Genomic DNA, 108,659 nt, shown 5'->3' with positions numbered 1-108,659 from the left:
ATCCATCCATCCATCCATCTACCCCAAGATTTAAAAGCGATGATCTAAACAAAGTTTGGCATCGGGTTTGTACGACAAGTAATATATTATTACTTTATTTACTCTTTATAAATTAGCACATATTATGAAATTTATTATTAGTCTTTTACTTACTGGTCTGGTAGTCGCAATTGCTTGCTGGGTTGTTCCTGGTGCTGAAGTTGCTGGTTTCGGTTGGGCTATCGTTACGGGACTTGTCATTGGATTTGTCAACGCCACTGTGGGATCGATTTTAAGGTTGTTTACTTTCCCATTGAATTGGCTTACCCTTGGTCTGGTTTCCTTTATTATTACCGTATTAATGGTCTTGTTGACCGATTCACTACTCGGCTCCAAATTTGATGTACATGGATTTTGGACCGCAGCACTGTTTGCCATTGTCGTTGCCATATTGGAAATGATTATTGGCAGTATGTCAAAAGATTAAGAATACATTCATTACATAGCATAAGGGGCTGTCCAAAAAATTGGATAGCCCTTTTCACATTCCTCCACTGATATCATCTGCCAGTTGAAAACATATTTTTTACCGGTCAAATTCCTTTAAAATAGTCGTCTTTATGAATGAGTTTATCCCCATTTCCCTCGCTTTTTACCGCAGAATTCGCTAAATTTAATTCTCATAAAGAACCGCTGATATATGTGCGAACACAACCACGAGCATAGCCATGCCACACCGGAGCACTGTCTTACAACAAAGCAACAGCCTTGGTGGATTACCCAGCGTAAGCTCGTCATGGCTCTCGTCATCTTACTTACTTTACTCCTATTGAAATATGCGTTTAAGATCAGCCTTCCCTTTGGCATCAGTTTGACCTTAAATAGCGTTGCCTACCTTCTCGCGGGAATCCCCGTTATTCAAATGGCATTTCGCAAGGCAAGCCGTGGTGATATTTTTAATGAATTCTTTTTGATGACCGTTGCGACCCTAGGTGCATTTGCTATTGGAGAATTTGAAGAGGGTGTTGCGGTAATGGTATTCTACCAAATCGGAGAATGGTTTCAGGATACCGCCGTCGATAACGCCAAGAAATCAATCAAATCGCTATTGGATATCCGTCCCGATAAAGTAACGGTCCTGCGCAACAGGCAACAGCAGCAGGTAAATCCAAAAACCGTCACAATTGGCGAAATTATCCTTGTAAAAGCAGGCGAAAAAGTGGCGCTGGATGGTAAATTGAAAACGGAGAAAGCCGCATTTAATACCGCAGCATTGACTGGAGAGAGTAAACCCGATACAAAATATAGGGGTGAAGCTGTTTTTGCAGGTATGATTAATCTGGAAACGGTTGTTGAGATCGCGGTAACCCGTACATTTGAGGATAGCAAATTGAGCAAAATTCTCGAAATGGTACAGGATGCTACCGCACGGAAGTCCAAAACACAATTGTTTATCGCCAGATTTGCCAAAATATATGTTCCTATTATTTTCGGCCTCGCGCTTTTGGTTCTTATTTTACCCCTGTTTTTTGTTCAGGACTATAGTTTTAAGGAATGGTTCTACCGGAGTTTGGTCTTCTTGGTGATCAGCTGTCCCTGTGCCCTGGTTGTTTCGATTCCCTTGGGGTATTTTGGTGGTATAGGTTTAGCCTCCCGAAATGGCATACTATTTAAGGGCGGGAATTTCCTCGATGCCATCACCGCAGTCGATACCATTGTCATGGATAAAACGGGTACACTTACAGCGGGTGTATTTGAAGTAACGGAAGTTTTTGCTGTCCATGGAGATCCAACGGAATTACTGAGTTATGCTAAGGCTGTCGAGGCACATTCAACACATCCCATCGCAAAGGCGATCGCCAGTTATCATCCCGGCAGTCCCGCATTGCAAGCTGAGAAAACCCAGGAAATAGCAGGCCACGGACTCCTCGCCACTGTTAACGGAAAACGTACACTCGCAGGCAACAGCAAGTTACTGGACAAATTCAATATCAGCTATCCTGCAGAGCTAAGGCAAGTGGCCTACTCCATTGTATTGCTTGCCATCGAAGATCAATATGCGGGTTATATCACTGTGGCGGATCGGATTAAGCCCGATGCCAAGGAAGTGATCCAAACCATGCGTGCTCAAGGTCTATACACCGTCATGCTATCTGGTGATAAGGCAGCTGTAGTAAATGAAGTTGCCAAAGAACTTGGGCTCGACAAAGCTTACGGGGACCTCCTTCCGGAAGATAAGGTAAATCATGTCCAACAACTAATCGATCAAGGTCGCCACGTTGCCTTTGCCGGTGATGGCGTAAATGACGCACCAGTGGTTGCCTTAGCGCAGGTCGGCATCGCCATGGGGGGACTCGGAGCCGATGCAACCATCGAAACGGCTGATGTAGTGATCCAGAACGATGAACCCCACAAGATCCTGTCTGCGATCAAAATCGGTAAAATTACCCGAAGCATTGTTTGGCAGAACGTCATTCTCGCGATGGGGATCAAAATCATTGTTTTGGTTCTTGGTGCCGGTGGTGTTGCAACGCTCTGGGAAGCCGTTATCGCCGATGTTGGGGTAGCACTTTTGGCTATTTTAAATGCCATTCGAATCCAGCAGAAAAAAGTCTAAAATAGAAGATACCCAAGAAATCTGGTCAACACCTGTAAAAATCGGATATCAGAAGTAGTAGAATATCCCTAAAATTGAATAAAAGCGGGGCTGTCCAAAAGTTGAACAGCCCCGTTTCTTATGTTTCATCCCCGATCTAATTTAGATCACAGTGAGCAATTTTAATCCCGCCAAGCTTTGTACGCATTGATCAATCCATTTGTCGAAGAATCATGACTTGTAACCGGATTGGCGTCGCTTAATTCCGGGAGGATTTGATTGGCCAATTGTTTACCGAGCTCGACACCCCATTGATCAAAACTATAAATATTCCAGATCACACCCTGGACAAAAATCTTATGCTCATACAATGCGATAAGTCGTCCTAAAGTGCGTGGCGTCATTTTTTTGAACAGGATGGAATTCGTTGGGCGATTACCTTCAAAAACTTTAAAGGCTTTCAGTGCTTCAATTTCCTGATCCGACTTTCCGGCTTTCTTAAATTCAGCAACCACTTCGGCCTCCGTTTTTCCATTCATCAAAGCCTCGGTCTGCGCAAAAAAGTTGGACAACAGCAATTGGTGATGGTTTCCGATCGGATTAAGACTATTGGCAGGTGCAATGAAATCACAAGGAATCAACTTGGTTCCCTGGTGAATCAACTGATAGAAGGCGTGCTGTCCGTTCGTACCAGGTTCACCCCAGATAATCGGTCCAGTCTGATAATCCACCTGTTGACCATTGCGATCAATATACTTACCGTTACTTTCCATATCCCCTTGTTGGAAATAAGCGGCAAAACGGTGTAGGTATTGATCGTAAGGAAGAATTGCGTGACTTTCCGCTTGGAAAAAATTATTGTACCATACACCGAGCAAAGCCAATATCACAGGAATATTGGATTCAAAGGAGGTTTCCTTAAAATGAACATCCGCTTCATAGGCACCTTTCAACAGTTCCTCGAAATTATCGAAGCTTATTGCCAAACTGATTGAAAGACCTATTGCAGACCAAAGGGAATAACGTCCGCCCACCCAGTCCCAAAACTCAAACATATTTTGGGTATCTATTCCAAAGGCACGTACTGCTTCTGTATTGGTGCTCAATGCAGCAAAATGCTTAGCGACATCTTCCTGAAGGGCACCACTGGCCAGAAACCAATCTTTAGCGGTATGTGCATTGGCCATTGTCTCCTGTGTTGTAAAAGTTTTTGAGGCAATCAAAAACAAGGTTGTTTCAGGATCCACAGCTTTCAATGTTTCAGCAATGTGCGTACCGTCTACATTGGAAACAAAATGTACATTTAAACGTGTCTTATAAGCTTTTAATGCTTCTGTTACCATTACAGGGCCGAGATCTGAACCTCCGATACCGATATTAACCACATCGGTAATTTCTTTTCCTGTATATCCTTTCCACTGACCAGATAGAATCTCTTCGGTGAAAGTTCTCATGTGTGCCAATACTCGTTTAACATCAGGCATGACGTCCTTTCCATCCACATACACGGGTTGATAGGATTGGTTTCTCAAAGCAGTATGTAACACCGGTCTATTCTCGGTCACGTTGATCCGCTCGCCAGAGAACATCGCCGCTATCGCTTCTTCAAGACCACATTCTTTAGCCAGCTGTACCAAGAGCGCTTTTGTCTCTGCAGTGATCCGATTTTTGGAATAATCCAAAAGTATATCTTCGAAAGCGATCGAGAATTTTTCAAAACGTGCGGGATCTGCGGCGAAAAGTGTGCGTAGATCATTTTTTTCGCTATTGTTAGATAGACCTGATAAAGAACCAAAATGCTGTGCTAGATTCTTATAGGCCTCAGTCTTTGTAAAATTAATTTTTGGGAACATACTGTTTTTACTGAAATTAGTTGTTTTAAACATCAATAAGAGCCTTCCGTATTTCATTGTTACACATCGTGTAGATCCTTAAATGAAGGTTTATTCTGTTGACAATACCAAAACTAAAAAAAAAAGGTCAAATTATCTCTATTTGACCATCTATAGGACGCGAAGTTATTAAGATAGAAGCGCGAATTTATTAATTAAAATTTCTACTTTAGCGGATATGACAAAAGAACAAATTCAAGACTTGAGGGATCGTGTTACTTCCCTGAGGAGGCATCTTTGACATCGATGCACGCAAAGAAGAAATAGAAAGAGATCAAGCTATTACGCTTGAAGCAAGCTTTTGGGATGATTCCAAAGCTGCAGAAAAAATACTCTTGGCCATAAAAAACCAAAAGGTATGGACAGACCACTTCGACGAAGTTGCAGCGGCGGTTGAAGACGCCTATGTCATGTATGAATTCTTCCAATCTGGCGACGCGAGTGAAAAAGAAGTGGACGATCAATATAGAGTAGCTTTAGAGAAAGTCGAGGAGCTCGAGTTCAAAAACATGCTCAGTGCCGAAGAAGATCAACTGGATGCAATCTTACAGATTACAGCTGGTGCCGGAGGAACTGAAAGCTGTGACTGGGCAGCCATGCTGATGCGGATGTATATTATGTGGGGCGAGAAAAATGGATATCGAGTGACCGAACAAGATTCGCAGGAAGGTGATGTTGCAGGTATCAAGAGTGTAACGTTACAGATATCCGGAGATTTTGCTTATGGCTACCTGAAGGGCGAAAACGGTGTACACAGACTCGTTCGTATTTCTCCGTTTGATTCCAATGCAAAACGCCATACCTCGTTTGCTTCTGTTTATGTCTATCCTTTGATTGATGATAATATTGAGATTGATGTTAAGGATTCAGAAATCGAATGGGATACTTTCCGCTCGGGTGGTGCAGGAGGTCAGAACGTCAATAAAGTGGAAACAGCTGTTCGATTACACCACAAACCTACGGGCATTATTATTAAAAATCAGGAATCCAGATCGCAATTACAAAACAAAGAAAATGCGATGCGCTTATTGAAATCACAGTTATATGAGATTGAAATGCGTAAACGCCAGGAAGCTACCGCTGCTATTGAAGGAAACAAAAAGAAAATCGAATGGGGATCCCAAATTCGAAATTATGTCCTCCATCCTTACAAGTTAATTAAAGATTTACGGACCAATTACGAAACCTCCAATACACAAGCTGTCCTGGACGGCGATCTAAATGATTTTCTAAAAAATTATCTGATGGAATTTGGCGGATAAAGATCATTCCGAAACTTGATGATATTGAAGACGTCCCCCTTTGGAGGCGTCTTTTTTTTTGTACTATCCTTTGCTTTTTTTATTTGGCTTAAGCTGAATTTTTCCAACCTGCACATTGCCCCCTTTCCTACACAGTTTGTCGCAAAAACTGTCAATTTCTTTTAACAATCTGCATGCAAATGTTAAAAAACCTTAAAAGTCTATTGAATCGATCGTCGTTATATTTTGGCATAATTCCGTTACAATAAAACCACAAAACACTACAAATCAACAGATTATCCACCTGTTATTTGTATCAAGAACGTTACAATTAGAAGAGGTTGCTTATTTTTGGCACAAAATAAAGGCATGTGTTTTGCGTTTATGGAATCGTAATATTTTCATTACAAATGATATCACAAACGGTATCGAAGTAAATATTGAACGAAAGAATGTATATCTAAAATAGAACGGTTATGAATTACATGAAAGAAAACTCGATCGTATCCAAGCAGATGGCCAAACAATGGAAGCCTGCGGTATACGATGTAAATGCAGGAGAAAAGCGATCTGATCATACAGTGAGCAAAAACGAAGAAAGCAACTTTGGTCCAAAAGAATATGGTATTTTTGGAGCGACATTTTTTATACTATTTGCGTCGGTTTTTGGCGTATACATGCTTCAACCCGATTTCGATGCATTACGTTTCCAACGTTTAGACAGCATCGGTGGAACATTTTTAATTGCGTTGGGAATATTTCTAGCTGTTGTTGCTATCAGCTTTTTGATTTTTTTGATTGTACTGCATCGTAAATATAAACCCATCGCTTCTGTATCGGACGACGAGCTACCGACTTGTACGATTATCGTTCCAGCTTATAACGAAGGACAATTAGTTTATGATACCTTACATAGTTTGGCTAGCAGCGATTATCCGGAGAAGAAATTGCAGATCATTGCAATTGACGACGGTAGTAAAGATAATACCTTTGCCTGGATACAACGTGCTAAAATGGAATTGGGCGATCGTGTTGAAATTTATCAGCAGCCCAAGAATATGGGTAAGAGACATGCCTTGTACCGTGGATTTAAGTTAGGTACGGGAGAGATTTTCATCACGGTTGATAGTGACTCGATTGTTAAAAAGGATACCATACGTAATATGGCGAGTCCATTTGTAACAAACAAGGAATGTGGAGCAGTTGCGGGTAATGTGCGTGTATTGAATACTAAAAAAGCGATTATACCTCGTATGTTAAATGTGAGCTTCGTATTCAGCTTTGAGTTTGTACGTTCTGCACAAAGTATGTTGGGTACGGTAATGTGTACACCGGGAGCATTATCTGGCTATCGTAAAGAGGCTGTCATGAACTGTTTGGAAGATTGGATTAACCAGACTTTTATGGGACAACCGTCTGATATCGGTGAAGATCGGGCGATGACCAATATGATCCTGAAACAGGGGTATCATGTTTTATTTCAATCTAACGCATACGTTTATACCGACACACCTGTACGTTACAAAAATCTGTACAAGATGTTTATCCGTTGGGAACGAAGCAACGTGCGTGAAAACATTGCGATGAGTCAATTTGCATTTAAGAATTTCCGTCAGGGACCTAAATGGGGAGCACGTATCTTATTGCTTATGCAATGGAAAAAAGTGTTATTGTCTTATCCGATGATGTTACTGATGTTATGGACCGTATTTCATTATCCACTGATGTTCTTAAGCTCAACATTGGTCGGTATCTTAATATTTTCCAGCATCCAGGCCTATTTCTTTGCTTCCAAAAACTCGGATGCCAAAGAAGCTTTTTGGGCGTATAGTTACAGTATATTTTATGCTTTCAGCTTATTCTGGATTACACCGTATGCTATAGCGACAGCTGGACGCAGAGGTTGGTTGACAAGGGGTTAAATGATAAGATCATGCGGCGGTTTTCCTGTTACTTTATATGATCAGCAACAGGAAAACCGCCGTTTTTTTTTATTAAAAATCCTATGCAATCGTTTGATTAAAAAAAACATTATCATATGTTTTGTTTTTAATACTAACTTAACACCACAATTATAAATTTGGCCTAAAATAAACTAAGGGAGTACACAAATTGCGGTAATTATGGAACAGTTAGATGACACCGTGCTATTCGTTGGGATTCAAGCCAATGACCGTCATGCTTTTTCGGAATTAGTCAATCGCTATTCTGCTATACTTTTTCGATTTATACAGCGCCGTGTTTCCTGTGTTGAAGATTGTGAAGATATCCTACAGGAGGTATTTGTCGCCCTTTGGAACAATAGGCACAAAATCAGCATTGAATCTTCGCTTTATCCGTATCTTTTTAAAACAGCCAAATACAAAATCATCGACTGGACCATTCATGAACAAAGGAAAGTTGTCCGCGCTGAGAGCCTCTCCCAGACCTTTCAAACACAAGCTTTAACCACGACATCTGAAGAAGAACTATTGGCAAAGGAACTCGCTCTACTTATCGAACAAGAAATTGACAAGATGCCTTCAACAATGCGGTCTGCTTTCTCGCTTAGCAGAAAAGAATCCATGTCTATTAAAGATATCGCGACGGAGCTTGCACTATCGGAACAAACCGTAAAAAACAATATCTCCCTAGCTTTAGGCTGGCTCAAGCTCCGATTTAAATAATACCGCTAAACCAACTTCTCTTATGTGATCTCATTTTCCATTAGCCTCATAATTTAAATCAACTGGAATACAGTATTTTATATTTTTTTTGATTTTTCTTCGGTACTTCTCTTCACATAAGGAGATTATAGGTTTGTATGAAGGAACAAGAATCATCAGATCAAGCCAAAGCCTTGCTTAAAAAATACTTGGAAGGCCAATGTACAGCTGCGGAAGAACAACAGGTACTCCGTTGGTTCTACACATTGGATCAATCCGATAAAGACCAATCTCAGGAAGAGCGGCCAGCGGGCGAAATTCCGCCCCACCTAGCGTCGCGCATCAATACAAGATTGGATGCTCAGCTATTTGATGAACCTGTACCTATCAAACGACTGACTTGGATACGATCTACATGGATGGTTGCTGCCACACTTATCGCCATTTCGGGATTTAGCTTCTGGTTCTATCAGAAATTATCTTCAAAAGCCGAGATACCGCTTACATTAGCGGCTGAGGTTCATTCCCACAACAAGACTTTTCACAATGATATCCTTCCAGGGGGGCATTATGCAAAACTAATAACACCGACAGGAAAAGAGCAGCAGCTGGCAGATCCATTTGTTCAGCAGCATAATTCGACGACGGAAATAGCGGGTAAAAATTTCCGGGTTGATGTGCCAAAGGCCGGTACCTATATGGTCATTTTAGAAGATGGTACAAAAGTATGGCTCAATTCGCTCACACAGCTTTCTTACCCAACACATTTCGAAGCAGATCAACGTCAAGTTACATTAACGGGAGAAGCTTATTTTAAAGTCGCGAAGGATGCCAGCCGACCTTTCCGCATCCATGCCAATGGCACAACGATCGAGGTTCTGGGAACCACATTCAATGTCAACGCTTATCAAAATGAAGTGTCCACATCACTCGTAGAGGGAAGTGTAAAAGTCCTTAAAGAGGGTAAGCAGACCATTATTAAACCCGGTGAGCAAGCGACAACATTGGCAAATGATATTCAGGTCAAAGTAAGTGATCTAGCAAAAAATACCGCATGGCAGCGCGAAGAATTTTATTTCGACGGCAACAATTTCAACGATATCACGCAGCAAATTGCACGTTGGTATAATGTTGAGTTTATAAATATCGAAGCCATCAATACCCCTTCTACGTATAGAGGCTCCATTAGCAGAAACAGTAAGCTTTCGGAAGTTTTAGAAATCCTGGCTTTAGCGACAGGGCGAAAATTCGACATTAACGGAAGGAAAGTAATAGTACAATGAAATTGATTATCTACCTTAAAAATTTATCTATGGCATAAACCTCGACTTATCGCCTGGCAATAACAAAAGAAGGGGATGTTGACGCATCCCCAGTTAAATCCAAGGCTTATTTTACTGATTACCAACAGAAATTTAAAACCTCAAAAATCATTCTAATTTATGAATTTTTTTTCTCCAATGAAAAGGCAGGAGAAAACACGGGAATTCCGGGTGCCTCCAGCCTTTAAAACTTTATGTATGATAAAGTTAAGCACTCTTTCTTTGCTTTCCCTTGCTTTGGGAGCACATGCTTCGGGAACTGCACAAACAGTCAATCTCTCCTTAAAAAAAGTAAAGGTTGAAAAAGTCTTACAAGAAATTTCTAAGCAAACCGACTTGCGATTTTTTTATGATGAAAAACTGCTGAATAATCTGCAGCCTATCAGTGTGGATGCAAATCACGCTTCCATTTCGCAAGTGCTCTCCAAAGCACTGAAAGGACAGAATCTAAGCTTTCAGATTCTCAACAACACCATCGTAATTTCCGAAAAACAACGTACAGATATCGAAATTACAGGTACAGTTCGCGATGCACAATCAGCACTTGCCGGTGTAACGGTATCTGTGGAAGGAAATTCAGCATTATCTACAAAAACAGATGCCAACGGACACTTTTCGCTCCGTATACCCGAGAAAGCGGTGCTGACATTTCAGTATATGGGCTACACAACCGAGCGTATACCGGTGGGGAACCAACGCACATTGAATGTCACTTTACAAACGAGCACATCACAATTGGATGAGGTGGTGGTCGTTGGTTATGGTACACAACGAAAAATCAATTTAACGGGCGCTGTTGACCAGATTTCTGCCAAAGAAATTGAAAATCGACCAGTTACCAATTTAGGTGCTGCCTTGCAGGGATTGATCCCCAACTTAAACATCACCAATGCTAGCGGTAATCCTTCGCAAAGTGCAAAATTCAATATTCGGGGTATCACATCAATCAATGGCGGAGAGCCGCTTATATTAGTAGACAACATTCCTGTTACCGGTGATGAGCTCGCAAGACTCAATCCAAATGATTTTGAAAATGTATCGGTATTAAAAGATGCGGCCTCAGCTGCTATCTATGGTGCCCGTGGCGCATTCGGTGTAGTTCTAGTAACAACCAAATCTGCCAAGTCCGAAAAACTTCAAGTGAACGTGGGGATGAGTACCCAATGGCGCACCACAGGTAAATTGCCTGAAATTGTCACAGATCCACTTACCGTGATGCAATATAAACACGATGCAGCTTACCCGCTGTATGATTTGTATCCGGATGCCGTACGTGAATATGCGAAAAAGCTTCAGCAGGACCCGAGTTTACCGAACACGATCCTAGACCCTACAAACCCAGAGAAATGGGCGTACTATGGTCAAACTGACTGGATGAAGGAAGCCTATAAAAAATTGGCTCCAACCAATACGCTTAATTTGAGCTTGGGTAAAAGAACGGACAAATTAAGCTACTTATTTTCTGGTGAATACTATAAGCTCGACGGGGCCCTAAAATATGGGAATGACAAACTTAACCGTTATAATGTCCGCAATAAAATGGATATGCAAGTCACTCCTTGGTTGAACTTCGGAAATAATACGATATTAACAAGCCGACAATATGAAGCGCCTGTTTTTATGAGCGGAGATTTCTTCTGGAATGTGAACCGCACCCCGTCTTTGGATGTTCCTAAAAATCCGGACGGTAGCTGGACCCAATCAGGGGCTAGTTTATTAGGACTATTACAAGAAGGAGGACGAAGAAAAGAAAACATCAACGAGTTCCAAACGACATTCAATGCCAAAGCAGATCTGATCAAAAACATATGGACAGCCAATGCAGATGTTACTTTCCGTCGTTCCTTTGGTGTAATCGATGGTTATAATCGTCCTGTACAGTACAAGACGGGGCCGAATGCTACGCCTCAATATGCTGGTGGAACTGTACCTTCCGCATACAAACAGCAGGAAAACACCCGATATGATGTAATCAACGTGTATACACAATATACACAACAGTTTAATGACCACCATGTCAGCGCCCTAGTCGGTTATAACCAAGAATATCGGAATACCGAAAAGAATTACGCGCTTAAAAATGGTCTTTATTCGGCTGATATACCATCCATCGGTTTAGGTAGTGGAGCGACAACCGTTACCCATAGTATCGACGATTATGCACTGCAAGGTATATTTTATCGTCTGAACTATGATTATAAAGGGCGTTACCTCATTGAATCAAATGGACGTCTGGACGGTTCTTCGCGCTTTCCAAAAGGAGACCGCTGGGGATTTTTCCCGTCGGTATCCGCGGGATGGGTACTTTCTGAAGAGCAGTTCTTTAGCCCGCTCAAATCTGCGATCAACTTCTTAAAACTTCGGGGTTCTTATGGACAATTGGGCAACCAGACTGTCTATGATAATAATATGAATCCGCTAAGTTATCCTTATTTGCCATCTATGGCAGTCGATAATGGTATTCCTCGCGTTATTGAAGGCAATCGTCCGATCTCCCTTAATCCACCATTAGTCGTGGCCAAGTCCTTAACCTGGGAACGTATTTCAACAATCAACGGCGGTATTGACCTGACTGTACTCAACAACCGTCTGAATACGACATTTGATATTTACAAACGTACCAACGAGGGAATGCTGATCCCAGGAAGAACGCTTCCCGGGGCTTTTGGAGCTGACGCGCCGAACTTCAATGCGGCCGACATGAAGACGAATGGTTGGGATTTACGCATTAGCTGGAAAGATAAGTTCGACCTAGCTGGATCGCCATTCCATTACAACGCTACATTTACACTGGCAAACAGCAAAGCTACAATTACCAAATTTGATAATCCAACGGGTGATATCAGGCAACATTATGCCGGACAGCGCATCGGTGAGATATGGGGTCTTCAAGCAGATGGTTTCTTCCAAAATGAGGATGAGCTAGCTAAACTGAACCAAACCGACGTAGGAACGGACGATCAACAATATAAATTCTATGTTGGTGACATCAAGTTCAAGGATATTGCAGGAGGGCCTGATGGAGGACCTGACGGAAAGATCACCAAAGGAAAACAAACGCTTGCTGACCATGGTGACCTCAAGATTCTAGGTAACTCGGAAGTTCAATATCCATATAGCTTCGACCTATCAGGTTCGTGGAAAGGTTTTGACCTACGTGTATTTCTTCAAGGTGTCGGAAAAAGAGACTGGTATCCACCGGGCAGCCAAATCTATTTCTGGGGAGTTTATGCACAACCTTGGACTAATGTCACCAAGCAAAACTTAGACCACTGGACTCCAGATAACAGAGATGGATATTTTCCACGGATAAAATCGTACAGTGCAGAAGATACCGGGGAAGAACTCGGTATGCCGAATACACGCTACTTGCAGAATGCAGCTTATTTAAGGGTAAAAAACATCACTTTCGGTTATAGCCTTTCGCAGAATTTTACAAAAAGAATTGGATTACAGGCCGTGCGCTTCTATGTAAGTGGCGAGAATCTATTTGAACGCTCAGGGCTTAAAGTAAGCATAGACCCAGAAGCTCTAGGAAGCACACGAGTATATCCTTTCCAACGCACTTATGCATTTGGATTAAATGTTAAGTTTTAATACGCATATTCATGAAAATATTTCACTATACTACACTAGCATTGTCTTTGTCACTACTGACAATAAGCTGTAATAAAGACTTTTTGGATCGTAGCAACAAGACTGCTGTGACAGACCAAAATTTCTTTAAAACGCCTGAAGATCTCAAAACCTATACCAATGGCTTTTATCGATTTATGGGCGCATCATATGACGACATCTTCTCAGATAATATCGGTGGATTCACAGGAAGCAGCTCAACCAACAATATGCTCCGTGGTACGCTAACACAAGGTAACGCATCTGGTTGGTCCGATGAATGGAAAAATTTACGCCGCATCAACTATATGATGGATCACCTTGGTACTGTAACCGGCGATCAGGCACAAATAGACCATTATGTTGGCATCGCCCGTTTCTTTCGTGCCTACATCTACTTTAATTTAGTGCGCGATTACAACAATGTTCCTTGGTATGACACGGCTTTGGGTGCTGAGGACGAAGCGATGTACAAGGACCAGGATTCGCGCGAGGTTGTTGTTAAACATATGATGGAGGATCTTGAATTTGCGGCAGCCCATATCAGAGAAGATAAAGTGGCCGGTAATTTCAAAGAACGTGTAACACAAGGCGCTGCATTAACACTGTTAGCTCGCATTGCCTTGCACGAAGGAACATTCCGTAAATACCACGAGGAGTTGAATTTACAAGCTACGGCAGATGAGTTCTTAAAAAGAGCAGCTTCAGCCTCTCAAGAAGTTATCAATTCTGGGAAATACAAAATTCATAACACCGGCGCCAAAGAAGTTGACTTTAGAACATTGTTCAGCAGCAACAATCTATCGTCGAATACAGAAGCGATTTTTATCCAAAAGAATGACCGTTCACTGGGTATAGCAAACAATTCACACACGGTATTGGACTGGCAATGGGCGTTAAGCGGAGAATTAATGGAAGAATTTCTAACAGCTGACGGGAAATCCTTTACATCAACTCCGGATTATAAAACGAAAACCTTTACGCAAATATTTCAGAACAGGGATCCTCGCCTGGCTGAAACCATTATGCCTGCCGGATTTAAGACTGACCCGAATAATCCTACGCCTTATTTAATAAAACCTAGTTTTGGCGGATATCTACAGATTAAGTTCTACCCTAGAGATCCTGCTCTTCGCGGCGGCTGGGTAGCAAACTACACCGATCTTCCTATTATGCGTTATGCTGAAGTATTGCTTATTAATGCCGAAGCTAAAGCCGAATTGGGCACGCTTACACAAGCTGATTTGGATGCCACCGTGAATGTTTTACGTGGGCGAGTCGGTGTACCAGCGTTACAGTTAGCAACAGCCAATGCACAGGTAGATCCTGTTCTTGCGGCACGCTATCCAAACGCTCAAGGAGCCAATAAAGGAGCCTTGTTAGAAATCCGTCGTGAGCGCCGTGTCGAGCTTGCCTGTGAAGGTTTCCGTTTCAACGATGTGCTCCGTTGGAAAACCGGCGACCTACTGGCGGTTGCGCCGCATGGAATCTACGTACCTGCATTAGGTGCCATGGACGTTACCGGTGATGGAAATCCGGATATTGCCATTCTTGAAAATGAGAAAGCAACAGGTCCAATCGACCAGTTACCAGATGCTGTAAAAACCAAACTCGTAAAATATTACCTCGATGGGGGCGCATTTTACCTCAGCAATGGTACTTCGGGATATATTATGATGACTGTTGACCAAAAAAATAAGCGGTCATTTGTCTCGCCAAAATACTATTACAAACCAATACCATTGGGACAAATAACATTGAATCCTAATCTAAAACAAGTTTTTGGATGGGATAAATAGTTAATAACCTTCACTTTTTGCTAGCTCTGAAACCGGAGCTAGCTTTTTTATTTAAACAACATGAAATTATTCCAATTACTTGCCTGCTGTCTTCTTCCAATTCCCGCCCTTTTTGCCCAACAACGCGTCGGTCGGGTTTATGAAGATCAGAATGCGAATAACCTGTTCGAACAGAACGAAAACCTGCTCGGTGGAATCACAGTATCCGATGGCTATGACGTGGTAAAAACCAATAGCGACGGAACGTATACGCTGCCCCATAATCCCAACGCCCGCTTTTTGTCTGTCACTGTCCCGAGTGGCTACAAGGCAACCAAAACACATTACATTCCATTGCGTGCGGATGTCAAAAATCTGGACTTCGCTTTAGTTAAAGATGCGGTTCAACAAAACGATTTTCTACGGTTTATCCAAATCACCGATACAGAAACACCTTTATACGGACCTTGGATTGATAATGTCAGAAACTACGCCAAACAACAGCGTGCAAGTCTGATCATGCATACCGGAGATATCTGCTATGAGCCAGGCATGCTTTTTCATGCCAAGCAGGTGAACAGTGAACTCATGGGCAGACCGACTTATTATACGGTCGGAAATCATGACCTTGTCAAAGGTGAATATGGCGAGAAGCTATTTGAAGATCTTTTTGGCCCGACCTATTACTCATTTGATGCAGGGCCCGCTCACTTCGTCGTTACGCCAATGCCAAATGGAGATTATAAACCTAGCTACACTGCTGATCAGATCATCGCCTGGCTCAAAAAAGATCTAGCTGCCATGGATAAATCCAAGCCGTTGATCTTTATAAACCATGACTTCTTTGTAGGTCCTGACTTTGTACTTAAAGGAGAAAAAGAACAGATTGATTTAAAACAATACAATCTTAAAGCTTGGTTCTATGGACACTGGCACAACAATTTTGTCTTCAAACAAAATGACGTCTATGTCGTCTGTTCCAATGCCCCTAACAAAGGTGGTATTGATAATTCCGCTGCACAGTTTGTTGTCGTTGATATTGACAAACAAGGTATCAAGAATATCAAGCCGATCTACACAAACTTACGTGACCACATCCAGTTGGTTCTGCCCGTGCTCAATCAGCCGTTAAATGCAGACCAAACAGTGCCTATACTGGTCAATGCCTACGATAGTGAGCGACAAATACAAGGCGTAGACCTCACGGTATACGCGTATGAGACCGGAAATCGCATAAGCTCGATTCCGTTGAAAGCCTCCGGAGATTGGACATGGCAAGCAAATGTCCCTTTCAAAAAACAAAATCATAAGGGACAATACGATGCACTTATCACCGTTCGCTACGAGAATGGCGAACAGACCTTAAAGAAAGAAACGTTTAACCTTGCGCCAGCAGAAAATGATAAGATTAAACTACAGTGGTCCACTTCAGTAAGCGGAAATATCTGGAAAACAAGCCCACTGGTTGTTGGCGACAAACTTTTTATAGCCACAATGGATGATGGTTTAGGAACCAATCACGCGATCAAAGCCCTAGATAAACAGAGTGGGAAAGTATTGTGGTCTCTGCCAACGATAAATTCCATTAAGCATAGATTGCGTTTCAGCGACGGCATATTATTGGCTACGGATGTTGAAACCAATGTTTATGCCATTGATGCAAATACAGGCAAAGTCCTCTGGACAAAGAAACCTTCGGCTCCAAGTCTCCCGACCTTTGTTTCTGGCGCTGCGCTTGACAACGGGATCTATTATACTGGATTAGGAAAACGAATGTCTGCGATTGATATCCATACGGGTAAACCGTTATGGGAAGGTGTAGAACCTTCAGGCGGAGAAGCTACTCCAGCAGAGCTATCGGTTGTCGGTCAGGTTCTTTTAGCTGGATACAACTGGAATGCACTTTGTGCTTATGATATCCACACCGGAAAACTTCTTTGGAAACGTCAGGAAGATGGTTTACGTTTTAGAACTGGTGGGGTAACCGCTCAAAATGATTACATCTATACGACCGGCCTCAATGGCATCTTTAAGATCGATCTAAAAACAGGAGAAATCGTACAAAAGAGCATTAAAACCGACGATTTTAAGGTAATGACCGCACCAAAAATCGGTGACAACCTTTTGGTTATGCCAACGTCCACCAACGGAATCAAGGCGTATGATCTACAGACTTTGGAAGAGAAGTGGCATTTTCCCACTGGAGAAGCGCTTGTCTATTCTTCGGCATACAGTAGTCCTGATAACCGTAAGCTGGTCGGCACAGTTGAATCGGCAGTTATTGAAGTCAAAGACAAGTTAGTGTTTGGTGCTTCAGACGGCTATGTCTATGTCCTTAATAAAGCGGGCAAACTCTTATCAAAATTCAACCTGGGTGCCCCTATATTTTCGGACATCACAGTGGATGGCAATTTGATGTATGTGGTTGATTTCACCGGAAATGTTTCGTGCTTTAAACTCTAGTAGCTCTAAATAAAACAAGCGCGGATCTAACTTTCATTTAAGTTAGATCCGCGCTTACTTTTTCTATTTTTACAAGCGAATGCACATTCCATTTCTGCTCGAGATTAACAAATCGTAGGACAGCTCTGTACCTCATCTTACCTAAAGTCAGCTACGGTTCCCAGTCTTTTATAACCGACAAAACATGTGCGTCAGTTTCTACAACTTACAACCAACTTACGCTACCAGTTTCAACGTCATAGTTCGCTCCGACAATCTTAATTTTACCCTCTTCTTCAAGTTTACGGAGCGTTGAACTCTGTCTGCGAATGTCACGGATCGCATGTTTAATGTTCTGTTGATTTAGCTTTTCAAGCAGCACACTATTTTTAGAAGAACGTTCTTCCCCCTGCTCGATCACTTCATTGATGATCGGATCAAAATGATTAATCAAATGATTTAGGTTGTCCATTCCCATGCCCTCGATCTGCGCAGCATCCAATCCTCCTTTTAATGCCCCACATTTGGTATGCCCCAAAACGACAACAAGCTTAGAACCAGCTACATTGCAACCAAACTCCATCGAACCCAAAATATCCTGATTGACAAAATTTCCGGCAATCCGGATGCTGAAGATATCACCCAATCCCTGATCAAATATAAGCTCCGCTGAGGTGCGGCTATCGATGCAGCTTAGCACTACCGCAAATGGCCACTGCCCTTCACGCGTAGCGTTCACCTGTTCGAGTAGATCGCGGTTAGCTTTCAGGTTATTAACAAAACGCTGGTTTCCTTCTTTCAAAAAGTCCAGTGCCTTCTGTGGTGTAATTGTTGATTGTGTTTCGTACGTATGTGCCTTCATAAAATTATATTATTTGGAATATTAAAGGTAAAATTAATACGTTACATTTATATTACCAACAAGACAAAATACGTGTAATAGCTTACATAGCCCCAGTGACTTCGTTGTTTGTGTAATAATCCATCCAAGCTTTAATTCTTCCGACAAACATTTTAAGATAATTTTCTGTCAAAAATATGTTGGACCAATCAAATCTCTGTGCCTGTACTCCAAGATAAAAAACAAAAATAGCAGCGCCTGCTTTTGGTATTAACCTGAGCTCTTTTTCAGATAAAGGTCTATTACTTTGGTATCCACGCAGGAAACTTTGGATTTTTAATTCATACTGCTCTTTATCTGATTCTATGAAAAACAGCTGTTTGCAGAAATATCCAACGTCTAAAATTTGCCATCCATTTCCACAAAAGTCAAAGTCAAAAATGGTAATCTCATGCTCGTCTGTAACGGCCATATTATCATACCAGATATCCATATGTATAATTCCGGTTTTTGTATTATCAAAATCTGAATTTTGAAAATTTCTGCCAAACCCCTCGATGAATTCCATTTCTGGCAACTTGTCTGAAAAGAATTGTTGTAAATACGCATAAGGTAGTTCTATAAGAGACTTCTTATTGTAAGACACACGGTTAATATTCTTGTTTTCGGTATAGTTGTGGATATTTGCCATTAGAGAACCTATCCTAAAACACGTTTCGATGTCCATAAATCGAATTTTCTCCCCTTGAGCAAAGGAAAAAAGTACAACGTATCTGATTCCTTCAGGCGCATTTATTTCTTGAATGAACCCTCCGTCTTTATCTTCAATTGGAAAAGAAACACTTAAATTATTCTTCTTCAATGATTTCAAAAGTTCAAGTTCTTCAATAATTTCGGATTTTGACCGCCAATTATGACTATAAACGCGCAAAACGTATTTCGTTTCGGTGTTGGAAAGAAAATACGTGTGATTCATTCCTGTTCTGAATAAGGAACATTGGTATTTGTCGTCTAGGCCATATCTATTTATCACAAAATCGCCTAATTGTTTGGCAGAAAGAGTAGATGCTATAACAGGAAATGTTGTCATTTTTTTTTTAAATTTATGATTTCGTTGATGAAGGTTGTTTTTTCGAATACATACGAGCCCCGGCCATTTCCCTTTTTCAATTCTTTTAGGCTCTTTTTTATTTTAGTTATTTCTGGAATTATTAATCGAATCAAGGCTTTAAGCGAATCCTGTATTCCCCTACAACTTTTGTTTATGGCCCACTTCGTTTCTTGAAAGTTCCTATTGGTTTTGTAGATACTAAGACAAAAAAAGCTTGCAATATGAATTGCAAGCTTTTTTAAATTTTAATCTTTCGATCTGTAGCCCGTAGGGGAATCGAACCCCTGTTTCAAGAATGAAAATCTTGCGTCCTAACCCCTAGACGAACGGGCCGTTTTCTGTTTCGGTGTGCAAATATAGAAATATTTATAAATCTGTCAAAATTTTTATCTTTTTTTTATTCATTTTTTTTGAAATAGATCATAAAACCCTCTAAAATAGCTATATTTAAAGTCATTGAAAAAGTAACCAACATGACTAATTTAAAAAAAATCAAAAAACCGCTACTCTATGCCGGACTAGGCTTGGCTTTGTTAAGCCAGGAAGCCTATGCTCAGAAATCGAGTGCAATCGCAGATCAACTGCAACTCACCTGGAAGGTCAAAGACGGAGAGAATATCCGTAAAAATCCGGTATCCACCCTAATTTTAAAAAACAAGGGAAAAAGTGCTGTTCAACTCAACGACTGGAGCCTTTGGTTTAATTTTATCCGATCTATCGACCCCGATAAGGTCGACAAACGTTTTGCGATAGACCACCGAAACGGGGATCTCTTTCAGGTTAGCTTTAAGAAAAATAACTTTTCATTAAATGCGCAAGATACGGTCCACATCGATTTTATCACAACCGGACTGGTCAATTATACGGATGGGCCAATTGGTCTATACCTAAAAAATAATAAGACAGGGCTTGCAACAAATATTTCGGATTATTCTGCTGTTAAAATCGCTCCCCAGTCGGACGCTGAAAAAACAGATTACTTTGCTTATAAATACGACCAAAACAAGCTTGTAGAGGGGACAGCAGCACAACATATCATTCCCTTACCAAGTAATATCAGCATCAATACTAACGAGAAATTCAATCTATCGACAAGTACAAAACTTTTTGTCGATAAGGATTTTGCGAGCGAATCGGACTTTCTGACAAACTTTTTTTCAGCATATTCAGGTATTAAGCTAACGGCTTCATCTAGCCCTCAGGGTGGCATCGAGATTGTCAAAGCAAATAACTTAAAGCCAGAATCCTATCACTTGACGATTGATGCGAAAGGTATACGAATAGAAGCTTCCGATAAAGCCGGTGCATTTTATGCCATACAATCTTTAAAATCGCTGATCAATCACAGTCAATGGAATAAAGCCACAAAATCAATCGCTTTGCCATACGGTAACATTGAAGATAGTCCACGCTATGGCTACCGTGGATTTATGCTGGATGCTGCCCGTAATTTCCATAGCAAAGCCGAGGTTTTAAGAATATTGGATCTCATGGCTTCTTACAAGTTGAACAAATTCCATTTCCACTTCATTGACGACGAAGGTTGGCGATTGGAAATTCCTTCGCTACCTGAATTAACGGCTATCGGAGCCAATCGTTCGGCTAATTTTGAGGATGGAAAAGCGATACAGTCTGCTTATGGTTCTGGAGCGACCACCAAATCGCATCAATTCTACAGTGTTGCTGACTATATTGAAATTTTAAAATATGCACAGGCAAGACATATCGATGTCATACCCGAAGTAGAAACTCCTGGTCATGCGCGTGCAGCGATTAAAGCAATGCGGGCGCGTTTTGCGCATTATTCAAAACTTGGCGATAAACAGAAGGCAGAGGAATTCTTGCTGGACGATGCTGAGGACAAGTCCGTTTACAACTCTGCACAAAACTGGAATGACAATGTCATGAACCCTGCCCTACCTTCAACCTATCACTTCCTGAGCAAGGTGATCGATGAAATCAAAGCAATACATGATCAAGCTGGAGTTCCGTTGAAAATTATCGATCTGGGAGGCGACGAAACGCCAAGTGGTGTTTGGGAGAAATCGCCCAAGGTATTGGCCTTTATGAAGGAGAATAATATCGCCAATGTACTCGATGTATGGCCACTGTATATTGCCAAAATTAATACCCTTGTTCAAGAAAAAGGATTGACGATGTCGGGATGGGAAGAAATGGGTATGCGCAATAAAGGAAAAGGCATGGTTGTAAATGCCGATCTGGGAAAATCCGGCATCCATTTGAATGTATGGAACAATCTCCCTGGCCAAGGACAGGAAGACCTCGCTTATCGATTGGCAAATGCTGGTTATAAAGTTGTTTACACGAGTGCGGCAAACAACTACCTCGATATGTCTTGGGACCGTGACTTTGCAGATCCAGGACACAGCTGGGTAGGCACGGTTAATCTGAATAGAACCTATTCGTTCTCTCCTGAAAATTTCTTCATCAATCTACGCAAGGATGATACTGGAAAAGATCTTAAACCAGAGGCTTACACCAATAAAGAACAGCTTACAGCCGAAGGGAAGAAAAATCTCCTTGGTATTAAAGGTGCTTTATGGGCAGAAAAGGTATCCACTGACCAACGTCTTGAGGAAATGATATTCCCACGTTTGATAGCGATTGCTGATCGCGCGTGGGCGCCCGAACAAACCTGGGAAAAAGGAAATTCTTTTGACGAGACCACTTATCGCAAATCGTATACCGCCTTTATCAAAAAATTAGGTGAGGATGAATTGAGAAAACTGGATAGGGTAAATGGGGGCTATACCTATCGACTTCCAAAAATTGGGATCAAGAAAGAGGGCAGCCAACTCCTTATCAACACCGATTATCCCGGTTTCAAAGTCTATTATAGCGATAATGGAAGTACGCCAACATTGAAATCAAAAGTGGTTAACGGTCCGATACCTTTCCAGAACGGAAAAAAATACTTATTTAAAGTATTTGATGCCAAAGGACGGTCAGGTGATGTAATCAGCTATTAATTCATCGGGATTCATCATGGTGAACGCTATTGGTGTCGATAACGCAAAAAAAAGCTGCCTAAAATAACATCAGTCGATCCAGCGTCCACTAGATGAAAGGATACTTAAGCTGATAAAAGAAAATAGCATAAAAATAGGGCTGTCCAACTTCTTTGGACAGCCCTTCTGTTTATATAGACTTATATCTTTAAAACTTATAACTCAATGCAACCGCAGCATTTCTTGGATCAATCTGATTAATAAAACCACCGCGGAAGTATGAATTCAATCCGATCTCATTGGTGATATTATTTACGAAGACTTTCGCATCAAATTTGCGCCATTTGTATCCCACCTGCGCATTTAATGTGGTATATGCTGGCATATTGAAAGGTTCTGTACCATAATATTCGCCGTGCCCATTTGGGGTTAAGCTATATTCATTGACAGGTCGGTCTCCAACATAATAAACTCCGGCACTTAAGCTCAGGTTCCGAAGAGCTCCTTGATTAAATACATATTGTATCCATGCATTTGCCGTATGTTTTGGCGCATTCATCGGTGCCGATCCATCCATATAAGATGGTGAATTTTTATAACGTGCGTCTAAATACGCATAGCCCAACATCACAGTCAAATTTTCCAATACACGACCGTTCAACTCTGCCTCAATACCGTCGCGCACCAAATCCCCGGCCTTAAAGTATAATCCTGTGGCGACATTCGTGCCTGGTGTATACTCCGCATTCGTCAAGTTTGAGGTATAAATATGGAAATAGGTTAAATTGAAACGTAAACGATTATTCAGCCAATCGGATTTAATTCCACCCTCAAATTGTTCGGTTTTAGAAGCACCTGCCGCTGTACCATCTGTTAAAGGATTCGCAGCATTCCTTAAATTCGTTGAGTTTGTATAAGATCCAAATACATTGAAATTTTCAAATGGCGTAACAATCACTCCCGCCATTGGATTCCAAGCCGACTCCCTTTTATTACCGTTTGATGTAAAATCCTTTGTTGTAATTTCGGAATAACGTAAACCTAATACAGCCTTAATGTATTTGTTAAATTCAATAACGTCTTGCCCCATAAATCCTATAGAAGAATAATAACTCCGTACAGGAGTTCCTGCTGTATAGGCAATTTGCTTTCCTTTCCGCTGGTTACCCAACGAATCGACGTATACCACTTCCGAAAGATCATTCACCCAATCACCATGGATATCAATAATATCAATTACATTGCTATTTTGATCGGCTTTTTTCAAAAGAACATTTTTCTCCAGTGGACTTAATTTTCCGGCAAAAGAAGTTGTTGTTGCATCAGCAATACGATAGTCCACCCCTGCCTGAACCAAATGTTTTACCTTACCCGTATAAAGATCTTTTCCGATCAAGTCAAACTGAAACGTTTTATTCTTGTCATCGCGCAGGCTCTTGCTCATTGAGCGCGAGAAGGTATTATATTGTTTTGCATCATCTTTAATCAATGAGGAAGATGATGATTGGTTATCAACCTGATAAGATGACGTTGCAATAGAAGCTCGGATGCTCCAGCGATCAGTCAGTTCATGATTGATCTGCGCCATAAAGCTCTTCATCTCTGTATTATTATTATCGGAATTGAAGCCCAAAAACTTATTGTTCGGGATAACATATAGCGCATTCACCCCCTGTGAAGGATTTAAATTGACAGCGGAATTAACCGGCGTGCGATTATCATTAAAATAATCACCCTCCAAAGTAATTGTCGTCTTATCCGTTGGTTTCCAAGCTAACGATGGATTTAAATAAACACGGTTAGAGGATACACTTTTACGGTAGCTATCACTACGTTCATACGCTCCATCCATTCGAAAAGCAACGGTCTGTTTTTTATCCAGTACCGTTTGGAAATCAAAGGTTGGGCGGAATTGTCCCCAGCTTCCTGCACGGACACCCACCTCACCGGAATTCGTGAAATTAGGGGTTTTAGTGACCACATTGATTACCCCACCAGCATTACCAATATCGGTAATAACCCCCTGTGTAACGGCAGCAGACCCTTTAATCATTTGAATAGACTCCACACCTTGCATATCAACAACTCCAGACGCCGTCTGAAATTGAGAGTCCATCCGCACGCCATTCTTCAATACAGGTACCCCTCTGAACCCACGGGTTGACAAAGATTCTTTAACACCCCCATAAGAACCAAACAAGGTTACACCGGGAATATTTCTTACAGCATCCGTCAAAGTAAGAATACCCTGATCTTGAATTACCTTATTGGAAATGACAGAAATACTCTGAATTTGATCCGAAGGTTTTAATGGCATACGTGTAATCATCTCCAAGCCTTTTGGCTTTTTGTTACGTTCACCAAACACTTCTACCTCATCAATGGCCTGCTCATTGCTCACTAGCGTAATGGGATCAATAATCACTTCAGGGCTTTTTGTGCTAAAAACATAATCGATAACGGTTGTTTGGTAGCCCATGTAGGTGAATTTAATCACCGTATTTTGGTCGATGCCATGCAGTCTAAAATGACCTCTATGGTCCGTACGTACTTTTTTATCTCCGATTGAAACGGTTACTGAACTTAAAGGATTATTTTGTGTATCGACGACTTTACCTTTGACGATTCCCGAAGTTTGACCATATACTGCACCTCCGATTAAAAATGTAGAAGCAAGAGCTAGTAAGTGTTTGTCCATGTTAATAATTTTGGGTAATTATTTTTAATTATTCTAAATAACAAAGCAAAGGTATAAAAAATAAACTATTTAGAATGATTAAAAATAAAAAAGTCCTGAACCAACTCAGGCTCAGGACTTTTTTATTTATTTAGACAATTATTTTAGTCAAATTTCCATCTTACGAACGCTTCGATAGCTTCATAGTTTGCCAAACCTAATTGGTCATATAAAGCTGCGGTTTCGCTTGTACGGTCTTCAGCACGCACCCAGAATTCACGTGGATCATCTCCAGGGAATACAGGCAAATCTTTTTGAGACTGGTGTTTAAAGATGGCTAAACGTTTGCGATAAACTTCTTGTGGCGATAAAGGAACGGCCATTTGGATCTCGTGGATAGGATATTCATGCCATGCTCCACGGTATAACCATAACCAACAATCTTTGGTCCACTCATCCGTTTTACTCAATCTGTTTAGTGCTTCAAACAGAATGTCGAAACATACTTTATGTGTACCGTGTGGGTCAGCAAAGTCACCCGCAGCAAATACCTGATGTGGTTTTACGTGGCGCAACAATTCCATTGTTTGTTGAATATCATCTTCAAAAGATACATTTTTTGAAAACTTCTGTCTATCATAGAACGGTAGATCTTGGAAATGGATATTCTCATCTGGCAAACCTACCAAACGAGCTCCTGCGATCGCCTCACCCTTACGGATTAATGCTTTGATTTTACGGACAAGTTCAGTATCGATCTGATTTGGTTTTTTTGTTGCAAAAATTGCTCTTTCCTCATCATAAATGCGGCCGATCTGAGAAGCTTCTGCCTCTGCCCCAATTTGTTTAGCAAGATCTTCAGCAAACTCCAGATAACGTACCACATCATCATCCCAAACAGCTGTATTACCACAAGTTTGGTAAGCAACATGGACATTGTGTCCTTGATCTGCCAGGCGAATAAATGTACCGCCCATTGAGATGACATCATCATCAGGGTGTGGAGAAAATACAATCACATTTTTCTTCGCTGGATTGGCACGCTCAGGACGTTGTGAATCGTCAACATTGGGTTTACCCCCTGGCCATCCCGTGATCGTATGTTGAAGTTCGTTAAATATACGGATGTTAATATTATATGCTGGACCGGTCTCTGTAACCAACTTGGCCATCCCGTGCGCATTATAATCCTCGTCGGTAAGTTTCAGGATTGGTTTTTTGATCTCTAAAGCCAACCAAACGACTGCTTTTTTAATTAACGAAGGTGTCCAGGTAACATCTTCTGCCAACCAAGGAAGATCAAAACGTGTCAATAATGAAGCTGCCGCTTCATCAAGGATAAATTCAACGTTGTCCGATAACTGAAGATAAGTTGCAGGTATCTCTGCGGAGATTTCTCCTTCAACTGCTTTTTTAATGATCTCGGCCTTTGTCTCGGTCCAAGCCATTAAAATAATTTCTCTCGCTTTGAAAATTGTACCTACGCCCATGGTAATCGCTTTTGTTGGTACATTCTCTTTTCCACCAAAAGCACGGGAAGCATCGCGACGAGTCAAATCGTCCAACGTTACGACACGTGTACCTGAGTTAGGTGCAGAACCTGGCTCATTGAAACCGATATGGCCGGTACGGCCAATACCTAATAATTGAATATCTAAACCTCCTGCTGCTGTAATCTTCTGTTCGTAAGCCTCACAGAATGCATTTACTTGGTCAGGAGCTAAGGTACCATCTGGAATATTTACATTAGCCGCATCAATATCTACGTGATCGAACAAGTTTTTGTTCATAAAGGTCACATAACTCTGATCGGCATCAGGTTGCATAGGGTAGTATTCGTCAAGATTGAAGGTAATCACGTTCTTAAAGCTTAAACCTTCTTCTTTATGCAAACGAATCAATTCTTGATAGACTTTTACCGGAGTGGCACCGGTAGCAAGGCCCAGAACAGCTTTCTCACCTTTCTCTTGCTTTGCACGAATAATTTCAGCAATACGATTTGCAACGTTTTTCGAAGCTGAATTTTGATCTGGATAGACGCTCACAGGGACTTTTTCGAAGCGTGTTTCTTCCAATAAATTTAATCTAGCCATTTTATGGGTATGTTGATAAACGTGAATTACAAATTTATAAAATTAGTACCTCAAGTTGAAGTAAAATTTTAATAAAGTGGTTCTTTCTTAGCGATATTTTAAATAAAACCTTTTAGCTATTCTTTTACCTCAATAATACAGCTATACCTTATTCAGAATCTCGACAGCTTTTAATAGCGTTTCATCCTTTTTAGCAAAACAAACCCGCAAAACTTGTTGATTTGTAGCTTCTTTATAGAACGCTGAAAGTGGGATGGTTGCAATTTTGTGCTGCCTGGTTAACGAACAAGCAAATTCAAATTCCTTCTCCTGACTGATAGCACTGTAATCGATATTCAGGAAATAAGTTCCCTCGCAGGGAAGAATCTTAAACCGGGATACCTTTAATCCGTCTTTCAATAGGTTTCTTTTTCGCTCAAAAAATTCCGATAGACCTTTGACATAGCTTATATCCTCCAAATATTCCGCGATAGCGAATTGCATGGGTGTATTTACGCTAAATACATTGAATTGATGTACTTTTCTAAATTCCTGCATTAATTGTGGCGGAGCAATGCAATAACCAATCTTCCAACCCGTGGTATGCAATAGCTTTCCAAAGGAAGCAACAACAAAACTTCGCTCGCGTAAGGAGGGTATTTCCAATACCGATTGGGGCGAGACACCATCGAAAACGATATGCTCGTACACTTCATCGCTCAACAAGAGTGCGTTGGTACCTGCCAACAAGTCTCCAAGTTTAATTAACTCTTCTTTACCCAGCACTTTGCCTGTTGGATTATTCGGATTATTAATGATGATTAAGCGGGTTCTGGAATTAATTAACGTAGCGACGTAATCCCAGTCAATCTGAAAATCAGGTGCCATTAATCGTACAGGAACAACTTTACCGCCAAACAATTCGATAGTCGGCGCATAACAGTCGTATGCCGGTTCAAAGATAATAACCTCATCTTGCGGTCTAACGACTGCGGCAATAGCTGTAAAAATTGCTTGGGTACCACCTGATGTCACAGTAAGCTCCGCTGTTGCATCGACCGCCACGTTATAAACTTCCCGGTATTTTTTGGAGATCGTATCGCGTAATGTCTGTGCTCCGATCATTGGCGCGTATTGGTTATGTCCCGTTTCCATTGCCTTAGAAACCAATTCCACCAACTTCGGATCGGTCTCAAAGTCAGGAAAACCTTGCGACAGATTTAAAGCGTGCTGCTCATTCGCAAGCATCGTCATTTTAGTAAAGATCGTCGTACCGACATGTGGAAGTTTAGAAGTTAGGTTAAAGTTCATTTTTTGACATTTTATTAATCTACTAAATTAGTGGATTTTCCTATATTTGTAAATATATATAAGAATAATAAGATGATAAAATACATCACACTACTTTTTTTAATTCTGCCATTCATTGGTTCTGCACAAAAAAAGGAACTTACCAAAGAGGAGTATATTGCCCGCGTTAAGGCTGCTCCGGATTCTATCTCGACATTGGTTGACTTGCGTAGAGTTGGCGGATATGACCCGGTTTATCCCGAGCTTCAGGCGCTTTATAATACGTTGAGTAAAAATGTCAAGAATTCAAGTGAAGGGAAAGAGTTCCAAGACTATTTAAATACCTTGGAAACGGTTCAAATTGGAAAAATAGCGCCAGCGTTTACGCAAAATGACACCACTGGAAATCCTGTAAAACTTTCGGACTTTAAAGGAAAATATGTGCTTCTTGATTTTTGGGCATCTTGGTGCCCCGATTGCCGTGTCGAAAGCCCGGATCTTGTCAAAACATACCAACAATTTAAAGGTGAAAACTTCGAAATATTGGGTATATCCTTTGATAAGGATCGCAATTCTTGGATCAAAGCCATCCATGCAGATAAATTGCACTGGCGTCATGTTTCGGATCTTAAACGTTGGCAAAATGATGTCGGAACCTTATACGGCGTAAAATCTATCCCGCAGAATGTTCTGATCGATCCCAACGGGAAAATTGTCGCGAAGAACTTACATGGTGATGCTTTACGTGCAAAATTGAAAGAAGTATTGAAAAAGTAAACGATAGGCAATACATAAAAAGACCATGCTTTAAGAAAGCATGGTCTTTTTATTTGTATACTCCTCTTTTAATCCGCTAGCCAAACAGGGCACTGAAGATGTCCTCCAATTTAGCAACCGGACGGATGGCGATATTATATTTTTTAGCGTCCAATCCTTTGGTATTGAATTTAGAAATAAAAATACCATCAAAGCCAAGCTTCTCAGCCTCCTGTATCCGCTGTTCTATACGATTTACGGCTCTGATCTCGCCCGATAAACCAATCTCACCTGCGAAAGTCACATTAGAGCGAATCGCGATGTCCTGTTGTGAAGAAATAATTGCAACAACGACAGCCAAATCGATCGCAGGATCTTCAACACGCAACCCACCGGCAATATTCAAAAATACATCTTGTGCGCTTAACCTAAAACCAAAGCGTTTCTCTAAAACAGCCAACAGCATATTTAATCGCTTCGTGTCGTAACCTGTGGAAGAGCGCTGTGCATTTCCAAATGCCGTATTACTCACCAGCGCCTGCACTTCAATCATTATAGGGCGCATTCCTTCGAGCATCGCCGCAATGGAAACCCCACTGACAGGTTCATCGCGTTGGGAAATCATAATCTCCGAAGGATTCGACACTTCCCGCAGCCCCGACCCCTGCATTTCATAAATACCGAGTTCTGAAGCCGATCCAAAGCGATTTTTTACGGCCCGTAAAATTCGGTAGACGTGGTGGCGATCACCTTCGAATTGAAGCACCGTATCCACCATATGTTCTAAAACCTTGGGACCTGCGATAGACCCGTCCTTGGTAATATGCCCAACAATAAAAACTGGTGTACTCGTTTCCTTTGCAAACCGAAGCAACTCTGCGGTACATTCGCGTACCTGAGAAACCGATCCTGGCGCCGATTCAATTTGTGAGGAATGTAAAGTCTGTATAGAATCTATGACAATAACATTGGGCTGTACCGTCTCGATCTGCTTGAAAATATTTTGAGTAGATGTTTCGGTAAGAATATAACAATTTGCTTTGGATGATTGTGACAATCGTTCTGCCCGCATCTTAATTTGCTGTTCGCTTTCTTCCCCAGAAATATAAAGTGTCTTGACTTGTGGGATCGATAAAGCGAGCTGTAACATCAACGTAGACTTCCCAATACCCGGTTCGCCTCCGATAAGTACCAATGACCCCGGAACAATACCGCCGCCAAGAACCCGGTTGAACTCCTGATCAGGAGTCAATATCCGTAATTCATCCTGATAGACAATTTCGTGGATGATCGCAGCTTTATTCGCTCTCTTTGTGCTTCCTCCTGTGGTAGAACTACGCCATTCAGGCACTTTTGAACTCGACTTTTCGACGACTTCCTCAACAAAACTATTCCATTGCTTGCATGAAGGGCATTGCCCCATCCATTTGGGAGACTCGTAGCCACAGTTTTGACAGAAGTATGCAGATTTTGATTTTGCCATACTACGAAATTACAAATTTATAGCGGTTAAAAGCGTAATATCCTGCCCCGCACCTATTATATGCATTATCCAAGATATTACGCAAGGACTGGTTAGCCCTTCGCTAATACTGCTTCGATAAGGGTTAAATTCATACGCTGTATTATTACGGTATATACTACATCACTGCTTTAACAATACCTCAACAATACTGCATGCATACTTGAACCCCACTGAAAAGCCTTAAAAAAGCCGAAGTGTTTATCTTTCATTTTCTTTTAAGATCCGCAAGAAATTTTGTCCCATAATCTTCGCAACATCCGTCTTTGTATATCCTCTTTCCAACAGCGCTTTGGTCAGTAACGGAAATTTAGAAACATCTTCTAGACCTTGGGGTGAAGATTCTATGCCGTCGAAATCCGAACCAACAGCAACATGGTCTATACCCACTTTTTTGACCAAGTAGTCAATATGATCCAATAATTTCGACAGTGGAGCATCGGCTTGCTGTTGAAGTTCCTTTGGCAACTTTTCATACATGGCCCAGGTACTCATTTTTGTATCCCCGGTATCACCAAATTGACTTGCATACAAACCCTTAAGCCTTGTTTCATAGGCAGGATCCAAAAAACCTGAATAAAAATTCACACCAACAACGCCGCCATTTTTTTTCAGGGCCGCTAATTGTGCATCTTTCAGATTGCGGAAATGTGGACATAATTCATAGGCATTGCTATGCGAAACTAAGATCGGTTTGGTCGTTATCGCCAGCACGTCATAGAAAGTCTGCTCTCCTCCATGAGATAGATCTACCATCATCCCCAATTCGTTCATTTTGCGGATAATTGCTCGTCCTTGCCCCGTCAACCCCTTATCTTTGGAACGCATATCTCCCGATTCCATCGCGGCGCAGCTTGCCCAAGGCAAATTGTAGTTCCAGGTCAAAGTGAGGTATTTGGCGCCCCGCTCATGAAGCCGAACCAAATGGTCAACACTTCCTTCAATCATATTTCCACCTTCCACACCGATCAACGCAGCTATTTTACCTGTTTTTAAGATCGCATCAATGTCACCTGAAGATTTTGCCAAACTTATTTTATCGGCATTTGCTGCAATCATCTTTTCCAATGCATCGATCTGGTCATTGGCATGCTTAAATGCTCCGGATTTCCACTTCGCGTCATCGGACCACACAGCAAAGACCTGCACATCTACACCGCCTTCCCGCAGTCGAGGCAAATCTGTCGCTCCCGTACTTATTCGCTGGCCGATATCTTTTCCCTGGAAAATGGATTCATAAATCACATCATTGTGTCCGTCGACGACCACCAAATCTTGGTGTATCTGTTTATAGTCTTGACTATATCCAACATTGTTGAGTGTTGTCATTGCTAGTCCAAGTAATAGGAGACCTTTTATCATTTTTGACTTTCATTGATCGTTTCGTAAATGGCGTCCTGAATCCGACTTCTGATATTAAGGTCGAGGAGCTTGGTATTCACCTGAGGATGTACACGATTGGACAAAAAGATATAAATCAACTGATTTTGCGGATCAATCCAGATACATGTTCCCGTATAGCCTGTATGTCCGAATACAGTGCTATTCGCTAACTTAGATGGATATTCATTTTTCGGATTCGGATCCCAGCGGTCAAAACCTAGTCCCCGCCGACTGCTTGCCGATTGCTTTGAGGTAAATAAATCGACTGTTTCTGTTTTGAAGTAACGTTCACCCCCATACTCCCCTCTATTCAATAGCAACTGACCATAGATTGCCAAATCATTTGCGGTAGCAAATAATCCAGCATGCCCAGCAATACCGCCAGCCATTGCCGCCCCCTGATCGTGTACGTAGCCTTCTAACAATGTTTTTCGAAAGGAGGTATCCTGCTCGGTAGGAACGATTTCATCCTTTGCAAAACGCTCGCGGGGAAGATAGCCAGCACGCTTCATCCCCAATGGTCTATAAAAGTTCTCCTGCACATAATCTTGCATTGGCTCAGCAGTCTGATGTTCTGCAACTTCTTTCATGACATACATGCTGATATCACTATACACATAATTTCCCGTGGGTTTTACCGGTGATTTTAGCATATCTGGCCACATGACGTCACGGTAATAATTGTTGAGGATATAGCTATTATCGGCCATTTTCACCTGATGGTTAACGTCGGCTGCCGACACAACATCGCCTCCTTTCAGATATTTATAAAAGGGAATAAAAGGTGTAAATCCAGCTTCATGTAACATGACGGAGCGAAGCTTGATATCCTTTTTATTGGTATACTTTGCCTGCCATAGGTAGTGGCCCATGGTACTATCCAAATTAATAATATTGCGCTCGGTAAGGCGCATAATGACAGGAGTAGTACCCGCAATCTTACTGACAGATGCGAGATCAAAAATATCACTTGTTTTCGTGGAAATAGCTTTGGCATACGTGTGAAATCCGTAAGATTTCTCCAAGAGTACTTGTCCATCCTTCACGATCATGACTACAGCCCCTGGGGTTGCTTGCTTATCAATGGCTTCTTGTGCAATGGCATCAATTTTCTTCGTCAGCTTGTTGAGGTTGAGATTCGAGCTTGATGCAGCGCCATATTGTAGTCTTGTCTGCGTGGTTTTGACGTTACCGGCGGTAATTGGAAGCCCACCAAAAATAGACATTGCCATCTGACGTTGTCCAATTTCTGAAAACGGAGCAAGTAATTCAATCAAATCAGATTGTGGATGCTCAGATAGGCTCTTTTTGTTTTTGTCATTTTCAAAAAAATGGCAAAGGATAACTTTTTTATTGTTTAATACAGCCTGCTTCAACTGTGTTAGACAATCGGCATCTAAATCATCTTCCTTTCCGGCCACAATAATGGTATTATAATATTTGATGTCCTCATCAAATTTATTAAAATCAAAAACTCTGGTATTTGCATAACGAGCCAACTGGTCCGTGAACATTGAATATTTTGCCGCGTTAGGAACAACAACTGCAATACGAAGTTGATCCAGATTTTTTAAAGGTAACAGCTGGTCAAGGTTATTAAACAGTATCGTTTCGTTTTTAATTGTAGACTTATATTGAGCAAACAGGGGGCTAATACAGAACAAACCTGCAAATAATGCCCCAAAAAATCGTTTTTTCATTCTGCTTTTATCGTTTTTTAGGTTCTATCAAATAAAAATACGAATTTAATAACGAAGGAATAGGTTCGTTCGAAAAAAAATCAATTTTGTTACTTTATACCTTTCGTGCATTTCCAAATTGATGTATTATTTTTTTGCCATAGTCTTCAGGCTACGCGCAGCGACGTTCCTGAAAACCCCAATTGGCGTCGCTCCAAATTGCATCATGATGGTTTTTTCTGTAAGTTTGACTAATGCCAGAATTGATTCAAGATAAAACGATATTTTCCTTGCTGGAAGTCAGCCGCAGTATCCAAAAGACACTTGCAGAGCGGTATAAGAGTTTGTACTGGATCAAAGCTGAAATGAACAAGCTCAATCATTATACGCATTCTGGCCACTGTTATCCTGAACTGGTTGAGAAACAGGATGGTAAAATTGTCGCTGAAATTAGATCCATCTTATGGAAAGCTGATTACAATCGTATCAACAACAATTTTCTTAAAGTTGCCCAAGAACCTTTACGAGAAGGAATCACAATGTTATTTCAGGCAAGTATTTCCTACGACCCCATGTACGGGTTAAGCTTACGCATTGTTGATATTGATCCGACTTTTACCTTAGGTGAACTTGAAAAGGAGAAGTTAGATAGTATCCGAAAGCTGAAAGCAGAGGGCATATATGAGTCCAATAAATTATTGGACTTTCCAATGGTTCCCAAAAGACTGGCAATTGTTTCTGTAGAAACAAGTAAGGGGCTTTCTGATTTTTACAAGATTATTAATCAAAACCCTTGGGGTTACCGCATCGAATCCACCCTCTTCCCGGCATTGTTACAAGGAGACAAGTCAGTACCTTCTATTATAAATCAGCTTGCCATTATTGCTGAAAAAATAGACCGATACGATGTGGTCGCCATCATCCGTGGTGGAGGCGGTGAGGTTGGGCTTTCCAGTTATAACAACTACTTACTAGCACGCGCTATCGCTATATTCCCTATCCCGGTATTGACTGGCATTGGACATTCGACGAATTATACGGTGAGTGAAATGGTCGCCTATAAAAACGCGATTACGCCCAGTGAACTGGCCGATTTTCTGATTCAGAAGTTCCACAATTTTGCTATTCCGGTCGATCGGGCTGCGGAACGTATACAGCAGCTCATTCTTACCCGATTTAAAGAAGAGCGCAATATGCTATCTCAACTGGCAACGCATATACAATGGATCGGAAAGAGAGAAATTCAGACCTCGAGGGCGGCCATCCAGCAATTTCAACATGATCTTAACGCTTTGATAAAATTGCGCTTTTATGAGCACAGAACGGCACTGGATCATACCGAACGAATTATTCAGCTATCTGATCCAATTAGACTACTAAAGCAAGGTTTTTCAATTACTAAGGTTAACGGAAAACTACTGCAGTCGGTGACACAAGTATATCCGGGCGATGTGATACAGACGATACTCGAATATGGAGAACTTACCAGTACTGTAATGGATACATCGCCGAAAGAAGGCCGAGACGAGCACAATACTTAATTTCACATCGGTACACAAAATTTAAAGAAAGCATATCAAGCATAGCATAATGGAACAGAATTATACCTACACAGATGCCTTTAACGAGTTACAAACGATCGTGAGGGAAATAGAAAATGGCACAACGAACATTGATGAGCTCGCGGGAAAAATCAAAAGGGCTTCCGACCTCATTCAAGTCTGCAAAGCTAAGTTAACAGCGACAGAGGACGAAGTAAGCAGTTTATTACAAAAGATATCCCCAACTCAGGAAACAGATGATGACGTATAGTTTACACCAAACGACAAGGCACATCGAGATCCTCTGTAAAATAATAACTGGCACATAAACGGTGGTAACCATCTGCTATGATCAGTTTTCCATTTGCCCGAACCAACAGAATTGGAGATAACTTTTCTTTCTTCTTGATCTTTCTTAGATTTTCCTTTATATGAAAGTTGGTTTCAGGCAATAAAGGGAGTCCACTGGCCCGTAAAATATCCTTGGACTTCTTTGTAATTGTGACAGCTCTCCGAAGTTTATCAACAAAAGTCTTACATTCTTCCTGAACAAATAAAAGCTCCAAATAATCGTAAGCTGCAGGGAAGTCATGCTCCTGAGGATCCGCTAACCAAAAAAATGGTTTTTTCTCAATTTTAACAGTACTCATACGTTGGTTTTTCTCTCATAAATACATTTCAGATATTGTCGTAATTCCCTAATATTGATAAGCAACAACCTGCCTATCACGTCGCAGGGTTTCTACAAACTCCCGATGTTTACTCACATTCCCCGTCAATCGCCATATTGTATTCAAGCTTTCTTTGTTATAGCGTTGACTTATCACGACAGCTTTAAAGCCCATACTTCGGATTAACTTTTCCGTGTGTTCAAAATCTGCTTCAGATGAGGTCTGCAGTTCATAGTCTTTTATTTTGTGATAATTGTCAATATAGGTCTGTAAATACGTTAACAATGCCAAAATCGCCAAAACCAACCCTACACCAATAAACGCCAAAAATATATATCCGGCACCGACACACATACCCAAAGAAGCTGCAGCCCAAATTGTCGTAGCGGTCGTTATCCCACTTATTTTATTGTCTTCTTTGAAAATCACGCCTGCACCTAGAAAACCGATACCCGTAATAATATTTGCTGCCAATCGATCTGGATTTGCTACTCCAATTTTTAACGAAAGAATAGTAAAAAGGCAAGATCCAAAGCTTACCAATATAAACGTCCTCAAACCCGCAGATTTATTGCGATATTCACGTTCAATCCCAATCAGCAGACCGATTAAGACTGATAACATAATAAGTAAGACGTCATGCGATTCAAAGGGTTGTAATAGGTTATCCATGAGTTTATTTCTTCTTCATCCAATTTAAGAAAAATAGGGAGATCTATCAAATGCCCGCCATTCAAGAATAACGTTTCCTAGACCTAAAACACAGGAGCTTCAATCAACAGTAATAATGCCGCACCATAAGCCTCATTTTTTGTCGACCTAATACATTGGAACTTCAATCAGCAGTAACGATGTATCATAGTACGCTTCAATGCTTATTTTTTCTGTTTCATATAAACCAATGGCATCCCTTCTTGAAAGCAATTCATTTGCTACAGCGATCTTTCCTTCCAAAACAAAAAGATAAAGTCCATTTTGTTCGGAATGAACAGTATAGTCTATCTTTTTACCTACCTCCAGATTTGCCAAGTTAATATAGGCATCCTGATGTATATGTACAGCTGTGTGATCCATTTTATCCGGCGAAACAATAGTGGCAAATTTATTATTCCGATCCAGCTGAAGGTAGGATTTCTGATCGTATCTGGGCTCCAACCCTATTTCATTGGGGATAACCCAAATTTGTAGAAATTTAACAGGAGCCTTCTGATCACTATTAAACTCAGCGTGCTGCACACCCGTACCTGCAGACATGATCTGCACTTCTCCTGTTTGGATCGTACGGCCATTGCCTATACTATCATGATGTGAAAGTGCCCCTTCAAGTGGTATACTAACAATTTCCATGTTGTCGTGACCATGCTGGTCAAAACCTTGTCCTCCTTCCACCTGATCGTCATTCAACACCCGCAATGCACCAAAATTCATTCTTTCGGGATCAAGATACTGTCCAAAACTGAATGAATGTGCGCTTTTCAGCCAGCCAAAATCGACGTGTCCACGATCATTTTCCCGATGTATTATCTTTTGCATATTGTCCTCCTTACTGCATAAGCCTCTCGCTATCAGCGAGACAAAACTCATACCAATAGGGACACAGATCCAAAATCTGACAATTTGTCAAGAGACACGTTACAGCGCTTTTAATTTATCCGGGGCAAATGAATGAACAAGTGCACGCGCTAGAATTCTATTCGGATCTATGACAATCATCCCATTATAATCCCGTTCAGGAATCGCTAAAGGTAACTCTGCGCAACCCAAAATAATGACCTGTGCTCCTTTCTTTTTCAAGTCATCTATGACCAACAATAGATCCTCCCTTGCTTTATTCGCGATCGGTACCGGTTGGGCCTTTATTCCATACTCCTCGTCATAGATTGCATTGTTTACCTTCTCTTGCTGTGTTCTTTCTGGCTCGACAACAACGAAGCCTTTTCGAATAAATGCTTCCCGATATAAACTGTAAATCTGCTCTCCAGCGGTAGATAAAATGCCTACTGCCGTTTCGGGATAGTTTTCGTCAACAAACCGAACCGTCTCATGAACGATATGCAATAGTTTCAACGCACTCCCCGTACGCGCCATCTCATCTTGAACAACAGAAAAAATCGGCTCAGCGTGTGCCGTATTGGACGGAATAGCCGCAATGGTCGCTCCAGCCACTTCAAGTTGTCTTAAAATTGCAGCGATAGCCTTACCGGGATTAGCATTGGACTTATCTAATAAATATGCCGTTCGGTCAGGGATCAAATTTGGACATGAGAATAACAAGAGCGGCAAGTGTTCCTGATCGGATCTTGCCGCAGTCTCATCTATAATTTTCTTTGTAATATCCAGGCCTCCATAAGGGCCTAGTCCGCCTACTATTCCAATCATAAAAACTATTTTTATATCATAGATATAACCAACAGCCCTACAAATGGTTTGTAGAATTTACCATTCTATGGACTGATCTTCGTCAGGAATCTGTGTATTTAGTTGCCGTTCCAAGATCAATGAGCCCGAAACCTTAAACTTAATGGCAGTCGTAGAAACCAGGGTATAATCCGTAAATTCATAATCCACATTATTTATTGTAATATAACGATGCAATAAGTAAGGACGTACGGCATCCATCTGTTCCGAAACAGTATAACTTGCATCCTTTTTAACAGCAAATTTCATATTTGGATTTTCAGCCCGAAATGTAACCCCTCCTGTTTCATTGAACGTTGCAAAGACCTTATAATTCTTTCTGTCTTTACGATCCTCATCAATATTCCCCGCATAAAAGAAAATTGTATTTTCATCGACTACATAGCTTCTTATTTGACTCTTTACAATCGGAGTTTCACTTTCATGCCCATCCATAACGACTTTTAAGGCTGTACCGCTGTAAGTTCCTGAATAATTATTGAAAGGATTGACACGCAGCAATGCTTTCTTATAGTATTTCCTAGGATTAATTTTGTATTTGGCCGTCGGATCCTCTAAAATGGTCAGTGGAAGCACCCATTTTTCGGTCATATCAATTCCTTTTAACGAAAAATCGATAGCCATTAACGCGGTGTTATCCCCCGACTTTATATTCACAGTCTCAGGTATAGAAAAATACGTATTATTCAGCTGCTTGTAATAGAAATCTTGCCTGGTCTGGAAACGTTCATAATTCAATATGCCCACTGTATCGGGATCCACCGCAACATGTATTGAAAGATCCTTATTATTTGTAGTCGAACCACTTACTTCCAATGGCTGTAGAAATGTCGTTTTTTGCCCCTCTTTATACCGGACATAAATATTTGCGACACCCTCGTTATCCAGAGGGGCCTTAAATGAAACGTAATGTTCAAATTGTTCCTCTTTCCATTCATCGTTGCATGCATAGCATACGCATAATACCATCAGGAACAAAAGCTGTATAGATGACTTTTTCATAAATTGCATAGTTGATTAATCATTATAAGTCCAACCAGGGTTTTGTGTTAAATTTTTATTGCGCTTAAGCTCTGTATGACTAATTGGCCAAAACCACATTTTATCCGCAAAGGTCGTTTTCAATGTCCAGATTGCGACGGGTTGATAAAAAAGATCGCGTTCCTTTTCATTCATTAGTACATTACAGCCGTAAACGGGCAGGGCCTCTTCCACTGGGGCGTCCATCCAGCGACGTAAATCGTAATAACGTTGCCCCTCGCCCATCAGCTCAATAAAACGTTCACGTTTTATTGACTTACGTAAATTATCCTTACTTCCATATATACTCGCCGAAAAATCAGGAACTCCACCTCTAATGCGAACGGGCCGAATACCTTTTTTAATTTCAGCGACATCACGACTTATCGTATAACTTCCACCACGCCAAGACGGAATCGTAAAAGAGCCACTTAATTCATTTAATGCTTCGGCATACATCAGTAATATATCGGCATAACGAATAGCGGGTTCTGCCTTTGGGACGACACGTGATCCGACACCCCCTTCATAGGTATCACTGGGGTGAACAAACTTTTTAACACCAAAACCCGTACGCAACCAATATCCATTGGCAGAGTTAAAGCCATTACCTTTTGGGTCTGCACTATAATAAAAGATCTGTTTATTTCGATTTTCCTCTTTTGTCTCATTCAGCAAGGTCCAGAAACTTCCGCTATAGGCCACTGAAGCATAAAATCTCGGCTCACGATTCGCATATTGTAAAGAAACTCCGGCACGTAATGGCCTGTATTTTTTCGCATTATAATCGTCCTGACTGACGTAACCAGCCACTCTACTTGAACCATTCCCACGCCCAATCTCCTTATCCTTTCCGGGTACATCCGTCCCATCATTCATATAATAGGCGTCGACCAGTTTCTGTGTCAGTCCATGTGTATTCCATCCTGTTGCAGAGCGTGGTAATTGATGAATAACCATTTGGTCAATTCCTTCATTGGGCTGATTACTACCACGTGTAAATATAAGTTCAGGATTACCGGAGGCAGATAAAGTTCCGTCAAAGACCTGTGCGTATGATTTTGCTGGATCAATATTTGCCCATCCTTCAGGCCAGTTTTTACTTGAAAAATCATGATCCTCAGGTGGTTTGACTGTTGCATCATCCCCTGTTTCCTGAAAGGGTGCTGTATAAAGTTTGTATACTCCCAATTCGATCACATCTCGGGCAGCAGCAGCAGCCTTCGCCCATTTCTCTTCGTTAAAGTCGACAGACAACAATCGTTTTCCTTGTTTGTCTACCAATAGTGCTGCATAGCCGGAATTATTACCATTGGCTAACGGACTTGCAGCATAGAGCAGTACTTTAGCACGTGCTGCCAATGCAGCACCAACAGTTGGCCGAGCCGAACCGTCCTGCCCGCGCTTCATACCTAAGGATTCCATTTCTTTAGCAGCCTGTACCAACTCATCACTTATATAAGTTGCACATTCCTCATAGGTGCTTCGGGGAATTGCCAGATCGTCATAACTATCGGTGTAATCCAGCCCTTCGTCTGGCAATAATGGAATCGGGCCGTATTTACGGAGCAATAACCAGTAAAGATAAGCTCTTGCGAAACGTGCTTGTCCGCGATAATCTGCAATTTCAGTTGCAGACATTTCGGTGTTCATATAGATGTTCTGAATAAAAGTCGAGGCATTACGAATGCCAAAGTAGCATTGCGTCCATGTACCTTGTTTATCTGCTTCAGTATATTCTCCCATCTTGAACATATTATAGGACAACTCATTTTTCGATGGATCGTATACTTTATCTCGGTCACCATAGTACATATCATCCGCAAAACAATGCGGCGTCAAGCCTTTACTCGCTACATCCGCATTCTCACCAACAAATTGCTGAAATACTTCGGCCAACCATTGCTCCGAGTACACCTTACTTTTAAATGTCTTCTCTATGGTAAGACGATCCTTAAAATATTGATCGGACTTTAAGTAATCTTTTTTGCAGGCTGAGAATATACCTATTCCCAATACAAGCATCACGGCTATGTTTAGTTTCTTTCTTTGCATCTTAATAAGTTTTATAGGTTGACATTGACGCCAAACGTGAACGATTTAGGCAAGGGATAATCTTCTCCTCGTGGTGATGCAAGCTCAGGATCCCAAAGCTTGAATTTCGACCAGGTTAGCAGGTTACTTCCAACCAAGAAAATACGAATGCTATTGGTTTTGATTCGGTTAGTAAGTTCTTTTGGTAAGGTGTAACCTATATCCAATGTCTTGAGACGGATATATTGGCCATTACGTAACCAAAAAGTTGACTCTCTAAAATTATTCGGATTCTCACCATAACTCAATCGGGGATAAGAGGCATTAGGATTTTCTGTTGACGGGTCACCAGATATATCTGCAGATATCCAACGGTTATCTCCCATTACGCCCTTCAACACTTGCCCCCATTCCCCCTCACTAAACGCATATACTGTCTTGCCATAGGTAAAGAACGTGGATTTCCCGGCGCCCTGGAAGTGAACGCTGATATCCAAACTCTTCCAGCTCACTGATGTTCCGATACCATAAACAAGATTTGGCCGACGTGTAGCTCCGATCGCTACGCGGTCACCGTCATCTACGATACCATCACCGTTGACATCTTTATATTTAATATCTCCAGGCTGATAAGTTCCGAATACTTGTTTCGGACTATTTCTTATATCATCATAGTCTTTAAATAATCCCAATGCTATAAGTCCCTTCGCCTGATCCACCCGATAGCCTTTCTGATTTTGATAACCGTATACATTATTTTCTTCATCAATCTCTGTGATCGTATTCTTACTGAACGTAACATTGCTGCGTGCAGTCACATTCACTTCGCCAATCTTTTGTCTATATTCAAGACGCCCATCAAAACCTTCAGATTTTACAGCCCCCACATTTGCACTTGGCACACTCCTAAGTCCAACCATGACCGGCAGATAATTCCTTGCCATATAGATCCCCGTCCGTTCCTCATTGAAGAAGTCCAAATTCGCAACAATCTTATCTTTAAGCAGGGCGACGTCAAAGCCTAGATTTCTTTTTGTGGCCATCTCCCAGGTAACATTTGGCGAAGCGACCTGGGTATACTGCATGCCAGTGAAGTAACGGTTAGATCCATAGTCCGCCCATTGATAACCATTATTTGCGATCTCCCCGATGGTATATAGGTAAGGGAATCTCACACCACCAGCCAACTGATCATTACCGACCCTTCCCCAGGAATAGCGAACCTTGAACATGTTCAACCAGGAGACATTATTTTTTACAAAAGGCTCTTCTCCAATGTTCCAGGCTGCCGAAAACGCCGGAAAAAATCCATATTGTTTGCCTGGGGCAAAGTTTTCTGAGCCATTATACCCAAAGTTAAAATCAGCTATATAGCGTGACTTCCAATTATAGGTCAGTCTCCCCGCAAGACCTTGGTTTCTTCTTGCGATTCCATTTTTGATATCATCGCCAAGATTGACCGTCCGAATAAGAGCATCACGCGTAAAACGGGCCACTGCACCAATATTATGATTTCCTATACTGCGGTCATAATTGAACATCATGTCATAAAATTCGCGACGTTCTCCGCTGGCAGTACTGGACTGATACAATTCGTGCGGATCGGAAATATGGGTAAACACTAGATTTCCATTTTCGTCCCGAGCACGCTCTGCCCGCCACTGTTCAGGCCATTTACGACGAGAAATACTATTATCATTGTTTGTATCATAACCAATAATTCCCCTAAACCGTAATCCTTTGGTTATAAAATCAAAATTTTGCTCAATAGAAATGTTCGTCTGTATCTTGTTTTGCCAATTCTCATTATACCCAGTTTGTGTTGCGACCACCCAAGGGTTTGTCTGATTTCCTGTTCCAATTGCTGGAACATAACCATTTGAATACATGACAGGTGTACGAATTGGAGAATAGCCAAATAATACACCCCAGAAATCATTATCTCCCAAGCCCGGGCTATTCCTTTTATTGAGGGACCCTGCAACGCCAATTTTCAGAACTGTGCTTTTGGTCACGTTAATATCTGTGTTCAACCGGTAGTTATATCTTTTGTAATTTGCATTCGTATTGTAATCATTCCGCAATGTTTCATCCGTCTTGTACATTCCGCCCTCATCGATATAACTTCCAGACAAAAAATAACGTGCGGTAGATCCGCCGCCGGTCATATTCAGATTGGCACGGTAGGTCATCGCCCCATCTTTGAGCAACAGATCTTTCCAATTGACATTAGGATAAAGATCTGGATCTAGTCCCAATCGTAATATTTCTAATTCCTCAGGTTGATAGATGGGTGCGAAATTGCGGGTAATGCGCGCTTCGTTCAAGAGATTGGCATACGTAACACCATCTTCAAATTCAGGCGTAATGGTACGCGCGTTATAGATATTCTCATCTTTGAAATTGATATTAATCTTCCCGTCTTTACCACGCTTTGTGGTAATTAATATAACACCATTAGCTCCTCGAGAACCATAGATTGCGGTAACTGCAGCATCCTTTAACACCGTAAAAGTCTCTATATCTTCAATATTTATGTCATTAATATCACGTTCGATATTGTCCACCAATATCAGTGCAGAAGAGCCGCCACCAAATGTGGATATCCCTCGAATCCAGAATTCAGAAATATTTTTTCCAGGTTGGCCCGACTGTCCCATCGCAAATACCCCCGGCACGTTACCTGCCAATGCATTCGATAAACTAGAAGTCGGATTTCCTTTCATGGTGTTTACATCAACACTGCTCGTTGCCGCTGTCGATGTGAGTCTTTTTTGTGTACCGGTTCCTGTTACGACAACCTCTTCGAGCACACTAGTCTCTGATTCTTTTAACGTCACATTGATAACATGACCATCCTTTATTAATATTTCTTGTTTTACATAACCTACAGAAGAGAACACGAGGGTCTTGTAACGTTCTACTTTTATCTTAAAGTTACCCTTATTATCCGTTGTCGTCCCAAGTCCGGGAGCATCCTTTATGGAAATGCTGACACCAACAACAGGCTCCTTTTTAGCATCAGAAACGACACCTGTTACTTCTAGAATATCCTGTGCAAAGACGCCTAAAGTGCCACACAGAAGTAACAAACATGTTAGTAATATTTTATTCATCATCTTTCTCAGATTAATCTTGGTTATTTTCATCCATTTCTTCTAATGCTATTTTGCGGATTCGTCTATTCTCGCGATCGCCAATATAAAAAGCCCCTTCTTTCTCATTGTAGGCAATACCCGACGGACGGTCAAATCTTGCTTCCTCTCTCAAGTCACCATTGACATAACCATATGGATTTGAATTTAAGCTTGAACTGCCACGACCAGCAAAAGTAGTTACCGCCCCTTCCGGTGTAAGTACTCGGATGGCATGATTCATAAGGTCCGTAAAATAAAAGTCATACTGATCTGGCTTACCTGCTTCTACATAGGCTTGATTTTTCACAAATACTCCTTGGTAAGGCTGATTGACGCGAGCGGATGAACCGACACCATCCTTGTATCCCGACTCCCTGACTTTTCCACAAACAAGATAAGGCTGGTTAAAACGTTTCTTTTCCCAATTGTAATCGGCACGCATAATATAGCCTTGGTTAATAATCAAAATATAAGCGTAATTTCCACTTGGATGAATCAATGCTCGGTATTCCCATTCCGGATCCTGAATGACATATAGAAACTCTGCCTTAGTCGTTTTATCGGTGAAATATTGATTCAAGTCGAAACGGTAAAACTCTCCTTTCGCATAGCTATTAAAGTACATTTCGCCATTGACCGGATGGACAGATGCGCCATTACATTGCTTACTTCTTGTCAATACCTCTTTATCCAAAAAGTTCCTGGCACGCGAAAAAAGCAGAGTAGATTCATCATTTTCTCCACCACGATCCTGGGCCACAATCATGTAGTTACCATCTAAAGAAAAATCAACGCTACGTGGACGAGAAAAATCCGAACGCTTTTTAGTAATTGTACTATCCTCAAAATTAACGAGATAAAGTCCATTGTTATCATCGAAGGTTACCCACAGGTGCTTCGGATTTAATGGATCAAACTTCATAAAAGAAGAAAGCCAAAAACCACTTGCCATCTGATTTTGATCCGCGTCTTTAAACTTCCCATCTTTCCACGGTTCATCGCCGCGAGCATTTCTATAACCTGCCAAAGTTGATACAACAAGTTTACGCTCATAATCAAAATTTGACTCGGCCTTTCCGATGACAGGTCTCGCCTCCTCACCAACGCGTACTTCGATGTCACCTCTGAAAGCCTGTTTTGGCACGAGACAGTAAAGAGACTCCCCCAAAGCATTAATAACGACAGCCTTTTTCCCTCCAATAAAAACAGCTACATTTTTTGGATCATTTCCAAAGTTTTTACCATAGATTATGAGTCGCTGTCCCATTCCTCCGGATTTTGGAGTGAAGTCCGAGACAACAACCGGTTTGGACGGATCAAAGGGCACACCTTCTGAAATACTGCCAAGATTGTCATTCTTACAGCTTCCAAAACTCAAAATAAGCACCATAATGGGCCAAATCATCCGATTTAGAAACCAACTATTAGTCGCTATTTGTTTAGTTTTCATAAGTTTTTTTTAATAGGTTAGAATTTATTCTATAAACATTACTATATCGTCGCAATGAATACCAGATTCTTTGATCTTCTGATACATCCATTAAAATTTCGTCAGCATAACAGCTATTTTAGAGGGTATTTTTAGGACGAACGGATTGAGGCCCGCCTCATCATTGAGCGAACGCTTAGTTTTAATTTCCACATAATTGGTTACTTTTATATAAAGCTAAATGGTATTAGCTTTCTTAAGCTAAAAAAAGACTCTAGGACAATCGCTTCAAAGTCTTCCGGTTTTTAAAATTACTTTTCTACTAATTTTCTATTTTATACACACAATAGATTATTGACCTTATCAGCTCCCATTCCGACGTTATGCATTATTTTTCTTTCACGAAGAAAATGGATGAATGATTTCTGATTTGAATTTCTAAATGCTTCTCTAAGGTTTTCTTTCTATAATTGATTATTCAAATTTAGGGATTGTAAAGATGCTGATACTATATAATTTTCTCAATAATATGCTTATTTGTATCACACAAAATAAAGAGGATACGCATATTTTCGCATACACCTTTCTATGACTATTATTTCGAAAAAAGCATTGTTATGTGAAAAACTCTTCTCTTTGGCTAATTTGAGAATTATCAGGTCTTCAAGAATTGTCGATAGTGAGGTGAAATATCCTATTAGGATCTTATGAAGAGAACGGTATCATATATTGTTCTCTCGAATACAAACAAAAAAACCTGCAAATATTTGCAGGTTTTATCTTTTGTAGCCCGTAGGGGAATCGAACCCCTGTTTCAAGAATGAAAATCTTGCGTCCTAACCCCTAGACGAACGGGCCTTTTTATGCAACTCCAATAACATTGTTGTTTTTGGAGTTGCAAATATAGACCTTAAAATCAGTATTCCAAAAATAATTTTAAATATTTTTTAAATAAGGTCGAAACCGATATCTCTTCTGAAGTATTTACCTTCAAAATATATCCTTCCGGCATCTGCAGTTGCCTGCTGAAGGGCTTCAAACAGCGAATCTTGCAATGTGGTAACAGCAATTACACGTCCCCCTGCAGTAACAATCTTACCATCCACCTCCTTCGTACCTGCTTGAAATACGATCGATTCTTTGACATTTTCAATATTGACGATCTCTTTTCCCGACTCATAATCTCCAGGATAACCTCCCGCAACCAACATAACCGTTACAGCAGTTTTAGGAGATACCGTATAAGAACGTTGATCCAAATTGCCTTGTGCCACACCCTCCAGTAAATCCAATAGATCCGATTCTATACGCGGCAAAACGGACTCAGTCTCTGGATCCCCCATACGAACATTATACTCGATGACATAAGGTTCCCCTTCCACATTCATCAGACCGATAAAAATAAATCCTTTATACGGAATACCATCTTTTTTAAGTCCTTCAACTGTCGGTCTGATAATACGTTCTTCCACTTTATTCAAAAATGTCTCATCGGCAAAAGGAACCGGAGATATCGATCCCATGCCTCCCGTGTTTAAGCCTGTATCACCTTCCCCGATGCGTTTATAATCTTTTGCAGAAGGAAGCACTTTATATGAATTCCCATCTGTCAAAACAAAAACAGACAATTCAATTCCCTTTAAAAATTCTTCAACAACCACCACCCGGCTAGCTTCTCCGAACTTTGAATCTGCGATCATCGCTTTTAGCTCAGCTTTAGCATCCTCAAGAGTCTCACAGATCAATACTCCTTTGCCTGCGGCTAAACCATCAGCTTTAAGCACAATCGGCAATTTTTGCGTTTCAAGGTAAGCCAATCCATCTTCCAATGATGTTGCATCAAACGATCTTGAAGCGGCAGTAGGTACGCCATGGCGATCCATAAATTGCTTTGAAAAATCTTTTGAGCCCTCCAATTGAGCCCCTTCCTGTTGTGGCCCTATTATCGGGATATTTTTTAAATCTTCCCGATTTAAAAAATAATCATGAATACCTTTTACCAAAGGTTCTTCGGGACCGACGAGCACCATTTGCACGTTATTCTCCAAAACAAAGGAAGCAATAGCAGCAAAGTCGGTCACTTTAATATTTATATTCTGACCATACGCACCTGTTCCAGCATTTCCTGGAGCAATAAACAATTGATCTAAACGTGGACTTTTCGACAACTTATAGGCGAAGGCGGATTCACGACCTCCTGAACCGATTATTAGGATATTCATAACACAAAGATATTTTTTTTATGCTAATTTTAAGGTATCAGATCGTTTAAAATGAGACTAATATTTTGATTTATAAATTGATTAAAGGAAAAATATTTTCTAATTTTCATAAAACATTAGTCATATGTACGCTAAATTACTGCTGTTAGTAAATTGCTTGCTATTCGCTTTCCTGGCGTCGGCCCAGATCGATCAGACCTTGCAGAAACTGGATACTTACCATGAACAGCACATCAAGGAAAAGATTTATCTCCATTTGGACAAAAATGATTATTCGGCTGGAGAAACCATCTGGTTTAAACTATACTGTACCACCGCCCCATTTAATTATTTGAGCAACATCAGTAAAATTGCTAATGTAGAATTGATTTCTCCAACCAATAAGATCATTAAAAGTATCAAAATTCCAATTACACTCGGTCTAAGTATGGGCGACTTCAGTCTGCCCGACACCTTGGAAGAAGGCTCCTACCGCGTTAGATCATTTACCCGATGGATGCAAAATGACTCAATAGCCAATTTCTACGAACGCGTCGTTCCCATTACCAATGGTCGATCTGATCATATCATCACGAGAAGTGAACTGATCAAAAACGGAACAGAAAACATGTTCCAGGTTAATCTCAAAACGATACAGGGAGCTCCGCTGATTAATAACAACATCAGTTATACCCTACAACCGAACAACAATAAAGAGAAATCCGGCCGATTAAAATCGAATGATAATGGAACAATAGCGCTGGAATTGAAAGATGAGTTTAAAGGCGGGACGCTGTCTTTACAATTTCTTTCGCTGGATAAAAGACGTATTTTAAAAAGTTTTGTCATCCCGGATCCAAACAATCAAAATAGCATCCAGATTTTCCCGGAAAGTGGCGAACTGGTCAACAATATATTATGTAAAACGGGGTTCAAAATCCTTGCTCCTAACGGTTTGGGAAAAAAAGCAAAAATAACCATAGTAGAAGAAAACCAGACAACTGTTGCAGATTTTGAAACAAATTCACTGGGAATGGGAAGTATCCCGCTCGTCTTACAGACGGAAAAAAAATACGTCGCCACAGCCCTTTTCGAAGATGGATCGTCAACAAGTGCCTCTTTACCGCCTGTACGAAATTCCGGATATGTGCTAACGGTAAATTCGGTACTAAAAGATAAGATTGCAGCACAACTTTCCGCTACTGCAGACCTGGTCAATGGCAAAGATATTTATCTAGTCGCCCAATACAATGGCCTTGTTCTTCATGCCGCTAAGCAAAAACTAAATGGAACGGACATTTTATTCAATATCCCCAAAAAAAACCTGCCATCCGGAGTTTTACAGTTATCCGTCTTAACAGACCAAATGATTCCTATTGTGGAAAGACTGATGTTTAACTACAATACGACATCGACTTTACTTCCAGTATCCGTAGAACTCAACAAACCCAGCTTCACAACACGTGATAAAGTGATCGCAGATCTTTCCGTTAACTATGAAGAGAGTGACACCACGAGGTTTGCAGCGCTCTCTGCATCTGTGGTAAACCTTAGCAAGGTTGATTCTGCAACAGATCGCTATTATTCATCTATTGTCTCGGAGCTTCTATTGAAATCTGATCTTCGCGGCTTTATTGAACGTCCCAATTATTATTTTGAGGATTTAACGAACATCAAGCTGACAGAACTGGACAATCTCATGCTTATCCAAGGTTGGCGCAAGTTGGACTGGAAGAATTATACAAGTACAGCAACCGCTGCGTTCCTTCCTGAAAAAGGACTTACCATAGCTGGGACCATCAAGAAAACGGCCCGAAAAGCCGTAGTTCCAAATGCCAAAGTAACAATTATACCGACGAGCAACATGTTGCTGAGTATAGATACGCTGACCGATAATAATGGCCGATTTTCATTTGACGAACTTTTATTTGCAGACAGCGTCAAGTTTATTGTGACAGGTGATGGCCCTAAAGAGAAAAAAAGAGTTGACATTGTTATCGACAACCCGCTCAACCCTACAACAACTACGAGTAAAGATCAACCCTTATTGCTTAACGACATCAATACCAACTTACTAACACAACTGAAAAATAGTCAACAGTTTCTTAGCGAATTGGAAGCCGCGGGCATAATTCAGAAGAGCATTCGATTGGAAGAGGTACAGGTCAATCGGGTAAGAACAAATAAAGCTGACAAGAACTCCAGAAACCTCAATGGGCCGGGAAATGCCGATCAAGTCATTTCAGCCGAAGACCTTTCCTCCTGTACGACACTGGAGCAATGTCTCGCGGGTCGATTAGTTGGTGTTATGTTCCGAAATGGTGTCCCTTACAGCACAAGATCCATGGGATTAAATGGCGGGAGTCCCATGCAAATTGTCCTTGATGGGATGTATATTGAGCCCGAACAAATTGATATGATCAATGTCGCCGATATTTCTAGTATTGAGGTCCTTCGCAGTGCAGGCAACACGGCCATATACGGAAGCTACGGGGGCAACGGCGTTATCGTGATTACCAGTAAATCGGGAGATGCCATCTCCTCATCTTATACCCCCACAGGCATTGTAACCATCACGCCAAAAGGGCTATACGTACCCCGAACCTTTTTCAAACCTCAATACGATGCAACAATCCAAAATAAGCTTACACGCGACCTAAGGACAACAATCGCCTGGGAACCGAATCTGATCACGCCAAAAGATGGGAAAACACATTTCGAATTCTTCACTTCTGACGAACCCGGGACTTACAAACTAACCGTTGAGGGAATAAGCATGGATGGCAAAATTGCTCATCTTGAATATTTAATAGCGGTAAAACCACAATAGCAGTGCAAACAAATCGTTAAATTTAAAAACACGGTTATGGAACATATTAAAACCAAAATAGAAGATCATATCTTAAGTATTTTTCTCGACAGGGGAAAGTCAAATGCCATCGACACACAGCTATTGAAGGAACTGATAGACATCTTGGAATCCTCTCAACAAAATGAAGCTATTTATGGTGCAATATTGATTGGCAAGGAAAACTTCTTTAGTGCGGGACTCGATCTAATTACCTTATTCCAATATAATGAAGAACAGATTCGGGAATTCTGGAATTTATTTCTGGAAGCGACATCGCTACTAGCCGCTTTTCCAAAACCAATAGTTGCTGCAGTATCGGGTCATAGTCCCGCTGGGGGCTGCGTACTGGCGCTCTGTTGCGATTATCGGATTATGGCCGAGGGGAATTTTGTGATCGGTCTTAACGAGATTCCTGTCGGACTAATCGTCCCTGAAAGTATATTTCAACTTTATGCATTTTGGATCGGAAAACGGAATGCTTATCAGAATTTGCTCGAAGGTAAATTGCTTACTCCTGTAGAAGCTAAAGCACAGGGGCTTATAGATGACATTGTACCCGCTAATATCCTCTTCAATACCGCAACAAAAAAATTAAAACAGATCACGCAGTTCAACCAAAAGACCTGGCAGACATCCAAATTGAACTTCCGAAAGGAAATAATCCTTAAATTGCGCGAGAATAGAGAAGAGACAATCCAGCGCATCCTCGAACAATGGTGGCTTCCGTCAACGCGCTCTATTTTAAAGTCAATCATTGAAAACTTGACTTCAAAGAAGTAATATTAAACAAAATCATCATGAGAAATCTCTTTTTCTTTATTCTTATTTGTCTCACTACAAGCATGATCTCCTGCAGAAATAGTAAAAAAGAAGATAAGGCTGTAAAAATTGTACAGGATTCAATTCCTGTGGATACCCTACAAAAACGTGACACGATTGAAAAGGACGTAAAGAAAGAGAACTCCGAAACACTGGAGGAAGTATTGGAGAAACTTGCCAAGGCCTATTCAGAACAGGACGGTAAAACAATAAATACCTACATACATCCCAAACTGGGAATTTATATGATCTACCGTCCAGGCGCACTTGATTCTTATGTACACCAAAACAGTTTTAATTTTTCTAAACCTGTGCCAGAGTATCATTCTTATGAAAAGTTAACGTACAAGGGCCCTTTGAAGTCCGGAAAACTACCTATTTTTGATTGTGGTACGATGAAGTGGGATAAATCCGGATTCTATTATGATAAAAAATCCCGCCCCAATGAACTATCGCAAACGGCAAAGTTCATGAATGAAATTCTTGATGCCAAAATTAGTAATACTGAATTACAGCGACTAAGGAACATAGAATCCAGAAGTTATAGAGCCATTATGACCTCCAATGAGCATGAGGAACCCTTTGTTTTTCATGTGACAAAAGAGGGAGAAAAATGGTATATTACAGTCATAGACCGCGCTTATGCCGGATGTGACGCATAGTATTTTGTAAATTTTAACCAAACTTAACGATAATGAAAAATTTAGATAAGGACATACAAAAGAAAATCGAAGATTGGTTAACCCCAAGTTATGATGAAGGAACGCGAAAAGCAGTTCAGGATTTAATCGACAATAATGAGGAGACGGAACTTACGGATTCTTTTTACAAGGATCTCGAATTTGGAACCGGAGGTTTAAGAGGCATTATGGGGGTGGGCTCCAATCGTATGAATAAGTATACGATCGGCAAAGCAACTCAAGGATTAGCCAACTATCTAAAGAAACAGTTTCCAGATCAGGAGATTAAAGTAGCGGTATCGTATGACAGCCGCAACAATTCGCAGGCTTTTGGCCAGCTGGTTGCCAACGTGTTTGCGGCCAACGGCATCAAGGTACACCTATTCACGGCATTGCGCCCGACCCCAATGCTGTCGTTCGCCATCCGCCATTTCGGCTGTCAAAGTGGTGTTATGCTAACGGCTTCACACAACCCAAAGGAATACAATGGTTATAAGGCTTATTGGAATGATGGATGCCAGCTGACGGCCCCACATGATAAAAATGTAATCGATGAAGTAAACGCAATCAATGCTGTGAACGACATTAAATTTGAAGGGAACACACACAATATCATTCCCGTCGGCGATGAAATTGATCAGCTCTATATTGACGCCAATAAAAAATTAAGTATTCACCCTGAAGCGGTACTCGCTCAAAAAAACTTGAAAATTGTTTTTTCGCCGATACATGGAACTGGAATTACTATTGTCCCTAAAATGCTGGAGGCCTGGGGATTTGAAAATGTTTCAGTCGTTGCTGAACAAGCTACACCTGATGGCAACTTTCCAACGGTAATCTATCCAAACCCCGAAGAGGAAGATGCGATGGCCTTAGCAAAGAAAAAAGGAGAAGAAATTGACGCTGATCTTGTATTGGCAACAGACCCTGATGCCGATCGTGTAGGTATTGCCGTAAAAAATAATAAGGGCGAGTTCCAACTGCTCAATGGGAATCAGATCGGAAGTTTATTGGTATACTACGTCCTCAGTACAAAAAGTGAACTAAAACAACTCGGATCGAATCCATATATCGTAAAAACCATCGTCACCAGCAATTTACAAGCCGATATCGCAGATCACTATGGTGTAAAACACTATGAAACCCTTACTGGCTTCAAATATATCGGTGAATTGATTACCAATTTAGGTGATTCAGCACAATATCTTGTGGGCGGAGAAGAAAGTTATGGTTTCTTAGTAGGTGATCTCGTGCGGGACAAAGATGCGCCGAACTCCTGTGCTTTCCTAGCCGAAATGACCGCCTATTTCAAAACAAAAGGAAAAACAGTTTACGAAGTCCTATTAGATATTTACAAAGAATTTGGCTGTTATCAAGAAAAGCTCATTTCCCTAACAAAAAAGGGAAAAGCTGGTGCCGAAGAAATTCATGCCATGATGAATGGCCTACGTCACAATCTACCAACGACACTGGGAGGAATAAAAGTCAAAGAAATCCGGGACTACCAACTTTCCCAAACCACAGATATGAGTACAGGGGAGCGAAGAGCAATCTCGTTACCAAAGTCTGATGTATTACAATTTATAACAGTAGATGGCGATGTGATCTCTGCCAGACCCTCAGGAACAGAACCCAAGATTAAATTTTACTGTTCTGTAAAAGAAAACTTAACGGATACGGCAGATTATATCAATGTGCAAACTGTTTTGGAAGAGAAGGTTGACCGTATGATGAAAGATATCGTAGGCTAATGGAAAAATGGAAACTATTATCCTCTGCATATATCTGTAAAGAGCCTTGGGCCACGCTGCGCAGAGATACTTGTGAGCTTCCGGATGGACGGATCAATGATCATTATTACGTACTGGAGTATCCAGATTGGGTCAATATGATCGGAATTACTGAACAGAACGAGCTTTTGGTTATTAAGCAATACCGTCATGGAGCCGGCATTATTGCATTGGAGATTCCCGCAGGGACAACAGAACCCGGAGAAGACCCTAAAAATGCTGCTGTACGTGAAATGCTTGAAGAAACAGGTTATCAATTTGATCAGATTGAAGAGATAGCCACTCTTTATGCCAATCCGGCGACAAGTGGCAATATTACCTATACCTATCTGATGACAGGAGGCAAAAAAGTTCAGGAACAGGCGTTAGATGAACATGAAGAAATCGATGTCTATCGTATACCGCTTGAAGAAGCAAAAAGGATGCTACTGGACAACGAATTCAATCAGGCACTCCATGCGAGTGCGCTATTCTATGCTTTCAATAAATTAGGCTTGTTATAAAACAAGCCTAATTTTATTCTGTTTTTTTCATTCATACTTTTAATTTTCACTAGCATGCTGATTTTTGTACCTTTGCGTTATGGCAAGAGAAATTTTTGAAACCAAACGAAAGGCCCTGAAAATAAATCTAAACCCAGAGATTTATGGAACCTTTGCAGAAATCGGTGCTGGACAGGAAGTCGCACGTAACTTTTTCAACGCAGGAGCAGCATCAGGCACAATTGCTAAAACAATGTCGGCTTACGACATGGCTTTCAGTGATGCGATTTATGGTGAAGAGGCTGATGGTCGTTACGTCAGCAGAACACGTTTAAAGAAAATGCTCTCCCATGAATTCGATCTTCTTACCCAACGGCTTCATGGCGATAAATACTGCAACAAAAAATTCTTTGCCTTTGCAGATACCGTAACAACGCTCAATTTCACGAAGACAAATGAACCTCATGGCTGGATCGGACTTCGCTTCCAGCATGAAGTGGGAGGCCCTACAAATGATATTATTGTCCATGTAAGACTGCTAGACAGCGACAACCAATTACAACAAAAAGTTTTAGGTATCATTGGTGTTAACCTGTTATTTGCAGCTTATTATTATACAGACAATGTGCAGACCATGATCGAATCATTGGTCGACAACCTTTCTGTTGGTTCCGTTGAGATTGACCTGGTTAAATTAAACGGACCGCTGTTTGAAAACGTCAACCAACGTCTCATCAACTTATACCTGATCGCAAAAGGATTTGCTAAAGCCGCAATATTCCAGCCTGATGGCAAAGCGGTACAAATTAAAGATTATCTGTACAAGAAGAACATTATTTTACTTCGTACCAAATACCGTCAGAAATCCCTTCCAAACTTTGACTTATTCAATCTTGCCGTTGAACAGTTCAAAAAAAATACGGGTGCAACTGACGCAGACACCATTGTATTAATTGAGGTCCTGATGGGAAATGTCTTGGAAGATACGCATGAAATTACAGATGAAGACCTTCAAGAATTTGCTTCTAGAGCTGACGAACTATGTGCGACAGGCAATAATATTATCGTCAGCAACTTTAGAAGAAATAATCATTTAGCAGAGTTTATAAGCACCTTTAAGCCCAAAAACATTGGAATTGCAACCAACGTTTACAATTTAAAGAACATTTTTAATTCAGATAATTATAATAAAGAGCTATACACAAATGAACTCCTTTCCTATATCTCGGGAATGTTCAACAAAAATGTGAAACTCTATGCATATCCTTATCTCTTGAAAAAAGAAAATAAGATTATTACGACGCACAATATGCCCGTTTCTGAAGAAGCCAAACCTTTGTTTGAATTCTTAATTAAAAACGGCTATATCATCGATATTGAAAATTACGACGAGAAATTTGTAAAAACCGTATAAGCAAATCGTCTACAAAATTTAAATTCATTATCTAGCCCAATTTTCTTAAATTGGGCTATCTTTATTTTTATGCCTTATGACGCAAGAAAATGTAATCCTGGTCGACAGCAATGACAATATGATTGGTAGCATGGAGAAATATGAAGCCCATGAAAAAGGGCTATTGCACCGTGCTTTTAGTGTATTTTTGTTCAATGATCAAGATGAATTACTGCTGCAACAAAGAGCATTAGGTAAATACCACTGTGGCGGACTTTGGACCAATAGCTGCTGCTCTCATCAGCGACTGGGTGAAAGTAACGTAGAGGCCTCCAAAAGGCGTTTAATGGAAGAACTGGGCATTACAGCAATGGACCTTCAAGATACCTTCTCGTTCGTTTATAAGGCTCAATTTGACAACGGACTTACGGAGCATGAATTCGATTATGTCTTATTCGGAAAATTTAATGGAACTCCACAAATTAACGAAGAAGAAGTTGCCGCAACAAAATACTTGAATCAACAGGAAATTCAAGATGCAATACAACAGGCACCCGAGCAGTTTACACCCTGGTTCAAACTCATCGTTGAACGTGCTTTTGATACCTACTTCAGTATATATAAAAACAAATTATAACAATCGTATACCCTACAAAAAAAGATCCTGCCTTTCAAAAAGCAGGATCTTTTTTCTTTCGTTTAGCAAAGCGCTATAAGAATTTTTTATAGATGGAATAAAGGATCTTAAGGTCATTCTCTCCCATGAACGCTGTATTTACGTCCTGCTGAATGTAGTGAATCTTAAATGCTTTTATTGCCGCATCGAGATTACTCACATCGTATCCGATGATACGTAATGCCATTTTCGGGTTAAAGTCTGCTGGAGGCGTTTCTAAATAGTCCTCATACCAAAAACCGAATCCTTGATCAGCCAGTTTTTTCCAAGGAAAACGTGATGGATCGTTTTTTCGAGTTGGTGCCAGATCCATATGTCCAATAAAATTTGCCTGCGGAATTCTATAAGTCGTTTTTAAATAAGCTAGCAACTGCGTCAAGGCATTTATCTGTGCATCAGTCCAAGGGTCAGTGGTCCCATTATTGTCCAGCTCAATGCCAATAGAAGAAGAATTGATGTCCGTATCATTGCCCCATTTCCCCAACCCTGCATGATGCGCACGATAGAGGTCATTGACCATCTGCACTACTTTTCCATCCCGACCGACCACATAATGGGAGCTTACACCTGCTTTCGCGGAATGAAATGTACGAATGGTCTGTCCCAAAGAATCCTGCGCCGTGTGATGAATGACAACGAAATTGGGCTTACGTATACCGAAATTAATCGATGCAATCCATTGTTGATCTTTGACATTCGCCTTCTCCAATTGACCCGTGACAGGCGACTGTTTATAGAGTTTTGAAAATTCTTTTGCTTGCTTCTTATATACCTTTTCAGTCTTCGCGTATTTCCCTCCTGCACAGGAGACCAATAATGCTGTTGCGACACAAAGATTGATGGAAAATTTTAGTATCTTCATATTGAAATGTTTCAGCACAAACTAAGGCAAATTTGCCAATAAAAACAAATTTATTAAGTCCATCCTATCGTCGGGTATATTTTCCAAACGCTCTTTTCTCATGCATATATGGGACAATGTTGGTTGTTAAACTGGGACAATACAGTTTTAAAAAAAAGCCCAAACCAATGTTTGAGCTTTTCCCTATCAACTATGCATTTCTTCTTTATAGTATAATTACGTTTTTATTATTTCAGTGTGCTGAGGTTTAATTTTGTCAAAAAACCTTTTAGCTCGTCCAGGCTATACCCATTTCCCCGAAGGGTAATTAAATAGCGATCTTTCTCGAGATAACTTATTTCGGAACTTTTCGCCGTTGAGCCTTCCACTCCTTTGCTATCTGTTGTTTTTGCCCGTTTGCCTTCAAACTTGCCAGTTTTTTCTATTTCAGTATCTGTAATTTTCTCTGAATCTACCATGAAGCCCATTTGCGCTAAGCCCACGATTGCCGAAGCTGTCTCGCCCGCCCCATCAATAATATTGACTTTAATTTCCTTTTGGTTATCGTCAGTATAAGTCGCCTCTCCAGATACGACCTCTGCCCCATACATGGATCCGCCAGAATAGGAAGTTCTTTTTAAACCATCTAAGCTTTCCGGTAAAAAAGCCTTCAACTCTTCCGAACTTAATGGTTTTTCGGATTTAAGTTTGGCTTGAAGGTCTTCCAATTTTTTTGCTCCATCACTCAGGTTATCCAAGTTGGATACTCCTTTAACTACATCCGAAATCCCAGCCTCTTTCTCCTTAGCATCTTCACTCCCTTCACTGGATTTGCTGTTGCCGCAGCTCGCGACCAAAAGGCCCAGTCCTAAGAGAACAGGCATTACTTTCCATTGTCTTTTCATGATTATCAGTTTTAATTAAAACGCCAAAAAGAGCAAAATAATATAATTAATCTAAATTTTAAAATCGGTTTGCATACGATCCTTCGACGGTAAAGTTTAACTAGAGTACCTTTCTATTTTTCTTTTACCCACGCATCTGAACAGATTGCACAAAAAAAGGCCTCTATACGAATATAGAGGCCTTCATTATAGCTACCGAGACTATGCTTCGGCGTACTCTTCAATTGATGGACACGAACAAATCAATGTACGGTCACCTTGAGAGTCGTTTACACGTCCTACCGAAGGCCAGAATTTACGTTCTCTTACATACTCCAATGGGTATGCGGCTGTTTGACGGCTGTAAGGTCTGTCCCACTCATCTGCGGTTACAACCGAAGCGGTATGTGGTGCATGTTTCAGTACATTGTTAGCTTGATCTACCTCTCCTGCTTCAACCGCAGCGATCTCTTCACGGATAGCAACCAATGCATCACAGAAACGATCCAATTCAGCCTTAGACTCAGACTCCGTAGGCTCAACCATCAATGTTCCTGCCACAGGGAAAGAAACAGTCGGTGCGTGGAAACCATAATCCATCAAACGCTTTGCAATATCTGCAACCTCGATACCAAAGTTTTTGAATCCACGGCAATCTAAGATCATTTCGTGTGCGCAACGTCCGTTAGTACCTGAATAAAGTACTGGATATGCATTTTCTAAACGCGCTTTAATATAGTTTGCATTTAATATGGCTGTTCTTGTCGCATTTGTCAAACCTTCACCACCCATCATTGAAATATAGGCATGGGAAATAAGCAAGATTGATGCTGAACCAAATGGAGCTGCAGAAACGGCAGAGATACCCTCTTCACCAGAAGTAGAAACCACTTCGTGGTTAGGTAAGAAAGGAACCAAGTGTTTTGCAACACCGATAGGCCCCATACCTGGACCTCCTCCACCGTGAGGAATACAGAATGTTTTATGGAGGTTCAAGTGACAAACATCAGCGCCAATATGGCCTGGGCTCGTCAATCCAACCTGTGCATTCATGTTCGCACCGTCCATGTAAACCTGACCACCATTTGCATGAACAATTTCACAGACTTCAATAATAGACTCTTCAAATACACCGTGTGTAGAAGGATAAGTCACCATCAGTGAGTTCAAGTTTGCAGCATGTTCAGTCGCTTTTGCTCTTAAATCTGGAATATCGATATTTCCCAATTCATCACATTTCACAACAACCACTTTCAATCCAGCCATAGAAGCAGAAGCAGGGTTCGTTCCGTGTGCAGAAGCAGGAATCAAACAGATATTACGTCCGTGATCACCACGGCTTTCATGGTAAGCACGAATAACCATCAGACCAGCATACTCACCTTGTGCTCCTGAGTTTGGTTGGAAACTCATTTTTGCAAAACCAGTGATCTCAGACAACCAATCGTTCAATTCGCCAATCATTTGCATATATCCAGAAGTTTGATCTGCAGGAGCAAATGGATGCAAACCGCCAAATCTCGCCCAAGTAACTGGTACCATTTCGGCTGTAGCATTCAATTTCATCGTACATGAACCCAATGGAATCATCGAGTGGCAAAGCGACAAATCTTTTGCTTCCAAAGATTTGATATAGCGCAACATCTCATGTTCAGAATGATAGCTATTAAAGTTTGGATGTGTTAAGTAGGCAGAAGTACGTACTAAATCGGCAGGAATTGAAGAACCTAAATTCTCTTCCAATGCATCGAAATCTACGTCATTCAATGTTTTACCTTGAATTTTAGCAAATACTTTGACGATTGTCTTGATATCTTCGTATGTCGTTGTTTCGTCTATAGCAATTGAAACTTCCGAACCATTGTAATAGAAGTTTAATTCGTTATTTAATGCTTCAGATTTCAAAGCACCAGCATGAGCACCTAAGTCTACACGTAGTGTATCAAAATAAGCTGCATTCAATTGCGTATAACCCAATGATTGTATTGCTTGATCCAACAGGTTAGCCAATGCATTGATACGTGATGCTATATTTTTGATTCCTTCAGGGCCATGGTATACGGCATAGAAAGAAGCCATAATCGCTAAAAGAGCTTGTGCAGTACAAATATTTGAAGAGGCTTTATCGCGACGGATATGTTGTTCACGAGTCTGCAAAGCCATACGCAATGCATATTTGCCATTTGAATCAGAAGTAACACCGATAATACGGCCTGGGATATTACGTTTAAAGCTGTCGCGTGTCGCAAAATAGGCTGCATGAGGGCCGCCAAAGCCCATTGGTACGCCAAAACGTTGCGAGTTACCGACAACAACATCTGCTCCCCATTCTCCCGGAGGCGTCAATAAGGCTAAGCTCATCAAATCTGCCGCCGCACACACGGTAATATGCTTACTGTGCGCTGTAGCAGCAAATGATTTATAATCGACAATGGAGCCATCAGCAGCAGGATATTGAACAAATGCAGCAAATACATCGTCTGTTAATTCTGATTCAGCGATAGCCGCAATTTTAAGCTCGATACCAAAAGACAAAGCACGGGTCTTCAATACATCAATCGTCTGCGGATAGGCATTGTTCGACACCAAGAAAACATTAGCATCTTTATTTTTCCGAGCTGAATAAAGCATAAACATGGCTTCAGCTGCAGCCGTAGCTTCATCCAACAAAGAAGCATTGGCAATTTCTAAACCTGTGAAATCACAAATTACAGTCTGGAAGTTCAATAAAGCTTGTAACCTACCTTGTGCAATCTCCGCCTGATAAGGCGTATACTGCGTATACCATCCTGGGTTTTCAAATACATTGCGTTGAATGACGCCCGGAAGGATTACATCGTAATAACCTTGACCAATAAAAGATTTAAAAACTTTATTTTTCTCAGCGATTTCCGCAATACGCTTTAAATAGGCTACCTCAGACAATGCTTTGGGAAGATTTAAAGGTTTTGGAGCACGAATTTGAGAAGGGACCGTTTGGTCAATAAGCTGGTCAATTGACGAAACGCCTAATTTAGCCAACATTTCATTCGCTTCAACTGGACTTGGGCCATTGTGGCGACTTTCGAATTTTTCTTGGAAGTGTATATTGCTCATGTGTGCAAAAAGTTAACGCTTATAGATAGTTAGCGACATAATAATTAGGCAATTAACTCTCTTATAAACAGTCGTTTTTTGGATGAGCAAAGATAGCAAAATAAATGACTGAAAACGAAGCAAAAAAGTGGATAAAAAGTCAGTTTTACTGAGCTACCGAAATGCAATCGATTGTCTTTGTCAATTAATTTTTGGAATAACCTCAAACATACAGGTTGTTCATTATAAATATAACAAACAATACAACAATCGCTTGCTACAATTTTAAAAAAAGACAGGATTATCTGCTATTTCACCCGCGCATTTCTTTCATTACTTCACTATCCTTTTTTGCAATGCCCATGAATTTTCAATAAATTAGTATATGTACCAATTGTAAAGTGACTTCGAAATAACGATATACACTTTTTTGCTAAGAACAACTGATATCAAGAGTATGTTGCGATCAGAAATCTTAACGAAGAAAACATTATCCAGCTAGGGAAGCATCTCTTTTGACAAATGTAAATTATCACAAAAAACGAATATCATTTCTTTTTAACGAATATAAAACAGCGAAGTAACGATTATAAACCATGAGAAAACAGGTAACAGACAGCGTTCTTTTAGTAAGACCCGCTGTCTTCCGTAAAAATGAACAGACCGCGGTCAACAACTTCTTCCAAAAGGATATCGAAAACCTCAGTATAGAAGAAGTCAACAAAGAAGCGCAAGGAGAGTTTGACGCGCTAGTAAATGAATTGAAGTCACATGGAATTTTGGTGACTGTCATTCAGGACGACGAGAAATCAGAAAGCCCCGACAGTATATTCCCCAACAATATTGTCTCCTTTCATCAGGATGGAAAAATAATTTTCTATCCCATGTTTGCTCCAAATCGTCGAAAAGAACATTTATTGGATTTCGAAGGGCCATTGAAGCAAAACGGTTATTATGTAAAACTAACCAAGGATTTAAGTGAAGCCGAAAACAATAAACAATATTTGGAGGGCACTGGCGCGCTCGTCTTGGACCGTGCTCACCGTATAGCCTACTGCGCCTTATCCGAAAGAGCGGACAGAAGTATGCTCGATGAATATTGCAGAACTGAAAATTATACACCGGTTGTATTTCACGCCTTCCAAACGGTCGATGGAGAGCGGAAACCTATCTATCACACCAATGTCGTCCTAGCGGTGGGTGAAGACTTTGCCATCTTATGTCCGCAGGCAATCGATAATCAGTCTGAGCTCGAAACGCTACTAAAAAGCTTAAAAGATACAGGCAAGGAGATCATTGAAATCAACGAAAACCAACTCGAATCTTTTGCGGCAAACTGCCTACAGGTAAGAAATAAATACGGGAATCGTTTTATTATCCTGAGCAACAAGGCTTTATCTTCATTGACTTTATACCAAACAGCGCAATTAGAAAAGCATGGCAAAATCATTCATCAGGATCTCCATGTTATCGAGACCTGTGGCGGTGGAAGTGTGCGTCACATGATGGCCGAAGTTTTTCTTCCAAAAGAAAAGGTCCCTGTATAGCGATCAAAGATCTGCCTACAAACCCTATTGCATGTAAACCTTCATAAGCTTAGATCTAATGACTGTAAAAGACGAAGCCCCCAAAACTAGTGCTTTTGGGGGCTTCGCCATGAAAAGTATCTTTTATATCGTTTTATGTGATTAGAACGAATACCTTAATCCCAATTGGAATTGATAGGGATTACCCGAAGGTGAGACGATACCAGAGTTGTTTACATTATAATTAAACTGCTGTTTCGTAACATCAAAAGGCACCAATTTCTCTCCAGCGGCATCCTTTCCGCCTAAAGCATATAGATTTTGATTACCCAAAGACTCATTTACGCCCCAAGTCTTCTTAAATAAGTTGGCAACATTGAAAAGATCTCCCGAGAGCTCCAATGCATGGTTTTTATATAAATTGAATTTTTTAGCAATTCGAAGGTCGATCAAACCATAAAAACCATTTACTCCACCATTACGTTCAGCTATTTTACCTTGATATTTTTTAATAAAATCTTTAAGGCTCTGACTCGCTTCTGGATTATTCAACAAATTATTCAATCCACTAATCAGCTGTTTTGACGTATTGGGATTATTGGGATCAAAGATAAAGGCCAGATCATTGTCCCCAGCAACAAAGTCTCCATTTATATTTCCTCCGGCCAACAAACTGTATCGCGTACCACCAATACCTGAGTACCGTACTCCCACGCTGACACCATAAAATGTTGGTAAAGTACCATAGATCACAATCTTATTGCGGAATTGATTGTTCGAATAACTCATCTTGCTCAAATCGCGCGGATCATCTTTTACTGCCAAAGATAAGGTCGCTGTATTCGCCACGTTTCCATTGAAAGAAGTATTATCTTTCGCATCATTCCAGGTATAGCTAACCGATAGAGATCCATCTTTGTAATATTGATAACTTGCATCCAATACGACTGCAAACTGATTCACTTTTCCTTCAGAGTTCAATTCTAGTACGCGGCCGAATTTATTGGAAATCCGTCCCTTTTTCCAATCCGGAGCCCCATCAACAATCGATGCCGCAGGAACAAAAACGCCCCTATTGTCTTCATTCGCTAATCTAAAGAACGGATCTTTCACCATATTACGATCCACATACATATAGTTATTACGCCCAAGATTCATATACCCTGAAAGACTCGCTTTTAACTTTTCGGTGAAGAAATGCGTATAAGATACATTTGCCTTGTAGACTACTGGAATTTTAGCGTCGGGTCCATAGGTATTGATCGTAGGTACTTGAAACTGCGCCAATGTTGGTGTTGTCAACGGGTCCTTTCTATAGCCCACAAAATTAGGTGTAGGTACATCATTACCTCGGACATCAACCGTCGCAAAATGCTTACCGTCGAAAGTCAAGTTATTGATGGTCATATAATTGTTAATATCTGAGGCGAAAACACCTGCTCCTATCCGGAAAAAGTCCTTTCGTTCTTCATTCACATCCCAAGTCATCTGGAAACGAGGCTGTACAACAAAAGATTTCAATTTGTGATCTGTACGCACCCCCACTTCTTTCAGCAATTCTTCATTCAAAGGAGAGGTTGGATAATGTCCGTAATCCAATCGTAATCCCGCAACCAAATCCAACCCCTGTGCCAACTTGGTCTGTAACTGACCATATGCACCGGCATTGAATATCTTACCGACCACAGCTGGATCACTTACCAAAGGAACTTCACGATAATAAGCATATGGCTTCATGTCGTTAAAGTTTTGCATGGCTGTCTTTCCATCACTCGGTCTAAAGTGAAAGCGCCCATTGACCTCACTTCCATAAATCGAGTTTGCGTGGGTATACATCAAGTCGACCCCAAAGGTGTAATTGATATTATCGGTACTGTAATAGATATTATTAACAAGCTGAAATACATTATTTTTAAATGATTCCTGTGCAAAACGATGTCCGCCCAACTGCAATGTGGTCTTTTTATCTTCTCCAGCGACCTTAGATACTGCATCCTCTACAATTGCACGGGGAATATTTTGACTTGGTAAAAGATCTCCTGGGCTACTTTTTTGATAGGTATAGAGATGTTGTACTTTCAATTCATTCGTTACCTTAGATGAAATAGTCGTACGCAAAGTTGCCAATAGACTGTTATCAATGTTTTTATCATTTCCATAAGATTCATACAAGGTAATTGGCTTATTATCCTGTAATCCCAACTTATTATTGTCACTTGTAAAGTTATTTCGGATCGTCAACAAGTTTTTCTCATTAATTTGCCAGTCAATTCGCCCAAAAATCGCATCAGACCCTCGCTTTTTATCAAAAGCACCATATTGACGTTCATTGCCCAATCCATACTTGTTACGTCCGATATTGACAAACTCATCCAAGGTGGCATTAGTGACATTAAATCTCTTCTCGTCGGCCTCAGAATTGATATCCGCAATAATCAGTGGGCGGGCATCGCGTTGATGATCCCAGGCTACAAAATAATGTAATTTGTCCTTTATAATCGGGCCGCCCAATGTAAATCCGTATTGATAGGTAGAGAAATCATTGCTTCGTTTATTTCCTCTGATATCGTACGGACTGGACAACCAATCGGCCCTTGAATAAAGCCATGCGCTTCCGTGCGTTTGATTTGTTCCCTGTTTGGTCACCGCACTGACTGTTCCTCCTCCCGCTCTTCCGTAAGTCACATCATACTGGTTGGTGACCACTTTAAATTCACGGACTGCTTCTATCGAAATGGAAAAAGGTGCGCCACTACGACTGGTTGTTGAACCCGCAGAAGTCGGATTTTTGGCATTCATACCATCAATCGTAAAATTAGTAGAAGAACCCAACTGGCCACCGATATTATCGCCCTTACTCAAAGGAGACAGATCCATTAACGACGTAAAATTCCGGCCGTTGACAGGCAACTTCGCGATGTCCTTGGCTGTAACCGCTGTAGCAGCACCTAGATTTTCTATTTTATTCTTTAGCGTACTTATTCCTGTTAATTCAACGGTTTCCAATACATTCGACGTGTTTTGAATAGGAATGGTCAAGCGTACAATATCACCCTGATTTAAATTAAATCCCGAACGCACCTGTTCGCCATAGCCTATATAAGTAACTTTGATCGTATATGGACCGCCTAAAGGTAACTCCTTAAAGTTGAAGTCGCCATTTGCATTGGTTGAGGTCTTCGTTGTGAAACCGGTCGATTCATTCCGCACTTCGATGGAAGCACCATGAACCCCTTTGTTGTTCTCGTCCGTAATCTTTCCGGAAAACCCGGCTTGGGTCGTTTGTGCGTACAACCCTGTTCCAAGTGCGATGGCACACGTTGTAAGTAGAAATTCTTTCATTTAGTTGTTGGTTGTGATAATGAAAGCAAAACTACATCGGAACTGTTAACAGGAGCTAAACGAAATATTATGAAATTATAAACAAAGCATTTCAACATGTATATAAACAAAATGAAACTTCTTTAGGAAAAAAGAAGCAATATCGGAACAGGCAACAAAAGTATTTTAACATAGGTATAGAAATATCCCGATACTGCAAACATCATGATTTAGCAGACAGTAACAAAAAGAACGCAAACTGAAAATTCTTTCTGGCCAATAACATCACAAAAAAGTCAGCCGAAGCTGACTTTCTAATATAAAATCGTAAACTTAAAATCCAATGGATTAAAGTACTTGTAAAGATCCCTAAAGAGGCTATCACCGTATTTGACATAAAGCAAAGCGAAATTTTCAGAGCGCTCCTGCAGTCCTCCGCCAGGAAAAAGTTTTTCCTTCACATTATCAATATCCGTTAAAGCATGCTGATGATTTCGCTTCTCAGCTTTCATCAGCTTTTTCTCCAAGTTATTGATCGCTTTCTTTAACCGTGCTTTTACGGCTTCAGTGCTAGGACCCAAACTTGGATCTATTTTATGAGTTCGTAACCTTATCTTACCAAAAATGGCGTTCAGCTCCATCCATTCGTCATTGAGATTCAGTCGTTCTTTGGTATGACGTCGAACATACTCTTTTTTCAGCACTTCTGCCGGCCGGAAAATACTCTTAAATGTAAGATCAACACGAAACAACTTAGCTGCAACGTTGTCCTCGGTAATCATTGCTGAATTACGAGGGATCAAAATTGGAAAATCTACCTGATATTGTTCAAAGTTGGATTTTAGCTGCATCCAATAGACCATTTCGGCGCCACCGCCAATATAAGCAAGATTGGGAAGTATAATTTCCTGATACATCGGCCGCATGACCACATTTGGACTGAAACGCTCTGGATAACGCTCGATCTCCTGCTCCAGCTCTGCTTTGGTAAAATAAATATGCTGGTGCAATACTTCGTATCGGCCGTCAGCAGTCAGTACTAAACGCTCTCTAAATTCGTCCGTCAAATAAAAGAAATTAATCTCACGGGCATGCACTTGGGTAGAGAAACCATTTGATTCCAACTCTTCCGATCGCGCTGTTATTGCCTTAAAGCTTTTTTCAGAGATGATATCTTCCTTAATAATTGGCTTGAACAGTTCCTTCAATTCCCGGTCATCCGCATCGACGATCAAAAGACCGTAAGACTTAAACAACTCATTGACCATATACCGTGTTGCATCTGCTAATCGATCATGGTTCAAATAGGCTTCTTCTACAATGCGTGTCAGTCTGGTCGAATTTTCGGAAAGCCCTAAAATATTGGTGTACTGCTTCACAGCATCAACGATTGTTGCGGTATCCATTCTCCCGGTAGCAGAAACAGCAGGAGTATCCCAAGCAATTTTCTTACCGAAGACTTTGGTGTGGTTGATCTCTTCAAAGTCATGATCTTCAGTTGCCATCCAATATACCGGAATAAAATTTTTATCGGGATGTTTGCCTTTCAAATCTTCGGACAAACGTATTGCTGTCATTATTTTAAAAATAAAATACAACGGTCCGGTAAAAATATTGAGCTGATGCCCAGTCGTAATGGTATAAGAATTTTGGTCCAGCAACAGTTCTAAATTGGCGGCTACGGCAGGAGAATCTTTTAATAGTTCGCCATATTGGTTTTTAAGGCGCTCAACAAGAATCTCCCTGTGTTCAAATTTCTTCTTTTCATTCAATTGCTTTTCAAAACCAGCCCAGGTAGGCCAATTCCCAACAAAAGGTTTTAAGGCTTCATCATGTGCCAAATAGGCTAATAAAGTCTTGGAGAAGCTATTTGTTTCACTATATTCAATATAAGTTGCTTTCATCTGCAAATTTATTATTCATTTTCTATTCTTATTGATTACGAAAATTCCCAAAGCAACCTGATCGGAGGGAGAATCTTTTTCGTCCCAACAGCACCTATTTTTATCTTAATCAAAAGAATGATTCATCCTGAAACTACAGGCCTTCATAAATCTGATTTTAAACGGTTATAGATTGTTTAAAATGGGGATTGTACGCTTACAAATGTATCTAGTTTGCGTCGACAAAATAGTGATTTTTCGCAAAATGCTTGTCCCACTTTTAAATTATATCATTTCACTGACAATTGCCTATAAACAAACGGGCCTCCTTTGAATAAAGGAGGCCCGTTTGTTTATAGTATTAGCGATAAGCTGTTAAACTTATTTCCTTACAATCTCACCATATAGATCGAAATCTTCAGCTCGGTCGATTTTTACCTGAACAAAATCACCAATTCGTGCATAGGTATCTGCAGCAGGAATCAAGACCTCATTGTCGACCTCCGGAGAATCGTATTCTGTCCGGCCAATAAAGTAATCGCCATCTACCCGATCAACCAGCACTTTATAGGTATTACCGACTTTGGACTGATTGATATCGTACGAAATACCTTGCTGTACTTCCATGATAGCTTCCACTCGTTCTTCTTTTACTTCCTGTGGCACATTATCCTCCAAAGAATGTGCGTGCGTCTTTTCTTCATGAGAATAGGTAAAACACCCTAACCTGTCAAAACGGGTCTCTTCAACCCAATCCAACATCTCCTGAAAATCCTGTTCAGTTTCACCTGGATAACCACAAATTAATGTTGTACGCAACGCGATATCTGGAACCTTGTCACGTATTGCGTTGACAAGATCGATCTGTTTCTGTTTCGTTGTACCTCTGCGCATAGACTTCAACATTGGATCAGAAATATGCTGCAATGGCATATCCAAGTAATTACAGATATTCGAACGTTCGTTCATTGCATCCAAAATATCCATTGGGAAGCCGGAAGGGTATGCATATTGAAGCCGGATCCATTCGATTCCATCGACGTCCGACAAATGACGCATTAAATCAGAAAGATTGCGTTTTCCGTAGATATCGAGACCGTAATAAGTGAGATCCTGTGCGATTAAAATTAATTCTTTTGTCCCATTAGAAGCTAAATATTTTGCCTCTTTGACAAGATCGTCAATGGATTTGGAAACGTGTTTACCACGCATTAAGGGAATTGCACAGAAAGAACAAGGGCGGTTACACCCTTCTGCAATCTTAAAATAAGAAAAATGCGAAGGCGTTGTCAATAAGCGCTCTCCCAACAATTCGTGTCGATAATCAGCTCCAATGGTTGACAACAGATCCGGTAGATCATTTGTACCGAAAAAGGCATCAACATTGGGGATTTCAGCCTGTAACTCCGGCTTATATCGTTCAGAAAGACAGCCTGTAACGATCACTTTGTTAATTTTACCCTGATCTTTTAGATCCGAATATTGTAAGATCGCATCAATTGATTCCTGTTTGGCATTATCTATAAAACCGCAGGTATTGATTACGACAATATCATTCTCCTGTATATTGGATGCTTCATGCACGACTTCCATCTGATTGCCCTTTAACTGGCCCATCAGGACTTCACTATCGTGAATATTTTTCGAACAGCCCAATGTTACCACATTGACGCGTGGTTTATTAATCAAAGGAGCTGGTTTCGCGTATTTTGTCTTCATATGATTAGACGGTAGACTCTATTTGAAAAGGGAGTCGACAAATTCCTTTTTGTTAAACAACTGAAGATCACCAATTTTCTCTCCTACACCAATATATTTCACCGGGATCTTAAATTGATCAGATATACCAATAACCACCCCGCCTTTAGCCGTTCCATCGAGTTTAGTCAATGCTAAGGCGTTCACATCAGTTGCCTGTGTAAATTGCGTGCATTGTTCAATGGCGTTTTGCCCTGTCGATGCATCCAAGACCAACAAGATTTCATGTGGTGCCCCAGGAACAACCTTCTGCATAACATTCTTGATCTTCGTGAGCTCATTCATTAGGCCAACCTTATTGTGCAAACGGCCTGCGGTATCAATGATACACACATCTTCGCCATTTGCTACTGCCGATTTCACGGTATCATAAGCCACTGAAGCAGGATCCGAGCCCATGGCCTGAGCGACAACACGCACGCCAACACGCTCACCCCATAATTTAAGTTGATCAACAGCAGCCGCCCGAAACGTATCCGCTGCCCCCAACACAACTTTGCTTCCAGCTTGTTTCAGCTGATGGGCTAGTTTGCCAATAGTGGTTGTTTTGCCAACCCCATTGACACCTACAACCATAATGACGTATGGTTTATGATCGCCATAATTGAAGTTCTCGAAATCAGCACTATTGTTTTCTGCCAGCAGCGTTTGAATTTCTTCTTTCAGGAGATTGTTGAGCTCAGAAGTAGAAACGTACTTATCTCGGGCAACACGGGCCTGTATGCGATCAATGATTTTTAAGGTGGTCGTAACCCCAACATCAGAAGTAACCAAAACTTCTTCCAGATTATCCAGTACATCGTCATCTACTGTTGACTTACCAACGACAGCCTTTGTAATCTTAGAAAGAAAGCCTTCTTTTGTTTTTTCCAAACCTTTATCTAAGGCCTGTTCTTCTTCTTGTGTTTGTGGTTTTTTCTTAAAAAAATCAAATAATCCCATGGAGTGTTTAGTGAAAATTGATGTTCAAATATAAACAAATGTCCTCAACAAAAAAAGCCCTTTCGGTAGGATACCAAAACGGCTATTTTTATCGAATTCTTTTTAAAGAAAAACTTTAAAAAAGGAAAATGCTACTCGTTATTTTTGAGCTGCAGCAACGACGTCTTTCACTTTATCGTTGTGAACCATACCTTCTTTGAAAGTATACGCGCCAGTTTTTGCAGATTTAGTAGTAATAATAACCTTTGTAAATTCTTTACCGCCACCTTTTTGTAACGATGCAACTGCTTTCTTTGCCATGGTATATTAATATTTTACTTAGCCTCTTTTTCAAGTGCCAAGATGTGTGACTTACTTAATTTCTTTATGAACAGTAACTTTTCTCAATACTGGGTTGAATTTTTTCAATTCCAAACGCTCAGTTGTGTTCTTTTTGTTTTTAGTAGTGATGTAACGAGACATTCCCGGAAGACCACTTTCTTTGTGTTCAGTACATTCTAAGATAACCTGTACTCTATTTCCTTTTTTAGCCATTGTTTTACTTTATTTTGAATCCTCTTAAGGATTGAAATTTCATGAATAATCTTAATCTAACAGGCGAAACAATCAATTAGATTGAACCTTTAACGATAAATTTATTGATCGCTGCTGTAATCCCGTTCTTGTTGATAGTTTTGATAGCAGAAGTAGATACTTTCAATGTAATCCAACGATCTTCTTCTGGAATGTAAAAACGTTTAGTTTGTAAATTTGGATAGAATTTACGTTTAGTTTTAACGTTTGAGTGAGAAACGTTATTTCCTGTTAACGCCGCTTTGCCTGTTAAATCACAAATTCTTGACATGATATTATTTTTTTGTTGTCTTTATTACAATATGTTAATCCTTTGCACTCTCTGCAAAGAGTTTGCAAATATCTATATTTTTTTTTAGATAAGCAACAAGATAATTGGAATTATTTTTAAAAATAGTTCTACACAGGAAGGGTAAGGGCAAAAATAAAGGATTTTATTGTATTATATTTGCTCTGTAAAGAAAAATAGTTTTCAACAATTCACATTTATGAACAAATATCTTCGCAAGGGCTTAAGGGAAATAATCATTGGTGTCGTACTTGTAATCTTAGGATATTACCTCATGGAACAACGCTCCAACTGGTATAAACTTGCTATGCTTGTCGGAGTTATTGTATTTAGTATCGGTGTCCTGACTTTGATCTATCGCATGATTCGTAAAGTAGACCGAAATGCCATTATGGAGATGCGCGAAGAATCGCATAAAAAAGAGAAAGAAGGAGATGCTGATCAAAACTAGGGGTATTGTCCTAAAAACAACCAACTATTCGGAGAGTAGCCTTGTTGCGCAGATATACACGGAACAGTTTGGGATGCAATCCTATCTCATTACGGGCGCAAGGAAGCCTAAAGCAAAGATCAAGGCCAATATTCTTCAACCCTTACATTTACTGGAAATTGTCGCTACACATAAAGATAATGGTTCATTACAACGGATATCCGAAGCGCGTCAAGTCCCTGTTTTGCAAGAAATACCTTATGACATTGTTAAAAGCTCACTTGCCCTTTTTCTCAATGAAATACTCTATAAAATTCTGAAGGAACAAGAAAATGACCATTATCTTTTTGAGTTCATCCACCAGTCTGTCCGCTGGCTAGATGAAACGCATTTAAATCTGGCCAATTTCCATCTTGTTTTTTTAATCAAGCTAACACGCTTTCTCGGGTTTTATCCCGCTGAATCAAAACAGCCCCGCCCTTATTTTAATCTTCATGAAGCTACCTTTTCCGATAGCCTTCCTGAACATCCACTTGTATTGCAGGAACCGCATACGTCAATTTTCAGAAATTTAATCGAATCCGAATATTCAAACTGCGACCGCATCAAAATGACCGCTTCTGATCGGCAATTCCTGCTGGAAAAAGTGCTCGACTTCTATCGTCTCCACCGCACAAATTTTAAAGAAATAAAATCGCTGTATATACTCGAAGAGATTTTTAGATAAGCTACGCACAGCTTTCTCCTTTGAAAGCGAATTCTATGCTGCCTTTAGATCCAAAACAGGCAGATGAACGCGGCTATTCTTTTGCCCAAGCGCAGCAACTATAGCTCTTCCAAACACTTACCCTTTTATAATAATTGATCTCTCGGATAAATTCTTGGTACATTTATTGTAACAAAATTGAAATAACATTTTGATTTACTAACATCATTTTCACCTAAAAAAGTCTTAAAATATGGAACTTAAAGAAAACTTTTTAAAGGTTGTTCGAGACAACTATGCCAACTTTGAAGGAAGGGCTCGCCGTAAGGAATATTGGATGTTTTTCCTTGCAAATCTCATCATTAGCGCAGTATTTGCAATACTTGGACAAATTGCAAGCTTATTTACGTATGTCTCAGGTTTAGTAAGTTTAGCTTTACTAATTCCCGGGATAGCCGTTACGGTCCGAAGATTACATGACACCAATAAATCAGGCTGGTTTATATTAGTTGCATTGATTCCATTTATTGGTTGGATCTACCTGCTTTACTTATTGGTACTGGAAGGCGACAAGGCTTCAAATCAATATGGTCCAGATCCCAAAGCGCTGGAAAACGCAACAAATCATCCTTTTACACAAAGCCAAGATCCCTTCGGTTCTTCTCGGCCACAGGACCCATTTGGAAGTTCACAACCATCAAATCCTACGCCACCAGCACCTGATAAAGATCCTTTTGCTTAGATGCTAACAGCATAAAAAAAGCTTTCACAATTGTGAAAGCTTTTTTTATATTATTTTGCTTCTTCTCTATACCACATCAATGGTCGTCAAAAGAAAATATTCGATAGCCTACAAACATGTATACGCTCGTCGAATGCAATCCAATAAAAAATTAATGTCTATGCTTTTTCTTTTGTTGTCCTGGAGCAAAATCACGTGCCGACTGCTCACCATAGTATTTTTTAGCATGCCCAGGAGGCATTCTTTTCGGACCACGGCCATGACCATGGTGATGATGGGCAGAATAACAGGCCGACATGGATAGCGCAATAACAACAGACAGCCCCAATACTAGAATACGTTTCATCTTCACTAACTATTTTTAAATATCCTATTACAATTATCAGTCCAAATTATTTACTCAAGCAAGTAAACACGCCCTGTCGCAGAATATCCTTTTCTAAGAGCCAGATTTCCCATAAAATAAAAAAGCCCATGCTGTTCGCATAGGCCTTTTCACAATAAATATATCTTGAATCTAATTAGATAACTCTTACATTTACCGCATTAAGACCTTTACGGCCTTGTTCAACTTCGTAAGATACATTGTCATTCTCACGAACTTTGTCTACTAATCCAGAAACGTGAACAAAAATTTCGCTCTCGCCTGAGTTAGGGATGATGAAACCGAAACCTTTGGTCTCATTAAAGAATTTTACTTTACCTTCTTGCATGGCACTATATTATTAATTTCCCTAAAGGTAGAGAAATAAAATCAAAAATCTTAACCTTTTTATTTTTTTTATCCGTTAAACTTTTTCATAAACTTTGGCTCCAATCTTGTAGCAATGCGATAATGGCAATCGTATTATTATAAAAAGTTAAAGACGAAAAATATGAAAAAAATACTATTAGGACTAGCCTTTTTAGGTTTGATGACCCAAGTAAACGCGCAACAAATGGTTAATAAAGAATTTGTATCTACGGTAGGCCGTGCAGAAGAAGAAGTAACACCAGATATTATCTATATTGATGTTACCCTAAAAGAGTTTTATGAGAACGGTAACACGAAGAAAAAGGCCGCAATAGAAAAGCTAGAAAAAGATCTGTTCGATTCGGCGACAAAAGCGGGTGTAAAAAAAGAAGATTTTACCATCCAGAATATCTGGAGCTATAATGTTCCGGATAAAAAGAAAAAAGACACCGATATCTTGCTCTCCAGACAATACCGTATTAAGGTAACCAACTTGAACAATTTGGGCCAACTATTAGACGGTGTTGACAAAGCCGGTATCCAAAGCACCTATATTAGCGAATATGATTATTCAAAGAAAAAGGAGTTGGAAAAAAGTTTAAAAACCAAGGCGGTATTGGATGCAAAAGTCAATGCTCAAATTTTGGCAGAAGCCGCAGGCCAAAAAATTGGTAAAGCGATCGTATTATCTGAAACACCACAACAAATTATATTTGGCGTACAACCGATGATGCGTAATGCCATGTATAAAGGTGCTATGGCCGAAGCAGCAGACAGCGCTGGTGACAGTGGGTTAGATTTAAATATCAGACCGATGAAAGTTACGAGTGAAATCAGCGCTTCATTTGAGTTATTGTAATCATGCATAGGGAAAAAACTCCAGCAGATAAATTAAAACAAATTGACCAAGATTTCGGTTGGATTGACCGAATATCTTGGTTAATGGATAATCAATTCAAGATTGGAAACTTTCGCTTCGGACTGGATCCAGTCTTGAATCTCATCCCCTTAGGTGGCGCGATAGCGGGCTTCGGAACTTCCCTGGTTCTTGTCATAGCCATGTGGCGTAACGGTGCCAGTCCAAAATTAGTCATACGCATGTTGCTCAATATCTCGATTGATGCCGTTTTGGGTAGCATTCCTTTCCTCGGAAACTTTTTTGATTTTTTTAGCAAGGCCAATGAAAAGAACATCAAATTATTACGACAACATTACTACGAAGGCAAGCATTCAGGCTCGGGTATCGGTATAATCATCAGTATTCTAACGGTCTTCTTCTTATTCATCGGTGTTACATTTTATCTTATCTGGACGTTGTTCTCTTGGGCATTCTCGCTATTGAATACCCTCGGATTCTAAATAAACCTCCTTGCTTCACCTATAGGGCAGAATCCTTCGCATTTCTCTTAAAACAGTTGCCCATATCTAATATCTATTTAATAATTTTGATCGCGATAGTCATCGTGTTATGACATCCAGAACTTAATCTCAAATTTAAAATGAGCAAAAAAAGAATATTTTCACTGATTTTGATCGTCATCATGCTGGCCGCAATTTTGACTAACCCAAGCAAAGAGGAACACGAAAAGGTTGTACGCGCGAAAGCTGAACAGCTATTGAAAAGCCAGCTTCATGCGAAAGATCAAGAGTTTTTCGGATTGGGGATGCAGCTCTTCGGAAATGACATCGTCGATAAATTTATCCAAAGTTCCGTTGTGGTCGACAACTACTATTTGTTTTCGCTAACCAAAATAAAATGGCAGGGTACAGAACAGATTATCGGTGGCGGAGCTTTTAAATACATCTGGCTGAGCCCAAAAATTGATGAAAAGGCCGACGAAATTATTGCTGCATTGAAAAAGATTTAACATGCCTTTAGAAATACTTTATCAAGACGAATCCATCGTTGCAATCAATAAACCACATGGACTATTGGTGCACCGATCTGCTATTGCGCGCGATGCTTCAGCGTTTGCCCTACAGCTCCTTCGGGACCAATTAGGAAAAACCGTTTATCCCGCACATCGTTTGGACCGGAAGACCGGAGGCATTCTGTTATTTTCATTAAACAAGGAGACGGACCAATACTTACAAAAAAGTTTTCAGGAGCGTAAGATCAACAAAAAATACCTCGCTGTTCTGAGGGGCTTCGCGCCAGCAGAAGGCCTGATTGACTATCCCTTAAAAAGGGACGATGGCACCGTTCAGGAAGCACAAACATCTTTTCGCTTACTTGCTCAAGGCGAGTTGGCCGTTCCCTTCGGAAAATTTCCGACAGCACGATACAGTCTCGTCGAAGCCAACCCAATTACAGGTCGTATGCATCAGTTACGTCGCCATTTTGCGCATATCTTTCATCCCATTATCGGCGATCGCCCGCATGGATGCAATAAACAAAACAAGTTCTGGAAAGAAGCCTACCAAATGGATACCATGCTATTGCATGCCTCGGAGCTGACCTTTAAACATCCTTTATCGGGCGAAGACGTTCATATCAAAGCGCCCCTACAACCCGATTTCATCCGGGTATTGGAAATATTAAACCTCAACGCGATATGTTAAAATTGATTCTCGAAGCCTTTATCAGCATATCCGGTATTACCGCAGCTTCTGGTATTGTCTATCAGGATAGGCAAATCCATATCGTTTCTGACAATAGCAATTATATCTACAGCTATAGTATCACAGACCAAAAGTTGTCAAAAACGGCACTACGGCAGTCTGATCCAATGGAAAATAGGGCTAAAGCAGCTAAAATGGATTTGGAATCGATCACTTTCGATGGAAGCCGCTATTATCTCTATGGTTCTGGTTCTACCCCAAACAGAAACACTCGTTTTATTTGGGACGGCAAAACAGTCCTTCAGGAAGACTACAGTAACATCTATTCTTCCTTAATGGAAAAATTCAATATTTCCAAAGAAGACTTCAATATTGAAGGCGTAGTTCATTTAAAAGATAAGATCTTATTTTTTAACCGGGGAAATGGCCCTAAAGGCATAAATGCCATTTTAGAGTATCATCCGCTTGCTGCCGAACAATCCCGCTGTATCCCGATTGAACTACCCAAGCTCAATGGTATATCGACAGGTTTCTCAGATGCGACCCTGGTTGGAAATGAAATCTATTTTATTGCTACTGCCGAAAATGCAAAATCGACTTATCTGGATGGAGAAATCAGTGGTTCTCTTCTTGGAAAAATACCTTCCGATCTTTCCGGCAAACCCGAGACATTCGAAATTCCCGAAAAGCATAAATTTGAAGGAATCACATTGAAAGAGGAAACGGCCCAAGGCCTAATGTTCCTGCTATGTGAAGATACCGATAGCGAAGATGATTATATGACCATCTATTCGCTCCGGGTAAGCAATTAAATCGATTGTTCTAAAATGGATTCACAGTGAGGAATCACGTATATTTTATTAAATTTGTAGCTGATTAAAACTTAATTTTTATGTTAAAAAATACTGCCCTTTCGGAGACGCACATTGCTTTAGGAGCAAAAATGGTTCCCTTTGCAGGCTTCAACATGCCCGTACAATACACAGGCATCAATGATGAGCACGAAACAGTTCGCACAGGTGTAGGAGTTTTTGATGTAAGCCACATGGGTGAATTCATCCTAAAAGGGGAAAAAGCCCTGGATCTACTTCAAAAAATCTCTTCCAATGATGTGTCAAAATTATACGATGGCAAAGTTCAATATGCTTATATCCCCAATGAAACTGGCGGTGTAGTTGATGACTTCCTAACCTACCGTATAGACGATAAGACATATTTTTTGGTTGTAAATGCGTCAAATATTGAGAAAGACTGGAACTGGATCTCCAAGTACAATACAGCTGGTGTGGAGATGAAAAATATCTCTGATCAAACCTCTTTATTTGCGGTACAAGGTCCTAAGGCTGCGGATGCACTTCAATCGCTTACAGACATCGAATTAGCTCCAATGGAATACTATACCTTTGCAAAAGGTACATTTGCGGGCGTAGAAAATGTGTTGGTTTCCGCAACAGGATATACGGGAGCTGGAGGTTTTGAAATCTATGTAGCCAATGAAGATGCCCAAAAAGTATGGGATGCTATTTTCGAAGCCGGTAAAGCTTATGGAATCAAACCAATTGGTTTAGGTGCCCGTGATACTTTACGTCTGGAAATGGGTTTCTGTCTATACGGAAATGACATTGACGATAATACATCTCCTTTAGAAGGCGGTTTAGGCTGGGTCACCAAGTTTACAAAAGACTTTGTGAATTCCGCAGCACTTAAAGCAGAGAAAGAAGCTGGTCTAAAGAAAAAGCTTGTTGGTTTCGAAATGATTGACAGAGGTATTCCTCGTCATGATTACGAAATCGCTGATGCTGATGGAAATGTAATTGGACGTGTGACTTCAGGTACGCAATCACCAACATTGAAAAAATCAATCGGTTTAGGTTATGTGGATACAGCCTTTTCAAAAGACGGCACCGAGATCTTCATTCTAATCCGCAATCAAAAAATAAAAGCAAAAGTAACAAAACCACCATTTGTGAAGTAATAAAAAAAGCCTGCTTAAAGCAGGCTTTTTTTATTACTTCTTCTTTTGTTTTGTAGTAGGTTGTTGTTTACCGCTTTCTTTTTGCTGAATAAGTGATCGAACCCGCTTGCTTAAAACAACACGGAGATAGATCAAAACCACCAGAAAGGCGATGGATAATCCCGTTACCAGCATGTTGCCGGCCTTATACCCTTCAAAACCACTGTAAACTAAAAATACAATAGCCAAACTCAACACTATATTTAGAAAAAAATACTTTAACATATCACTTTTTTATTAATCCCAATACCCGCTGTCTCCATCCGCCAAAGAAATAGAATGCTCCACCAACAATGTTTAATAAAACAATTGTCAAAGCCATCAGCATCCTTTCTGTGTTAGAAATTGTCCTCGAAAGCATGATTTCCCGTAGAACCAATATTACCCATAGGAGAGACAATAGAATGGAAAGGCTACCTAATATGGGGAATATACCAAGGTTAAATAATCGCGCTAAAATAGCTACGCTATAAAAAGCAAGACTAAACAAGAAAGCTTGCTTAGTCTGATGCTCCAAATTTTTCATCTTAATAAACGTCTAACTCTGGATCGATTTCCTCTTTCCAAGCTAAAATTCCGCCTTTTAAATTTGCAAGATTTTCAAAACCCTGTTGTTCCAATAACATAATCGCCTGTGCAGAACGTTTTCCAGAACGGCATTGTACGATAACAGGTTTATCTTTCGCAATCTTATCAGCTTCGATCAGTATACCTGAAAGTGGAATATTCAATCCATTTAAATTGGATACTTCATACTCAAAGGATTCACGAACGTCTATCAACTGAAAATCTTCGTTGTTATCGATTTTATTCTTTAATTCTTGTACAGATACTTCTTTCATTTTCAAACAATTTAATAGTCAAATATACTACATTTTTTCCGAAAGTGTTCGCTTTCATGGATGCTCAAAATCAGTTGATGTTGCTAAGAATAGCCTCATTTTTTAGTGTAATAACGGCATTAGAAATGTTAGATGGGTTTTGCCTGTCATCGGATCATTTGAAATGGGTCATTTTAGGAAGTTTATTGTCTGCACGATTCGCTTGTAGAATTTTCCTTATCTTCACCCAGACTTTACTAAGCTTTATATGAATTCAATACCTAAAATTATACTGTCTATATCTTTACTTGCACTCTCGGCAGTAAGCTATGGACAGCAAGTTATTTCCGAGCAGGAACGCCAAGATGTGAGCCGCATACTCCATACCTTAGCCGCCGACGATATGCGGGGGAGATCGGCTTTGACAAAAGACATCGAACCAGCTGCAGATTTTATCGCTGCCGAAATGAAGAGAATAGGCCTCAGCCCCTACGCAGAACAAAATTACAGGCAAACATTCCAATTGGATAAAATCTCTCCCGTAAGCAAATCCGCAACCATCAATAAGCAGCTGATCCCAGCTGACCATATTATTTCACTTGGAAATCACGTGAATTTACAGTGGGACAATACAAACACCCATAACATTGTCGAAATAAAATCGGGCGATGATTTTGCGAAAGTATTTAGAGAACATTCTCTAGCCAAAGAAAATACACTTGTATTGGTAGATCCTTCCTTTGAAAGCTATTTTGTCCGTTTCGGTCAGATGCTCAACTCCCCTAAATTTATAGAGGAATCCACCAGGCAAAAACCATCAATTGTCTACCTTTTAACAGCGGAGAAACCCCAAACTTTTCAAATTCATATTGAACGGAAACTTCAAAATTTCCCCTTATTTAACGTGGCCGGAATCATCCCCGGAAAAAGTAAACCGAACGAATACGTTATCTTTTCGGGACATTACGATCATATTGGCATCCTTCAGGCAGTAGGCCAAGATTCTATTGCCAATGGCGCAGATGACGATGCCTCGGGCGTGACCGCAATGCTGACCCTTGCAGATTACTACAAAAAACAAAATAATAATGAAAGGACCCTTATTTTCGTCGCTTTTACGGCAGAAGAACTGGGCATGTATGGCTCAAAATATTTTTCCAACCACATCGATGCCGATCAGGTCGTGGCCATGATCAATATGGAAATGATCGGAAAAGATTCCAAATTCGGTCCCAATACAGTGTATATTACAGGATACGATCAGTCGAATCTTGGTGAATTAATGCAGGAAAATTTAAAAAACACAAATTTCCGATTCTATCCTGATCCATATACCAAACAAAATCTCTTTTATCGAAGCGATAATGCGGTATTGGCAGCCAAAGGTGTGCCTGCGCATTCATTTTCAACATCCCAAATGGATAAGGATGAATATTACCATACCGTAAAAGATGAAGTGTCTACATTAAATGTTCAGAATATCATTTCCAGTATAGAAGCGATCGCCATAGGCACCTCGGGAATTGTAACAGGCAAACAAACACCTTCACGGGTCGAAAAACTAAAAGATTAGGCGACAGGCCTAAGCTTTTACTTCTTTTTGCATGACATAATCGTTTAGAACATAATCATAATAAGGAATATCAATCGTTTCAATGACCTCAAAGCCCTGCTTCAAATAGAAATGGTAAGCAGGGTTATTTCTATTTACGTTCAATTCAAGAATCCCTTTACCCTTTAAGATGGTTTTTTCTGAAGCGAAGTCTATCAGCGCCTTTCCGAAGCCTTTTCCTTGCACATTGGGCATCAAATAGAGCTTTTCAATACGTACACGATCCTCAAGAGTTCGCAAGGCAATAAATCCCTGACCGATACCATCTTCTTTCAAGACATAAAAAAATTGGCCATTAACCATACTTTCTGCAAGTCCCTCAACGGTATAGCTTTTTTCGAGCATAAAGTCAATTTGATCTTGTGAAAGTATCTCTCCATAAGTAACAGGCCAAATACTATGCGCCATATTTGAAATGCTTCTGATATCGCTTTGTTCTGCCAATTCTATTGTTATCATGCAATCTTTTCTCCTATTAAAATGTATTTTATATGGGAAAATTTAAGGACAAATAAGCCGTCTTTTTCCATTTCGTATTCGTTGTCATTGATCTTAATCAAGCCTTCGTGCGTGTTTTTTTCATCAGCATCAAGCCCCTCAATTCGGATTCTCTCCCCTGTAGGCTTCCATTTGGTGAAGCCCGTTGTTACAAAACAATAGCGGACGCCCTTCGTGATCAGCACAATATTAATCTGCTCCAAATAGGGCCGGTAATAAGCCACATCAAGCTGATCAGTCAGGATATTCACCGCTTTGTATTGATGAGCTATCAGGTATTCTATCGCCGTCTTTAGAAAATCATTATCATAGGAAATGATCTTTAAATTTTCCTGTGAATCGTTAATGGACTTTTTTGTAAAAACGATATCGAACTTATAACCACGCGCATCCAATAAATCGATGGTTTCCGCCTCAATGACAATTGTGGGGCTCCATTCCAGCAACTGCCCCAAGCCCTCTTCGTCGATGAGGAAAAGGTTTTCAATCAGTAATGCAGGTTCCTGATTCTCTCGAACAATGTGATGAGATGACATATATAATTTAATAACCGAGCCTACGCAAGGTAATGTATGCCATCAACCCCGTACTAATCTCCAAAGAAGTCTCATCCACGTCAAAGGTCGGCGTATGGACAGCTGAAGAGATACCACGTGCTGCATTGCCTGTACCCAAACGATAGAAACAAGCATTAATTTCTTGTGAATAATAGGAAAAATCCTCCGCGGCAGGCCATAGATCTAAGTCTACAACATTTTCTTTTCCGAGATATTCTTCCGCAAATGTCCGTGCACTTTTTGTCAATTGGGGCTCATTGATTAGAAAAGGATATCCCTTACGCACTTCAAATTCACAAGTCGCTCCCATGCTTTCGGCAATGCTCACAGCAATTTTCACCATGCGCGCATGCGCTTCAGCACGCCATCCCTCATCAAATGTGCGAAATGTACCTTCCAGATAAACCTGATCAGGAATAATATTTGTGGCTCCATTGGCCATAATCTTTCCAAAAGATAGCACAGTCGGGGTACGCGGATCTGCAAATCGACTAGCAATCTGCTGCAAAGCAGTAATGATCTGCGCTGTAATAACAATTGGATCAATATTTTGATGCGGATGTGCTCCATGCCCGCCCCTGCCTTTGACTGTCATGAACAGCTCATCGCAGGAAGCCATATATTTTCCCTCACGGAAACCAACCTTGCCAACCTCAATAAAGGGCATCACATGCTGACCTATTATAGCTGAAGGGGCAGGATTCTGCAAAGCGCCCTCTTTGATCATTAAGGAAGCTCCTCCGGGTAAGCGCTCCTCACCTGGCTGGAAGATCAATTTGATCGTTCCTCCAAATTCGGCTTTCAGGCTATGCAATATTTTAGCTGTCCCCAAAAGAGAAGAGGTATGTACATCATGACCACAGGCATGCATCACTCCTGGGGTCTTGGATCCATATGAGCGCCCCTCCACTTCTTGAATTGGTAAAGCATCCATATCTGCGCGTAACGCGATAACTTCATCTGAAGGGAGATCACCAGTAATTAAAGCGACAATGCCCGTATCAGCTTTAGCCTCATAAGGAATTCCCAATTCATCCAATTGCGCTTTTACAAATGCCGAGGTATTGTATTCTTCGAAGGAAAGTTCAGGATTCTGATGAAGATGTCTACGATTGGAAACCGTATCTTCAAAATATTGATGAGCTAAGGCCAGGACTTTTTCTTTCGTACTTGCCATAAGGTTGATTGATTTATTGATATACAAAAACGTTCTCCGAAAAAACAAAGACGTTGCTAAAATATTGACGTAATTCGCGCATGAAGGCATTTGCTTCAGAGCGACTTCTAAAATCACCTACCTTGACGCGATAATTGGGTTCATCATAGGTGATATAGGTATCAATATCTTTATACATGCTTCGGAAACGTGTCTGCTCCGAAAATGCTTGATTCCGATTCGATCCAGCAAAGATCTGTACGCGGAATCCCCTTACTTTGACCCGCGTCGCCGCGGAGCGGACGATGGGTTTAGCAGGAACTACTGTCGCTTTGCTTTCGACAGGATTGATCCCCATAGCTGCCCTGAAATTTTGAAGCTGTGTAATCAATGAATCTTTGGTTACAATTACTCCACCTTTTTCTTGTGCGTTTACCTGAACTAGCGCAAACAACACAAGTGCATGTATGAAAATCAATCCTCTCTTCAGCATAGTTTAACCTTTCTTATCGATTAGTTATTTGCGCCGTGGCAATTTTTATATTTTTTTCCTGAACCACAAGGACATTCGTCATTGCGTCCAACAGTATTCTCATTACGAACAGGTTCTTTTGGACCTTCATTCACATCCTCCTCACTCACACCTGTAGGTGAAGCCAATTCAGCTTTAGTTTCAATCGTTTTTACTGGAGCCTGCTGTACTTGTCTCGCTTGCATAGAAGTCGGTTCTTGACCAGGGATCTCTCCTTTGAAAATAAAGCTAACGACATCCTTATTCATTGAAGCCAACATCGATTTAAACAAATCAAATGCCTCCATTTTATAAATGATAATCGGATCCTTTTGTTCATAAACAGCATTTTGAACGGATTGTTTCAAATCATCCATTTCACGCAGGTGCTCTTTCCAAGCCTCATCGATTAATGCCAATACGATTCCTTTTTCAAAAGATTTGAAAACTTCTTTACCGTTGCTTTCGATGGCTTTTTTCAAATTCGCCGAAACTTGAATGCCACGGATACCATCCGTAAATGGAATAACGACATTTTCGACGATCTGACCTCTTTCCGCATACACATTATTCAATACAGGAACTGTCAAAGCACCAACGGCCTCAATTTTATGGTGGTAAGCGTTAATTGCATGCTCAAATAGACGATCAGTCAAGCCTTCAATTTTACCCTGTGCAAATTCTTCTGCTGTAATTTCTGGTGTGATCGCAAAAATACGGATTACTTCGATTTGGAAATCTTCGTAATTACCTTGCTCTTTTGCTTCAACGACAATTTCTTCTGCAACATCAAAAATCATGTTGTTCAAATCCACGTCTAAACGTTCTCCAAACAAAGCATTTTTACGTTTCGAATAAATTACGGTACGTTGGGAGTTCATTACATCATCATATTCCAATAGACGTTTACGGATACCGAAGTTATTCTCCTCCACTTTACGCTGTGCGCGTTCGATGGATTTGGTCAACATACTATGTTGCATCACCTCGCCCTCTTCAACACCCATTTTCACCATGATGTTAGAGATTCTCTCTGAAGCGAATAAGCGCATCAAGTTATCTTCCAAAGAAACGAAGAATTGCGAAGAACCTGGATCTCCCTGACGACCAGCACGACCACGTAACTGACGGTCAACACGACGAGATTCGTGTCTTTCGGTACCGATAATGGCAAGACCACCAGCTTTTTTAACTTCTTCGGTCAATTTAATATCCGTACCACGACCAGCCATATTCGTCGCGATGGTTACTTGTCCTGGGCGTCCAGCTTCAGCGACGATATCAGCTTCTTTTTGGTGTAACTTCGCATTTAATACGTTATGCTTGATCTTACGGAATTGAAGCATACGGCTCAATAACTCCGAAATTTCAACCGATGTGGTACCGACCAATACTGGCCGTCCCTGCTCTGTCAATCGTTGGATTTCTTCAGCTACAGCATTGTATTTTTCACGGGCCGTACGATAGATCAAATCTTGACGATCATCACGTTGGATTCCACGATTTGTCGGAATTTCTACGACATCCAATTTATAAATTTCCCAAAGCTCACCGGCCTCTGTCGACGCTGTACCCGTCATACCCGAAAGTTTGTGGTACATGCGGAAGTAATTTTGCAATGTAATCGTTGCGTAAGTTTGTGTCGCATCTTCTACTTTCACATTCTCCTTTGCTTCGATCGCCTGGTGCAAACCATCTGAGTAACGACGGCCATCCATGATACGACCTGTTTGCTCATCGACAATTTTCACTTTACCTTCATCAACGATATATTCAACATCATTTTCAAACAAGGTATATGCTTTTAACAACTGGTTGATCGAGTGGATACGCTCTGCTTTAATCGAATAATCGCGCAACATATCTTCTTTCTGAGCTGCCTTTTCTTCCAAAGTCAACGAAGACTTTTCAATTTCAGCAATCTCAGTACCAACATCCGGTAAAATAAAGAATGAAGGATCTTCGCCTGTTGCTGTAATCAACTCGATACCTTTTTCTGTCAATTCTACTTGGTTGTTCTTTTCATCAATCACAAAATAAAGTTCTGCATCTACTTTAGGCATATTTTTATTTTGCTCTTGCATATAGTAGTTTTCTACTTTTTGTAAGATCGAACGATTAGCGCCTTCGCTTAAGAACTTGATTAATGCTTTATTTTTAGGCAAACCTCTGTACGCTCTTAATAATGCCAAACCGCCGCCTTCAACGTCAGAATCACCTGCCGCCAGCGCTTTTTTAGCATCATTCAAGACGGTATTGATGTACGCTTTCTGTACATGCACCAAACGCTCGATACGTGGTTTTAATTGGTAGAATTCGTGTTGATCGCCACGAGGAATCGGACCTGAGATAATCAATGGTGTACGGGCATCATCAATCAATACGGAGTCAACCTCATCGACCATGGCAAAGTGTAATTTTCCTTGCACCAATGCGTCCGGAGTCTGAACCATATTATCACGTAGATAATCGAAACCAAACTCGTTATTCGTACCATATACGATATCCGATTGATAAGCTTTACGACGTTGCGGGGAATTCGGCTGATGTTTATCAATACAGTCAACAGATAGCCCATGGAACTCAAATAACGGAGCATTCCACTCCGAGTCACGACGAGCAAGGTAATCATTCACCGTTACAATGTGTACGCCTTGACCAGAAAGAGCATTTAGATAGGTCGGTAATGTTCCTACCAACGTTTTACCCTCACCGGTTGCCATCTCGGCAATTTTACCACTGTGCAATACAATACCACCGATTAATTGGACATCATAGTGTACCATGTTCCAAGTGACCTCAGTACCTGCAGCCATCCATTTGTTTTTCCAAATCGCCTTATCACCATTGATGATAACGTTTGATTTGTAAACAGCCAATTCTCTGTCAAAATCGTTGGCAGTAACTTCTAATTCTTCGTTTTCTGTCAAACGTCTTGAAGTTTCTTTTACCACGGCAAATGCCTCCGGCAAAATATCCTTCAATACCTCTTCCAACTTCTTGTCACGGTCTTTGGACAATTTGTCCACTTGCTCGTAAATAGAAGTTTTCTTTGCCATATCGTCCTCATCTTGATCCGCTTCTTTTTTAAGCGTGTCAATTTCTTGGTCAATATCGGCTAGGTAATTTTTAATTCTTTCTTTGAAATCAACGGTCTTGGCACGTAACTCGTCATTGGTTAGATTTGAAAGCTTCTCATATTCAGCTTTGATTTGGTCTACCACAGGCTGAATTCCCTTGATATCTCTCTCGGATTTACTTCCAAATAATTTACTTAAAAACTTTAACATAATTTTTTTTCTATCTCAACTTAAGATTTTGTACAATAATGACTCCAAAGTAAAATTGCAGACAATTTGACACTAATCGGGCAAATTTAGTTATTAGATATGATATCTAACAGCTTACATCCATTTTTTTTACGTTATTTTTATTGAAAATGTCAGTTCCTTACAGCCTGCAAGAATCCTCTACCTATTTATCCCCTTTTACGCCATCTTGACGTGAAGTTTTTCTGAGCAATATGAGCTTTAAACCGACAGTCAATTTATGATAAAAACAACTTACGGTCTGAATGCGGAATGAATCCCAGTTCCTGTGCCTTTTCAAACATCTTCGTAATTGCATCACGTCCTTCAAGCCCCAATGCTACTGAATATTTATTGACATAAAGTTCAATATGCTTGTACATCACCTCTTCACTCATTTCCTGTGCATGTGCACGAATGAATTCAAGCCCAGATTTCGGATTGGCAAATGCAAATTCTACACTTTCTTTCAAAATCGTATTCAACGTCTCCTTCACTTCTTGTGGCAGACTACGTTTTACGACAATTCCTCCAAGAGGAATCGGAAATTTTGTCGTCTTCTCCCAATACTCACCCAGATCCACCACCTTATGCAGTCCTTTTTCGGCATAGGTGAACCTATTTTCATGAATAATCAACCCTAAGTCGATGGATCCATCCAGTAAAGCTCCTTCAATATCCGAAAAAACAAGTTCTACTTTATTTTTTAATTCGGGGAATGCCAGGCTTAACAAAAAATTAGCTGTGGTATATTTCCCTGGGTACCCCACTTTCAATTGATTAAACCCATCTAAACTTTCGGCCCGATCTAATTTTTGCTGCAGCAATTTTGCTAATTTCGGATCCTTCGTAATCAGCATAGGCCCTACACCAAATCCTAAAGCACTCCCTGCATCGAGCAACTCATAATCTTCAACAGCGTAGGCAAAGGCATGATAGCTCAGCTTGGTAATGTCAAGATCGCCTTGAAAAGCTTTCAGGTTCAAGGTCTCCACATCTTGATATTCCACCTCAAAATCCAGTCCTTTGGTATCTATCTTATGATGAATCAATGCATCAAAAATAAATGTATCGTTTGGACATGGAGAAAATCCTAATGTTAATTTCATGTTGTACAAAATTTTTCCCGTCGGTCAGATGGGGTTTATGAATTTTAATCAAACTGTAATTCTATGCGTGATCAGGTATAGTATCATAGCCAAAAAAGTACTTGCAATAATTCCTTTTCCCAGGTGATCTTTCCCCGATCGATACGCAAAACGTAAAAGCACTAAATTAACCAATACAGCTATAGTGTAGATGGCCATAGGCTTCTCGGGTAAAAAATGAAGTTCAAGATCCGTAAAACGTACTAAAATATAAGCCAATACTGGAGATACAGTACCGATACCCAATCCGATCCAGCTATTATTTTTCACGTTTATCGCCTCCCCTTGTATTTCCCAAATGATCAAAGCTCCATGAATTCAATTCTGGAATGGCGTGATGTGCCGTCATATCGAACTGTGTCGGAACGACAGATACATAACCATTGGCCAATGCAAAACTATCGGTATCTTCTCCTCTGTCCTGCAAGACAAATTTACCCGTTGTCCAATAATAATCACGATTGTGTGGATCAATACGTTCATCAAATTCTTCTACCCAATGTCCTCCTGCCTGTCTGCAAATTTTAATACCTTTAAAACCTGCTGTTTGGGGAAAATTAACATTCAGCAATGTATTTTTAGGGAGACCGTTAGCCAGCACCTGCTCGGCAATAGAAATCACGTAGGGTCTGCAATAGCTAAAATCCGCATCGTGAGAAAAATTATCAAGCGAAAACCCCACAGAAGGAATCCCTTCAATGGCCCCCTCTACCGCAGCAGACATCGTACCGGAATATAAAACATTGATTGAATTGTTGAGCCCATGATTGATCCCCGATACACATATATCAGGCTTTTGCCCTTTAAAAACTTTATTTACAGCAAGTTTTACACAATCTACTGGCGTTCCTGAACACTGGTACATTTCAACCCCTTCATATAAATTGATTTTATCCAAACGTAGTGGCCTACCAAGTGTAATGGCATGCCCCATTCCAGATTGTGCCGAATCAGGAGCAACGACAACTACATTTCCGATTTTCTGCATCTCTTCCAACAGCACCTTAATACCTGGCGCTGTAATACCGTCATCGTTAACAACTAAAATATTGGGTTTCATATGTAAATAATTTGCTTTTTAGATGGTCATAAGGCCCCCCCCAGTCCTCTCGGTCCGTGTTTATGCGTTTAGAATATGGGAATTTCTTCTTTACCATACACGAAGTTAGTAAATCTGAAACCGAGATGTAAATAATATTGACACAACAGGTAATTATTATCTGCAAAGGCCGCACATTAGGACGCCAAACAGTAAAAGCAACTGTGGAAAACAGCGGTTCAAACGAACACATGGAAGTTGGAAAAGAGCGATGAGATTTGGGCGCATCAAATGAGGATCAGATGGTGACCAAATTCGATATTTTGACAGTGTTTGTTCAGTGCTCGTTCAGTGCTTGTTCAGTGCTTGTTCAGTGATCATTCAGTGAACACTGAAGGAATACTGACTGATTACTGTTTAAAAATTGGTTAAAAACTGTTATTAGGCAGAATTTGGTCAAAGTATATTGCAATCATAATAACCATCTCGATTATCTTAAAGTTGCTACCGCTTTCGGAAAACCAACCGATCACTACGACATCGTTTGCGTAAGATTGTATCGCAATTGACAAATATTAGCCCTAAATTTAGCATTCAAACAAAAATAATAATTCAGTTATGAGCATTAATTTTGAATCCCGTTATGCAATAGGGCCAAAGGAATACAAAACTTTAGATACACAAGGATTAAGGGAGAATTTTCTAATTGAAACAGTTTTTGAAGCAGACAAAATTAATTTTGTTTATACCCACTATGATCGCTATATGGCCGGTGGAGCAATGCCTGTAAGCTCAAAAGTCAAATTAGAGACCATTCCCGCGTTATTAAAAGAACCTTACTTCCTTTCTAGAAGAGAGTTGGGTATTATCAATGTCGGTGGGAAGGGTCAAGTCGAAGTTGACGGCATTATTTATGATCTCAATACCAAAGAAGCCCTTTATATCGGTCAAGGTGCTCAGGAAGTTTATTTTTCAAGCCAGGATGCTGCAAAGCCGGCAAAATTCTATTTAAACTCTACACCTGCACATTGCAGCTACCCAACTAAAAAGGTAACGAAAGAAGAGGCGAATAAACTAGAATTGGGTTCATTGGAAACTGCCAACCACCGTACGATCAACCAGATGTTATTGAACAAAGTGGTACAAACCTGCCAATTACAGATGGGTATGACAGAGTTAAAACCCGGGTCTGTATGGAATACAATGCCATCACACACCCACGATCGTCGTATGGAAGTCTATTTCTATTTTGAATTACCTGAAGGTCAAGCTGTATCACATTTTATGGGACCTATCGATGAGACCCGCCATATTTGGATGCACAACGATCAGGCCGTAATTTCACCGCCATGGTCAATTCACTCAGGAGCTGGAACGTCCAATTATACATTTATATGGGGAATGGCAGGTGAAAATTTAGATTATGATGATATGGACAAATGTGCCATCACAGAATTGAAGTAATATGAAAAAAACACTCGTATTGAGTTTAGCGCTAGGGCTTTCAACACTTGCTTTTGCGCAGAACAACAAAACCATTACTGTAAACAACTCTTCCGCTAGCGCAAGAACAGAGTTGATCAGTATCCCTTATACCACATTTGAAAAACACTTCGCATTAAAAAACAGTGTATTTACAATTGTGGATAAGGATAAAAAGGAACTGGCCTATCAAGTTGAAAAACTAGGAAAACCGACGGCACAAAATATTTTGATTCAAATAACCGTTGCTCCTAGAAGCTCAACAACCTTTGGGGTTAATGGAAATAAACCCGCAACTGTCACCCAAAAAACTTATGCGAGATACGTCCCTGAACGAAAAGATGACTTTGCTTGGGAAAACGATATTGCAGCTTTTAGAGCTTATGGTAAGGCCTTAGAAGGCAGCTCTGAGGACGCACAAGGTTTTGACTTCTGGGCAAAACGTAGCAATGATCTTATTGTTGACGAATGGTATAAAACTGGAGATTATCATGCCGATCATGGCAAAGGATTAGATTATTATTCCGTCGGACAAACCTTAGGCGTCGGCGATGCAACGCCATTCATTGATGAACAGGTCGTTTACCATAAGCATTATCGTCAATACGAGGTCTTGGACAATGGTCCGCTACGATCCACATTCAAACTTATTTATGAACCGGAGAATGTGAAGGGCCAACAGCTACAAGTTGAGAAAACGGTTTCTTTAGACGCTGGGAGTCAATTGAACAAGATAAGCTATTCCATCAAAAACACAACCTCAGCCGCTACGCCAATTGTTGTGGGTATCGCTAAAAGAAAAGAGGAAAAACCTCAAATTCTAAATGATGTAAAGAATGGCATTTTAGCCTATTGGGAGCCTGCAGAAGGAGATAAAATTACAGGAACAGCCGTTATTTTACCAAAAGTAAAGTATGTGTTCAAAGACAGTCCAAAACAATTTTTACTAGCAACCACCGTCAAAAATGATAAACCCTTAGTTTATTTTGCGGGTGCTGCGTTCAATAAAGCTGGCAAAATAGGGAATTTTGAGCAATGGCAGTCTTATGTAAAAACATTCAAAAACAATTTAGATCAACCATTAACAATAAAATATTCAAAATAATGTCCATACTGCAATCTTTTGACTTAAGTGGGAAAGTAGCCTTGGTAACAGGCTGCAAAAGAGGAATTGGCAAGGCAATTGCCGAAGCATTGGCTGAAGCTGGAGCAGATATTATAGGCGTTTCAGCGTCATTGGAAATTGAAGGCTCCGCAGTAGAAAAATCCGTAAAAGCATTAGGTAGAAATTTCTATGCCTATCAGTGTGATTTCGCCAAACGGACAGCGCTTTACGCGTTTATTGAAAAGGTAAAATCAGCGCATCCTGCGATTGATATCCTTTTTAATAATGCAGGAAACATCCTTCGAAAACCTGCCGCTGAGCATCCTGATGAATACTGGGATGAAATCATCGAAATCAATCAAAATGCACAGTTTATATTGACGCGCGAGATTGGAAAGGACATGATTTCACGTGGAACTGGAAAAATCGTATTTACAGCATCTTTATTAACTTTCCAAGGTGGTATCAATGTTCCAGGATATGCCGCTTCAAAAGGTGCCGTAGGATCCATGGTAAAGGCTTTTGCAAATGAGTGGGCTTCCAAAGGTGTCAACGTAAACGGGTTTGCTCCAGGATATATCGCTACAGATAATACCGAGGCACTGAGAGACGATCCCGAACGCTCCAAGTCCATTTTGGACCGTATACCTGCAGGACGCTGGGGAACTCCAGAAGATTTTAAGGGGCCAGCAGTATTCCTTGCTTCAAACGCTTCTGATTATGTTCATGGAACCATCCTAACAGTCGATGGTGGCTGGATGGGCAGATAGAAAATCAATCTTTACGATGAGTTTGTTTTAAAAGTCTTTATTCTCAGGAGTAAAGGCTTTTTTTACAATTCTAAGCCCCAAATTACTAAAAGAGGCATTGGGACTCACAGAACCGATGTACACTGCATTGAAAGCGGCGCAGCTATTTTTACTACACCACCAGGAGCCTCCACGGGCATGTGCAATAGAGCGGTTGCCATCCCTTTCGAGCTTTCCGGTGCAAAATTCAAATACATTGCCAAAGATATCATACAGTCCCCATGGATTGGATTTGAATTTTCCGACCGGAGAAGTATAGAGATAACCATCGGAATAATCAGCTTTCAAATGATCTCTTCCATGCCATACATTTGCATAATCGCCCATATTCTCTTTACTGAAACCTTCAAAATAATAGCCTTCGCTTCCGGCTCTAGCTGCCACCTCCCACTCATCAAAAGATGGCAATCTACAATTTGCCCATGTACAATAGGCCAGTACATCTTTGTAAGAGATACAGGTAACTGGGTGGTCCATCTTGGCCGTAATTCCGCCACGACTTACACCATTCGGAAAGCGCCAATAGGCCGTACTATCCTGCAACCAGCGAAACTCCGCCAGGCCAGGCTCAAAGACCATGGCATTATGGTAGCGTTCTGCTAATGTCCTGTAGCCCGTTGCCTGAACAAATTTTTCAAATTCGGCATTCGTCAGCTCAAATTTCGAGATCCAGAACGATTCGATATGTACTGTTCTTTTGGGATTATCTAAGCTTGCTGTATCGCCCAAATGATAGTCTCCGGCTGGAATTTGGATATAGTTTCCAGCTTGGGCTTCACATTGGAGATGTAAAACAATCAATCCTATCAAATAGAGTAGTTTCCTCATTCTCCTTGCCGTTTGTTATAATACAAATTTGAAGTTTCGAATACTAAAAATCCAACTGCACTACTTGCTTTTTTTCTCATCGTAATATTTAAGCGCCCGACTAAAGATCAACGCTTCATTTTCTTTATTGTAATTTAGATACGAATAATAATTACTGTCCTCTCCATACAACTTTTTAAATGAACTGGATTTTATAAATTCACTGTATTCACCCCGTTTCATCAGTAATAACAGCAACGTCAATGCATCTTTATCTTTTGGTGTTTTCTTGGCATAATCAACAATAAAAGGGATCATCTGCCAGCCATTAATCTCCACTATGGCATGCTTATAATTTACCCCCATCCGTTTGCTCCGGACAACAGATTCCTGAATAAGCTTCATCACTGAATCCCTATTTTCCTGCAAAAAATCAGTCTGTCTTTGCGACCACGAGGATTCATTAAAGCCGTCCAATAATGTAGCAAATATTTTTTTGTCGATCTGCGTCTGATACTCGGGTATAGCACAATTTTGCGCATATAGCTCGGCATGAATCATGGTATAGGTGAACTTTTCACGCAGCGTTAGCTTTTTAAAATCAACGGCTGAAATCGCATTTATTCCCGCATCTGTCGTTTCCTTATCTTCTTCAGGGATTATTTTTGAAATTAATGCTTTTACTTTATCCAAACCGTAAGGTGGTATGGTCATTTTGCTCCGCAGCTCAATAGCGGCAGGATCCATAAAAAGACTATTGTCATCCGCACTATCCGTCTGTGCAAAACCGGTCCCCCAATACACGAAACACATAATCAATAAAACGAGCTTTCTCATAGTATACGAATTAATATATTTTTCTCTATCATAAATCTCCCCAAAAAGCCCAAAACTAAACTAAATACTCATGCTGTTATCCAAACAAACCTGATAGGCTAAAAAAACAGGTTCTCACGAATGATTGCTTTTCGGTCCAGGCTATTTTAATTATTCATTAACGATCGCCTTATTTGAGCTTAAAAGTGAAAAATTGTACCTGCAAAAATTATTCCTTAATATTTTCTTGAGATGCCTACAAACAAAAATCCCCGGATTTAATAAAACCTGGGGACATTATGCTTTGTTTATTTCTGTCTATATCAAGAGTATAAACCTTTCTTATCGATAAATTCAATCACCTTTTTAGGGGTAAAGAATTGAATATTCTTTTTTTCCTTGATTGCATTTCGCAAAAAGGTAGAGGATAATTCCATTAGTGGAGTGTCTGTGACGGTGATTGCAGGATGATCTTTAAATTTTTCATTATCGAACCCCGGTCTTGGATAAACATAGATTTTGTAATCACGCAAGATAATATCTGCATTTTTCCACTTCTCCAGCGATTCCAAATTGTCTTGTCCCATGAGTAGCACAAATTCCCGGTTTGGATATTTCGCGCTTAGATGCGTTAAGGTATCGATGGTATACGATGGTATGGGCAAATGGAATTCAATGTCACTTACCTTCAAATGATCACAGTCTTCCAAGGCCAGATTCAGCATTTCCAAACGGTCATAAGGATCTGCTAATGTGGATTTCTTTTTAAATGGATTCTGTGGCGAGACCACAAACCAAACTTCATCCAGCCCCGTAAAATTGGCCATAAAGTTGGCTATAATCAGATGTCCTACGTGCACCGGATTAAAAGAACCAAAAAACAAACCAATCTTTCGCATGAACTTATTTATTGATAAATCCCATGACAATTTTTTCAGCTTCGGCACATGCTGTAGCTAAATCAAAATTGTTCAATATGACATCAAATTTATTGGCATAGGTAAGTTCCAGTTCTGCCTTGGCAAAACGCTCTTTCAGCTTTTCTTCTGAATCCGTTCCACGCCCTGTTAAACGCTCCTTAAGCACCTCCAAAGAAGGTGGTTGCACGAAAATAGAAATTGCCTGTTCTGGAAATTTTGACTTCAAACGTAACCCACCGACAACGTCGATGTCAAAAATAACATGTTTACCTTCTTTCCAAATACGTTCGATTTCTGAACGCAAAGTACCATAGAAAGTCCCTGAATATACTTCTTCAAATTCGATAAACTCCTGTTTTGCTACCTTATGTAAAAATTCTTCTTTCGACATAAAATAGTAGTCTTTTCCGTTCACCTCCTGCCCTCTTGGATCACGTGTACTTGCTGAGATGGAAAACTCAATCTTATCACCGTGTTTACTTAAAAGATCTCTTACTATTGTTGTTTTTCCCGCTCCCGATGGTGCCGAGAATATAATTAATTTACCGCTCATTCTTATAATACGTTGAGCAATTGCTCTTTTATTTTTTCCAATTCTTCTTTCATTCTGACCACAATCTGTTGAATGCCAGCATGGTTGGCTTTGGAGCCTAGGGTATTGATCTCCCGCCCCATTTCTTGTGAAATAAATCCCAGTTTCTTCCCATTTGAATCCGCGGAATCAAAAGCCTTTAAAAAGTAATTGCAATGGGCACGCAATCGGACTTTTTCTTCGGTCACATCCAATTTGTCAATGTAGTAAACCAGCTCCTGTTCAAATCGGTTTTGATCCACATTATCTTTACCCACCGTATCATTTAAAAACTGTTCAATACGCTGTCTGATCAAAGGAATACGTTCTACTTCTAAGGCCTCTACTTCTCCAAGATAAGTTAAAATAAGCTCTGCGCGCTTTTTTAAATCTCCTGCGAGCACATTGCCCTCATCTTCACGAAATATATTAAAACGTTTGACCGCATCATAGAAAGCATCCATCAATACTTTGGATTCTTCGTCATCAACCGAATCATCATTGTTGGTAATCACTTCAGGCATATTTAACGCCAGTTCAAACAGATTGACATTGGTATCGTTAAGTTCCAATGCGATCTGCTGCAATTGACTGTAATATTTTTTGAGTAAATCAGCATTAATAGAAGATGCCTTCGCTGTTTGATCCGTGTATTCAACCGTTACATTCATGTTAACTTTACCACGTTCAATAAGTTTACTGCTCTCGGTGCGCAACGTCAATTCTTTGTCCGAAACAACTTTGGGCAAGCGAAGATTTAATTCAAGGAATTTTGAATTTAAGGACTTTATTTCGACACTATATTTAACTTTACCGTTATCAGCGGAAGCCGTGCCATATCCTGTCATGGATTTTATCATATGCAAAGGTATGACTTTTCGGTAAAAATTGAATACCCTGCGTCGATTAATTGCTGATACTCCCCAAATTACCTTTCACTTATTTACCAGTCGTGCTTGGCAATGATAACAACTAAATAACTTTCATAAGGTTTGGCGCCTTTACATTCGACGTAACCAATGCCGATATCGTATAGCGAAGCATTCCACTGATCCATGCCCAGTAAATGTGTGCGATGATGATAACCCGGAGCTTCCTTTCCAATAATTAGAGCCTTAATGGCAGCTGTAGCACTAGATCGGTTGGCCGCAATGGACTCAAAATTGTTTGCATTCCGTTTGGACAGCCATGCCGGGTTAAGTTTATACCCCGCCTCGTCAATGAAATAATTAGGCCCATAACCCTCAGGTGAAACATGGTCAAAATAGGAGCGCTTGGCCATATCTTTTGCACGATAAACTGCAACCTCCGCCAACTCCTTATTCCAATTGAGTTTGGTCCGTTTAATCTTCTGCAGGTTGAAGAGCTTCAGTTCTTTCTTATACCGTTCTGGATTTGTACGGATTTTGTTCAGCAATTCATAGGCCTCGGTCGCCTGGTGATGATCGACAACGATACGTTGGGCAAAAATAGACTGTGTAAAAAGCAGGGTAAATGCTAAAACCAAATAGTTCATACGTAAATAATATCTTCTTGAGTGAGTTTACGAGATATCCAAACTATCGTCTCCCCTTTGCTCTTATCAAGTACAAACTATATCTAACTGCATTATTTGTACTTTTTGATAGGGATATTTCGTATCAAACCTTTAACCTTAAAAGACTGTATTTAGTATGTAACGTTTAATCTTTTTTTGTTTTTGTCTGCGAAAAAAACTGTATAAGCATGGGTATTAAGCTAATACAGATAACCGCCAAAATAACAAGGGAAAAATTATGCTTAAAAAATGGTATTTGTCCAAAATAATAGCCAGCCAAAATAAATAACGAAACCCATAATATGCCCCCAAGTATATTATATTTTCCGAAGGTTGTATAGGGCATTCGGCCAATGCCCGCCACAAATGGTGCAAAGGTCCTGACAATCGGTACAAATCGGGCATAAACAATAGTCCTTATCCCATGTTTAGCATAGAACTCTTGTGTTTTTTGCAGATAAGCCGGTTTAAATAATCTTGATCCAGGCTTAAAAACTCGAAATCCAAGATATTTGCCAATTTCATAATTTACAAAATCACCGGAGACAGCGGCAAAAATAAGAACGACTATAAATAATGGTAAAGAAAGTTGGCAATCCGGACGGGCAATGATTGCACCCAAGGCAAATAAAACGGAGTCACCAGGTAGGAATGGGGTAACCACAAATCCCGTCTCCGCAAAAATGATTAAAAACAAAATCAGATAAGTCCAATTTTCATAACTATTGATCAGTTGCAAAAGATGCTGATCGATATGCAGGATAAAATCAATAAGCTGTGAAATGAGTTCCATTTTTTTGATCTATAAAAAAAGGGAATCTTATTGGATTCCCTTTTTAGTTTTTATCTTTTCTTTTACAAGCTCGAAGATTATCGGCAATATGGATATAAAAATAATAATCAATACGACCTTCGAGAAGTTATCTCTTATAATAGGAATATTTCCTAAAAAGTACCCTGCTAGGGTTACACCACCCACCCACAAGAGCGCACCTACGACATTATAGGTAATGAAAGTACCATAATTCATCCTTCCAATACCACCCACGAAAGGTGCCAAGGTACGTACGATCGGTACAAAGCGAGCGATAACAATTGTTTTACTGCCATATTTCTCATAAAAAGAATGTGTTTTGGCAATTTGCTCATCTTTGACAACCTGCTTACCAAAGAGCTTAAATTTTGTAAGGCGCATACCAAAGTGTTTACCGATAGCATAGTTTAAGGAATCCCCAGACACCGCGGCTACCAATAAAATGAGAATCATCAACCATACGTTAAGATCATTGGGTTGTGCGGCTAACATACCAGCGGCAAACAACAACGAATCCCCTGGTAAAAAAGGCATTACAACCACTCCTGTTTCCACAAAAATGATGAGAAACAGAATAAGGTATGTCCAAGTCTGATAATCATTGACTATTTCAACCAAATGTTTATCGATATGGAGTACAAAGTCAATAAGATGCGTAATTATTTCCAAAGCGAAAAGACGATTAAGCGTTGTTTAACATAACCGGCATTACCAACATCAAAATATCTTCATGGTCTTCAGATACCGCCGGAATCAACAAACCAGCACGATTTGGTGTACTCATCTCCAAAACAACTTCTTCGCTCTCCAGGTTATTCAACATCTCGACTAAGAATTTAGCATTAAAACCAATTTCCATATCGTCCCCTTCAAATTGACAGGATAAACGTTCATGTGCTTCATTCGAAAAATCAAGATCTTCTGCAGAAATATGCAATTCACTACCTGAGATCTTCAAACGAACCTGATGTGTGGTTTTATTAGCGAAAATCACCACCCGTCTCAATGTATTTAAAAACAATAGTCTATCGACAGTCAACTTATTTGGATTGACTTGAGGAATTACAGCAGCATAATCTGGGTAACGTTCGTCAATCAACCGACAGATCAAATTGATATTACCAAAGCTAAAGAATGCATTGGTTTGATTATATTCAATAGATACTGTAATATCATCGGATGGCAATGAAGATTTAAGTAAAGAAAGTGCTTTTTTCGGTAAAATAAGGGATGCAGGTTTTTCCGCTCCGATATCCGTTCTTGAATAACGCACTAACTTGTGTGCATCAGTGGAGACAAAAGTCACGTTCTTTTCGGCTAATTGAACCAAAACACCAGACATCGCAGGTCTCAACTCGTCATTACTGACAGCAAAGATCGTCTTACTGATTGCTTCAGACAAAATAGGCGCAGGCATCTGAATAACTGAACCATTATCAATTGAAGGAATTTTAGGAAAATCGTCAGCATTCTCTCCACTCAATTTATATTTTCCATCACCGGCACTGATCTCAATAGCCAAGGTATTCATGTCTACTGAAAATGCTACGGGTTGATCTGGCAAAGTTTTTAATGTCTCGATCAAAATCTTCGACGGCATGGCTACTCTTCCCTCTTCCTTTGCTTCGATCTGTAAAGAAGTAACCATACTTGTTTGCAGATCCGTAGCAGAAATAGTCAAGTTATTGTCTTTTATTTCAAAAAGAAAGTTTTCCAAGATTGGCAAAACAGTACTTGTACTGGATGCACCATTGATAGCTTGTAACTGCTTTAATAAAATTGATGTTGATACAATGAATCTCATTTCCTGAATACTAATTATTATGTGCAATAATACACAAATTAATCAATATTTTTCAGTTTTATGGGCGCCTTTCTTTCCACATCAGGCGATTTCAATAGCTCAAATAAGCAATTGTATTTCAATTAATAAGCACAGCGCCAAAAGTATAGAAAGCAAATTGGGCCCAATAAATCACAATATTTATTACATTTGTATAATAGCAGTACTGTATGCAGTTTAAAGAGATCATTGGGCACAAAGACATCAAGGAACATTTAGTTCGCACAGTTCAAGAAAACCGTGTGAGTCACGCGCAATTATTTCTTGGTCCTGAGGGCTCAGGCAGCCTTGCACTTGCTTATGCTTATGCACAGTTTTTGAATTGTGAAAACCGGCAATTGACAGACAGTTGTGGCGAATGTCCATCGTGTCGAAAATATAGCAAACTGATCCACCCTGATCTTCACATGTCGTATCCTTTTATAGCCAAGCATAAGGAAGATACAGCAACAGATTATGCGGACAGCTGGAGAAAATCTTTTCTATCCAATCCTTACATGGGATTGGAGTATTGGCGCAATCAATTGGATGCGGACAACAAACAGGTGAATATCAATATTGCCGAAGCGCATGGTATCATCAAAAAATTAAGCTTAAAGTCCTTTGAAGCGGAATATAAAGTTTTAATTATGTGGTTGCCCGAATACTTGGACACACAAGGCAATGCGCTGTTAAAGTTAATCGAAGAACCACCCGAAAAAACGCTCTTTATTCTAGTTGCAGAAAATCAGGACAAAATATTAAATACAATCATATCACGTACGCAATTGGTCAAAATAAAGAAGTTGGATCACATGGAGATCGCACAACATCTCAAGAGCGTACATCATCTTTCGGATCAGGAATCAGCTGAAATTGCGTTTATAGCGGATGGAAACCTGCAAGAAGCCATGAATCAAATTCAATCGCAAACAAATAACCATTTTGGCATTTTGGTCAATTGGTTGCGTTTCATTGTTTCAGATGCAGGAACCAATATGATCTCCTTAGTGGAAGAAGAACTCTCAAAAATGGGGCGAGAAAACCAAAAAAGCTTTCTTTTTTATGCAATTAATATGATGCGTCAAATTATATTAATCAAAGAAGGGCTTTCAAGTTTAGTGTTCTTACCGGCCAAAGAATTGGATTTTGTTCAGAAATTTGCAGTACACTATACCGTTGAACAAATTGAAGCAACAATAAATCTATTTGAGGAAACACATTATTTTGTAGAAAGAAATGCAAATCCCAAAATATTATTTTTAGATTTATCTTTGCAGTTAACATTAATATACAAGTATAAAACGTTTCCGAAAGGAACTCAATATATATAAATAGAAAACTATGGGATGTGGCAGTTGCTCATCCGGCGGAGGTTGCGGTACTACCACGACAAATGGTACACCGGCAGGATGTCAGAACAATGGCTCTTGCATGACTAGCGGATGTAATAAATTAGATGTATATGACTGGCTTTCCGATATGGATATGCCTTCAAACTATAAACCATTTAATATCGTCGAAGTACGATTCAAGGGATCACGAAAAGATTTCTTTATTAATGTAGACAATACCTACCTGGAAATGGGGGAAATGGTGGTCGTAGAACCTTCTACCGGTGGCTATGATGTCGGACATGTCTCCTTAACGGGTGAATTGGTCAGACTACAATTAAAAAAGAACAATGTTACCCCAGAAATGGTAACTAAAAAAATCTATCGGAAGCCCAATGAAATGGATGTAGAGAAGTATAACGCAGCAAAAGATCTCGAATGGGAAACGATGCACAAAGCCCGTAAACTGGCTTTGGACCTGGGTTTGTCCATGAAGATTTCTGATGTTGACTACCAGGGAGATAAAACCAAGGCTACCTTCTACTACACGGCTGAGGGCCGCGTGGACTTTCGTGAGCTTATCAAAAAAATGGCCGAAGCTTTCAGGATTCGCATTGAAATGCGCCAGATAGGTATGCGACAAGAAGCTAGCCGACTCGGCGGAATCGGTTCCTGTGGGCGCGAACTTTGCTGTTCAACTTGGTTAACAGATTTTAAGACGGTGTCTACATCGGCAGCACGTTATCAAAATCTTTCGTTGAATACGCTAAAGTTAGCGGGCCAATGCGGAAAATTAAAATGCTGTCTCAATTATGAATTGGATAGCTACATGGATGCTTTAAAAGACATCCCGAATAATATCGACCGCATCGAAACACAAAAAGGAGTTGCTTATCTTCAAAAGACCGATATCTTCAAGAAAATGATGTGGTTCTCTTTTCCTGGAGCCGAAAACTGGATCGCCATCCCCGTTCTACAAGTTAAAGAGCTTGTCGAAATGAATAAGCAGGGGATCAAACCGGAAGCGATTTCGAGTGCAGTAGATAACGATGAAGTCAGAGAGGAGAAAAATATCAATTACGATTACGAAAATGTAGTCGGACAAGATAGCTTAACACGACTCGATGATCGAAATAAAAGAAAGAAAAAAAGAAAATCCAAAAGCAACACAGTCAAACCGGAAAATAAGGCTGGACAAAAAACTGAGAGGTCCGAACCAAATCCACCCAAACAAGGAGGAAGACCTCAAATAGCAAACGATTCTTCAGCATCTACGGTGAATAAAGACAATAAAGAGGGTGCTAGTAAACCGAAGAAACGTTTCAACCGCCATCGGAATAAAAACAAAGGTAATAACAACAATACTGCTCCAAAAGCAGAGTAAAATAAAATATGCCTAATTTTAATCCATTAGGCATATTCTTTTTATAAATAAACATGAGACTCAAACGCACAGCATTCCACATTGGTATATTATGTATTTGCATAGGGGGTTCTTGTGAACAGACTTCCATTATAAATGATAACAAACCCATTGATAATAAAGCTTGGTTGAATACATCACCGCCTAGCTTTCAATTTCATATTAGTGATAAAACCAAACGATATGATGTATTAATGGATGTCCGTCATACACCGGAATATGCCTTTTCGAACCTTTTTATCCTAATCTACCAACGTGGCCCAGATAAGAAGCAATCTATTTTCCGCAAAGAAATAAAAATGGCTCGATCTGATGGAAAATGGCTCGGAAAATCCTCAGGGAGCTTATATAATAACCAATCCATAATCCATAAAGATTACCTATTTCCGGATACAGGTATGTATACTATTTCCATCATGCAGAATATGAAAGAAAATCCGTTGAAAGAAATCACCGACGTCGGACTAACGGTTATTCCAAAATGATTGCTTTTTTACGTTATCTATTATTCCCCTTTTCGATCCTATACGGCTTAATCGTATGGCTGAGAAATAGACTATACGATTTCAAGCTACTCAGCTCAAAGTCATTTGAAATTCCCACGATTGTAATCGGTAACCTTTCTGTCGGAGGTACAGGAAAAAGCCCAATGACTGAATTTGTTGTTTCGAGCCTCAAAGATCAGTATAAAACAGCAATACTTAGTCGAGGCTATGGGCGAGTGACCAGCGGATTTCATTTGGTAAAGACCGATTCACTAGCAAACAATGTTGGCGATGAACCCTTACAATTCAAAAATAAATTTCCATCAGTTACCGTTGCGGTTTGTGAAGATCGCTGCACGGGAATAGAAAAACTTCAATCAGATCATCAACTGATTATTCTGGATGATGCTTATCAACATCGAAAATTATCGCCGCTTTTTAATATTCTATTGTTTGATTTTTTATCATTTGCTAGTCCCATGTTTGTTTTTCCTACAGGAAACTTTAGGGACTTACTTATTGAAGCCAAACGGGCGCAGATTATAACGATTACCAAATGTCCAATAGATCTCTCGAACCATGATAAAAAGCGTATAGAACACAAAATCAGACGCTATAATAAGAAAGCATTAATTACTTTTAGCCATATAAATTACTTTCAAGCCATTGACAGCTTCGGAACTACGATCGATTTCAACGACAGCGATGTTATTTTGGTTACAGGCATTGCCAAACCGCAACCGCTCGTGGATTATATCAAAAAGAAGGCAAATTTAGTCAAACATCTATCTTTTGGAGATCATCATACTTTTAGTGAATCGGATATTGAACAAATTACAGAATCCTACCTAAGCCTGGCTAGTACTAACAAAATGCTATTGACTACTGAAAAAGATTTTCAGCGGTTGAAGCCATTTAAACAGCAATTAGCGGCTATTGATTTGGTCTATCTTCCGATCGGCCTACAATTTCATGATCCCATTCATAAAGAACTATTCATTAAAACGGTCCATAATGCAGTAGCTCAAAGTGTTAATCAACCTTAAATTTTGTTAAGATAAGTTTCTATACTAAACTTTTTCCTCAAATTTATATTCAATACGTAAACGAAATGACTTAAAAGTCTTTTCGGTCCATGGGAATTGGACAATAAACAAATAGAGTGCACAATTACAACGATTGGCATTCATGATATAAACTATACAAAGATGAAAAAGAAAATTTTAATGGCAGTAGCCTGTTTATTATTAAGCGCTACAGGAGTTTTTGCGCAACAACGTCAACAACGCAGTCCTGAGGAACAAGCTAAAATGCGTGTAGAGCATCTTGACAAATTACTAAGCCTCAATCAAACACAAAAGGATTCGATCTATAACCTTACATTGACCCAAGCGCAACAACGGGCTGCTCTTCGAAACGATGGCGGAGATCGCAAGGCAAATATGGAAAAATTCAAACAGCTTCAGGAAATACAAACAGCTAAGATCAAATCTTGGCTTAGTCCCGAACAAGGTAAGTTATTTGACGAACAACAAGAAAAAATGAAGGAAAGAATGTCTAAACGTTCCGATAATTAATGATTAAGTACTTTTAAAGAAATGCTCTTGTAAATAAAACAAGAGCATTTCTTATTTCTTCGCATTGATCTTGTCTACAATACTACTTTACCTGCAATTCCTAATCAATGCAGTATATTTTAATCGCCAAGAGGTGATCGCGCCGAACAAGATATCCGGCACCGGATAAACCGTCGTTACCTTGTTTATCCTAAAAAAAATCAACAAATTGTTTTACAACCTGTTAACACGTTACTCTGTGTTAAAAATTTGTTAAAGTAACAACTTTAATACAATATAAATACCAATTCCAAGTTTTATAGTAAAACAGTTTAATTGTAACTTTTTAAATACAATAGATATGAAAAAGCTAATTTTAACAGGAATCGGATTCTTTTTGGCCCTCAGCCTAACATTTGCGCAACAGGGTACTCCGGAGGAAACTGCGGCAAAAGCAACAACTGAACTTGTTCAGAAACTGAATCTGAATGATGAGCAAAAGACTGCAGTATCAACTATATTATTGGATCAGGCAAAAACCGAGCAAACGATAACAAAAGATAGTAGCTCTTCTGCTGAAGTAAAAAATGAAGCGCTAAATAAGCTTCAAAGCGAGGTAGACGCCAAAGTCAGCCAGTTGCTAACCGAGGATCAAAAAGCACTTTACCAAAAAATAATTGCTGAGAGACCGGCGAAATCAGCCCCCGGGGCAAAGCAACCAGTAACAACTGACCCTACGCGTTAATAGTGAAAAAAATAGAGAATAGACATTGAATAATTTCATCTAAAATTAAACATCATGAAAAAGCTATTTTTAACAGGTATAGGTTTCTTTCTAGCAATGAGCCTTACATTTGCACAACAAACAACACCAGAAGAGAATGCAACCAAAGTGGTGACTGAATTAGTGACAAAGCTAACATTAAACGAAGAGCAAAAAACAGCTGTGTCAACCATCGTATTAAACCAAGAAAAGGCTATTGCGGCGGTTATCCAGGACGCGACAGCTACAGCTGATGCCAAAAAGGAAAGCATAACCAAAATTCAAGGTGAATCCGATACTAAGATAGCACAACTGCTCACCGATGAACAAAAGACAGCTTATCAGAAATATGTCACAGAGAGACCCCCAGTAAGTATTCCTGCGACTCAAGAAAAAACTGAACAAAACGAATCCGGCAGCGGACAGAGCAATCAATAACAACAATCGTTCTATTAAGAATGAAAAACCTCTGGATATAGATTATGTCCAGAGGTTTTTTAATACCTTACAAGAGCTTAAATGCATTAAAAAAGGGCTATCCAATCATCTTGGACAGCCCCTTTTGTTTACTGCTTACGGTAATTGACATTAAGATTTCAATTTTTTCATAATGTCACTTACATAAGTCTTAAATTTCTTGTCAGTTTCAATTAAATCCTCTACGGTTTGACATGCATAAATGACTGTCGAGTGGTCTCTGCCTCCGAAGAACGCTCCAATCGATTTTAGTGAAGATTTGGTATGGGCTTTTGCTAAATACATCGAAATTTGCCTGGCCTGCACGATTTCACGCTTCCTAACTTTCGACTTTACCATATCTACAGGAACTTCAAAATATTCACAAACTAATTTCTGAATAAAGTCCATTGAAATTTCCTTATGGGTATTCTTCACAAAATTCTTCAACATCGACTTTGCTAACCCCAAATCGATCTCTTTCTTGTTCAATGTAGACTGAGCCAATAATGAAACCATAGCTCCTTCCAATTCACGAACACTGTTATCGATCTGTGTTGCGACATATTCCACTACATTTTCAGGTAAATCAATACCATCAGAATACATCTTCTTCTTCAAAATTGCCATTCTCGTCTCGAGATCAGGAATCTGAATATCTGCAGATAATCCCCATTTAAAACGACTAAGCAAACGTTCCTCCAAACCAGCTAAATCCTTAGGTGCCTTGTCTGAAGTTAAAATAATCTGCTTTCCAGATTGATGCAAATGATTAAAAATATGGAAGAAAATATCCTGTGTTTTTTCTTTACCAGCAAAATTATGCACATCATCCATAATGATAACATCCATTGCTTGATAAAAGTTAACGAAGTCATTGATTGTGTTATTTTTCAATGAATCCACAAACTGTTGACAGAATTTTTCACAAGACACATAAATCACCAATTTATCGGGAAGATTTCTTTTGATTTCATTTCCGATTGCTTGAGCAAGGTGTGTCTTTCCCAAACCAACATCACCATAAATCATCAAAGGGTTGAATGAAGTACCACCCGGTTTATTCGCCACAGCATAACCTGCAGAGCGAGCAAGACGGTTACATTCACCTTCGATAAAATTTTCGAATGTATAGTTTTGATTCAATTGCGGATCAACCTGCAATTTTTTCAATCCAGGAATAACAAACGGATTTTTGATATCCCTATTTAAAGATACCGGCACAGGGATAGATTGCCTTTTCCCTTCTGCTCCATTGCCATTCGATGGAAGATTAGTCGTATAAGGATGAGAAGCTGAAGACTTCTCTACTACAATATTGTATTCCAATCTACCTTGCTCTCCTAAGAATTTCTTTACGGTTTTGCGAAGAATTCCCACATAGTGTTCTTCCAGCCACTCATAAAAAAATAAGCTAGGCACTTGAATAGTCAAAACGTCACCTTCCAAACGGACTGCTTTCACAGGTTCAAACCAGGTCTTGAAACTTTGTGCTGGTATATTGTCTTTGATAATCGAAAGACAATTATTCCAAACACTTGAATACGTTTTTTCCATTCTAAAATTGTTAATAAGTTGATTTACAATACGCGACAAAAAATATGTTGATAACTTTCTCTGAGAACGAAGATGACAAAAAAAAATCAGCTAAAAAACTAAAATATAAAATAATTGATAAAATACTATATATCAGATTTTTACCATGTAAAATTGTGGAAAACTAGCGCTAAAATTGATCTCTAAAAATAATTATTAACATTCCAAATTTATTTCAAAAAAAAGAACAAAAAAAGTAGCAAACTTACTACCTATCAGTCTTTAAGGTCTAGATCTAAATTAACCAAAATAATAGCCAATTACAATCTTTAGTTCATATATTTTTAATATTAAATTTATAAGAATTTAAAGCCAACTTAACATCATTGCCAGAGGACTATTAAACTTATTAATGTACAACCACAAACCAAAAATAAGTGCAAATTATAGGACATAAAAAAACAAATTGTAACAGATGAGATGATTGTAAAACTTAAACAGACCCACACGTTGACTAGTCCTGAAAAATGAAAAAGGAGATC

General features: G+C 40.1%; 92 protein-coding genes and 2 tRNA genes. 41 read left to right on the top strand and 53 right to left on the bottom strand.

Features of this window, described 5'->3' with window-relative positions:
* The first annotated feature begins 124 nt into the window (after window positions 1-124).
* A complete protein-coding gene (locus tag AAW12_RS05675) occupies window positions 125-466 on the top strand; it encodes a phage holin family protein (RefSeq protein ID WP_046672635.1) in 342 nt (113 codons plus the stop codon).
* Between the two features lie 213 nt (window positions 467-679).
* Entirely contained in the window at window positions 680-2,596 is a 1,917-nt protein-coding gene (locus AAW12_RS05670; RefSeq protein ID WP_046672634.1) for a heavy metal translocating P-type ATPase, read from the top strand.
* A 161-nt stretch (window positions 2,597-2,757) separates the two neighbouring features.
* On the opposite strand, the gene pgi is transcribed toward AAW12_RS05670, so the two are convergent.
* Window positions 2,758-4,428 (bottom strand): glucose-6-phosphate isomerase, encoded by a 1,671-nt coding sequence (pgi, locus tag AAW12_RS05665; RefSeq protein WP_046672646.1) that lies wholly within the window; start codon window positions 4,426-4,428, stop codon window positions 2,758-2,760.
* 217 nt (window positions 4,429-4,645) lie between these two features.
* Between pgi and prfB the strand changes: the two genes are divergently transcribed.
* From prfB to AAW12_RS05630, 7 genes are all read left to right on the top strand, one after another.
* Window positions 4,646-5,729, top strand: a protein-coding gene (gene prfB / locus AAW12_RS05660) for a peptide chain release factor 2 (RefSeq protein ID WP_112375267.1) whose coding sequence is annotated in 2 segments (ribosomal slippage) — window positions 4,646-4,705 and window positions 4,707-5,729 — 1,083 coding nt in all. Because the reading frame shifts where the segments join, the coding sequence is not laid out codon by codon here.
* A 455-nt stretch (window positions 5,730-6,184) separates the two neighbouring features.
* Window positions 6,185-7,630 (top strand): glycosyltransferase, encoded by a 1,446-nt coding sequence (locus AAW12_RS05655; protein WP_197083982.1) that lies wholly within the window; start codon window positions 6,185-6,187, stop codon window positions 7,628-7,630.
* Between the two features lie 201 nt (window positions 7,631-7,831).
* Entirely contained in the window at window positions 7,832-8,374 is a 543-nt protein-coding gene (locus AAW12_RS05650; RefSeq protein ID WP_046672633.1) for an RNA polymerase sigma factor, read from the top strand.
* Window positions 8,375-8,511: 137 nt separating this feature from the next.
* Complete coding sequence (locus AAW12_RS05645; RefSeq protein WP_046672632.1) at window positions 8,512-9,636, top strand: FecR family protein; 1,125 nt, start codon at window positions 8,512-8,514, stop codon at window positions 9,634-9,636.
* A 237-nt stretch (window positions 9,637-9,873) separates the two neighbouring features.
* On the top strand, window positions 9,874-13,272 hold the full coding sequence (locus tag AAW12_RS05640; protein ID WP_197083981.1) for a TonB-dependent receptor: 3,399 nt from the start codon (window positions 9,874-9,876) through the stop codon (window positions 13,270-13,272).
* A gap of 11 nt (window positions 13,273-13,283) precedes the next feature.
* The gene (locus AAW12_RS05635; protein ID WP_046672630.1) at window positions 13,284-15,089 is read left to right on the top strand and encodes a RagB/SusD family nutrient uptake outer membrane protein; all 1,806 of its coding nucleotides are present in this window, start codon (window positions 13,284-13,286) and stop codon (window positions 15,087-15,089) included.
* A gap of 60 nt (window positions 15,090-15,149) precedes the next feature.
* On the top strand, window positions 15,150-17,531 hold the full coding sequence (locus AAW12_RS05630; protein WP_084823089.1) for a PQQ-binding-like beta-propeller repeat protein: 2,382 nt from the start codon (window positions 15,150-15,152) through the stop codon (window positions 17,529-17,531).
* A gap of 205 nt (window positions 17,532-17,736) precedes the next feature.
* On the opposite strand, the gene AAW12_RS05625 is transcribed toward AAW12_RS05630, so the two are convergent.
* The 3 genes from AAW12_RS05625 to AAW12_RS05615 all read right to left on the bottom strand — a co-directional run bounded on the left by AAW12_RS05625 (window position 17,737) and on the right by AAW12_RS05615 (window position 19,795).
* Complete coding sequence (locus AAW12_RS05625; protein WP_046672629.1) at window positions 17,737-18,372, bottom strand: carbonic anhydrase family protein; 636 nt, start codon at window positions 18,370-18,372, stop codon at window positions 17,737-17,739.
* An 82-nt stretch (window positions 18,373-18,454) separates the two neighbouring features.
* On the bottom strand, window positions 18,455-19,441 hold the full coding sequence (locus tag AAW12_RS05620) for a phosphotransferase (RefSeq protein ID WP_046672628.1): 987 nt from the start codon (window positions 19,439-19,441) through the stop codon (window positions 18,455-18,457).
* Window positions 19,442-19,723: 282 nt separating this feature from the next.
* Window positions 19,724-19,795, bottom strand: a tRNA-Glu gene (locus tag AAW12_RS05615).
* A gap of 140 nt (window positions 19,796-19,935) precedes the next feature.
* Here AAW12_RS05615 and AAW12_RS05610 point away from each other — a divergent pair.
* Complete coding sequence (locus tag AAW12_RS05610; protein WP_046672627.1) at window positions 19,936-22,452, top strand: family 20 glycosylhydrolase; 2,517 nt, start codon at window positions 19,936-19,938, stop codon at window positions 22,450-22,452.
* A 187-nt stretch (window positions 22,453-22,639) separates the two neighbouring features.
* On the opposite strand, the gene AAW12_RS05605 is transcribed toward AAW12_RS05610, so the two are convergent.
* The 3 genes from AAW12_RS05605 to AAW12_RS05595 all read right to left on the bottom strand — a co-directional run bounded on the left by AAW12_RS05605 (window position 22,640) and on the right by AAW12_RS05595 (window position 28,491).
* Window positions 22,640-25,129, bottom strand: a complete 2,490-nt coding sequence (locus AAW12_RS05605; RefSeq protein WP_084823088.1) for a TonB-dependent receptor — start codon at window positions 25,127-25,129, stop codon at window positions 22,640-22,642.
* Window positions 25,130-25,272: 143 nt separating this feature from the next.
* Window positions 25,273-27,201: a glucosamine-6-phosphate deaminase gene (nagB, locus tag AAW12_RS05600; protein ID WP_046672626.1), complete on the bottom strand. Its 1,929-nt coding sequence runs from the start codon at window positions 27,199-27,201 to the stop codon at window positions 25,273-25,275.
* Between the two features lie 141 nt (window positions 27,202-27,342).
* Entirely contained in the window at window positions 27,343-28,491 is a 1,149-nt protein-coding gene (locus tag AAW12_RS05595; RefSeq protein ID WP_046672625.1) for a methionine aminotransferase, read from the bottom strand.
* A 72-nt stretch (window positions 28,492-28,563) separates the two neighbouring features.
* Between AAW12_RS05595 and AAW12_RS05590 the strand changes: the two genes are divergently transcribed.
* Window positions 28,564-29,247, top strand: a complete 684-nt coding sequence (locus tag AAW12_RS05590; protein ID WP_046672624.1) for a peroxiredoxin family protein — start codon at window positions 28,564-28,566, stop codon at window positions 29,245-29,247.
* A gap of 76 nt (window positions 29,248-29,323) precedes the next feature.
* On the opposite strand, the gene radA is transcribed toward AAW12_RS05590, so the two are convergent.
* The 3 genes from radA to AAW12_RS05575 form a co-directional block, all read right to left on the bottom strand.
* Window positions 29,324-30,709: a DNA repair protein RadA gene (radA, locus tag AAW12_RS05585; protein ID WP_046672623.1), complete on the bottom strand. Its 1,386-nt coding sequence runs from the start codon at window positions 30,707-30,709 to the stop codon at window positions 29,324-29,326.
* Window positions 30,710-30,949: 240 nt separating this feature from the next.
* A complete protein-coding gene (locus AAW12_RS05580; RefSeq protein ID WP_046672622.1) occupies window positions 30,950-32,110 on the bottom strand; it encodes a dipeptidase in 1,161 nt (386 codons plus the stop codon).
* Entirely contained in the window at window positions 32,107-33,831 is a 1,725-nt protein-coding gene (locus AAW12_RS05575) for a serine hydrolase domain-containing protein (protein WP_046672621.1), read from the bottom strand. Before AAW12_RS05575 ends, AAW12_RS05580 begins: the two co-directional genes overlap by 4 nt.
* Before the next feature lie 233 nt (window positions 33,832-34,064).
* Here AAW12_RS05575 and xseA point away from each other — a divergent pair, with 233 nt between their 5' ends.
* Complete coding sequence (gene xseA, locus AAW12_RS05570; protein WP_046672620.1) at window positions 34,065-35,351, top strand: exodeoxyribonuclease VII large subunit; 1,287 nt, start codon at window positions 34,065-34,067, stop codon at window positions 35,349-35,351.
* A gap of 49 nt (window positions 35,352-35,400) precedes the next feature.
* Entirely contained in the window at window positions 35,401-35,622 is a 222-nt protein-coding gene (gene xseB / locus AAW12_RS05565; RefSeq protein WP_046672619.1) for an exodeoxyribonuclease VII small subunit, read from the top strand.
* 1 nt (window position 35,623) lies between these two features.
* On the opposite strand, the gene AAW12_RS05560 is transcribed toward xseB, so the two are convergent.
* From AAW12_RS05560 to purD, 10 genes are all read right to left on the bottom strand, one after another.
* On the bottom strand, window positions 35,624-36,001 hold the full coding sequence (locus AAW12_RS05560; RefSeq protein WP_046672618.1) for a hypothetical protein: 378 nt from the start codon (window positions 35,999-36,001) through the stop codon (window positions 35,624-35,626).
* A 48-nt stretch (window positions 36,002-36,049) separates the two neighbouring features.
* A complete protein-coding gene (locus AAW12_RS05555) occupies window positions 36,050-36,694 on the bottom strand; it encodes an MgtC/SapB family protein (RefSeq protein WP_046672617.1) in 645 nt (214 codons plus the stop codon).
* Window positions 36,695-36,841: 147 nt separating this feature from the next.
* Window positions 36,842-37,555 carry a pirin family protein gene (locus tag AAW12_RS05550; protein ID WP_046672641.1) on the bottom strand — a complete coding sequence of 238 codons (714 nt, stop codon included), beginning with the start codon at window positions 37,553-37,555 and terminating at the stop codon, window positions 36,842-36,844.
* A 99-nt stretch (window positions 37,556-37,654) separates the two neighbouring features.
* Entirely contained in the window at window positions 37,655-38,401 is a 747-nt protein-coding gene (locus tag AAW12_RS05545; protein WP_046672616.1) for an aspartate/glutamate racemase family protein, read from the bottom strand.
* A 57-nt stretch (window positions 38,402-38,458) separates the two neighbouring features.
* Entirely contained in the window at window positions 38,459-39,442 is a 984-nt protein-coding gene (locus tag AAW12_RS05540) for a DUF4973 domain-containing protein (RefSeq protein WP_046672640.1), read from the bottom strand.
* 15 nt (window positions 39,443-39,457) lie between these two features.
* Window positions 39,458-41,515, bottom strand: a complete 2,058-nt coding sequence (locus AAW12_RS05535; RefSeq protein WP_046672615.1) for a RagB/SusD family nutrient uptake outer membrane protein — start codon at window positions 41,513-41,515, stop codon at window positions 39,458-39,460.
* 11 nt (window positions 41,516-41,526) lie between these two features.
* Window positions 41,527-44,613: a SusC/RagA family TonB-linked outer membrane protein gene (locus AAW12_RS05530; protein WP_231585210.1), complete on the bottom strand. Its 3,087-nt coding sequence runs from the start codon at window positions 44,611-44,613 to the stop codon at window positions 41,527-41,529.
* Between the two features lie 10 nt (window positions 44,614-44,623).
* A complete protein-coding gene (locus AAW12_RS05525; RefSeq protein WP_046672614.1) occupies window positions 44,624-46,081 on the bottom strand; it encodes an IPT/TIG domain-containing protein in 1,458 nt (485 codons plus the stop codon).
* Between the two features lie 765 nt (window positions 46,082-46,846).
* A tRNA-Glu gene (locus AAW12_RS05520) sits at window positions 46,847-46,918 on the bottom strand.
* Between the two features lie 89 nt (window positions 46,919-47,007).
* Window positions 47,008-48,282, bottom strand: coding sequence for a phosphoribosylamine--glycine ligase (gene purD, locus AAW12_RS05515; protein WP_046672613.1), 1,275 nt, complete (start codon window positions 48,280-48,282; stop codon window positions 47,008-47,010).
* A 124-nt stretch (window positions 48,283-48,406) separates the two neighbouring features.
* Between purD and AAW12_RS05510 the strand changes: the two genes are divergently transcribed.
* The 7 genes from AAW12_RS05510 (at window position 48,407) to idi (ending at window position 56,913) form a co-directional block, all read left to right on the top strand.
* Window positions 48,407-51,091 carry a carboxypeptidase-like regulatory domain-containing protein gene (locus tag AAW12_RS05510; RefSeq protein ID WP_046672612.1) on the top strand — a complete coding sequence of 895 codons (2,685 nt, stop codon included), beginning with the start codon at window positions 48,407-48,409 and terminating at the stop codon, window positions 51,089-51,091.
* A 36-nt stretch (window positions 51,092-51,127) separates the two neighbouring features.
* Entirely contained in the window at window positions 51,128-51,892 is a 765-nt protein-coding gene (locus AAW12_RS05505) for an enoyl-CoA hydratase/isomerase family protein (protein ID WP_046672611.1), read from the top strand.
* A 17-nt stretch (window positions 51,893-51,909) separates the two neighbouring features.
* The gene (locus AAW12_RS05500) at window positions 51,910-52,593 is read left to right on the top strand and encodes a hypothetical protein (protein WP_156167559.1); all 684 of its coding nucleotides are present in this window, start codon (window positions 51,910-51,912) and stop codon (window positions 52,591-52,593) included.
* Window positions 52,594-52,625: 32 nt separating this feature from the next.
* Window positions 52,626-54,362, top strand: a complete 1,737-nt coding sequence (locus tag AAW12_RS05495) for a phospho-sugar mutase (RefSeq protein WP_046672609.1) — start codon at window positions 52,626-52,628, stop codon at window positions 54,360-54,362.
* Entirely contained in the window at window positions 54,362-54,904 is a 543-nt protein-coding gene (locus tag AAW12_RS05490) for an NUDIX hydrolase (RefSeq protein WP_046672608.1), read from the top strand. The genes AAW12_RS05495 and AAW12_RS05490 overlap by 1 nt, the downstream gene beginning before the upstream one ends.
* A 79-nt stretch (window positions 54,905-54,983) precedes the next feature.
* Window positions 54,984-56,297, top strand: a complete 1,314-nt coding sequence (locus AAW12_RS05485) for a hypothetical protein (RefSeq protein ID WP_046672607.1) — start codon at window positions 54,984-54,986, stop codon at window positions 56,295-56,297.
* Window positions 56,298-56,373: 76 nt separating this feature from the next.
* Window positions 56,374-56,913: an isopentenyl-diphosphate Delta-isomerase gene (gene idi, locus AAW12_RS05480; RefSeq protein WP_046672606.1), complete on the top strand. Its 540-nt coding sequence runs from the start codon at window positions 56,374-56,376 to the stop codon at window positions 56,911-56,913.
* 73 nt (window positions 56,914-56,986) lie between these two features.
* Here the strand turns inward: idi and AAW12_RS05475 are convergent, their stop codons facing one another.
* The 3 genes from AAW12_RS05475 to gcvP form a co-directional block, all read right to left on the bottom strand.
* The gene (locus AAW12_RS05475; RefSeq protein WP_046672605.1) at window positions 56,987-57,814 is read right to left on the bottom strand and encodes an N-acetylmuramoyl-L-alanine amidase; all 828 of its coding nucleotides are present in this window, start codon (window positions 57,812-57,814) and stop codon (window positions 56,987-56,989) included.
* 227 nt (window positions 57,815-58,041) lie between these two features.
* Complete coding sequence (locus AAW12_RS05470) at window positions 58,042-58,698, bottom strand: hypothetical protein (protein ID WP_046672604.1); 657 nt, start codon at window positions 58,696-58,698, stop codon at window positions 58,042-58,044.
* 201 nt (window positions 58,699-58,899) lie between these two features.
* Window positions 58,900-61,773, bottom strand: a complete 2,874-nt coding sequence (gene gcvP, locus AAW12_RS05465; protein WP_046672603.1) for an aminomethyl-transferring glycine dehydrogenase — start codon at window positions 61,771-61,773, stop codon at window positions 58,900-58,902.
* Between the two features lie 575 nt (window positions 61,774-62,348).
* On the opposite strand from gcvP, the gene ctlX reads away from it, so the two are divergent.
* Entirely contained in the window at window positions 62,349-63,299 is a 951-nt protein-coding gene (ctlX, locus tag AAW12_RS05460) for a citrulline utilization hydrolase CtlX (RefSeq protein WP_046672602.1), read from the top strand.
* Between the two features lie 141 nt (window positions 63,300-63,440).
* On the opposite strand, the gene AAW12_RS05455 is transcribed toward ctlX, so the two are convergent.
* The 7 genes from AAW12_RS05455 to rpmB all read right to left on the bottom strand — a co-directional run bounded on the left by AAW12_RS05455 (window position 63,441) and on the right by rpmB (window position 72,026).
* Window positions 63,441-66,620, bottom strand: a complete 3,180-nt coding sequence (locus AAW12_RS05455) for a TonB-dependent receptor (protein ID WP_046672601.1) — start codon at window positions 66,618-66,620, stop codon at window positions 63,441-63,443.
* 293 nt (window positions 66,621-66,913) lie between these two features.
* On the bottom strand, window positions 66,914-68,503 hold the full coding sequence (bshC, locus tag AAW12_RS05450; RefSeq protein ID WP_046672600.1) for a bacillithiol biosynthesis cysteine-adding enzyme BshC: 1,590 nt from the start codon (window positions 68,501-68,503) through the stop codon (window positions 66,914-66,916).
* A gap of 360 nt (window positions 68,504-68,863) precedes the next feature.
* Window positions 68,864-70,201, bottom strand: coding sequence for a 30S ribosomal protein S12 methylthiotransferase RimO (gene rimO, locus AAW12_RS05445; RefSeq protein ID WP_046672599.1), 1,338 nt, complete (start codon window positions 70,199-70,201; stop codon window positions 68,864-68,866).
* Window positions 70,202-70,219: 18 nt separating this feature from the next.
* The gene (ftsY, locus tag AAW12_RS05440) at window positions 70,220-71,182 is read right to left on the bottom strand and encodes a signal recognition particle-docking protein FtsY (protein ID WP_046672598.1); all 963 of its coding nucleotides are present in this window, start codon (window positions 71,180-71,182) and stop codon (window positions 70,220-70,222) included.
* A 138-nt stretch (window positions 71,183-71,320) separates the two neighbouring features.
* Window positions 71,321-71,482 (bottom strand): DUF4295 domain-containing protein, encoded by a 162-nt coding sequence (locus AAW12_RS26030; protein ID WP_070562566.1) that lies wholly within the window; start codon window positions 71,480-71,482, stop codon window positions 71,321-71,323.
* 51 nt (window positions 71,483-71,533) lie between these two features.
* Window positions 71,534-71,716 (bottom strand): 50S ribosomal protein L33, encoded by a 183-nt coding sequence (rpmG, locus tag AAW12_RS05435; RefSeq protein ID WP_002998409.1) that lies wholly within the window; start codon window positions 71,714-71,716, stop codon window positions 71,534-71,536.
* Between the two features lie 76 nt (window positions 71,717-71,792).
* A complete protein-coding gene (gene rpmB, locus AAW12_RS05430; protein WP_046672597.1) occupies window positions 71,793-72,026 on the bottom strand; it encodes a 50S ribosomal protein L28 in 234 nt (77 codons plus the stop codon).
* A 217-nt stretch (window positions 72,027-72,243) separates the two neighbouring features.
* Between rpmB and AAW12_RS05425 the strand changes: the two genes are divergently transcribed.
* From AAW12_RS05425 to AAW12_RS05415, 3 genes are all read left to right on the top strand, one after another.
* The gene (locus AAW12_RS05425) at window positions 72,244-72,495 is read left to right on the top strand and encodes a hypothetical protein (protein ID WP_046672596.1); all 252 of its coding nucleotides are present in this window, start codon (window positions 72,244-72,246) and stop codon (window positions 72,493-72,495) included.
* Complete coding sequence (gene recO, locus AAW12_RS05420; RefSeq protein ID WP_046672595.1) at window positions 72,479-73,201, top strand: DNA repair protein RecO; 723 nt, start codon at window positions 72,479-72,481, stop codon at window positions 73,199-73,201. The genes AAW12_RS05425 and recO overlap by 17 nt, the downstream gene beginning before the upstream one ends.
* A 232-nt stretch (window positions 73,202-73,433) precedes the next feature.
* On the top strand, window positions 73,434-73,922 hold the full coding sequence (locus AAW12_RS05415) for a DUF805 domain-containing protein (RefSeq protein ID WP_084823087.1): 489 nt from the start codon (window positions 73,434-73,436) through the stop codon (window positions 73,920-73,922).
* A gap of 151 nt (window positions 73,923-74,073) precedes the next feature.
* Here AAW12_RS05415 and AAW12_RS05410 read toward each other — a convergent pair whose 3' ends face one another.
* Both AAW12_RS05410 and AAW12_RS05405 read right to left on the bottom strand, forming a co-directional pair.
* Window positions 74,074-74,268, bottom strand: a complete 195-nt coding sequence (locus tag AAW12_RS05410; protein WP_046672594.1) for a hypothetical protein — start codon at window positions 74,266-74,268, stop codon at window positions 74,074-74,076.
* A gap of 175 nt (window positions 74,269-74,443) precedes the next feature.
* On the bottom strand, window positions 74,444-74,635 hold the full coding sequence (locus tag AAW12_RS05405) for a cold-shock protein (RefSeq protein WP_046672593.1): 192 nt from the start codon (window positions 74,633-74,635) through the stop codon (window positions 74,444-74,446).
* Window positions 74,636-74,797: 162 nt separating this feature from the next.
* Between AAW12_RS05405 and AAW12_RS05400 the strand changes: the two genes are divergently transcribed.
* The 6 genes from AAW12_RS05400 (at window position 74,798) to gcvT (ending at window position 79,192) form a co-directional block, all read left to right on the top strand.
* The gene (locus tag AAW12_RS05400; protein ID WP_046672592.1) at window positions 74,798-75,514 is read left to right on the top strand and encodes an SIMPL domain-containing protein; all 717 of its coding nucleotides are present in this window, start codon (window positions 74,798-74,800) and stop codon (window positions 75,512-75,514) included.
* A gap of 2 nt (window positions 75,515-75,516) precedes the next feature.
* Entirely contained in the window at window positions 75,517-76,014 is a 498-nt protein-coding gene (locus tag AAW12_RS05395) for a DUF4112 domain-containing protein (protein WP_046672591.1), read from the top strand.
* A gap of 140 nt (window positions 76,015-76,154) precedes the next feature.
* The gene (locus AAW12_RS05390; protein ID WP_046672590.1) at window positions 76,155-76,523 is read left to right on the top strand and encodes a DUF4359 domain-containing protein; all 369 of its coding nucleotides are present in this window, start codon (window positions 76,155-76,157) and stop codon (window positions 76,521-76,523) included.
* A 1-nt stretch (window position 76,524) separates the two neighbouring features.
* Window positions 76,525-77,217 carry a pseudouridine synthase gene (locus tag AAW12_RS05385; RefSeq protein ID WP_046672589.1) on the top strand — a complete coding sequence of 231 codons (693 nt, stop codon included), beginning with the start codon at window positions 76,525-76,527 and terminating at the stop codon, window positions 77,215-77,217.
* Window positions 77,211-78,029, top strand: a complete 819-nt coding sequence (locus tag AAW12_RS05380; RefSeq protein ID WP_046672588.1) for a DUF6929 family protein — start codon at window positions 77,211-77,213, stop codon at window positions 78,027-78,029. Before AAW12_RS05385 ends, AAW12_RS05380 begins: the two co-directional genes overlap by 7 nt.
* 80 nt (window positions 78,030-78,109) lie before the next feature.
* Entirely contained in the window at window positions 78,110-79,192 is a 1,083-nt protein-coding gene (gene gcvT, locus AAW12_RS05375) for a glycine cleavage system aminomethyltransferase GcvT (RefSeq protein WP_046672587.1), read from the top strand.
* 33 nt (window positions 79,193-79,225) lie between these two features.
* On the opposite strand, the gene AAW12_RS05370 is transcribed toward gcvT, so the two are convergent.
* The 3 genes from AAW12_RS05370 to AAW12_RS05360 are packed head-to-tail and all read right to left on the bottom strand — an operon-like array spanning window position 79,226 to window position 80,073.
* Window positions 79,226-79,456, bottom strand: coding sequence for a DUF6358 family protein (locus AAW12_RS05370; protein ID WP_046672586.1), 231 nt, complete (start codon window positions 79,454-79,456; stop codon window positions 79,226-79,228).
* A 1-nt stretch (window position 79,457) separates the two neighbouring features.
* On the bottom strand, window positions 79,458-79,757 hold the full coding sequence (locus AAW12_RS05365) for a hypothetical protein (protein WP_046672585.1): 300 nt from the start codon (window positions 79,755-79,757) through the stop codon (window positions 79,458-79,460).
* A 1-nt stretch (window position 79,758) separates the two neighbouring features.
* Entirely contained in the window at window positions 79,759-80,073 is a 315-nt protein-coding gene (locus AAW12_RS05360; protein ID WP_046672584.1) for a rhodanese-like domain-containing protein, read from the bottom strand.
* A gap of 247 nt (window positions 80,074-80,320) precedes the next feature.
* On the opposite strand from AAW12_RS05360, the gene AAW12_RS05355 reads away from it, so the two are divergent.
* Window positions 80,321-81,625 carry a M20/M25/M40 family metallo-hydrolase gene (locus tag AAW12_RS05355; RefSeq protein ID WP_046672583.1) on the top strand — a complete coding sequence of 435 codons (1,305 nt, stop codon included), beginning with the start codon at window positions 80,321-80,323 and terminating at the stop codon, window positions 81,623-81,625.
* A gap of 9 nt (window positions 81,626-81,634) precedes the next feature.
* On the opposite strand, the gene AAW12_RS05350 is transcribed toward AAW12_RS05355, so the two are convergent.
* The 8 genes from AAW12_RS05350 to surE form a co-directional block, all read right to left on the bottom strand.
* On the bottom strand, window positions 81,635-82,123 hold the full coding sequence (locus AAW12_RS05350; protein WP_046672582.1) for a GNAT family N-acetyltransferase: 489 nt from the start codon (window positions 82,121-82,123) through the stop codon (window positions 81,635-81,637).
* Complete coding sequence (locus AAW12_RS05345) at window positions 82,120-82,698, bottom strand: hypothetical protein (RefSeq protein WP_046672581.1); 579 nt, start codon at window positions 82,696-82,698, stop codon at window positions 82,120-82,122. Before AAW12_RS05345 ends, AAW12_RS05350 begins: the two co-directional genes overlap by 4 nt.
* Window positions 82,699-82,705: 7 nt before the next feature.
* Window positions 82,706-83,896, bottom strand: a complete 1,191-nt coding sequence (locus AAW12_RS05340; protein WP_046672637.1) for a M20 family metallopeptidase — start codon at window positions 83,894-83,896, stop codon at window positions 82,706-82,708.
* 13 nt (window positions 83,897-83,909) lie between these two features.
* Window positions 83,910-84,368, bottom strand: coding sequence for an SPOR domain-containing protein (locus AAW12_RS05335; RefSeq protein ID WP_046672580.1), 459 nt, complete (start codon window positions 84,366-84,368; stop codon window positions 83,910-83,912).
* Window positions 84,369-84,388: 20 nt separating this feature from the next.
* Window positions 84,389-87,676, bottom strand: a complete 3,288-nt coding sequence (secA, locus tag AAW12_RS05330) for a preprotein translocase subunit SecA (RefSeq protein WP_046672579.1) — start codon at window positions 87,674-87,676, stop codon at window positions 84,389-84,391.
* A gap of 257 nt (window positions 87,677-87,933) precedes the next feature.
* On the bottom strand, window positions 87,934-88,803 hold the full coding sequence (locus tag AAW12_RS05325; RefSeq protein WP_046672578.1) for a menaquinone biosynthesis family protein: 870 nt from the start codon (window positions 88,801-88,803) through the stop codon (window positions 87,934-87,936).
* A gap of 48 nt (window positions 88,804-88,851) precedes the next feature.
* A complete protein-coding gene (locus tag AAW12_RS05320; RefSeq protein ID WP_046672577.1) occupies window positions 88,852-89,112 on the bottom strand; it encodes a hypothetical protein in 261 nt (86 codons plus the stop codon).
* Entirely contained in the window at window positions 89,102-89,902 is an 801-nt protein-coding gene (surE, locus tag AAW12_RS05315) for a 5'/3'-nucleotidase SurE (protein WP_046672576.1), read from the bottom strand. The genes AAW12_RS05320 and surE overlap by 11 nt, the downstream gene beginning before the upstream one ends.
* A 597-nt stretch (window positions 89,903-90,499) precedes the next feature.
* Between surE and kduI the strand changes: the two genes are divergently transcribed.
* The 3 genes from kduI to AAW12_RS05300 are packed head-to-tail and all read left to right on the top strand — an operon-like array spanning window position 90,500 to window position 93,238.
* Window positions 90,500-91,345, top strand: a complete 846-nt coding sequence (kduI, locus tag AAW12_RS05310) for a 5-dehydro-4-deoxy-D-glucuronate isomerase (RefSeq protein ID WP_046672575.1) — start codon at window positions 90,500-90,502, stop codon at window positions 91,343-91,345.
* Window position 91,346: 1 nt separating this feature from the next.
* Complete coding sequence (locus AAW12_RS05305) at window positions 91,347-92,468, top strand: DUF4861 family protein (RefSeq protein ID WP_046672574.1); 1,122 nt, start codon at window positions 91,347-91,349, stop codon at window positions 92,466-92,468.
* Between the two features lie 5 nt (window positions 92,469-92,473).
* Window positions 92,474-93,238 carry an SDR family oxidoreductase gene (locus AAW12_RS05300; protein ID WP_197083983.1) on the top strand — a complete coding sequence of 255 codons (765 nt, stop codon included), beginning with the start codon at window positions 92,474-92,476 and terminating at the stop codon, window positions 93,236-93,238.
* A gap of 27 nt (window positions 93,239-93,265) precedes the next feature.
* Here the strand turns inward: AAW12_RS05300 and AAW12_RS05295 are convergent, their stop codons facing one another.
* From AAW12_RS05295 to dnaN, 9 genes are all read right to left on the bottom strand, one after another.
* Window positions 93,266-94,105: an SUMF1/EgtB/PvdO family nonheme iron enzyme gene (locus AAW12_RS05295; RefSeq protein ID WP_084823086.1), complete on the bottom strand. Its 840-nt coding sequence runs from the start codon at window positions 94,103-94,105 to the stop codon at window positions 93,266-93,268.
* A 60-nt stretch (window positions 94,106-94,165) separates the two neighbouring features.
* Window positions 94,166-94,921, bottom strand: a complete 756-nt coding sequence (locus AAW12_RS05290; RefSeq protein ID WP_046672572.1) for a hypothetical protein — start codon at window positions 94,919-94,921, stop codon at window positions 94,166-94,168.
* A 302-nt stretch (window positions 94,922-95,223) separates the two neighbouring features.
* Window positions 95,224-95,799 carry a nicotinate (nicotinamide) nucleotide adenylyltransferase gene (nadD, locus tag AAW12_RS05285; RefSeq protein WP_046672571.1) on the bottom strand — a complete coding sequence of 192 codons (576 nt, stop codon included), beginning with the start codon at window positions 95,797-95,799 and terminating at the stop codon, window positions 95,224-95,226.
* A gap of 4 nt (window positions 95,800-95,803) precedes the next feature.
* Complete coding sequence (gene gmk / locus AAW12_RS05280; RefSeq protein WP_046672570.1) at window positions 95,804-96,373, bottom strand: guanylate kinase; 570 nt, start codon at window positions 96,371-96,373, stop codon at window positions 95,804-95,806.
* A 2-nt stretch (window positions 96,374-96,375) separates the two neighbouring features.
* On the bottom strand, window positions 96,376-97,251 hold the full coding sequence (locus tag AAW12_RS05275) for a YicC/YloC family endoribonuclease (RefSeq protein ID WP_084823085.1): 876 nt from the start codon (window positions 97,249-97,251) through the stop codon (window positions 96,376-96,378).
* An 83-nt stretch (window positions 97,252-97,334) separates the two neighbouring features.
* Window positions 97,335-97,907: a CAP domain-containing protein gene (locus tag AAW12_RS05270; protein ID WP_046672568.1), complete on the bottom strand. Its 573-nt coding sequence runs from the start codon at window positions 97,905-97,907 to the stop codon at window positions 97,335-97,337.
* A 166-nt stretch (window positions 97,908-98,073) separates the two neighbouring features.
* Window positions 98,074-98,721, bottom strand: coding sequence for a DedA family protein (locus AAW12_RS05265; RefSeq protein ID WP_046672567.1), 648 nt, complete (start codon window positions 98,719-98,721; stop codon window positions 98,074-98,076).
* A 27-nt stretch (window positions 98,722-98,748) separates the two neighbouring features.
* On the bottom strand, window positions 98,749-99,411 hold the full coding sequence (locus tag AAW12_RS05260) for a DedA family protein (protein WP_046672566.1): 663 nt from the start codon (window positions 99,409-99,411) through the stop codon (window positions 98,749-98,751).
* A 13-nt stretch (window positions 99,412-99,424) separates the two neighbouring features.
* Window positions 99,425-100,546 carry a DNA polymerase III subunit beta gene (gene dnaN / locus AAW12_RS05255; protein WP_046672565.1) on the bottom strand — a complete coding sequence of 374 codons (1,122 nt, stop codon included), beginning with the start codon at window positions 100,544-100,546 and terminating at the stop codon, window positions 99,425-99,427.
* A gap of 209 nt (window positions 100,547-100,755) precedes the next feature.
* On the opposite strand from dnaN, the gene AAW12_RS05250 reads away from it, so the two are divergent.
* The 7 genes from AAW12_RS05250 (at window position 100,756) to AAW12_RS05220 (ending at window position 106,563) form a co-directional block, all read left to right on the top strand.
* A complete protein-coding gene (locus AAW12_RS05250) occupies window positions 100,756-101,898 on the top strand; it encodes an ATP-binding protein (protein ID WP_046672564.1) in 1,143 nt (380 codons plus the stop codon).
* Window positions 101,899-101,908: 10 nt separating this feature from the next.
* Window positions 101,909-103,282 (top strand): stage 0 sporulation family protein, encoded by a 1,374-nt coding sequence (locus AAW12_RS05245; RefSeq protein WP_197083980.1) that lies wholly within the window; start codon window positions 101,909-101,911, stop codon window positions 103,280-103,282.
* Window positions 103,283-103,335: 53 nt separating this feature from the next.
* The gene (locus tag AAW12_RS05240; RefSeq protein ID WP_046672562.1) at window positions 103,336-103,806 is read left to right on the top strand and encodes a gliding motility lipoprotein GldH; all 471 of its coding nucleotides are present in this window, start codon (window positions 103,336-103,338) and stop codon (window positions 103,804-103,806) included.
* Window positions 103,803-104,852, top strand: a complete 1,050-nt coding sequence (gene lpxK, locus AAW12_RS05235) for a tetraacyldisaccharide 4'-kinase (RefSeq protein ID WP_046672561.1) — start codon at window positions 103,803-103,805, stop codon at window positions 104,850-104,852. Before AAW12_RS05240 ends, lpxK begins: the two co-directional genes overlap by 4 nt.
* A 162-nt stretch (window positions 104,853-105,014) precedes the next feature.
* On the top strand, window positions 105,015-105,383 hold the full coding sequence (locus AAW12_RS05230; protein WP_046672560.1) for a hypothetical protein: 369 nt from the start codon (window positions 105,015-105,017) through the stop codon (window positions 105,381-105,383).
* A gap of 340 nt (window positions 105,384-105,723) precedes the next feature.
* Window positions 105,724-106,107: a hypothetical protein gene (locus AAW12_RS05225; protein ID WP_046672559.1), complete on the top strand. Its 384-nt coding sequence runs from the start codon at window positions 105,724-105,726 to the stop codon at window positions 106,105-106,107.
* A 54-nt stretch (window positions 106,108-106,161) separates the two neighbouring features.
* Window positions 106,162-106,563 carry a hypothetical protein gene (locus tag AAW12_RS05220; protein ID WP_046672558.1) on the top strand — a complete coding sequence of 134 codons (402 nt, stop codon included), beginning with the start codon at window positions 106,162-106,164 and terminating at the stop codon, window positions 106,561-106,563.
* Window positions 106,564-106,713: 150 nt separating this feature from the next.
* Here the strand turns inward: AAW12_RS05220 and dnaA are convergent, their stop codons facing one another.
* On the bottom strand, window positions 106,714-108,138 hold the full coding sequence (gene dnaA / locus AAW12_RS05215; RefSeq protein ID WP_046672557.1) for a chromosomal replication initiator protein DnaA: 1,425 nt from the start codon (window positions 108,136-108,138) through the stop codon (window positions 106,714-106,716).
* Window positions 108,139-108,659: the final 521 nt, after the last annotated feature.

This window comes from Sphingobacterium sp. Ag1, assembly GCF_000988325.1.
Classification (GTDB): domain Bacteria; phylum Bacteroidota; class Bacteroidia; order Sphingobacteriales; family Sphingobacteriaceae; genus Sphingobacterium.
Note: the sequence above shows the minus strand (reverse complement) of the source record. Positions and strands in the feature narration are given on the sequence as shown.

Excerpts from the sequence above, each read along its gene's own strand:
- AAW12_RS05250 (WP_046672564.1), top strand. The coding sequence starts at position 100,756 with ATGCAGTTTAAAGAGATCATTGGGCACAAAGACATCAAGGAACATTTA.
- AAW12_RS05270 (WP_046672568.1), bottom strand. The coding sequence starts at position 97,907 with ATGAACTATTTGGTTTTAGCATTTACCCTGCTTTTTACACAGTCTATT.
- AAW12_RS05475 (WP_046672605.1), bottom strand. The coding sequence starts at position 57,814 with ATGAAGATACTAAAATTTTCCATCAATCTTTGTGTCGCAACAGCATTA.
- AAW12_RS05645 (WP_046672632.1), top strand. The coding sequence starts at position 8,512 with ATGAAGGAACAAGAATCATCAGATCAAGCCAAAGCCTTGCTTAAAAAA.
- lpxK (WP_046672561.1), top strand. The coding sequence starts at position 103,803 with ATGATTGCTTTTTTACGTTATCTATTATTCCCCTTTTCGATCCTATAC.
- AAW12_RS05655 (WP_197083982.1), top strand. The coding sequence starts at position 6,185 with ATGAATTACATGAAAGAAAACTCGATCGTATCCAAGCAGATGGCCAAA.
- purD (WP_046672613.1), bottom strand. The coding sequence starts at position 48,282 with ATGAATATCCTAATAATCGGTTCAGGAGGTCGTGAATCCGCCTTCGCC.
- AAW12_RS05540 (WP_046672640.1), bottom strand. The coding sequence starts at position 39,442 with ATGAAAAAGTCATCTATACAGCTTTTGTTCCTGATGGTATTATGCGTA.
- rpmB (WP_046672597.1), bottom strand. The coding sequence starts at position 72,026 with ATGTCAAGAATTTGTGATTTAACAGGCAAAGCGGCGTTAACAGGAAAT.
- AAW12_RS05385 (WP_046672589.1), top strand. The coding sequence starts at position 76,525 with ATGCCTTTAGAAATACTTTATCAAGACGAATCCATCGTTGCAATCAAT.
- nadD (WP_046672571.1), bottom strand. The coding sequence starts at position 95,799 with ATGCGAAAGATTGGTTTGTTTTTTGGTTCTTTTAATCCGGTGCACGTA.
- AAW12_RS05410 (WP_046672594.1), bottom strand. The coding sequence starts at position 74,268 with ATGAAACGTATTCTAGTATTGGGGCTGTCTGTTGTTATTGCGCTATCC.
- AAW12_RS05640 (WP_197083981.1), top strand. The coding sequence starts at position 9,874 with ATGATAAAGTTAAGCACTCTTTCTTTGCTTTCCCTTGCTTTGGGAGCA.
- AAW12_RS05345 (WP_046672581.1), bottom strand. The coding sequence starts at position 82,698 with ATGTCATCTCATCACATTGTTCGAGAGAATCAGGAACCTGCATTACTG.
- AAW12_RS05470 (WP_046672604.1), bottom strand. The coding sequence starts at position 58,698 with ATGAAAAGACAATGGAAAGTAATGCCTGTTCTCTTAGGACTGGGCCTT.
- AAW12_RS05400 (WP_046672592.1), top strand. The coding sequence starts at position 74,798 with ATGAAAAAAATACTATTAGGACTAGCCTTTTTAGGTTTGATGACCCAA.
- recO (WP_046672595.1), top strand. The coding sequence starts at position 72,479 with ATGCTGATCAAAACTAGGGGTATTGTCCTAAAAACAACCAACTATTCG.
- AAW12_RS05525 (WP_046672614.1), bottom strand. The coding sequence starts at position 46,081 with ATGAAAACTAAACAAATAGCGACTAATAGTTGGTTTCTAAATCGGATG.
- rimO (WP_046672599.1), bottom strand. The coding sequence starts at position 70,201 with ATGAAGACAAAATACGCGAAACCAGCTCCTTTGATTAATAAACCACGC.
- AAW12_RS05635 (WP_046672630.1), top strand. The coding sequence starts at position 13,284 with ATGAAAATATTTCACTATACTACACTAGCATTGTCTTTGTCACTACTG.
- rpmG (WP_002998409.1), bottom strand. The coding sequence starts at position 71,716 with ATGGCTAAAAAAGGAAATAGAGTACAGGTTATCTTAGAATGTACTGAA.
- AAW12_RS05230 (WP_046672560.1), top strand. The coding sequence starts at position 105,015 with ATGAAAAAGAAAATTTTAATGGCAGTAGCCTGTTTATTATTAAGCGCT.
- AAW12_RS05290 (WP_046672572.1), bottom strand. The coding sequence starts at position 94,921 with ATGAGAAAGCTCGTTTTATTGATTATGTGTTTCGTGTATTGGGGGACC.
- AAW12_RS05340 (WP_046672637.1), bottom strand. The coding sequence starts at position 83,896 with ATGGCAAGTACGAAAGAAAAAGTCCTGGCCTTAGCTCATCAATATTTT.
- AAW12_RS05405 (WP_046672593.1), bottom strand. The coding sequence starts at position 74,635 with ATGCAAGAAGGTAAAGTAAAATTCTTTAATGAGACCAAAGGTTTCGGT.
- AAW12_RS05220 (WP_046672558.1), top strand. The coding sequence starts at position 106,162 with ATGAAAAAGCTATTTTTAACAGGTATAGGTTTCTTTCTAGCAATGAGC.
- AAW12_RS05490 (WP_046672608.1), top strand. The coding sequence starts at position 54,362 with ATGGAAAAATGGAAACTATTATCCTCTGCATATATCTGTAAAGAGCCT.
- AAW12_RS05590 (WP_046672624.1), top strand. The coding sequence starts at position 28,564 with ATGATAAAATACATCACACTACTTTTTTTAATTCTGCCATTCATTGGT.
- AAW12_RS05580 (WP_046672622.1), bottom strand. The coding sequence starts at position 32,110 with ATGATAAAAGGTCTCCTATTACTTGGACTAGCAATGACAACACTCAAC.
- AAW12_RS05245 (WP_197083980.1), top strand. The coding sequence starts at position 101,909 with ATGGGATGTGGCAGTTGCTCATCCGGCGGAGGTTGCGGTACTACCACG.
- AAW12_RS05415 (WP_084823087.1), top strand. The coding sequence starts at position 73,434 with ATGGAACTTAAAGAAAACTTTTTAAAGGTTGTTCGAGACAACTATGCC.
- nagB (WP_046672626.1), bottom strand. The coding sequence starts at position 27,201 with ATGGCTAGATTAAATTTATTGGAAGAAACACGCTTCGAAAAAGTCCCT.
- AAW12_RS05550 (WP_046672641.1), bottom strand. The coding sequence starts at position 37,555 with ATGCAAAAGATAATACATCGGGAAAATGATCGTGGACACGTCGATTTT.
- AAW12_RS05505 (WP_046672611.1), top strand. The coding sequence starts at position 51,128 with ATGGAACATATTAAAACCAAAATAGAAGATCATATCTTAAGTATTTTT.
- dnaA (WP_046672557.1), bottom strand. The coding sequence starts at position 108,138 with ATGGAAAAAACGTATTCAAGTGTTTGGAATAATTGTCTTTCGATTATC.
- AAW12_RS05325 (WP_046672578.1), bottom strand. The coding sequence starts at position 88,803 with ATGAAATTAACATTAGGATTTTCTCCATGTCCAAACGATACATTTATT.
- xseA (WP_046672620.1), top strand. The coding sequence starts at position 34,065 with ATGCCAGAATTGATTCAAGATAAAACGATATTTTCCTTGCTGGAAGTC.
- dnaN (WP_046672565.1), bottom strand. The coding sequence starts at position 100,546 with ATGAGATTCATTGTATCAACATCAATTTTATTAAAGCAGTTACAAGCT.
- xseB (WP_046672619.1), top strand. The coding sequence starts at position 35,401 with ATGGAACAGAATTATACCTACACAGATGCCTTTAACGAGTTACAAACG.
- AAW12_RS05545 (WP_046672616.1), bottom strand. The coding sequence starts at position 38,401 with ATGATTGGAATAGTAGGCGGACTAGGCCCTTATGGAGGCCTGGATATT.
- AAW12_RS05240 (WP_046672562.1), top strand. The coding sequence starts at position 103,336 with ATGAGACTCAAACGCACAGCATTCCACATTGGTATATTATGTATTTGC.
- AAW12_RS05555 (WP_046672617.1), bottom strand. The coding sequence starts at position 36,694 with ATGGATAACCTATTACAACCCTTTGAATCGCATGACGTCTTACTTATT.
- AAW12_RS05595 (WP_046672625.1), bottom strand. The coding sequence starts at position 28,491 with ATGAACTTTAACCTAACTTCTAAACTTCCACATGTCGGTACGACGATC.
- AAW12_RS05625 (WP_046672629.1), bottom strand. The coding sequence starts at position 18,372 with ATGAAGGCACATACGTACGAAACACAATCAACAATTACACCACAGAAG.
- AAW12_RS05380 (WP_046672588.1), top strand. The coding sequence starts at position 77,211 with ATGTTAAAATTGATTCTCGAAGCCTTTATCAGCATATCCGGTATTACC.
- ftsY (WP_046672598.1), bottom strand. The coding sequence starts at position 71,182 with ATGGGATTATTTGATTTTTTTAAGAAAAAACCACAAACACAAGAAGAA.
- kduI (WP_046672575.1), top strand. The coding sequence starts at position 90,500 with ATGAGCATTAATTTTGAATCCCGTTATGCAATAGGGCCAAAGGAATAC.
- AAW12_RS05630 (WP_084823089.1), top strand. The coding sequence starts at position 15,150 with ATGAAATTATTCCAATTACTTGCCTGCTGTCTTCTTCCAATTCCCGCC.
- AAW12_RS05605 (WP_084823088.1), bottom strand. The coding sequence starts at position 25,129 with ATGGACAAACACTTACTAGCTCTTGCTTCTACATTTTTAATCGGAGGT.
- gcvT (WP_046672587.1), top strand. The coding sequence starts at position 78,110 with ATGTTAAAAAATACTGCCCTTTCGGAGACGCACATTGCTTTAGGAGCA.
- gcvP (WP_046672603.1), bottom strand. The coding sequence starts at position 61,773 with ATGAGCAATATACACTTCCAAGAAAAATTCGAAAGTCGCCACAATGGC.
- AAW12_RS05355 (WP_046672583.1), top strand. The coding sequence starts at position 80,321 with ATGAATTCAATACCTAAAATTATACTGTCTATATCTTTACTTGCACTC.
- surE (WP_046672576.1), bottom strand. The coding sequence starts at position 89,902 with ATGAAACCCAATATTTTAGTTGTTAACGATGACGGTATTACAGCGCCA.
- AAW12_RS05650 (WP_046672633.1), top strand. The coding sequence starts at position 7,832 with ATGGAACAGTTAGATGACACCGTGCTATTCGTTGGGATTCAAGCCAAT.
- AAW12_RS05500 (WP_156167559.1), top strand. The coding sequence starts at position 51,910 with ATGAGAAATCTCTTTTTCTTTATTCTTATTTGTCTCACTACAAGCATG.
- AAW12_RS05360 (WP_046672584.1), bottom strand. The coding sequence starts at position 80,073 with ATGAAAGAAGTATCTGTACAAGAATTAAAGAATAAAATCGATAACAAC.
- ctlX (WP_046672602.1), top strand. The coding sequence starts at position 62,349 with ATGAGAAAACAGGTAACAGACAGCGTTCTTTTAGTAAGACCCGCTGTC.
- secA (WP_046672579.1), bottom strand. The coding sequence starts at position 87,676 with ATGTTAAAGTTTTTAAGTAAATTATTTGGAAGTAAATCCGAGAGAGAT.
- bshC (WP_046672600.1), bottom strand. The coding sequence starts at position 68,503 with ATGAAAGCAACTTATATTGAATATAGTGAAACAAATAGCTTCTCCAAG.
- AAW12_RS05395 (WP_046672591.1), top strand. The coding sequence starts at position 75,517 with ATGCATAGGGAAAAAACTCCAGCAGATAAATTAAAACAAATTGACCAA.
- AAW12_RS05265 (WP_046672567.1), bottom strand. The coding sequence starts at position 98,721 with ATGGAACTCATTTCACAGCTTATTGATTTTATCCTGCATATCGATCAG.
- AAW12_RS05610 (WP_046672627.1), top strand. The coding sequence starts at position 19,936 with ATGACTAATTTAAAAAAAATCAAAAAACCGCTACTCTATGCCGGACTA.
- AAW12_RS05365 (WP_046672585.1), bottom strand. The coding sequence starts at position 79,757 with ATGAAAAATTTGGAGCATCAGACTAAGCAAGCTTTCTTGTTTAGTCTT.
- AAW12_RS05530 (WP_231585210.1), bottom strand. The coding sequence starts at position 44,613 with ATGATGAATAAAATATTACTAACATGTTTGTTACTTCTGTGTGGCACT.
- AAW12_RS05620 (WP_046672628.1), bottom strand. The coding sequence starts at position 19,441 with ATGACAACATTTCCTGTTATAGCATCTACTCTTTCTGCCAAACAATTA.
- radA (WP_046672623.1), bottom strand. The coding sequence starts at position 30,709 with ATGGCAAAATCAAAATCTGCATACTTCTGTCAAAACTGTGGCTACGAG.
- AAW12_RS05485 (WP_046672607.1), top strand. The coding sequence starts at position 54,984 with ATGGCAAGAGAAATTTTTGAAACCAAACGAAAGGCCCTGAAAATAAAT.
- AAW12_RS26030 (WP_070562566.1), bottom strand. The coding sequence starts at position 71,482 with ATGGCAAAGAAAGCAGTTGCATCGTTACAAAAAGGTGGCGGTAAAGAA.
- AAW12_RS05370 (WP_046672586.1), bottom strand. The coding sequence starts at position 79,456 with ATGTTAAAGTATTTTTTTCTAAATATAGTGTTGAGTTTGGCTATTGTA.
- idi (WP_046672606.1), top strand. The coding sequence starts at position 56,374 with ATGACGCAAGAAAATGTAATCCTGGTCGACAGCAATGACAATATGATT.
- AAW12_RS05425 (WP_046672596.1), top strand. The coding sequence starts at position 72,244 with ATGAACAAATATCTTCGCAAGGGCTTAAGGGAAATAATCATTGGTGTC.
- AAW12_RS05675 (WP_046672635.1), top strand. The coding sequence starts at position 125 with ATGAAATTTATTATTAGTCTTTTACTTACTGGTCTGGTAGTCGCAATT.
- gmk (WP_046672570.1), bottom strand. The coding sequence starts at position 96,373 with ATGAGCGGTAAATTAATTATATTCTCGGCACCATCGGGAGCGGGAAAA.
- AAW12_RS05350 (WP_046672582.1), bottom strand. The coding sequence starts at position 82,123 with ATGATAACAATAGAATTGGCAGAACAAAGCGATATCAGAAGCATTTCA.
- AAW12_RS05535 (WP_046672615.1), bottom strand. The coding sequence starts at position 41,515 with ATGCAAAGAAAGAAACTAAACATAGCCGTGATGCTTGTATTGGGAATA.
- AAW12_RS05670 (WP_046672634.1), top strand. The coding sequence starts at position 680 with ATGTGCGAACACAACCACGAGCATAGCCATGCCACACCGGAGCACTGT.
- AAW12_RS05455 (WP_046672601.1), bottom strand. The coding sequence starts at position 66,620 with ATGAAAGAATTTCTACTTACAACGTGTGCCATCGCACTTGGAACAGGG.
- AAW12_RS05560 (WP_046672618.1), bottom strand. The coding sequence starts at position 36,001 with ATGAGTACTGTTAAAATTGAGAAAAAACCATTTTTTTGGTTAGCGGAT.
- AAW12_RS05575 (WP_046672621.1), bottom strand. The coding sequence starts at position 33,831 with ATGAAAAAACGATTTTTTGGGGCATTATTTGCAGGTTTGTTCTGTATT.
- AAW12_RS05225 (WP_046672559.1), top strand. The coding sequence starts at position 105,724 with ATGAAAAAGCTAATTTTAACAGGAATCGGATTCTTTTTGGCCCTCAGC.
- AAW12_RS05295 (WP_084823086.1), bottom strand. The coding sequence starts at position 94,105 with ATGAGGAAACTACTCTATTTGATAGGATTGATTGTTTTACATCTCCAA.
- AAW12_RS05275 (WP_084823085.1), bottom strand. The coding sequence starts at position 97,251 with ATGATAAAATCCATGACAGGATATGGCACGGCTTCCGCTGATAACGGT.
- AAW12_RS05390 (WP_046672590.1), top strand. The coding sequence starts at position 76,155 with ATGAGCAAAAAAAGAATATTTTCACTGATTTTGATCGTCATCATGCTG.
- AAW12_RS05510 (WP_046672612.1), top strand. The coding sequence starts at position 48,407 with ATGTACGCTAAATTACTGCTGTTAGTAAATTGCTTGCTATTCGCTTTC.
- AAW12_RS05305 (WP_046672574.1), top strand. The coding sequence starts at position 91,347 with ATGAAAAAAACACTCGTATTGAGTTTAGCGCTAGGGCTTTCAACACTT.
- AAW12_RS05495 (WP_046672609.1), top strand. The coding sequence starts at position 52,626 with ATGAAAAATTTAGATAAGGACATACAAAAGAAAATCGAAGATTGGTTA.
- pgi (WP_046672646.1), bottom strand. The coding sequence starts at position 4,428 with ATGTTCCCAAAAATTAATTTTACAAAGACTGAGGCCTATAAGAATCTA.
- AAW12_RS05335 (WP_046672580.1), bottom strand. The coding sequence starts at position 84,368 with ATGCTGAAGAGAGGATTGATTTTCATACATGCACTTGTGTTGTTTGCG.